A 115343-nucleotide genomic window follows, 5' to 3' on the forward strand; every position below is an offset into this window, starting at 1 on the left:
TCTATGCGACTTTCCTGCTCTGGCTGCTGGCTGAGCTGTTCGAGCAGTTGCCCGAGCGTGGTGATGCCGACAAGCCGGTGCTGGCGCTGTTCTTCGACGAGGCGCACTTGCTGTTCAATGGCACTCCAAAGGCCTTGCAGGACCGTCTGGAACAAGTGGTGCGGCTGATCCGCTCCAAAGGCGTGGGGGTGTATTTCGTCACCCAGTCGCCCGGGGACCTGCCCGATGCTGTCCTGGCCCAGTTGGGGCTGCGTATCCAGCACGGCCTGCGGGCATTCACGGCCAGGGAGCAGAAGTCGCTGCGCGCCGTGGCCGATGGTTTCCGCCCCAACCCTGCATTCGACAGCCTGGCGGTGTTGACCGAGCTGGGTATCGGTGAGGCGCTGGTGGGCACGTTGGAGGAGAAGGGGACGCCTGCGATGGTCCAGCGAGTGCTGATCGCGCCGCCCCAGTCACGGATCGGGCCGCTGACTGCCGCCGAGCGTGGGGCGCTGATCAGCGCCTCGCCTCTGGCGGGGCGTTATGACAAGCCGATCGATCGCGAGTCAGCATATGAAATGCTCACCCAGCGCAAGGGCGAACCGGTTGAGCCGGCGCCGCAAGCGAAGGTGGACGAGGATAGCTTTGCCGACAAGGCCGGGGAATTCCTGCAAAGCGCGGCGGGACAGGCAATCAAGTCGGCGGTGCGCCAGGCGGCTAATCAGTTGGGCCGGCAGTTGGTGCGTGGCTTGATGGGGTCGTTGCTGGGTGGGAAGAAGCGCTAGGCCAGCTTGTGCTTGCAGGAGCGGCCTTGTGCCGCGAAGGGGCTGCGCAGCAGCCCTGGCAGTCTTGAGGTGAACCGAAGATCAGGGGGCGCTTTGCCCCCCCTTCGCGGCACAAGGCCGCTCATACATGGGTGGTGTAGGGACATATAGAATGAAAAAGGCGCCCGAAGGCGCCTTTTTCATTACAGTGCAATCACTCAGCCGATGGCCTTGGAGGCCAGCCAGAACAGGCCGGCTGCCAGGCCCATCGAGGCCGGCAGGGTGAGCACCCAGGCCAGCAGGATGGTCTTCACCGTGCCGCCCTGCAGGCCGCTCTTGTTGGCGACCATGGTGCCGGCCACGCCCGACGAGAGCACGTGGGTGGTGGACACTGGCAGGCTGAAGATGTTGGCCATGCCGATGGCGCAGGCCGCGGTGATCTGCGCCGACATGCCCTGGGCATAGGTCATGCCCTGTTTGCCGATCTTCTCGCCGACGGTCAGCACCACGCGTTTCCAGCCGACCATGGTACCCAGGCCCAGGGCCAGGGCGACGGCGACGATCACCCAGAACGGCGCATATTCGGTGGTGGCGGTCAGGTCCTTGCGCAGTTTCTCCAGGTCGGCCTTTTCACGGGCTTCCAGGCCTGGCAGCTTGCCGACCTTCTTCGCCGTGTCGTCCAGGCACAGCAGGTAGCGGCGCACTTCGACGCGCTTCTCGGCGCTCAGGGCGCGGTAGTCGGTCACGCCGGCGAGCGAGGACTGCAGGGCGGCGATGGTCGGTTCGGTCTGCTGCGGGTTGCAGCTGAACTGTTCCGGCAGGTCGCTCGATTGCGCCTTGCCCAATGCCAGGAACTCGCCGAGGGTGGCGGCGTTGCGCTGGTAGAACTGGCTCAGGTGCATGGTTGCGTCGCGGGTACGCTCGATCTGGTAGGTGGTGCTGTTCAGGTCGAGGACGAACTTGGCCGGGACGATACCGATCAGTACCAGCATGATCAGGCCGATGCCTTTCTGGCCGTCGTTGGAGCCGTGCACGAAGCTCACGCCCATGGCCGAGATCACCAGCACCAGGCGGTTCCAGAACGGTGGGTGCTTCTTGTCGTCGAGCTTGCGGCGCTGTTCGGGCGTCTTGTGCATCTTCGACAGCGGGCGCCACCACTTCAGGCCGAGCAGCACCAGGGCTGCAACGGCAAAGCCAGCCATTGGCGAGAGGACCAGCGACGTGGCGATGTCGATCGCCTTCTGCCAGTTCACGCCATCGCCCAGCGGGATGTCGCTGATCAGTGCATTGGCCAGGCCGACACCGAGGATCGAGCCGATCAGGGTGTGCGAGCTGGAGGCCGGGATACCGAAGTACCAGGTGCCCAGGTTCCAGGTGATGGCTGCGGCCAGCAACGAGAAGACCATGGCCAGGCCGTGCCCGGTGTTCACATTGATCAGCAGTTCGACCGGCAGCAGGTGGACGATGGCGTAGGCCACCCCGACACCGCCGAGCAGAACCCCGAGGAAGTTGAACACACCGGAGAAGAACACGGCCAGGTGCGGTGGCATGGCTTTGGTATAGATGACAGTGGCTACCGCGTTGGCGGTGTCATGAAAGCCATTGATGAACTCGAATGCGAGGACGAAGGTCAAAGCGAGCGTCAGGCTCACGATAACCCAGGCATCCAGTCCGCTGAATAAATCGATCATGAAGGTTTTCTGGCGGTCTTAGGGGGGCGGGATTATGCCAGAAAACCATGGCAATCGATGCACCTGCCGCTGACCGATGGCAGGGCGGCGGGTGTCGTCGATGGCGGTGCTGGCAATGCGGTGGCAGCTGAAAATGCGCGAAAAATTCGGCAATTTCTAGAAAAATCAAAGATTTGATGCGTAAGTGGATTTCAGTCCAGGTTTCAAACGATTGTATGAAATTTGTGTGAATCCATTTCACCGAGGCTGTTTCGACCACGTTCACGCGCGCCAAGGCGATCACCGATCGCGCGATGGCATCATGCAGGTTCATCACCTTCGGTGCGCAGTTCCTTCTCCATCTTTTCCAGTTCCTGGGCAAAGGCCTGGTCGCGGACAGTGGCGCGTTTGCGCCAGGGTTTGCGCTCCGGTTCGGGTTGCGCGGCATAGGTGGTGACTTCACCACCGTAAACATCCTTGTAACGTTCAGCCTGGCGCTCGAGTTCCGCGCGCAGTTCTTCTTTCGTCACAGTAATACCTGAATAGGTTGAAGTTTGGCGCTGGCGTTGCAGGACACAAATAATGTGTGGGCACACCGCCGGCGCGAAATGATTCGTCGCGAGGACACGGGTGGAGAGTGAAGGGCAACCTGGGAAAGTGCCTTTGATCACCACTGGGCAAGCCATGCCTGAGGCGATGGTCCTGAAGGTCGGAAAGCGACGAAGGTGGGTCGATTGGATCCGTAATAGTGCATTTGAACAATCAACCGGGGCGATTATAGCAACCGCCAAGTCGAAGACTATCGTTCTTTACTTGTTACTGACAAGGTCACTGAAGTTGTCATTGACTGCCGTGGGCATTCGGCTCTGCGCGCGTCAGCAGGAAGTTCACGCTTCTTGAGGCGTGGAAGTTTACTTCAAGCCGCTGAAATGAAAACGGCCTCGCGGGAGGGCGAGGCCGTTGCCTGGGACTTCTACGGTGGGTACCTGACCAGTCTCTCCAAAGAAGCCACATGTGGCAGGGGAAAGGTATAAGCAAAAGTGTCAGCGGTCAATTGCGATTATCGGCCGTTCGTTCGATAATCGCACGAACCAGCGTTTTTTTGAGGCGAGTCCATGAGCGAAGAAACCAACGGCCCCCTGGCGAATGAACCTGCAAAGGGCGCGACGCCTGCCATGGCACCGCCGATCGTGGCTTCGGCGGCCAAGCGCATCCAGGCGTTCACCGGCGATCCGGACTTCATGACCTCCCTGGCCCGTGGCCTGGCGGTGATCCAGGCATTCCAGGAACGCAAGCGGCACCTGACCATCGCCCAGATCAGCCATCGCACGGAGATCCCCCGCGCGGCCGTGCGCCGTTGCCTGCACACCCTGATCAAGCTGGGTTATGCCACCACCGATGGCCGCACCTATTCATTGCTGCCCAAGGTGCTGACGCTGGGACACGCCTATCTGTCCTCGACCCCGCTGGCGGTTTCGGCCCAACCCTACCTGGACCGGATCAGCGACCAGCTCCACGAGGCGGCCAACATGGCCACCCTCGAAGGCGACGACATCCTTTATATAGCCCGCTCGGCCACGGTGGAGCGACTGATCTCGGTGGACTTGTCGGTGGGCGGGCGGCTGCCGGCCTACTGCACGTCGATGGGGCGGATTCTCCTGGCGGCGCTCGACGACGCCAGTCTTCACGAGTACCTGGAGCGTGCCGACCTCAAGGCCCGAACCAGTCGTACCCTGCATGATCCGGAGTCGTTGTTCGCCTGCATCCAGCAGGTGCGCCAGCAGGGTTGGTGCGTGGTCGACCAGGAGCTGGAGCAAGGGCTGCGCTCGATTGCCGTGCCGATCTACGATGCCTCCGGGCAGGTGCTGGCGGCGCTGAATGTCAGTACTCATGTTGGGCGGGTCAGCCGCAGCGAGCTGGAGCAGCGTTTCCTGCCGATCCTGCTGGCGGCCAGCCGGGATCTTTGTCATCAGTTGTTCGGTTGATAATGGGTTAGCAAAAATCTGTAGGAGCGGCTTTAGCCGCGATGCGGGCAACGCGGTGTCTGGCACCCGCTTAGCGGGTGATCGCGGCTGAAGCCGCTCCTACAGGTAAGTTATGCGTTAACTAATCGAACAGCCCATCTGCTTTCCTGTTCGATAAACGCACAATCTCGTTTCCAATGAATTGCGCAGCCCACGCCTGCTGATTAATGTCTGTCGCACGAGTCGGCTTTGCCGACCCGACAATAACAACAGGCCAGAAGGGCTCCCCATGAAAACGCCTCTCTCGTTGTCGCGGCCGCACCCGCGCACGGTGCCATTGCGCTCAGGCTGATCCAGCGCCTGTCTATCCGAGAAGTTTCCTGCCCCTGCGTTTTACTTTTACGCAGTCGCCTGCCTGCGCCTCTCTCCTGGATAACAATAATGAACAAACCGCAATCCTTAGTCGGCCAATGCCTCGACGTCCAGTCGTTCATCAATGGCCAGCCCCTCTCCCGTTATCAATGGCGGGTGGTCATCCTGTGCTTTCTGATTGTCTTTCTCGATGGCCTCGACACCGCAGCCATGGGCTTCATCGCCCCGGCGTTGTCCCAGGAATGGGGGATCGACCGCGCCAGCCTTGGCCCGGTGATGAGCGCCGCGCTGATCGGCATGGTGTTTGGCGCGCTGGGTTCCGGCCCGCTGGCCGACCGCTTCGGGCGCAAGGGCGTGCTGGTGGCGGCAGTGCTGGTGTTCGGTGGGTTCAGCCTGGCTTCGGCCTATGCCAGCAATGTCGACCAGTTGTTGGTACTGCGCTTTCTCACAGGCCTCGGCCTGGGCGCGGGCATGCCCAATGCCACCACGTTGCTTTCCGAGTACACGCCTGAGCGTCTCAAGTCGCTGTTGGTGACCAGCATGTTCTGTGGTTTCAACCTGGGCATGGCCGGTGGCGGTTTCATGTCCGCCAAGCTGATCCCGGCCTATGGCTGGCACAGCCTGCTGGTGATCGGCGGGGTGCTGCCCTTGCTGCTGGCGCTGGTGCTGCTGGCCTGGCTGCCGGAGTCGGCGCGTTTCCTGGTGGTGCGCAACCGCAGTGTGGACAGGATTCGCAAGACCCTGGCGCCCATCGCGCCGACGGTGGTCGCGCAAGCGTCGAGCTTCAGCGTGCCGGAGCAGAAGGCGGTGGCCACGCGCAATGTGTTTGCGGTGATCTTCTGCGCAACCTATGGCTTGGGCACCCTGTTGTTGTGGCTGACCTACTTCATGGGCCTGGTGATCGTCTATCTGCTGACCAGCTGGCTGCCCACCTTGATGCGCGACAGCGGCGCGAGCATGGAACAAGCCGCGTTCATCGGTGCCTTGTTCCAGTTTGGTGGTGTGCTCAGCGCGGTGGCGGTGGGCTGGGCCATGGATCGCTTCAATCCGCACACGGTGATCGGCCTGTTTTACTTGCTGGCCGGTGTGTTCGCCTATGCGGTAGGACAGAGCCTGGGCAACATTACCTTGCTGGCCACACTGGTGCTGATCGCCGGCATGTGCGTCAACGGTGCGCAGTCGGCCATGCCTTCGTTGGCGGCGCGGTTCTACCCGACTCAGGGACGGGCCACCGGGGTGTCGTGGATGCTCGGGATCGGGCGGTTCGGTGCGATTCTGGGGGCCTGGAGCGGAGCGACCTTGCTTGGGTTGGGTTGGAGTTTCGAGCAGGTGCTGACGGCCTTGCTGGTGCCGGCGGCACTGGCGACGGTAGGGGTGGTGGTGAAGGGGTTGGTGAGCCACGCCGACGCCACCTGACCAGGCTCCTACAGTTGAGGGGATGTCGATCCAGCCAACAAACCGTTCGATAATCGAACATTAGTGCGATTATCGGATTGTAACGCCGCCAGCATCCTCCTTAATCTGGGCCCATCGCAGCGATGCATCGGCCCGCTGCTCACTGACCCGACTCGTCCTGACCAGGAGTCTCCAATGGCAGCAATCCTCTCGCTTCACGAGGCCGTGAAGCAGTTCATCCAGGATGGCGACAGCGTCGCCCTCGAAGGCTTCACCCACCTGATCCCGACCGCCGCAGGCCACGAGATCATCCGCCAGGGCAAGCGCGACCTGACCCTGGTGCGCATGACTCCGGACCTGATCTACGACCAGTTGATCGGTGCCGGCTGTGCGCGCAAGCTGATCTTCTCCTGGGGCGGCAACCCCGGTGTCGGTTCGCTGCACCGCTTGCGCGACGCCGTCGAGAAGCAGTGGCCGCATGCCATCGAAATCGAGGAGCACAGCCACGCTGACCTGGCCAACGCTTATGTCGCCGGTGCTTCCGGCCTGCCGTTCGCGGTGCTGCGTGCCTACGCCGGCTCCGACCTGCCGAAGGTCAACCCGCTGATCAAGAGCGTCACCTGCCCATTCACCGGCGAAGTCCTCGCCGCCGTGCCTTCGGTGCGCCCGGACGTCACCGTGATTCACGCGCAGAAGGCTGACCGCAAGGGCAATGTGCTGCTGTGGGGCATCCTGGGCGTGCAGAAGGAAGCGGCCCTGGCGGCCAAGCGCTGCATCGTCACCGTCGAGGAGATCGTCGATGACCTGAATGCACCGATGAATGCCTGTGTGCTGCCGACCTGGGCACTCAGCGCGGTATGCCTGGTACCAGGCGGCGCTCATCCGTCTTATGCCCATGGCTACTACGAGCGCGACAATCGCTTCTACCAGGCTTGGGACCCGATCGCCCGCAGCCGTGAGTCGTTCACTGCCTGGATCGACACCTACATCCGTGGCACCCAGGACTTCACTGAATTCCAGGCCAAGCTGGCCAGTACCGCGGAGGCCGCGCAATGAGCTACTCCACTTCCGAAATGATGACCGTCGCCGCTGCCCGTCGTCTGCGCAACGGCGCTGTCTGCTTCGTCGGTATCGGCCTGCCGTCAAAGGCCGCCAACCTGGCGCGCCTGACCTCGTCGCCCGACGTGGTGCTGATCTACGAGTCCGGTCCGATCGGTGCCAAGCCCAGCGTGCTGCCGCTGTCGATCGGCGATGGCGAACTGGCCGAAACCGCAGACACCGTGGTGCCGACCGGCGAGATCTTCCGCTACTGGCTGCAGGGCGGGCGAATCGATGTCGGTTTCCTCGGCGCCGCCCAGGTCGACCGCTTCGGCAACATCAACACCACCGTGGTGGGCGACTATCACGCGCCGAAGACCCGCCTGCCGGGTGCCGGCGGCGCGCCGGAGATCGCCGGCTCCGCCAAGCAGGTGCTGATCATCCTCAAGCAGTCGCCGCGGGCGTTCGTCGACAAGCTCGACTTCATCACCTCGGTCGGCCATGGCGAAGGCGGCGATTCGCGCAAACGCCTGGGCCTGCAAGGGGAAGGGCCGGTCGGCATCATCACCGACCTGTGCATCATGGAGCCGGAAGAGGGCACCCACGAGTTCGTGGTCACCGCGATCCATCCGGGGGTGACCCGTGAGCAGATCATCGCCGCCACCGGCTGGGCGATCCGCTTCGCCGACGATGTGCAGGAAACCGCCGCGCCGAGTGACGTCGAATTGTCCGCCCTGCGCGACCTCGAAGCCCGCACCGCCGCCGCCCATGGCCAGACGGCAGGAGAAGCCTGATGCGTGACGTATTCATCTGCGACGCCATCCGTACCCCCATTGGCCGCTTCGGCGGTGCCCTGGCCGGCGTGCGTGCCGACGACCTGGCGGCGGTGCCGCTCAAGGCGCTGATCGAGCGCAACCCGGGCGTGCAGTGGGACCGGCTCGACGAAGTGTTCTTCGGCTGCGCCAACCAGGCCGGTGAGGACAACCGCAACGTCGCGCGCATGGCGCTGTTGCTGGCTGGCTTGCCCGCAAGCATTCCCGGGGTGACCCTCAACCGCTTGTGCGCCTCGGGCATGGATGCCATCGGCACCGCTTTCCGTGCCATCGCCAGCGGCGAGATGGAGCTGGCCATCGCGGGCGGCGTCGAGTCGATGTCCCGTGCGCCATTCGTCATGGGCAAGGCCGAGAGCGGCTATTCGCGCAACATGAAGCTGGAGGACACCACCATCGGCTGGCGTTTCATCAACCCGTTGATGAAAGCCCAGTATGGCGTGGACGCGATGCCCGAGACCGCCGACAACGTCGCCGACGACTATCAGGTGTCGCGTGCCGACCAGGACGCTTTTGCCCTGCGTAGCCAGCAGAAGGCGGCTGCCGCGCAGGCTGCGGGGTTCTTTGCCGAGGAAATCGTGCCGGTGCGCATCGCTCACAAGAAAGGCGAAACCGTGGTCGAGCGCGATGAACACCTGCGGCCGGACACCACGCTGGAGGCATTGAGCAAGCTCAAGCCGGTGAATGGCCCGGACAAGACCGTCACCGCCGGCAATGCCTCGGGTGTCAACGATGGGGCGGCGGCCTTGATTCTTGCTTCGGCCGAGGCCGTCAAGAAGCATGGCTTGACCCCACGCGCCCGGGTGCTGGGCATGGCCAGTGCCGGTGTGGCGCCACGGGTGATGGGCATCGGCCCGGTGCCGGCTGTACGCAAGCTGACCGAGCGCCTGGGCGTGGCGGTGGCGGATTTCGATGTCATCGAGCTGAACGAAGCGTTTGCCAGCCAGGGCCTGGCGGTGCTGCGCGAGCTGGGTGTGGCGGACGATGCGCCGCAGGTGAACCCCAACGGTGGCGCGATTGCCCTGGGGCATCCACTGGGGATGAGCGGGGCACGGTTGGTGCTGACGGCGTTGCACCAGTTGGAGAAGCGCGGTGGGCGCAAAGGGTTGGCGACCATGTGTGTCGGGGTTGGCCAAGGGTTGGCGCTGGCCATCGAGCGGGTTTGATCCTGAGTAGCGCACGGTCCCCCGTAGGAGCGGCCTTGTGTCGCGAAAGGGCTGCAAGGCAGCCCCGGCAATCTTGAAGGGGCCTTCAGATCCTGGGGCTGCTACGCAGCCCTTTAGCGACACAAGGCCGCTCCCACACAGTAGGCGGTGTGTTGAAGTGGAACGAGATTGTTACTGGGCATGTCTAGACTTTGCAGTGACCCCCCAGGAGTGAAAAACACCATGACTTCCAGCTACTACACCGGCGAAGAACGCAGCAAACGCATCTTCGCCATCGTCGGCGCCTCGTCGGGCAACCTGGTGGAATGGTTCGACTTCTATGTCTACGCCTTCTGCGCGATCTATTTCGCCCCGGCCTTCTTCCCCTCCGACAACCCCACCGTGCAATTGCTCAACACCGCCGGGGTATTCGCCGCCGGCTTCCTGATGCGCCCCATCGGTGGCTGGATCTTCGGCCGCCTGGCGGACCGTCATGGGCGCAAGAATTCGCTGATGACCTCGGTGTTGATGATGTGCTTCGGCTCGCTGATCATCGCCTGCCTGCCCACCTACGCCAGCATTGGTGCCTGGGCGCCGGCCCTGCTGTTGCTGGCACGGTTGATCCAGGGGCTGTCGGTGGGCGGCGAGTACGGCACCACCGCCACCTACATGAGCGAAGTGGCCCTGCGCGGCCAGCGCGGTTTCTTCGCCTCGTTCCAGTACGTCACCCTGATCGGCGGCCAGTTGCTGGCGGTGCTGGTGGTGGTGATCCTGCAGCAACTGCTCACCGAGGAAGAGCTGCGTGCCTACGGCTGGCGCATCCCCTTCGTGGTCGGCGCCATCGCCGCGCTGATCTCGCTGATGCTGCGCCGCTCGCTGAAAGAGACCAGCAGCGCCGAGAACCGCCAGGACAAGGAGGCCGGGACCATCGGCGGCCTGTTCCGTCACCACACCGCCGCCTTCATCACGGTGCTTGGCTACACCGCCGGTGGTTCGCTGATCTTCTACACCTTCACCACCTACATGCAGAAGTACCTGGTCAACACAGCCGGGATGAACGCCAAGAGCGCCAGCTTCGTGATGACCGGCGCGCTGTTCCTGTTCATGATCCTGCAGCCGGTGTTCGGCATGCTCTCGGACCGTATCGGCCGACGCAACTCGATGCTGCTGTTCGGCGCGCTGGGGACGATTTTCACCGTGCCGCTGCTGATGGCGCTGAAGACCGTCACCAGCCCGTTCATGGCCTTCGTGCTGGTGACCCTGGCGCTGTGCATCGTCAGTTTCTACACCTCCATCAGTGGCCTGGTGAAGGCCGAGATGTTTCCGCCGCAGGTACGCGCCCTGGGTGTCGGCCTGGCCTATGCGGTGGCCAACGCGGTGTTCGGCGGCTCGGCCGAGTATGTGGCCCTGAACTTGAAAAACATGGGCATGGAGAACACCTTCTACTGGTACGTGACCGCCATGATGGCGATCGCCTTCCTGTTCAGCCTGCGCCTGCCGAAGCAGGCGGCGTACCTGCACCATGATCACTAAGGACATTGCATGAGCAACCAGCTGTTCGATGCCTACTTCACCGCGCCGGCCATGCGCGAGGTTTTTTCCGATCGTGGCCGGCTGCAAGGCATGCTCGACTTCGAGGCCGCGCTGGCCCGCGCCGAGGCGGCCGCCGGGTTGGTGCCGCACACGGCGGTGATGGCCATCGAGGCGGCGTGCAAGGCCGAGCGCTACGATGTGCAGGCCCTGGCGCAGGCCATCGCCGTCGCCGGCAATTCGGCGATCCCGCTGGTCAAGGCGCTGGGCAAGGTGGTCGCCAGCGGCGTGCCCGAGGCCGAGCGCTACGTGCACCTGGGCGCCACCAGCCAGGATGCGATGGACAGCGGTCTGGTTTTGCAGTTGCGCGATGCGCTGGCGCTGATTGAAAGCGACCTTGCCAAGTTGGCCGACACCCTGGCCCGCCAGGCATTGCAGCATGCCGACACGCCGTTGGTGGGGCGGACCTGGTTGCAGCACGCCACACCGGTGACGCTGGGTATGAAACTGGCTGGCGTGCTCGGTGCCTTGACCCGCCATCGCCAGCGCCTCAAGCAACTGCGACCGCGCCTGCTGGTGCTGCAGTTCGGCGGTGCCTCCGGCAGCCTGGCGGCATTGGGCAGCAAGGCCCTGCCGGTGGCCGAGGCGCTGGCTGAACAGCTTGAATTGAGCGTGCCCGAGCAACCGTGGCACACCCAGCGCGACCGTCTGGTGGAGTTTGCCTCGGTGCTGGGCCTGATCGCCGGCAGCCTGGGCAAGCTCGGCCGCGATGTCAGCCTGCTGATGCAGACCGAGGCGGGCGAGCTGTTCGAACCTGCCGCGCCGGGCAAGGGCGGTTCTTCGACCATGCCGCACAAGCGCAACCCGGTGGGGGCGGCGGTGCTGATCGGCGCCGCCACTCGCGTGCCGGGGCTGGTCTCGACACTGTTCGCCGCCATGCCCCAGGAGCATGAGCGCAGCCTGGGCCTGTGGCACGCCGAGTGGGAAACCCTGCCGGAGATCTGCTGCCTGGTCTCCGGCGCCCTGCGCCAGGCCCAGGTGATCGCCGAAGGCATGGAGGTGGATGCCGCGCGCATGCGCCGCAACCTCGACCTCACCCAGGGCCTGGTGCTGGCCGAAGCGGTCAGCATCGTCCTGGCCCAGCGCCTGGGGCGCGACCGCGCCCATCACCTGCTGGAGCAGTGCTGCCAGCGCGCGGTGGCCGAGCAGCGCCACTTGCGTGCCGTGCTCGGCGACGAGCCGCAGGTCAGCGCCGAGTTGTCCGCCGATGAGCTTGACCGCTTGCTCGACCCTGCCCATTACCTTGGTCAGGCCCGTGTCTGGGTGGCGCGCGCCGTGGCCGAACATCAACGTTTCACCGCCTGAAAGGAGACCGCTGTGGCGCACGTGCAACTGGCCGATGGCGAACTGCATTACCAACTCGATGGCCCTGCCGATGCCCCGGTGCTGGTGCTGTCCAACTCGCTGGGCACCGACTTGCACATGTGGGATGCGCAGGTCCCGGCGTGGCGCGAGCATTTTCGCGTGCTGCGCTACGACACCCGGGGGCACGGCGAGTCGTTGGTGACCGCTGGCCCCTACAGCATCGAGCAACTGGGTGGTGATGTGCTGGCCCTGCTCGATGCCCTGGATATCGAAAAAGCCCATTTCGTCGGCCTGTCCATGGGCGGCCTGATCGGCCAGTGGCTGGCGATCAACGCCGGCCATCGCCTGCTCAGCCTGACCCTGTGCAACACGGCGGCGAAGATTGGCAGCGACGAGGTCTGGAATACCCGTATCGACACGGTGCTCAAGGGCGGCCGACAGGCCATGGGCGAGCTGCGCGATGCCTCGATCGCCCGCTGGTTCACCCCGGCCTTCGCCGCGGCCGAGCCGGAGCAGGCCCAGCGCATCTGCCAGATGCTGGCGCAGACTTCGCCCGAAGGCTACGCGGCCAACTGTGGCGCGGTGCGCGATGCCGACCTGCGTGACCAGCTCAACCATATCCAGGTGCCGACCTTGATCGTCGCCGGCACCGCCGATGCGGTTACCACCCCCGAACATGGTCGTTTCATGCAGGCCGGCATCCTCGGTGCCGAATACGTCGAGTTCCCGGCGGCGCACTTGTCCAACGTCGAGATTGGCGCGCCGTTCAGCCGCCGTGTGCTCGACTTCCTGCTGAACCGCTGAGGAGCCGACCGTGGACGAGAAACAACGCTACGAAGCAGGCATGCAGGTGCGCCGCGCGGTGCTGGGCGACGCCCATGTCGACCGTAGCCTGGAGAAGCTCAACGACTTCAATGGCGAGTTCCAGGAGATGATCACCCGCCATGCCTGGGGTGATATCTGGACCCGCCCCGGGCTGCCCCGGCATACCCGCAGCCTGATCACCATCGCCATGCTGATCGGCATGAACCGCAACGACGAGCTCAAGCTGCACCTGCGCGCGGCCGCCAACAATGGTGTGACGCGGGAAGAGATCAAGGAAGTGATCATGCAGAGCGCGATCTACTGCGGGATTCCCGCAGCCAATGCCACGTTCCACCTGGCGGAATCGGTGTGGGATGAGCTGGGGGTCGAGTCGCGCGGTTGAGTGACCCGCTGACCCGAAACGAAACGAGGCCGCTGCCAGTCGAATGGCAGCGGCCTCGTTGCATGATGGGGTGGTGCTTGCACCACCCCGCGAGCAGGCTTAGTCAGCCAGCTTGTAGGCGATGATGTAGTCGCCCATGCGGGTGCCCAGCGAGCCGTGGCCGCCAGCGGTCACCAGCACATACTGCTTGCCGTCCTTGCCGGTGTAGGTCATCGGTGTGGCCTGGCCGCCTGCCGGCAGGCGGCCTTTCCACAGCTCCTGGCCGTTCTTCACGTCATAGGCGCGCAGGTACTGGTCCAGGGTGCCGCTGAGGAAGCCGACGCCACCGGCGGTGACGATCGAACCGCCCATGCTGGGGACGCCCACCGGCATGCCGATCGGTACCGGGGTGCTGTCACGGGTGGTGCCGTTCTTGTGCTTCCACACCACCTTGTTGGTGAACAGGTCGATGGCCGCCACATAGCCCCAGGCCGGCGCCTGGCACGGGATGCCGATCGGTGACATGAACGGGTGCATGGTCACCGCGTACGGCGCGCCAGCGTTGGGTTGCACGCCGCTGGTCTCGCTTTCGCGCTTGCTGCCTTCGGCCACCTGCTCGCGGGGGATCATCTTCGACACGAAGGCCATGTAGTTCGGCGAGGTGAACAGCAGTTGGCGCACCGGGTCGACCGACACGCTGCCCCAGTTGAACACGCCGACGTTGCCCGGGTAGACCAGGCTGCCCTGCTCGGACGGCGGGGTGTACTGGCCTTCGTAGCGCAGGCCGCGGAACTGGATGCGGCAGAGCATCTGGTCGAACGGCGTGGCGCCCCACATGGCCTGTTCGGTCAGTTCCGGGCCGAGCAGGTTGAGATCGGAGCGGGCTTGGGTCGGCGCGGTGTGGTCGCCCTTCACGGCGCCTTGCGGTACCGGGATTTCGCGGATCGGCACGATCGGGGTGCCGTCGCGGCGGTCGAGCACGTACAGGCTGCCTTGCTTGGTCGGCACGATCACCGCCGGCTTGACGCCGTCATCGGTCTTCAGGTGGACCAGGGTCGGCTGGCTGCCGACGTCCATGTCCCACAGGTCGTGGTGGGTGAATTGGTAGTTCCAGCGCGCCTTGCCGGTGGCCAGGTCCAGGGCGACGATGCCGGCGCTGTACTTCTCGGCGCCCGGTGTGCGGTCGGCGCCCCACTGGTCGGGGGTCTGGTTGCCCAGGGGCAGGTAGATCATGCCGAGGTCTTCGTCGACGCTGGCGATCGACCACATGTTGGCCGAGTTGCGGCTGTACAGCTTGCCGTCGGCCAGGGGCTTGGTGTCGTCCGGGTTGTTGCTGTCCCAGTTCCACACCAGGTGGCCGTCGTGCACGTCGTAGGCGCGGATCACGCCGGACGGTTCGTTGGTCGACTCGTTGTCGGTGACGTGGCCACCGATGATCACCAGGCTGCGGGTGATCGCGGCCGGCGAGGTGGAGTAGTAGCCGCCGGCGGTGAACGGGCCGATGCCGCGGGTCAGGTCGATCACGCCCTGGTTGGCGAAGCCTTCGCAGACCTTGCCGGTGTCGGCGTTGATGGCGATCAGGCGGGCGTCGGCGGTGGGCAGGTAGAGGCGGCGAGGGCAGGCCTGGGCCACGGCCTGGCCGGCGTCGGACACCTTTGGTGCCGGGCTGCCGTCACGGCTGACGTAGTTGTTCTCGTCGTAGTACGAGACGCCGCGGCAGGTCATGTGGGCGAAGCCCTTGAAGGTGCCGGTGGGGCTCTTGACCTGCGGGTCGTAGCGCCAGATCTCGGCGCCGGTGTCCGGGTCCAGGGCCAGCAGCCGGCTGTGGGCGGTGCAGGCATAGAGCATGCCGTTGACCTTCAGCGGGGTGTTCTGGTTGGTCAGCTCCACCGGGTCGTTTTCGGTCGGCAGGTCGCCGGTGCGGATGCGCCAGGCTTCTTCCAGGCGGTAGGCGTTCTGCGGGGTGATCTGGCGCAGCGGCGAGTAGCGGTCGCCATGCTCGGTGCGGCCATAGGCCTGCCATTCACCGTCCGGCATGGCCGGCGCGGCGCTGCCCATCTCGCTGTCGTCGCGGCTGAACGCGCCACGGATTTCGCCCGGGTGGGTGAACTGGCTGGCGACCGCGGTCGCGCCGGAAGCCACCACGGCCACGCTGAGCAGGGCGGTATTGAGCTTCGAAGCCGGGCCTTGCAGCGGGCGGCGGGCCCACGGCAGCAGCAGGACCACGCCGATGGCGAACCAGATGGCCAGGCGCGGCACCAGTTGCCACCAGTCCAGACCAACCTCCCACAGCGCCCACACGGTGCTGCCCAGCAGCACCAGGCCATACAGGCCCAGGGCGATGCGGCGCTTGGCCAGCAGCAGGATGCCGGACAGGGCGAAGGCGATCCCGGCGATCAGGTAGTAAAGCGAACCGCCCAGCTGGCTCAGCTTGATGCCGCCGGCCAGCAGGGCCAGGCCCATCAGCAACAGCAGCACGCCCATCAGGCGCGGTAGCCAGCGGGTTCCATTCTTGGCACCGTCAGTGCTCATCGTATGTTCTCCGTAGTGTGGAAGGGTCGGGTTAGAAAGTGCTCTGGATCTTCAGGCCACCGATCAGCGCGTCGTCGACATGCGACACGCCGCCCGGGTGGCGGATGTACTGCAGGTTCGGGCGCACCGTGAGCCAGTCGGCCAGGTGGATGCCGTAGTAGAGTTCGGCGCTGTACTCGGTGTCCTGCACGGGCAGGAAGCCGGGGTTGTCGTAGTCGTCCAGGCCGTTGGCCTGGTTGATGAGGCGGGCGTTCTTGCGGTAGCCGGGGTTGACGTGCACGCGGGCCAGGGCGAAACCGATGTCGTCCTTGGCGCGGGCATCGAAGGGCCCTTTGTAAACCACACCTGCCTGAACATAGTTGTCGATGGCATTGGTCTTCTTGTCGTGCACCGTGGCGTTGGCGAACAGGCTCAGGCCGCGGGACTGGTCGGAGGCCTGCGAGGTCACCTGCTGCTGGGCGCCCAACCACAGGCCGTGCTTGCTCGAGCTGCTGCGGTAGGCGGCACCGCTGATGGCGGCCGGCGTGCCTTGGCTGTCCTTGAGTACATCCTGTGCCTTGGCATTACTGTAGTAGTAGCCGGCGCGATATTCCCCTTTCAGGCCATTGACCCGCGGGCTCCAGACCAGCTCGACCGGCATCACCGCGCCTTGGGTGCCGCTGCCACTGAGCTTGAAGCCGTTGTTGCTCTCGAGGTTGGAGGGGTTCTGCTCGTACACGCCGACCTGGGCGTAGAGCTCGTCGCTCAGGTTGTAGCGCACGCGCAGGGCCCACTGGCTGACCGGCCAGTTGTACCAGATGCCACCGACCCAGTTACCCACCTGCGAGCCGCAGAACGCCAGGTTCTGGAAGTCGCAGGGGAAGCTGTTGAAGTCCTCGCCCTCACCGAAACGGCCGAATTTCACGTCCAGCGCGCCGTCGAAGTATTTCTGCTTGATCCACATCTGGGTCAGTCGCCAGGTCTCGCCACGGCCCCAGACTTCCTGGGCCGAGGTGAAGCCGCCGACGCGCGGGTCGTTGATGCGGTCGTTGCTGATGTTGTCGCCATGGCGCTCGGTGACGGTCAGCTGGAACTCGGTGTCCTGCCAGCCGAGGATCTTCTGCAGGTCCATGTTGACGCCGAAGGTGAACTGGTCGCTGTAGCGCGCGGCGCGGTCATGGCTGTAGCCGCCGTGCAGGTTGCTGCCCATCTCGCCGGTGTAGCCGAGGGTGAAGTCGTAGCCTTTCTCCAGCAGCTCGCTGCGGGTGCCGCCCCAGTCACCAAGCATCCAGGGGGAATCCTTGGCGAACATCTCGTTGGCGCCGGTGGTGGGGGAGAGGCCGCCGAGCAGGGTGGCCAGGGCGAGGCTGGAATAACGGGTCTTGGGCAGTTGGAACATGAGATAGCGCTATCTTTTGATTATTGAAGAAACGGCAAGCGCGACGAAGCGCGGGTTTTCGAAAAGGGAATGGCTACGAAAGGTATCAGATGAAGCGATTCAGCTTGCGGCGGGGAGGATATAGGGGAAGTTGTAAGAAAAAAAGACAAAATGTCGCAGGGGATTGTTGCTTCTGCGGTAACAGTCAGCGGCGTGTCGGGCAAGGACTGCCATTCTCAGGTCAGGCCTTGCCCGTTTGCTGCGCTCCAGTTGTCAGCGTTCGCGTTTGCGCTTCGCCCGGTCGATCACATCCTTCCAGGTGTCGTTCTCATCCTCCGCGACCGTGAACCAGGGGTAGGCCTGCACGTGTTGCTCGTAATTCGCCCATTCACCGCCGACCTCTTCACCTGCCGCTCGCACGACCTTGTATTCCCGGCCCAATGCATCGTAGACGTGGGTATCGGCATAGATGCCGTTGTTCTTCTTGCGGGCGCTGTCATTGCTCACCCAGTGCCAGTCGTTGAGATAGAAGGGCAGCCAGACCCGTACGGGTTGACCCTTGTTGTCGAATTCCGTCTTGCCGGTGACTGCCCAGCGGACATCCGCGTGCTCGGTCACTGCGTTGCCATCGGCATCCGTCTTGAGCCCACCCGTTTCGGCATCGAAGACAAAGGCTTCTCCTGGCGGATGGCGGACGGCGGTCTGCAGCACTTGTCCGCCGCCGTTCAACATCACCTGTACGCGTACTTGTTGCTCCGGATCGCTGTCATAGCGGTCGGTCTGGATCTGAATGACGTGGGGGGGCGCACGGCCATCCATCGTTGGCTGCGCCACAATGCCATCGCGTTGCAGGTGTTCGGCGTCACGCTCCCATTCCCGTTCGCTGCAGCGTTGAGCGGAGTTGGTGCCGTCGGCTAGCAGCTTCAGGGGCATCCAACTGTCGGCGATAACCGTAAACGCCTGTGCCACGGGTACGTTCTTGGTGTTGTTCAACGCCACGGCCTTTTCGACGGTGAGCGGCGGAGTGAATAACTTGACCTTGTCGTAGCCGACATGCTCCGGTTTACCAGCCTCCGTACCATAGAAGCGCGTATGCAGGACCCGCCCCAACGAATCCAATGTCACCTTGCTGGTGTTGTCATTGGCATCGAGCATTTCGATGGGGGTCAGGAATCGCCAGTCATAGGCTTTCACTTCGCTGCTCAAGCCAGCCGCATCGGTCACCTTGTTCACGGCAATGTCATGCGCGGTGTACGCCAGCTGAACAGGGCCGGTGACGGTGTTTTCCTGAACGGTTTTGGGTAACCAGAAATGCGTTTCGTCGTGATAGAGGGTGATGCCGTGGTGTCCGGCATAGGCCCCTTCAATCGTGGGCTCGAACGGGATGCCAGGTGCGCCCAGGCCTTCTGGGTCCTGAGGGTCATCCAGCTCTGGTGCATCTGCTGGACGGCTCATTGCAATGTAGCCCCCACGCTTCAACATGCCTTTCAGTGACTCCACCTGCACTCGTTTACCAAGCAGCGTTTGGACCTGCTTGAGCCAGGTCCGAGCGTGGAACGGCAAGATAGAGGGCTGGTCCACCGACTGGCAACCCGCCAGGACGGAACGCCAGAAAACAGGTTCGGGGATCGACTTGGCCAGCGCGACATAGAGAGTGTTCATGTCATCGCTACCCGCGCCTGCCAGGTCGGCAAACCAGAGCATCACATCCGCCAGTTCCGCATCTGGTACGCGGTTCTGCTTGTACAGTGCGTCCTGCAGGCCTTCTGGCAGTTCGGCGGGGTCGGCGATCATCAGCAGCAGGCACAGCTCTTCAACGGAGATGATTTGCTTCAAGGCATTGCGCAGTACTTGGCAGGCTGCCGTGTCCAACGGTTTGCTCTGCATCAGGTAGTTCATCAGTACCGCATAGAGTACTTCCGCATCGGGTGTCGGCAGGCGCTTGTGCACACGGGTCAGAACGGCAAGGTCAGCATTGGGCGTAACCAGTGCGTCCGTAACCAGCTGCTGCAGGGTAAGGTCGAACGTAGGTTGCAAGGCCTCGACCGAGGCCTCGTCCAACATCGCCGTGCGGGTATAGGCCACCAGCGCCGGAATCGATGGGGTGGCGGAGATGCCGCTGCCGTCAGCCTTGCGCCAGAGGACTTTCTGATAGCCGGTCAGGGTGAATTTGTCGGCGTATGCCGATGGCAAGTCCGGCCATTTGTCTATCGAGTATCCGCCCTCCGGGATTTCGGAGCTGGGGATGAGCACGGCATCCGAGCGGGTCGAGCCGGGAAGCCCGATCACCCAGTTACCGTTTTCCGTCAGGTTGTGCACGGTTGCACGGGTCAGGTTGATCCAGCAGTCGTACTGCTGGTCATCGCAACTGGCGGAGATCAGCCCCTCGGGCAGTGCTTCTGGGTAGATGCGCCGCGCCGTATCTTCCTCCGCCAGCTCGACAGGAGACAGCAGCCGAGGGTAGTTGATGGCGGCACTCTGCAGAACATTCCCGTATTCGTCCTGCTCGATGACGATCGATTGGGTTACCACCGGATCCTCGGTGATGCGTTCGCAGGCGAAGGTCAGTACCTCCACGGGTGTCACCAAGGCCGCCGGGCGCTCGGCATCGGCGGTGTCGTGCATGCGTACTTGGAGGCGATTGGTGACAACACTGTAGGGCTTGTCGGCCCGATCGCTGTCGTCTTCACCATACACCTCGATGCGCCGCACCTGGCCACGTATGGCACGGTACAACCAAGGGCGCACTGAAGGCGTTGGCTCCAAGGGGGGCTCATTGCCACCGGTCCAGTGGGTGAAGCGAACGGGTCCTTGGGGGAAGTGTGCGTCCATGTCGACAAAGGCACCCTCCGCGACAAGATCGCGTGCCTCGATCCCGGTATGGAACCAGGTACAGGTGCGGCTCGGTGGTGACAGGTCTGCTGCCGCCAGTTGTGCCTGTTCGTTGGTGTCGCGCTGGATCAGCCGGGTGAAACCGGCGAACTCACGCTCCTGGCCATCCCATACGCCACCGAGGTAAGTTCTCTCGCGACCAACGCTGAGCCCAGTAATTTCGTTGATCGTCGTCTCCCGGCTGACTGTGTGCACGGGGAAGGGCAGATAGCTCACGGGCGTTCTTCCGGTGCGGGCGAGCACGTCGGCCTTCTGGTCGAGCCAGGCCTGCGCCGAGCTGCGGTATTCCAGCTGGGTGCAGGTGCCTGCATTGTCTGACACCTTGGCCAGCAACCAGGGGCGATGGTCGTTGAAACGGTACATCCAGCTTCGCGGTTCGTTGTCTTCGCCACCGTGGTTTTGGGTCAGCAACAGGTCGGCGGTGCCCTGCCCACGGAGGTCGGCAACCTGCAGCCGGCATTTCGTGTCCAGTGTCATGCCTTCGGGGGCGGGAATGAAAACGCCTTTCGTGTACTGGTTGCCACACTGGCTGACGAATACCTGGATGCCGTCTGGCTCCATGTAGAGGATGTCCGTGGTGCCGGAACCGTCGGTGTCGGCCAGGAATACCCGCGAGGCGCTGAAATTCTCGACTTCAAAACCACCGATTTTCAGTGCATCGTCGAATCTGCCATGACCTAGCGACGGCCATAGGGTCACGCTGTTGCCCGTGATTCTCACCAAGTGCTGTTGGCCACTGCCTGCTGGATCGGCGAAGGCAACCAACTCATGCTCGGAGTCGTCCAGCGATGGCAACGGTTCACTGCCTTGATAATCCCCTTCCACGGAGGTCAGCCAGCCTTTCGTACCGTTTGCCGGGTACAGGCGCACTGTCCTTGGGCCCAAGGCCCTCAGCAAGATGACGTCGTCCTGGCTGTTGCCGGTGAGGTCTGCCATTCGCACATGTGGATGACCATACTCCGACGGTGTTCCTGCCAGCGGTACCCAGGCTCCCCAAGTGCCGTCCGGTGCCAGTGTGAAGCTCCCTCGCAGGGCATCCGCGATGACCAGCCATTCCGGCTGGCCATCGCTATTGAGGTCGACCAAGGAGCCGTTGGCGGCGCCCATGGGAAACCCCAGCTGCTTGGCCTCGCCCCAGGTGACAAGGTCTTTACCCGCGGTGTTGTCCATACGTTGTGGCGCGCGGTAGTACCAGGCGCCGTCGTCGAGGTACAGGATGCCAGGTATGCCTTCGCCATAGAGGTCGGCCACCTGCCAGCGGTCATGCCAGAAACCGTTCAGGGCGGGCAGGGGATCCCAGTCGATGGACTTCACTTCGTTTGCCTGGCGATCCCTGATTTTTCGGCCGGGGCGGGTCATCCAGAATTCCAGCGGCGGCATGCGCGAATATTTTTCGTACTTGATCTTGCCGTTGGTTTTCGCGTTGTTGACTATCGTGCCATTGATGATCTTACCGCCGGTGATCTCACCCTCGGTGACCTTACATTCAATAATCGTACATTTGATAACTGTGCAATCGGTGAGGGTCCCATTGATGATCGTACCGTTGCTGAGCGTGCAGTCGGTTATCATGCAATCAGTTATTTGGCCGTCAATGATCGTGCAATCAGTTTTTTGTTTTTGGCCGTCAATGATGATCGTGCCATTGGTGATCGAGCCCTTGGCAATCTTACCGCTGACAATCGAATTCGGAATGATCGTTTCAGCAGCGCTCAGGAGATTGGTCACCGCGCTACTGTCGTAGCTCAGGTGCTTGTGATCGACGGGCTCCGGTGTAGTGTCGCTACCGCCACCCAAGATCCCGGTGCGGCGCCAGAGCACCACATCCTGGCAGCGGCGGCGCAGGCGCACGTTAAAGCCATAACGCCAGAATGAATGGCGGTCCTCGCGAACCGGCCATTTGATTTCCTGGCCGTCTTTCCGAGCAGGGGGGGGCGGTTTACCCGGGCCGGTTTCGAATTCACCATAATAGAATTGGGCAAACTCCAGGAAATCGTCCTCCTTGAAGGCATCCGTGGGGATCAGCAGTGTCTTCGGGACTTTTTTGAAATATCTGGCGTAGACCGTATCCGGATAGACATTGGCAACCCTCGGATGGGACTGAATTTCTTCCGGACTGCAGTCTTCTTCATCCTCCTTGCGGTAGCGGTACACAAGATGGTCGTCGCGATTGGCGGACTGGGTCTCTTCGATATACCAGCCGGCGACGCGCCTCGGTGCAGGGATACCTGGCTTTTCGGTTTCTTGCAGTCGGGCCGATGGCGACCAGCCATAGAGCGACAGGCTGTTGTCCGGCAGAACATGCAGCCAGAAGCCTGGATGAGTCGGGGTGCCCTTGGGCACCCAATGTTCCAGGCGCTCCGTGGGGTTTTTCGTGGGGTTGAAGGTCCGCGCGCGCCACGCGGTGCCAGTGTAGTCGCCCACGATGCCGGCGCGCTTCAGCAGCTCATCGTCGTCAGGTTCACCGATCTTCAGTATTTCCACACCCGATGGCCCTACCACCTGGTTATTGCCGTCGTACTTGGGGACACCAAACCGGGTCATCACGAACACCGCCGGCAACGGGCATTCCCAGCCTGCACCGAACGCGCTGTTGCCACCGCCGGAGGAGTATTGCAGCGTCAACGCGGCCGACAGGCTCCGCCCGGCGGGGGACGGTAGCGGCAGTTGCCAGCCGGCGCTGCCGTCGGGGCCACCGGCAGACAGCATGCCACCGCCCACCGAGACCGTGCCGCCACCTTTGGGGAGTGTCGGTGGCGTATAGAAGGACGCACGGCTTTCCTCTGGAACCGAAGCAGACTGTTCAGGCATGGGGCACCTCCAAGGCAATGGCATCCAGAAGACGACGTTGCCTGGATTCTATGGAGCGGCCTGGTTTTGCAAAACTGGCAGAAATGCCAGGTGAGTCCTCAGTGATTGCGTGCTAGCCCCCGTAGGAGCCGGCTTGCCGGTGAACACCGGCAGAGCCGGTGCCATGCTGCGTGTTGCCTGGGTTCGCCGGCAAGCCGGCTCCTACCGGTCAGAACGTCGTGCGCAACCCCACCTCGACACTGCGGCCCGGTGCTGGCGCGATGTCCCGCAGGATCGAGCTGGAGTAGCGCACCGTCTGGTCCGTCAGGTTCTCCCCGCGCACGAACGCCAACCACTGGCTCTGGCCGACGTCGAAGCGGTAGCCGATGCTGGCGCCCAGGGTGGTGTAGCCGTCGGTGCTGGTCTCGTTGGCCGGCTTGCGGTGCTGCGCCGAGGCATGCTGCACGTCGACCCGCGCCTGCCAGCGATCCAGCTCCCACACCAGCCCGCTGTTCAAGCGCAGCGGCGCGATACGTGGCAGCGGCTCGCCGCTGTCGAGGTTCTTGGCCCGGGTGTAGTCGCCGGACAGTTCCAAAGCGAAGCTGCCATAGCGGTTCTCCAGCAGTTGCCAGCGATCCTGGGCCTCGATGCCGTAGAAGCGTGCGCGCACGCCCTGGTAGGCGTATTCGGGGAACTCGCCGTGGTCATGGCCATGATCATGGTCGTGATCGTGGTCTTCATCGCCATGGTCGTGGTCATGACCGCCACGCAGGTTGCCGGTGCCGATCAGGCCGATGTAATTGCGAAAGTGGCTGTAGAACACGCCGACGCTGCCCTTGTGGGTGCCATTGTCGAAACGCAGCGCCAGGTCGCCGGAGATCGCCTTCTCCTTGCCCAGGTTCGGGTCGCCCACTTCGAAGGCGCCGGTGGCGACGTGGGCGCCGTTGGCGTACAGCTCATAGAAGGTCGGGGCGCGTTCGGTATAGCCCAGGTTGGCCGCCAGCGCCCACACCGAATCGAGCTGGTACAGCGCGCCGGAAGAGAGGCTGAAGGCGTTGAAGCTGCTGGCGCTGTCGGCCCCGGCGAAGGTCTCGTTGCCTTTGGCGTCCGGATCGACGCGGGTGTGCTCCAGGCGCGCGCCGAGGCTCAGGTTCAGGCGTTCGGTGGCCTGCCATTGCTCGAGCAGGAACAGCGCCAGGCTGTCGGTGTCGGTGTGCGGGACGAACGCTTCCTCGCCCAGGGCGGAGAATTCGTTGCGGCTGACCTGGGCGCCGATCACGCCTTCGACTGGGCCGAGCGGCTGGTGGCGGGCTTCGATGCGCGCTTCGTAGCCCTTGTTCTTGAAGGTGGTGTGCACCTCGCCGCTCTCGATCTCGCGATGCTGGTAATCGGTGTAGCCGGCATCGACCTTTACCGAGCTGAAGGGGCCTTCAAGGTCACGCAGTTCCGAGGCGAAACCGTAATGGTCCTGCTGCATGTCCAGGCGCACGCCGGGTTCGGCCACCGAACCGTAGTTGCTGTCATAGCGGCTGTAGGACAGGCCGGTGTAGCCATGCTCCCAGTGGTAGGCACCGCCGATCGCGCCGCCGTCCTGGCGCCCGTCGCTGTTCTCCAGGCGATGCTTGCTGCCCGGTTCGTCGGCGTCGCGCACTTTCGAACTGCGGGCGTAGCCGGGGATGCGCAGGTCGTTGAACTGGCGGCTGTTGGCGTCCAGGTGCAGGGCGAATGCGCCATTGCCGGCCTCCAGCTTGCCAGCGCTGCTGCGGGTGGTGTCGGCACCGCCGTAGCGTAGTTCACCCGCGCCATGGATACCGTCGATGGGCGAATCGGGGATGCGGTTGTCGAAGGTGTTCACCACGCCGCCGATGGCATTGCCGCCATAGAGCAGGGCGGCCGGACCGCGGACGATCTCGACCCGCTCGACGTTGACCGGGTCCAGGGGCACGGCGTGGTCGTAGGAGAGCGACGAGGCATCGAGCGCGCCCACGCCGTTGCGCAGGATGCGGATGCGGTCGCCATCCAGGCCGCGGATCACCGGGCGGCTGGCGCCGGGGCCGAACCAGGTGGAGGCGACGCCGGGCTGTTTATTGAGGGTCTCGCCGAGGCTGCCGTGCTGCTGTTGCAGCAGGTCGTCGCCTTCGAGGACGGTGCTCGGGGCGGCCAGTTGGGCATTGCCCAGCGGGTTGGCGGTGATGACCTGGGGTTGCAGTTCGACGGCCTGGCTGGACGTGGAGGCCAGCCACAGCGCGGCGGCGAGGGGAGAGAGGCGCAGAGGGGAGCACAGCATGGGGAGTGACGTTCCTTGGCAGATAACGTTGTTGTTACTTTATAACGTATCTATTTCAGCATAATGCTTTCTGTGCTCGCCAGTCATTTTCACCTGTAGGAGCGGATTTATCCGCGATGCGTTCACCGATGTACTGAGCAGGCTGCACGATCGAGCGCCGCTCGCGCGGCGCATCGCGGATGAATCCGCTCCTACACTTGTGTAATGTGCGCACCTTCCCGAACCTGGAGCATTGGCATGAGCACGGCCCAACACAACGCGCTGCACGGCAAGACCCTGGAGCAGATCCTCACCGAGCTGGTGGCGCACTACCAATGGCAGGGCCTGGCCGAGCGCATCGACATCCGTTGCTTCAAGAGCGACCCGACCATCAAGTCGAGCCTGACTTTCCTGCGCAAGACACCCTGGGCGCGGGAGAAGGTCGAGCAGCTGTACGTGAAGCTGCAGCGCAAAGGCTGATGCCGCGCCGTCCCTGGCTGACGCTGGCGGCCGTCCTGGGCTGGACGGGGCTGACGATCCAGCTGTACCTGGTGCTGCTGGCGCGTTGGCAGGAACAGGCCAGCCTGGTGGGCGGGCTGGTCAACCTGTTCTGCTATTTCACCGTGCTCAGCAACACGCTGGTGGCCACGGTGCTGAGCCATGCTGCATTTGGTCGTGAGTCGGCGGCCAGGCGGTTTTTTCTATCGGCGCCGGTCAGTTCATGCGTGGCCGCCAGCATCGTTCTGGTGGCGCTGGCCTACAGCCTGCTGCTGCGGCATTTGTGGCAACCGGAAGGCTGGCAGTGGCTGGCGGATGAACTGTTGCACGACGTGATGCCGGTGCTGTTCGTCTTGTACTGGTGGTTCGAGGTGCCCAAGGGGCGATTGCGGTTGTGGCACCTGGCGGCGTGGGCGCTGTATCCGGCGTTGTATTTTGCGTTTGTCTTGCTGCGTGGCCATGAGATTGGGGTTTATCCGTACCCGTTCGTCGATGTGGCTCGGTTGGGGTATGGGCAGGTGCTGCTCAATGCCCTGGCGGTGCTGGCGGGATTCTGGGGGATCGGGCTGGTACTGCTGGGGCTGGATCGCTGGCGCCGCGCCACTCGCCTGTAGGAGCCAGCCTTGCTGGCGAACCGCTGCAACTACGGCGTCTAGTTCGCCAGCAAGGCTGCCTCCTACAGGTGGGCGAGGTGTTTACTCGTCGTCGGCGGTGCCATCGGCTCGCCAGTAAGCGGCGGCCTTGAGGGCTTCCTCAGGCACACCCTTCTCCAGCAGCAATGCCTTGGCCCGGCGGGTCAGCGCCTTCTCCAGCGCCACCCAGCCATACAGCCGGCCCTGGGGCAGTGCCAGGTGGCGCACCCGCTCCAGCACGTCTTCCTCGTGCCGGCGCACCCAGATCACTTCGACCTGTGACTTGCTCACCAGCGGTTGGCGTTCCTGCTCGTCCTCGACCTGGATTACCGCCAGCACCTGGCGGCCCGCCGGCAATTCTTCCAGGCGCCGGGCTATCGCCGGGATCGCCGTTTCATCCCCGATCAACAAGTAGCTGTCGAAGATGTCCGGCACCACCATCGAGGCGCGTGGACCGGCGATGTCCAGGGTCTGTCCAGGTGCCGCCTGGGCCGCCCAGGTGGAGGCCGGGCCGTCGCCATGCAGGACGAAATCGATGTCCAGTTCATTGCCCTCCAGGTCGACGCGCCGGGGCGTGTACTCGCGCATGGTCGGCCGGGCGCCGCCGTCGCGGCCAAGGCTGCGGGCGTCGATGGCCTGCTGCTCTTCAGGCGTGGCGGCGAACAGCAGCTTGATGTGGTCGTCGCTGCCGACGCTGGTGAAGCCCGCCAGCTCCGGCCCACCGAGGGTGATCCGGCGCATGCGCGGGGTGAGGTCGGTGACCCGCAGCACTTGCAGGCGACGCTGGCGGATCTCGTGGTTGACGCGGTGGATGGTGTCGCTCATGGGGTGTTCTCCGTAACGGTCGCGGCCGGCCCGGAGGCGATGGCCTTGGCGGTGTCGTTGAGCAGGGTGCGGACTCGCTCGATCTCTTCGAGCGTCCAGCGGCCGCTGTGCATGTGCAGGGCGTGGCGCAGGTTGCCCACGGCTTCGTGGATTTCCGGCGGGCGGTCATGGCCGCGCAGGGCGCGTTTGCTGACTTCGATGCGCATGCGCACACCGTCGAGGGCCACGGCCTGCTCGGCGAGGGCCGCGCGGCCGGCGTCGGTGATGGCGTAGAGGCGCTTGCTGCCCTGGATCTGGCCGGTGACCAGTTCGGCTTCCTCGAGGTAGCTGAGGGTCGGGTAGATCACCCCGGGGCTGGGGCTGTAGCTGCCGTCGAACAGGCTTTCGATCTGGCGGATCAGGTCGTAGCCGTGGCCGGGCTGGTCGGCCAGCATCGACAGCATCAGCAGCTTCAGGTCGCCGGGGGCGAACACCCGCGGGCCGCGCTCGCCCCGGCCGGGGCGGCGTTCGAAGGGATCGTGGGGGACGTGGTCGCGCATGACGCTGGGGCTCCGTGTGTTTCGATATATCGCAAGATATTACTCAAGATATATCTAAAGACAAGCCCTGAAATGCGGATGATTATCATCTGAAAAGTTGATGAGTCTTGTAGGAGCCCGCTTGCTGGCGAACTGCGCCCCGTCGCACTCCAAGGCATGCAACGGAGCGGCATGGCTCAAGGCTGTGCCGCTGCCACCTGCGGTGCCTTGCAGGCATTGGCGTTGCCGGGCTCCAGGTAGGGCATGAGGATTGGCGCCATGCCCTTGAGCACCTGCACCGGCAGCGCCGAGGTAAATGTGAAGGCCTCGGCGGTGCGGCCTGGGACGAAGGCGGTAAGGGTGCCGAAGTGGTTGTCGCCCAGGTAGAACACGAAGGTCGCGGTGCGGTTCAGCGAGCGCGAACCGATCAACCGGCCACCGGCGCCGAAGCTCTCGATGCGGTTGTCGCCAGTACCGGTCTTGCCCCCCATCACCAGCGGTGTGCCGTCGTGCAGCTTGAAGCTGCCGGAGATACGCCGCGCGGTGCCGGCGTCGACCACTTGCGACATGGCGCCCTTGAGCGCCCGGGCGACCTCGACCGGAAGAATCCGCTGGCCACGGTCCGGGTCGCTGATCAGCTGGGTTTCATACGGGGTGCCCTGGGCGAAGTGCAGGGTGTCGATGCGCAGCGTCGGCAGGCGCACGCCGTCGTTCTGGATGATCCCGACCAGCTCGGACAGCGCGGCGGGGCGGTCGCCGGAGCTGCCGATGGCGGTGGCCAGCGACGGCACCAGATGGTCGAACGGGTAGCCCACGCGCTTCCAGCGCTGGTGGATGTCGGTGAACGCCTCGATCTCGACCATGGTGCGGATACGGCTGTCGCGGGCGCCCTGGTGACGGCTCTTGAACAGCCAGCTGTACACCTCCTGGCGCTCGAAGCGGCTGGCGTTGAGGGTGTCCTTGAGCGAGGCGCCGGGGTTCTTCAGCAGGTAGCCGAGCATCCACAGGTCCAGCGGGTGCACCTTGGCGATGTAGCCCTGGTCGGGCAGGTCGTACTTGCCCGGGCCGTAGGCCTCGTACATTTCCACCAGCCGGCTGTCGGTGAGCTTGGCCATGGCGAGCTTGTCGCCCTTGCTGTGGGCGCGCACGAAAGCGTTGAAGGTCTCCTGCCCGGCCTCGGGGAACAGGTAGCGGTGCACGGCGGCGAGGCGCTGCGGGGTGACGCGCAGGCTGTCGAGGAACGTGTCCAGGCGTTGCTGTGAAGTCTTGCGCTGGTACTTCTTCCAGAACCGCATCATGTAGTTGGTGCCTTCGCGGTCGGCGAAGCGGGCCAGGTACTCCTGGCGCCGCGGGTCGCTGTCATCCCTGAGCAGCGGTTCGCGGTTGAATGGCTGCTGGTAGGTGACGTAACGCACCAGGTCGCGCATCAGGCGGATGAAGGGCAGGTTGATCGATTCGCGCAGGGCATCCTTGAGCGTAGGGTTGCGGTTGTTGTCTTCCTTGCGGAAGTTGTTGAACACATGCATGCCGCCGCCCGTGAAGAACGCTTCGCCAGTGTTGGCCGAGTACTTGCGTTCAAGCGCCGCGTCGAGCATGGCGTCCAGGCTCTGGTTCTTGCTGTTCTGCATCAGCCATTCCAGCGACCACTGGGTGATGCGATCGAGTTCGGCCACCGGTACTTTTTTCAGCTCGGCGGCGGGCTTGCCGGCGTACTTGTCGTGCAACTCGGCGATGATCTCCAGGTAGGTGGTGAGCACCCTCAGCTTGGCGGTGGAGCCCAGTTCCAGCTTGCTGCCTTCGTTGATGTCGAAGGGCTGGTTGGTACTGTCGGTCTGTACCCGCACCCGCGAGCCATCGGCGGTGCGCTCGAACAGGGTGAAGCTGTAGCTCACCTGGTCGGTGGTCTTGCTGGTCAGCAGGCGTTCGCCGATCAGCCCCATCTGCGCGGCGAAGGCCGGGTCGGCGAGGTTCTTCAGGTACTGGCTGACCTGCACGTTCAGGTCGGCCTGCAGCGTGCTGGTGGCCGACAGGTCAAGGCGGTCGAGGTCGTACAGCGGGCGGTTGAGCATGGCCGCCATGCGGTTGCGCGCCAGGCTGATGCCCTTGTTGGTGATGATCGGCACGATGGTCGGCTGGGCCACCCAGTCGCGGTAGATCGCCTTGCTGGCCAGCGCCGCGTCGGCCAGGGGGCGGTCGATGATGCCGTTGGCGGCCAATACGCGGATGTGCGAATCAGTGAGCTCGGCCAGCTCGATTCGGCCCTTGGACAGGTAATGCGAGGGCCGGCGCTGGGCGATCATCAGCGACAGCACCTGGCGCAGGGCCAGGCCGCGTTCGGCCATGCTCTTCTCGTCGGTGGTGGTGGCCACCAGTGCCTGGTTGACCTGGTCGAAATCGGCGCCGTACCACACCCGCAGGCCTTCGGCCATGCCGTGCACCTCGCCATGCCCGGGCACCGCCGACAGCGGCACGCTGTTGAGGTAGTCGCGCACGATGCGCTCACGCGCCTCGGTGGTGTCCGGCCCGCCCTGGTAGGCGCGCACGCTGGCGGAGATCATCTGGCGGATCTTCTCGGCGCCGGACACGGTCAGCCCGTCGGGCGAGTGGCGGTATTTTTCCAGTTGCGTCGCCAGGGTGCTGCCACCGGCCGACTGGCCGGGCAGGGCCAGGTACTTGGCCACCTGGCTGTAGGCGGCCTTGGCGAAGCGTGGCCAGTCCACCGCCGGGTTGTTCTGCGGGTCCTTAGGGTCGAGCAGCTCGCGGTTCTCGATGAACAGCAGGCTGTTGACCATCACCGGCGGGATCGCGGCGAAGTTCGGGTACAGGTGCTGGGGGTAGTTGTACTGGTAGAGCATGTCGCCACGGCAGTCGGTGATCGACAGGCCGGCCTGGATCTTCTCCACGTAGGGCACGAACAACCCGTGGCTGACATAGTTCATCAGGGCGGGTGAGAAACGTACCTGCTGGTTGATCAGGTAGTCGCGCTTGAGCAGGCGCGGCAGGAATTCGCCCAGCGCGCTGTAGCCCAGGCGCTTGTCGAACGGGCCGTCGCCGGGGTAGACGATGGCGTCGCTGGGGCCGGGTTCGAGCTGGTAGGTGAGGGTGCTGGCCAGCTTGCTGAATTCGCGCGATTGCAGGCGCGATGTCTGGATCTCGTCCCAGGCGGCGAAGCCCACGGCCACCATGGCCACGATCAGGATGAGCAGGATCAGCCGCCACCACAGGCGACGCTGGCGGGGGGATTTTTGCGATGGGGCTTCAGCCTGGGGTGCCTTGGGTGCTTCCGTTCTGGTTGGTTCCGATTGCCACAGTGCGCCCATAGTCTTGAGTCCGGCCAGGTATTTTCGTCTTGCTTGTCTGAAGCTTAGACAATGGCCGGAGTTGGTGAAAAATTTGTGGGAAGCCTCGAAAAAACAGTGCAGACATGCGCCTTTGGTGTGACTTCCATTCTTCGGCAATGTTGCTATGGTATCGGCCCCATTCCTGCGAATGGGTGGAACGAGACGAAGATGCCACTCCGTTCGGGGTCTTTTGCCCGAGGAATCTCGCCAAATTTCCTACTGTATATAGTGAAAAGCCCTGCAAATGGCTTCCTATACTGCTCGACCCCTTCGCCCTGCCGACGCCTGGCGCGCACGGTGGGCGGGCCGGTCCACAAGGCCGCCCGGCAAGACGACGCCCCGCCTATCGGCGTGGCCGGTGCCGCACGAAGGTCAAATCCAATAACAAAATGAGGTTGTATTGCTATGCCAGTCGGCAACCATCCTGCCCATGGCGAGTCCGCCCAGGGCGGCCCGCTCAAGCGTGAACTGGGCGAACGGCACATCCGCCTGATGGCCCTCGGTGCCTGTATCGGCGTCGGCCTGTTCCTCGGTTCGGCCAAGGCCATCGAAATGGCCGGCCCCGCCATCATGCTTTCCTACATCATCGGTGGCCTGGCCATCCTGGTGATCATGCGCGCCCTCGGCGAGATGGCCGTGCACAATCCAGTTGCCGGCTCTTTCAGCCGCTATGCGCAAGACTACCTCGGCCCGCTTGCGGGTTTTCTCACCGGCTGGAACTACTGGTTCCTGTGGCTGGTGACCTGCGTCGCCGAGATCACCGCGGTGGCCATCTACATGGGCATCTGGTTCCCCGACGTGCCACGCTGGATCTGGGCGCTGATGGCCCTGGGCAGCATGGGCGCGATCAACCTGATCGCAGTCAAGGCGTTCGGTGAGTTCGAGTTCTGGTTCGCCCTGATCAAGATCGTCACCATCATCGCCATGGTGCTCGGTGGCATCGGCATCATCGCTTTCGGCTTCGGTAACGACGGCGTGGCCATGGGCATCTCCAACCTGTGGAGCAATGGCGGCTTCATGCCCAACGGCGTGACCGGCGTGCTGATGTCGCTGCAGATGGTGATGTTCGCCTATCTGGGCGTGGAGATGATCGGCCTGACCGCCGGCGAAGCACGCAACCCGCAGAAGACCATCCCCCAGGCCATCGGCTCGGTGTTCTGGCGCATCCTGCTGTTCTACGTGGGCGCGCTGTTCGTGATCCTGTCGATCTACCCGTGGGGCGAGATCGGCAGCCAGGGCAGCCCGTTCGTCATGACCTTCGAGCGCCTGGGGATCAAGACCGCCGCGGGCATCATCAACTTCGTGGTGATCACCGCCGCGCTGTCGTCGTGCAATGGCGGCATCTTCAGTACCGGGCGCATGCTCTACAGCCTGGCGCAGAACGGCCAGGCCCCGGCCGCCTTTGCCCGCACCTCGAAAAGCGGCGTGCCGCGCAATGCGCTGCTGCTGTCGATCGGCGCGCTGCTGCTGGGCGTGTTGGCCAACTACCTGGTCCCGGAGAAGGTGTTCGTCTGGGTGACCTCGATCGCCACCTTTGGCGCGATCTGGACCTGGGTGATGATCCTGCTGGCGCAGCTGAAGTTCCGCGCAGGGCTGTCCACCACTGAGCGCAACGCGCTGAAGTACCGCATGTGGCTGTGGCCGCTGAGCTCGTACCTGGCGCTGGCGTTCCTGGTGCTGGTGGTGGGCTTGATGGCGTACTTCGAGGATACCCGCGTGGCCCTGTATATCGGCCCGGCGTTCCTGGTGCTGCTGACGGTGCTTTATCACACCTTCCGTTTGGCGCCGAAAGAGGTGCAGGGTGTGGCGAGCAGCGTCTGATCTGAAAGAGTTGGGGCTGCTGCGCAGCCCTTTCGCGGCACAAGGCCGCTCCTACAGGGGGATACATGAACCCTGTAGGAGCGGCCTTGTGCCGCGAAAGGGCCGCAAAGCGGCCCCAGGATCCATCAGGCCGCCGCTTCGCTATGCGGCTCGAAGCTGTCGGCCCGGGCCAACTGCCACATCCGCGAATAGAATTGCCCGTTCACTTCGCCGGTCAGCAACTCCCCCGGCTTGAGGAACACGTGCATCTGCGAGAACAGCTTGATCTCGGTCGCCGAGATCCGCCGCACCAGGTGCTTGGCCTCCAGTTGCGCCGGATGCTCCAGGCCCGCCGCGGCCAGCATTTCGGCCAGGGCGCGTAGGGTGTTGTGGTGGAAGTTGAGCACCCGCTGGGCCTTGTCCGGTACCACCAGCGCGCGCTGGCGCAGGGCATCCTGGGTGGCGACGCCGGTCGGGCACTTGTTGGTGTGGCAGCTTTGCGATTGGATGCAGCCGATGGCGAACATGAAACCGCGCGCCGAGTTGGCCCAGTCGGCGCCGATGGCCAGCACGCTGGCGATGTCGAAGGCGCTGACGATCTTGCCGCTGGCCCCCAGCTTGATCTTGTCGCGCAGGTTCAGGCCCACCAGGGTGTTGTGCACGAACAACAGGCCCTCGCGCAGCGGCACGCCGATATGGTCGGTGAACTCCACCGGCGCGGCGCCGGTGCCGCCCTCCTTGCCGTCGACGACGATGAAGTCGGGCAGGATGCCGGTCTCCAGCATGGCCTTGGCGATGCCCATGAACTCCCACGGATGGCCCAGGCAGAACTTGAAGCCCACCGGCTTGCCGCCGGACAGCTCGCGCAGTTGGGCGATGAACTGCATCATTTCGATCGGCGTGGAGAAGGCACTGTGACGCGAGGGTGAGATGCAGTCCTCGCCCATCATCACGCCACGGGTTTCGGCGATCTCCCGGGTGACCTTGTGCTTGGGCAGGATGCCGCCATGGCCGGGTTTCGCGCCCTGGCTCATCTTGATTTCGATCATGCGCACTTGCGGGTTTTGCGCCTGGGCGGCGAAGCGCTCGGGGTCGAAGCGCCCGTCGGGGGTACGGCAACCGAAGTAGCCGCTGCCCAGCTCCCAGACCAGGTCGCCGCCGTGTTCACGGTGGTAGGGGCTGATGCTGCCTTCGCCGGTGTCGTGGTGGAAATTGCCCAGCTTGGCGCCCTGGTTGAGGGCGCGGATGGCGTTGGCGCTGAGCGAACCGAAGCTCATCGCCGAGATATTGAAGATCGAGGCTGAGTACGGCTGGGTGCACTGCGGGCCACCAACGCTGACGCGGAAGCTTGCCGGGTCGGCCAGCGGCGCCGGGCGCATGGAGTGGCCGATGAATTCGAAACCCGACTCGTAGACATCGATCAGCGTGCCGAAGGGTTTGTCCGAGGCTTCGTTCTTGGCCCGGGCGTACACCAGCGAACGCTGGGCGCGGGAGAAGGGCAGGGCGTCGCTGTCGGCTTCCAGCAGGTACTGGCGGATTTCCGGGCGGATGCCTTCGACCAGATAGCGGATATTGCCGAGGATCGGGTAGTTGCGGCGCACCGCGTGGCGCTGTTGCAGCAGGTCGAACACCCCGATCAGGCTGAGTACCCCGGTGGTCAGGGTGAAGGGCCACAGCCAGTCGTGTTCGAGGAACGGCAGGCTGGCGAAGGTGAACAGCACGCAGGCGGCTAAGAAGGCGTAGCGACTGAGAAGTGACAGGCTCATACGGGTTCCTTGCGGATGGCTCGGTCAGGCTCAGGGCCTGGCAAGGCCCGACCATAGCCCGGTTGGGCGACGCATTGCCAGTTTCGGGGCGGGCGCGAATATGAAAATTCGGGTATCGAAAATCATTCGCAAAATGGTATGTTATACAGTATCAATTTGATCCCGAGGAGGCTCCACCATGAAAGCAGGCATCCACCCCGCCTATCGTCCTGTGCTATTCCACGACACTGCCGCCGATGTCTACTTCCTGATCGGTTCGACCGTCGACACCGATCGCACCCAGGTGCACAGCGATGGCCAGACCTACCCCTATGTGGCACTGGATGTGTCCAGTGCCTCGCACCCGGTGTACACCGGGCAGCAGCGCAAGACGACGGTGGAGGGGCGTGTCGCCGGGTTCAACAAGCGTTTCGCCGGCTTCCAGGCTACGCGCTGAACCTGTAGCGGCTTTAGCCGCGAAACAGGCGGCGCGGTGTGTGGCACCCGCTTCGCGGGTGATCGCGGCTGAAGCCGCTCCTACAGGGGCGGCGCCTGGCGCAGCAGGTGTTGATGCCATTGCGCTTGCTCGGTTGCTGGTGCCTCCACCAGATACTCATATCGCCCTGCCACCCGACTGGCCACCGCCACCCCATCCCGATAGAGCAAGCGGTTGCCCCCTACCGCAGGCACCTTGGCCCCGGGCAACAGGCTCCCGACCAGGTTCAACGGGTCGCAGGCACTGACCATCACCAGCGCCCCATCCGCCGCCCGCCTGCGCACCTGTCGCAACAACCCCACAGCTTCCGGCAACGCAAACTGCTCGCCCGCCAGCCCTGCAATGAAGCGCCCGCCACGAATCTCGCCGCGAGCCTCCAGCCGGTGATAACAGCGCAGCAGCTCACGCCAGGGCGGCAGCACATCGCTTTCACGCTCCAGCAAACGCCAGCACACCACCCCGTAGCGGCGCAGCAGGCTGCGCGCCACATGTTCAAGGCGCTGGCCTTCGTCCACGGTGCCTGCCCCCCTGCGCAACATGGCCCAGCGCCCGGCGTGGGCCATGCTGCTGGACACCGGTGGGTGCCCACGACGGCCGTTGCGCGGGCTGCGCTTGGCTGCCGGTGTGATCAGGCTGCGCAGGCCGCTGAAACCATCGGCGCTGGCCAGCCCGGCACCGACCAGTTCCTGCAGGGCAGCTTCCAGCTCACTGGGCAACAGGTGAGCCTCGTCGGTCAGTTCGTCGAAGAACAGCGCGCCGTGTTCCTGCAAGGCTTGCTGTACCCGCCGGGCCCGTGAACCCAGTTGTTCGGGATCGGCTGTCGGGGCCAGGCTGCGCCACAGCCCGAGGTGCTCGCGCGGCAACAGCACCAGCGGCGTGCTGCCCAGGGTGGTGGCCGAGGCCGTGGCCGCCAGCCGGCTCCACGCCCACTGGCCGCTGCGGCAGGCATCGTCCAGCCAGTGTGGGCTGTAGTCCTTGATCCGCGCCGGCAGCAGCTCGGCTTCCCAGGTTGCGGCAGCGCACGGGTAGCCCTGCAGTTGGCCGAGCACTTCACCGACTGCCTGGGGGCCGCGCAGACGGGTTTCACCCGCCAGGTGCTGCCAGTCGAACAGAAACCGCATGAAGTCCTGCAGGCTCACCGGCTCGATTTCCCGGCGCAGGCGCTTGACCGTGTAGCGGTGGATACGTGCGAGCAGGTGACGCTCGCACCATTGCAGTTCGCCTTGGCCAGGGCTGAAATGACCGCGCAACACGTAGCCTTCGCCTTCAAGGCGAGCGAGGGCTTGCTCGCAGTCGCCGGGTGCCAGCCCCAGTGGTGAACTGATCTGTGCCAGGGTCAGCGGGCCGAAACCGCTCAGGCGCGCGCGCAGCAGTTCAGTCAAGGCGCTATCTGGTGTGTAGGGCTGGTCAAAGCCTGGCAGCAGTGGCAGGCAGGGTTCAGGTTGGGCGGCGGAATACAGCGCCATGACCAGGCTCTGACGCTCGCGGGCAAGCCACAGGTGTTGCAAGCGGCAGGCGCGTCCGCTCTTGCAGAGCGCTTCCAGCAAGGCGTCCCATCCAGGGTTGGTCTGTACTTCGGTTTGGCTGATGATCCCCAGGCTCATCAATGCCTCGTGCAATTCATCGGCATTGGCCGGTTGTGGCCAGGCTTCGGCCTGCACGGCGGCGATGGCGTCGGCGTCCAGCGCGCCCAGGTCGTCGCTGCTGCTCACTTCGTTCCAGCGCCGGTTGAGTACCGCCTGGGTGCGCCGTTCTTCCAGCGGGGCGTCGTCGAGGAAGGTGTAGGGGCGGGCGTTGAGGATCGCCGAGGCCAGCGGCGAGGGGGTCGGCAGGTCGCGGCTGAGCAGGCGCACCTGGCCGGCCTCCATGCGCCGCAGCAGGGCCAGCCAGCCTTCGCTGTCCATGGCCTCGTGCAGGCAGTCGTCGAGGGTCTGTTCGACCAGTGGATGGTCGGGGATCTGCCGTTCGCCGACGATATTCTCCAGGCAGGCGATCTGATCGGGGAACACCGCGGCCACCAGGTCCTCGCTCTTCATCCGCTGGATCTGCGGCGCGACCTTGCGCCCGCCCACGTAGCGCGGCAAGGCCAGGGCCACCGCCGCGTTCCAGCGCCAGCGCACGCCGAACAGCGGGGCGTCGAGCAGGGCCTGGATCAGTATCGGTTCTGCCGTGCGGCTGTTGAGGTAGCGCCATACTTCATCCAGGGCGAAGCTGTGGCTGGTGGACAGCGACAGCACGATGGCGTCTTCGCTGGCCGCCGCCTGCAGCTCGAAATTGAAGGTGCGGCAGAATCGCTTGCGCAGGGCCAGGCCCCAGGCGCGGTTGATACGGCTGCCATAGGGCGAGTGGATGATCAGCTGGGTGCCGCCGGACTCGTCGAAGAAGCGCTCCATCATCAGGGTCTGCTGCGAGGGCAGCGCACCCAGCACCTGCCAGGTGCGGCCGAGGTAGTCGAGCAGTTGGCGGGCACAGTCTTCGTCCAGTACATAGTCGGCTTGCAACCAGGCGAGCACCTGGTCGGTATCAGCGTGTTGCAGGTGCGCGTCGATCCGCGCCTGCAGGCGGGCCACCGCAGCGGACAGTTCATCGCTACGCCCGGGCGCCTCGCCCAGCCAGAACGGGATGGTCGGTGGCAGGCCATGGGCATCCTCCACCCGCACACGCCCGGGTTCGACCCGCAGGATGCGGTAGGACGCATTGCCCAACTGGAAGATGTCGCCGGCAATGCTCTCTATCGCGAAGTCCTCGTTGACGCTGCCGATGTTCAGCGCCTGGGGCTCCAGCAGCACCGCGTAGTCGGCGGTCTCCGGGATGGTGCCGCCGCTGGTCAATGCGGTCAGCTGGCTGCCTCGGCGCCCGCGCAGCGTGCCGCTCACCGCGTCGCGGTGCAGGTAGGCGCTGCGTACGCCCTGGCGACCGTTGTAGCCTTCGGCGAGCATGCGCAGCAGGGCCTGGTAATGGCGCTCGTCGAGGTCGGCATAAGGCGTGGCCTGACGCAACAGGTCGAACAGCGCCGCCTCGGCCCAGGGCTGATTGCTGACTTCGGCGACCATCTGCTGAGCCAGCACATCCAGTGGTGCATTCGGAATCTGCAGCGCGTCCAGTTCACCCCGGCGCACGCAGTCGAGCAGTGCCACGCACTCGATCAGTTCGTCGCGCGAAGTGGGGAACAGGCGCCCCTTGGGCACGCCGTCGACCTGGTGGCCGGAGCGCCCGACCCGTTGCAGCAGCGCGGCGATCGACCCGGGCGAGGCGATCTGGCAGACCAGGTCGACCTCGCCGATATCGATACCCAGTTCCAGCGAGGCGGTGGCGACCAGCACCTGCAACTCACCGGCCTTGAGCCGTTGTTCGGCGGCCAGGCGATGCTCCTTGGCCAGGCTGCCGTGGTGCGCGGCCACGGCGTCGTTGCCCAGGCGCTCGCCGAGGTGACGGGTCAGGCGCTCGGCCAGGCGCCGGGTGTTGACGAACACCAGGGTGGTGCGGTGCTCGCGGGCGAGGGTGGCGAGTCGGTCGTAGACCAGGTCCCAGACGTCGCTGGCCATCACCGCGCCCAGTGGTACCGGTGGCACCTCCAGGGCCAGGTCGCGATGACGGACGTGGCCGATATCGACGATGGCGCAAGGGCGTTCGTGCCCCACCAGGAACCTGGCCACGCGCTCTACCGGGCGCTGGGTGGCGGACAGGCCGATGCGCCGCAAGGGCCGCCCGGCCAACGCCTGCAGGCGCTCCAGGCTCAGCGCCAGGTGGCAGCCGCGCTTGTTGCCGGCCAGGGCGTGGATCTCGTCGACGATCACCGTGTGTACGCTGGCCAGACCCTGACGACCGGAGTCAGAGCCAAGGAGCACGTACAGCGACTCTGGTGTGGTCACCAGAATATGCGGTGCCCGCTTGCGCATGGCGGCGCGTTCCTTTTGCGGGGTGTCGCCGGTGCGCACGGCGGTGGTGATGCGTGGCACTTTCAGGCCGAGTTGTTCGAGGCTCTGGCTGATCCCTACGAGGGGGGCCTCGAGGTTCAGGTGGATGTCGTTGGACAGCGCCTTGAGTGGCGAGACGTACACCACCTGGGTTTGCGCCGGCAGTTCGCCGTCGTTCGCCAGGCCCTTTTGGAACAGTTCGTCGAGCACGGCGAGGAAGGCGCTCAGGGTCTTGCCCGAGCCGGTCGGCGCGGCAAGCAGCATCGACTGGCCGCCGTGGATCAACGGCCAGGCACCGGCCTGGGCTTCGGTGACCGTGGTGAAGCGTTGGCGGAACCAGGTGGCGACGGCCGGGTGAAACAGCGCGAGCACCGGGTGCGGGAGGGCTGGCAGGTTCATGGCTTGGTTATGGCGGGACGAAGGCGAATTGGCAAGGGGCCGTTCGTCTGTCTGTTCCGGCCTCTTCGCGGGTGATGTGGGTTATCCTCTGCGCCCTCGTTCGTCCAGGAGCCCCTCATGTCCAAGACTATCCGCATCGCCGCCGCCCTGTTGATCGACCCGCAGGGCCGCACGCTGCTGGTGCGCAAGCGCGGCACCCAGGCATTCATGCAGCCAGGCGGCAAGATCGATGCGGGCGAATCGCCGGCCCAGGCGCTGGTGCGTGAGCTGCACGAAGAATTGGGGCTGCGAGTCGACCCTGGCCAGGCCGTGCACCTGGGCAGCTTCAGCGCGCCAGCGGCCAACGAACCCGGCTTCGTCGTCCAGGCCGAGCTGTTCCGCGTCGACAGCGCCGAGGCCGTGGCCCCGGCGGCGGAAATCGAGGAGGTGCTGTGGCTGGCCGCGAACCAGGCGCCGGACTTGAACCTGGCACCCCTGACCCGCGACCTGATCCTGCCGCTATGGCGCGAAGGCCTCAACGCACCGCGCTGACCCCGTCCAGGGTGGCGAACGAAGTATCCTTGGCGGTCAGCAGGAAATCGCGCATGTACGGTGCATCGAGCATGTCGGTGCGCACCGCCGCGTAGAGCGTGGCGAACAGCCCCTTCTCGCCCAGGCGCTTGCCCTTCACGTAGCCGCGCGAACTGTACTCGTGCAGCGCCCAGTGCGGCATGCCGCACACGCCACGGCCGCTGGCCACCAGTTGCATCATCATCACCGTCAGCTCCGAGGTGCGCACCGCGGCCGGCTCGATGTCGGCCGGCTCCAGGAAACGGGTGAAGATGTCCAGGCGGTCGCGTTCCACCGGGTAGGTGATCAGGGTCTGGTCGAGCAGGTCCTGGGGCACGATGTAGGGTTTGCTGGCCAGCGGATGCTGGTTGGCCACGGCGAGCATGGCTTCGTAGGTGAACAGGGGCACGTAGGTGATGCCGGACAGGTCCACCGGGTCGGAGGTCACCACCAGGTCCAGGTCGCCCCGGGCCAGCGCCGGCAACGGGGCGAAGGCGAAGCCCGAGGCCAGGTCCAGCTCGACTTCTGGCCAGGCGTCGCGGAACTGGTCGATGGTCGGCATCAGCCATTGGAAACAGCTGTGGCACTCGATGGCCATGTGCAGGCGCCCGGCAGTACCTCCCGCCAGGCGCGCGATGTCGCGTTCGGCGCCGCGCAGCAGCGGCAGGGTGGCGTCGGCCAGTTGCAGCAGGCGCAGGCCGGCGCTGGTGAAGCGGATGGGTTTGGTCTTGCGCACGAACAATGGCAGGCCGAGGCGTTCCTCCAGCTCCTTGAACTGGTGTGAAAGGGCCGATTGGGTCAGGTGCAGCCGTTCGGCGGCCTCCACCAGGCTGTCCGCCTCGCGTAAGGCATGAAGGGTTTTCAAGTGACGGATTTCCAGCACGACGGCTCCGAAAGCATTCTTTGGCAAAGCGGGGAATGCCGTTGAGTTTCCCTCATGTTGAAGGCATTGTCGACGCGGGAACAAAGCAGGGCACCTGAACAGGTGCCCTGGGCTGGCTCAGAAGTGCGGAGCCAGGTGTTTCAGCGCCTGTGCGCGGTTGAGATCGCCGCGCCAGATACTTTCCACATGGCTGGCTTGCCACTCGCTGCCAAGGTAGCGCTGGGCAGGCGTTTTCAGGTGTGCCTTGATAAAGTCAGTGAATACCGGGTCAGCCTTGTTGAAATGCACATGGGCATACCAGAGCGTCCGTGGCGCGGCGTGGCGTTTGTCGCTGATGCGGAACTCCTGCAGGTGATCCGGACGTCCGTCGGGGGTTCGTTTGAGTTCGACCAGCGTGCCGGTTTTCTCGATGAGCAACACATCCTGATCCACCAGATAGTCCAGCTGTGCGCCATTGGGTTCGCGGGTTTTCATTATCTGTTCGATCCGCAGCGTGCGCCCTCGCTCGATCAGGTTGCGCGAGGCCATGTCCAGACGTGTCAGTGTCGGTTCGGATTGGGCCGCGCGGGCGATTCGGTTGGCAAGGCCTTCCAGGTCGTTGGCCTTGAACCGCATCAAGTCTTCCAGGCTGGCGCCGTCCATGCCTTGTGCCGCGTATTGCTCGATTTTCTGGGTGAACGCTTGCAGCCCATCGAGATGCCGGCCGGCTTCACCGCGCAGTTCATCCAGGGTCGCCTGACGTACCGTAGCCGCCGCCCCGGTGTCCGGGTTGGTGAGGGTGAACTTGCCTGAGGCGTCCTGGCGGTAGATTTCGGTACGGCCGTTCACGCCGGTGATGCGGTAGGTGTTGGGCTGATGCGGATCGGCTTCGCCGATCAGGTAATGGGTTTGCACGGTTTCGAATACCCGTGGCTGGCGCTGGCCGGGGCGGTTGACCGGTTGCGGTTGCGAGGTGCCCTGCTGGAGGCTGCGGGCGTATTGGGTATAGGCATCGAGCGTGCTTTCCAGGCGTTGGACCTGCGCGGCGTCGAAATGCTCGCCATAGCTGGTTTTCCAATAACCCAGTCTGCTTTTGAACTGCCGCATCTGGTCGATCGACCTGGCCAGGATGGCACCGCGCTGGCGCGCGCTGGTCCGTGCATTGCCCAGCGCGTGTACCGCGTAAAGGGCGCGATCGAGGTCAGCACGCGGCTCGCGCATCAGATACTGCAGGTTGAGCCAGGCGCCATCGAGCGAGCGTACCGGTTTGGTCAGCAAGCCCAGTAACTGGGCGATGTCCAGGTAATTGAGCAAATGGTCGGTGAAATTGCTCAGTTCACTGTCGATATGGCTGAACACTTCACGGCGTGCCGCGGTTTGCCTGACCTGTCGGCGCCAGGTACGCATGGCCTGCACCTGTCGACGCAAGTCATCCAGCTCGGCCAGCGCCTTGCCGCGTTGCTCGGCCATCTGTACCCGGAACACGAGGACCTCCTCGGTGGCGGCCATCAACTGGGCGGCGTTCAGGTCACCCCCCAGCCCATTGGCTTTCTCTCGGGCCACCTGGCGTAGCCGATCCACCTCGTCCAAGGTTTGGGCCAGGCGCATCTGCGTCATCTGGCCGAGCCGGTTGTGGCTGTCGCAGATCAGCATGGCCAGATCGTTGGCTTGGGCCTGCGCGTTGTTTCTAAGGCGTGCGGAGGATACCTCGACGAAACTCAGGCAGTCGGCGTGGATGCGTTTGGCCTCGGCGATGCAGGCCTGCAGCTCGCCGACCAGGGAGGCGTCGCTGGCGTCCTGCGCCGCGAATGAACGTTTCATGCGTTGGTTGAGCGCATCGGTTCTATCCTTGAACGCTGGCATGTCGCGGTTGATGCTGTCGCGCAGGCGATTGTGCCGCCGGTAGGCCTGGTCTCTCCACCAGCGTGGCAGCCGCTCCCTGACGGCGGCAGGCCAGAGCGGGTCCAGCGTATCGGCAAGCCGGCCCAGGGTCTGCCCACCGCCGGCGCCGGCGCCCAGGCGGTGGACGCCATACAGGGCCAGGTGAGTATTCCATTGGCCGTTCTCATCCAGCGCGATCGCCCGTTTGAAGGCGCTACCGCTGTTGCCTGACAACTCCCAGGTATGGCTGGCCTCATCCCAGCGAACCTTGTACGGATGACCCTGCACCTCGATATAGTCGCCCTGGGTATGACGATAAATGCCTTGGTAGCGGCCAGTGCCGGCAACCGGTAGGCCTTGCAGGGAAACAGGCTCGCTGGCTTGGTAACCGGTCAACCCGGCCAGGGGCTCATGGCCCGTACCCCATGGGCGTGGCGAAGCTGTCGCTGACCCAGGCCGCTGTGCCAGCTGATAGTGCCTGACTGAGCGGCGCAACCCGACGGCAGCGGTGCCCACGCCACCACCGAGCGCATCCATGGCGATATCGACGACGCTGACCAACACCTGCTCGATGGCATCGAGCACATCGACGCTATTGCCGGCGGCCAGGGCCCTGATCAAGCCGGCGGAAGCATCGTAGAGGTCATAAAGACTTACCGGCAAGCCCAGCACGGGAATCAGGCCGAGGGCGAGTTTGAAACCGAGTAGCACCTTGCCTGCCTGCGCGGCGAGGTTTTCGACATGCAGGTCCAGGTTGCTCCGGGAAGTACCGCGGTGGGCCTGGAGCAATTGTCCCATGTGGGTGTCCAATTGCAGTTCGGCAAGGGACTGCGTCGCGGGCCATTCGACGCCGACGCCGATGATACCGTCGAAGCGGTTGGCATGGGCCTGGTCCAGGCGTGAACGGTGGGCGGCCGGATTGCCCTGCAGTGCCCTGCTGGCCAGGTAGTCACGTTCGCGGCTGTCCACGCTGCCTTCGAACAGGCTCAGACGTGCCTGCTCGAGGGTTGGGAACTGACGGAGCGGGCTGCTGGGGTGGTCGGGGCGGTACAGGAGGGTGGACTGGTGGGTGCGGTCCTCGATGAAGGTAACGCCCGCGAGCGTGGTGGGCTGGCCGTCGGTATCGGGGCCGCCGCTGGTCAGGCGGGCTGGCAGCAGCCGCAGGTCGAGGCCGTTGGCCTGCAAGTCGGCCCTGCTGTGTGCGTCGATCACTTGGGCAAGCATGGCGTGGCTGGCACTGTCCAGATGGCCGCTGGCATGGAACAGCAGGTTTTGCAGCCGCAGGATCAGGCGATGGGGCGCCACCAGGCATTCGCGCCGAAACGCTTGCGCATGGTCGCCTTCATCGGTGCCCAGGAAGGCCTGGGTGATCGCCGCCTCGTATTGCCCGGCAAGGTCCAGCTCGTGGGCCAGCGTTCGCAGGTAGGCGGCGTCGAGGCCTGCCTGCAAGGTCTGCTCCAGGGCTGCATCGGCCGGCTCCAGTCTCAGGCGCAGGAAACGCAGGCGATCGTGCATCGTGTCATCGATGTTCTCCAGCAACAGGGTCTCCAGCGCCACCGTCACCCGCTCGTCACTGGCTTTGAGCACCGCCTTGAACGGCGTGCCTGGGGCGCCGCTGCCGGCAATCAGGTCCTTGCCTGAGTAGGTTGTGCTGACGGGTATGTCGAGTTCGATGCGGTGTTCGGCAAAGCCGTCGAAATCCTGTTTCAGGCGTTTGGCGAGTCGGGCCAGGCAGAACTGCCGGCGTTCCGGCAGGTCGCGACGAATCAGTGCCTGGGCCTTGCGCAACGATGCGAGGTAATCCTGGACGAGCGTGCGCAGGGGCTGACGGTCGTGGGCAGGGATCTTCGTCAGGCCCGCTAGCGCGTTACCGACTTGCGTGAGGATGTCCTGCTGCGCTTGATGCATCCGCAGGGCGGTTTCGCGGGCGGCGTGACGTGGCACTTGCAGGTTCAGGGCAAGTGCCTCCTTTAGCCGCGGCAGGGCCTGCGCCGCGGCGGGAAGGCCCTGACTGGCTTGCAAGTTGTCCTTTTGCTGACGGCTGGCTGCCAGCAAATCGTTCAGCGTGTGGCCGATCGGATCATCGGGTAGCGCCTTCAATCGTACCGACAAGCCAGCGCTCAAGCAGCCCTCCAGTTGCTGCAGGCTCTGGCAGAACAGCAGCCCGCCATGCTCGCCGAACCAGTACAGCAGCAGGCCATGCGCGGTGTCGGGGGTGTCCAGCAGCGTCTTGGCCGTGATTGCCAGGGCGCCCAGCAGCAGGGTGGCACTTGGCTGCTCGATGGACGCAGCACTGGCCTGCGGCACCAGTTCGACCTGGGCGGCCACCGCGTCACTGGCGGAAGCGGTGAACAGGGTCCGCACCCAATTTAACTGTCGTTCGTCGAGCTGGCCCAGTGCATGCTGGAGCTGAGCATGGGCAAGCAAGCCGTCGCGGTGAGCGTCGACCAATGCTGTGCTTGCGGTCACCGGGTGCGCGTCGGAGTGCCATTTTGCGGATGCGGTCACTGCGTCGACCAGTGCCTGGGTGGTGTTCCTGGCTGTCAGTAGTGCGGCCTGCTGGCGTTGGCATTGCTGTAGTTGCGCCGCGGGCAGGGCGTCCAGCATTTCGAGTTGGCCCGCGATCAGTTGCGTTCGTAGAGCAGGGGCCAGGTCGAGGCTGAGGTTGCCGAAGTCGAACAGAGAGGGGCGGGCTGAAAGCGGCTGTGCAAGCTCGTCACCCTCGGGGGCTGGGGCAAACACCTGGCTGTCGCGCCAGGCATGCTCCACCAGGTCGGCCGCGGCCAGGCTGTTGGCGGCATGGGTTTCGAGCTGAGCGCCGGCCGGCGCCGCCAGGGTGTTCATCAGCGTGGCTTCGAGGTGCTTGAACAGTGCGTCGAAGCCCAGGCCGATTCCGTCCAGGTCGGTGTAGGTAATCGTATCCTGCTCTGTGGCCCGCAGGGCTGATTCAAGTGTCTCGCGGGTGGCGTAGGCCGTGAAGGGGCTTGTCTGTCGCGGTGCGTAGAGAACCTGGGGTGAATCGCCTTCGAGGCTGATGACCAGGGCGCCTGGCTGGCTTGAGGGGGCTTGGATCAGCACCTTTTTCTGCCTGTGGATTCGCCACTCAGGGTTTTCCAACAGGCCGACGAGCGGTTGTCGATGCTCTTCGGCCAGTATCTGTTGCTCCAGGGCGATCTCCAGCGTGGCCATGAAATGTGCGCGGTATTGCCCACGGGCATGTTCGCGCCGGCTCAAGGCTGTACCTTCGGCGCGCGCCGTCCAGTAGTCATGCCAGCGTTGGCGCAGGGTGGCCTGCAGGTCAAGGGCGACGAGGCGAGCATAGAGTTCGCTGGGACGCAGCTCGGTCACCTTTGGGTTGACGCCGTGCTTGCCTTGCACGGTTGCACGAGCGTCCAGGTCGGCCGGGGCAGAGGGCTGCTGATGAGCGAACAGGCCTAGCTGGGTGAGGCTCACGAAGTGGGCCACGTTGCCAGTGTTCAGCAGCAGCCCGGTATGCTCCGGGTCGCTGGCGAACACGTCGCGCAACAGGTCGTTGAGCACCTGGCGAACACTGGGTGCGAGGCTCAGCAAGCGATTGAAGGTCTGCCGCGATTGGCGCCAGTCGGCGAGGGCGCGGCGTGTCACCGGCGTATCGGCCAAGAGCGAACGCGACAGGTCGCTGACCAGATGGTAGGGCCAGTAAGGGGTAGGTAGGGTAGTCATCAGGGATTCCGTCAATGATCGGGCTGGTTTGTCCTGACTCATTGAACGACACGGTGGGGTTGCGACTGAGGTACTGGGATATGGCACGACCGCTCGGCAGGGTTCACGAAATTGTCACGAATTTGTGGCAGCGCGCTCGAACGGGTTTCATCACACTCGCGCTCTACTGGGGATCTGCATTCTGGTGTTTCTTTCATGCGGGCGTTTTTACTGTGCTTCCTTCTTCTGCTCTGCGTACCGCCGAGCTTGGCCGCAAGCCGCTGCAACGTACATGCGCCGGTGCAACGGGCCGAGCTGGGCGAGGTCAGCCTGGTCTACCAAAGCGTTGGCGCGCCGCGCGATCCGGCCCTGCTCTTGGTCATGGGCCTGGGTGGGCAATTGATCCACTGGCCGGATGACGTGGTCGAGGCCCTGTGCCACCAGGGCTTTCGGGTGATTCGCTACGACAACCGCGATGTCGGCCTGTCACGCTGGAACCAACTGCCGGCTTCGGCCAACCTGACCGTCGAGCTGCTGCGCTACAAACTGGGGGTGCCGGTGTCGGCGCCCTACACGCTGACCGACATGGCCGGTGATGGCCTGCGCCTGATGGATGCCCTGGGGGTCCGCCAGTTCCATGTGCTGGGGGTGAGCATGGGCGGCATGATCGCTCAGCATCTGGCGGCGATGGCCCCGGAGCGGGTGAGCAGCCTGACCCTGGTGATGTCCAGTTCGGGGGCAGCTGGCTTGCCGGCGCCGAACCCGGCCCTGGTGCAGTTGCTGGCGCGGCGCAGTGCACCGAGCCGTGAGGTGGCCATCGAGCAGCAGGCCGACCTGCTGGCGGCGCTGGGCAGCCCGCAGGTGCATGATGACCGCGCGGTCTTGCTGAAGCAGGCAGCGGTGGCCTACGACCGGGCGTTCAATCCTGAGGGTGTGAAACGCCAGATCATGGCGATACTTGCCGAACCGAGCCGGGTGGAAATGTTGAACCAACTGCGGGTGCCCACGCTGGTGGTGCATGGCACGGCCGACCCACTGTTGCCGGTGATGCACGGGGTGCACCTGGCGGCGCATATCCAGGGTAGCCAGTTACGGCTGATTCCTGGGTTGGCGCACCGCTTCCAGGAGCCGTTCAAGGCGCCGTTGCTGGGGGCAGTCCTACCCTACCTGCAGGCGCATCGGCAGGATGCCACGCACATCGCCCGGCTCTGAATGTCGCCTCGTCGGGTTCGCCTGTAGGAGGGCAGGGCGTTCAGTGCATCCGCACCCACACACTCACCAGCACTGTCGCCGCCACCAGCCAGGCCACCGTGGCCAGCGCCAGTGACACCTCCAGGCGCAGGCGGTCGACCAGCACATACAGGGTCGCCAAGTAGACGAAGTAGGGAATGATCGACCACATCCCGAACAGGATGGTGGCCTTCAAGTCTTCCAGCGAACGCCCCTTGCCGACGATGTAGTGGGCGATCAGGGCAAAGGTGGGAAACAGCGGCACCAGACCGGCAATGTAGTAGTTGCGGGTCTTCGACAGGATCGCCAGAAGCACCACCACGCCGGCGCCCAAGGCCGCTTTGAATACCAGGTCCACGTTTGATTTCCAGGTTGAGATTGCCGATCAGCCGAGGCCGTACTTCTTCACTTTGTCGAACAGCGTGGTCTTGGCCATGCCCAGCTCCTGGCTGGCCTGGCTGAGGTTTCCACCCGTGCGTTGCAGGGCATCGCCGAGCAGGTTGCGTTCGAACGCCTCGACTGCCTCGGCGAACCCCAGGCCCTGGCTGGCGCCGCCGCTCGGGCTTTTCTTGAACGCTGGCAGGCCGAGGGCGTGGCGTTCGGCGACGTTGCGCAGTTCACGCACGTTGCCCGGCCAGTCGTGGGCCATCAGCCGCGACAGGGTCTGGCTGTCGATCTCCGGTGTTTCACGGTCGAAGCGCAATGCCGACTGCTGCAGGAAATGCTCGAACAGTTGCAGGATGTCTTCGCGCCGCTCGCGCAGTGGTGGCAACTCCAGCGTCACCACGTTGAGGCGGTAGTACAGGTCGCTGCGGAACTGGCCGCTCTGGCCGAGCGTGGCGAGGTCCGATTTGGTGGCGGCGATCACCCGGCAATCCACAGGGATGCTCTGGTTCGAGCCCAGGCGCTCCAGGGTGCGCTCCTGCAACACGCGCAGCAACTTGATCTGCAGGTTGATCGGCATGCTCTCGACCTCGTCGAGGAACAGTGTGCCGCCATTGGCGTGCTCGATCTTGCCGATGCGGCGCTTGCCTGCGCCGGTGAAGGCGTTGGCTTCGTGGCCGAAGATCTCGCTCTCGAACAGGTTTTCCGGCAGGCCGCCGCAGTTCAACGCCACGAACGGTTGGCCCTGGCGCCGGCTGAAGTCATGCAGGCAACGGGCGACCAGCTCCTTGCCGGTGCCGGTCTCGCCCTCGATCAGCACGTTGGCCGAGGTGTCGGCGACGTTGGCGATCAGTTCGCGCAGGTGCTCCATGGCCGGCGAGCGGCCGATGATCCGGCCCTCCAGGCTGCTTTGCTCAGCCAGTTGGCGGCGCAGGGCGAACACCTCGCGGGACAACCCGCGCTGCTCAAGGGCGCGGCGCACCACGTCGACCAGGCGCTCGGGCGAGAAGGGCTTCTCCATGAAGTCGTAGGCGCCGTTGCGCATGGCGCCGACCGCCATGTCGATATCGCCGTGGCCGGTGATCAGCACCACCGGCAGGCTGCGGTCGCGGGCCTTGAGGCGATTGAGCAGCTCCAGGCCGTCGATGCCGGGCAGGCGGATATCGCTGACCACGATGCCGGCGAAATCGTCGCCGATGCGCTCGAGCGCCTGCTCCGCGCTGCCGACGCCTTCGCAGGCGATGTCTTCCAAGGCCAGCGCCTGCTGACAGCCGAGCAGCACATGCGGGTCGTCTTCGACGATCAGAACGGTGAGAGGTGCTTGGTTCATAGGGGCTCAGCCAATTCGCTAGGGGGCGTGACCAGGGGCAGGGCGAGGACGAAGGCCGTGCCACCGACGGTGGGGTGTTCGACGCTCAGTGTACCCTTGGCGGCGGTGGCAAGGCTCGCCGACAGGGTCAGGCCCAGGCCAAGGCCGTGCTCGCCCGGTTTGGTGGTGAAGAAGGGTTCAAACAGGTGCTTGCGTGCCTCGAGGTCGATGCCGTGGCCATTGTCACGCACCCGCAGGCGGTACTTGTCGCCCTGCAACTCGCCTTCCAGCCACAGTTGCGGCAGGGGCTGGGTGGCCATGGCGTCGAGGGCGTTGCCGATCAGGTTGACCAGGATCTGCTCCAGGCGGGTCTGGTCGATGGCCAGTTGCTGGTCGTCGAACTCGCGGTTCAATTGCAGGTGGCAGGCGCTGATGCGGTTGCCCAGCACCTGTAGCGTTGCTTCCACGGCCTTTTCCAGCGAGGCCTGGCCGCTGTCGTCGCCACGCCGGGCGAAGGAGCGCAGGCTGGCGGTGATGCGGCCCATGCGGTCGATCAGGTCGTTCATGGTGCGCAGGTTGGCGCTGGCGGTTTCCAGCGCGCCGCGTTCGAGGAAGCGCACGGTATTGCCCGACAGGGTGCGCAGGGCCGCCAACGGCTGGTTGAGCTCGTGGGCGATGCTGGTGGACATCTGCCCGATGGCCGCCAGCTTGCCGGCCTGGACCAGTTCGTCCTGGGCGTGGCGCAGGGTCTGCTCGGCGTGCCGGCGTTCGCGGATCTGGCCCTTGAGGCGTTCGTTGCTGGCGCGCAGGTCGGCAGTGCGTTCGGTGATCTTGCGCTCCAGTTGACTGTTGGCTTCTTCCAGGGCTTCGCGCGCGGCCAGGCGGGTGGCGATCACCTTGCGCCGTTCGTTCCAGGCGATACCCAGGATCGCCAGCAAGGCGAACGCCACCCCCACCAGGATGCCCTGCACCATGGATTCGCGGCGCAGGTCCTGTAACGGGGTGAGCAGGGTAAAGTGCCAAGGGGTGTCGGACAGACGTCGGGTCTGGGCGAGATAAGCGACCTCGCGCTGCTTGCCCTGGGCGGTTTCGCTGTTGGCCGGGAACGTGAGTTTCTCCACGCCGTCGGCGAGGGTTTCGCGGGCCAGCGGCTGCAGCTCGTTGAGCGGCCACCAGTAGTACTGCAGGCTGCGCGCCAGGCGCTCCTTGATCTGCGGCGAGAGTGGGCGTACCGACTTGAGGCGCCGCGCCGGATCGCTGGAGAGGATGATAATGCCGTTCTCGTCGCTGACGAAGGCTTCCAGGCGGGCGCGCTGCCAACGTTCCTCGAGGGTGTCCAGGCGCACCTTGATCACCGCCACGCCAATGATCTTGCCGTGCTCCTCCAGCCCGTGGGCCAGGTAGTAGCCGGCCTCGCCCGTGGTACTGCCAATACCGTAGAAGCGCCCGGGCTCACCGCGCACGGCGTCCTGGAAGTAGGCGCGGAACGACAGGTCTTCGCCCAGGAACGAGTCGGCATCGCGCCAGTTGCTGGTGGCCTGGACTCGGCCGTTGGTGTCGAGGACGAAGATCGCCCGGCTGCGGCTGCGCCGGTTCAGGCCTTCGAGGTATTCGTTGACCGTCTGGCGGTAGCCGCCGTCCGGGTCGGTGAGCAGTTGCGAGACGCTGTCTTCCAGCTCGAGCAGGCTGGGCAGGTAGGTGTACTTGCTGATCTCGCTCTCGACCGTGCGTGCGTGCAGCTCCAGCTGGCGCTCGCCGGTTTCGCTGAGGGTGCGGATGCCGTTGTTCTCGCTGATCAGGAAGCCGGCCAGGCCCAGACCGACCATCAGCAGGATGACCAGGGGCGGCAGCAGCAATTGGCGGATCAGGCGGGATTTCACAGTAGGCTGGGCAGGGCGAAGGAGCGAAGGGTCGCATTTCATCACAGTGGCCTTGTCACGACCAGCATCCGCTGCCTGGCGACGAGCCGGGCAGCGTCACTGTGGCCGACTTAGTGTTGCAGGATCTTGCTCAGGAAGTGCTGGGTGCGCTCGTGGCGGGCGTTCGGGTTGCCGAAGAAGTCTTCCTTCTGGCAGTCCTCGATGATGTTGCCCTTGTCCATGAAGATCACCCGGTTGGCGACCTTGCGCGCAAAGCCCATTTCGTGGGTCACGCACATCATGGTCATGCCTTCGTGGGCCAGTTCGACCATCACGTCCAGTACTTCGTTGACCATTTCCGGGTCCAGCGCCGAGGTCGGTTCGTCGAACAGCATGACGATCGGGTCCATCGACAGCGCGCGGGCGATGGCCACGCGCTGCTGCTGGCCGCCGGACAGCTGGCCGGGGTGCTTCTTGGCGTGGGCGCCCAGGCCGACGCGGTCAAGCAGGGCCAGGCCTTTCTTGGTGGCTTCCGCCTCGCTGCGGCCAAGCACCTTGCGCTGGGCGATGGTCAGGTTCTCGGTGATCGACAGGTGCGGGAACAGCTCGAAGTGCTGGAACACCATGCCCACACGCGAACGCAGCTTGGGCAGGTTGGTCTTCGGGTCGGCGATGGAGGTGCCATCGACCACGATGTCGCCCTTCTGGAACGGCTCCAGGGCGTTGACGCATTTGATCAGGGTGGACTTGCCCGAGCCGGACGGGCCGCACACGACCACCACTTCACCTTTCTTGACCTCGGTGCTGCAGTCGGTCAGTACCTGGAAGTCGCCGTACCACTTGTTGACGTTCTTGATGGAAATCATACGGTGATCCTTTTTTGCAGGCGCTTGACCAGCCAGGAAGCGGAGAAGCTGATGAGGAAGTAGACGACACCGGCGAAGATCAGGAACTCGTGGGAGCGCCCGATGATGTCGCCGTTGGAGCGGGCCGAGTTGAGGAAGTCGATCAGGCCGACGGTGTAGACCAGCGAGGTGTCCTGGAACAGGATGATGCTCTGCTGCAGCAGCAATGGCGTCATCTTGCGGAACGCCTGGGGCAGGATGATCAGGCGCATGCATTGGCCGTAGCTCATGCCCAGCGCCTGGGCCGCCCCCATCTGGCCCTTGGAGATCGACTGTACGCCGGCACGTACGATCTCGCAGAAGTAGGCCGCCTCGAACATCATGAACGCCACGACGCAGGAGGTGAACGCGCCTACCGGAGTGTCCTCGCCGGTGATCCAGCGCAGCACGAACGGCACCGCCAGGTAGAACCAGGTGATCACCAGCAGCAGCGGGATGGAGCGGAAGTAGTTGACGTAGGCACCGGCGACATTGGCCAGCAGCTTGTTCGACGACAGGCGCATCAAGGCCAGGATGGTGCCCAGGGCGATGCCGCCGACCACCCCCATGACCATCAGTTGCAGGGTCAGGACCATGCCGTCCCACAGGGCGGGCAGGGCCGGGATGATTTCACTGAAATCCATGTCCATTTACTTGCCTCCCACGGAAATCAGGCCAGGCACCGAGACTTTCTTCTCGACCGCGCGCATGAGCAGCATCAGGCCCATGTTCAGGGTGAAATAGATCAGGGTGGCCAGGGTGAACGCCTCGAACAGGTTGGCCGAGAACTCGGCGGTCTGCTTGGTCTGGGCCAGCAGCTCCATCAGGCCGATCAGCGAAGCCACCGAGGAGTTCTTGAACACGTTCAGGAATTCCGAGGTGAGCGGTGGAATGATGATCCGGTAGGCCTGGGGCAGCAGCACGTTCATGTAGATTTGCGGCAGGCTGAAGCCCATCGCGCGCCCGGCCGACTCCTGGCCGCGAGGCAGCGCCTGGATACCGGTGCGCACCTGTTCGCAGACACGGGCGGCGGTGAACAGGCCCAGGCAGATGACCACGCTGATCAGTGCCGAGGTGGTCGGGTTGAGGTCTTGCTTGAACCACTCCTGCAGGCCTTCAGGCAGCAGGTCCGGTACCAGGAAGTACCAGATGAACAGTTGCACCAGCAGCGGTACGTTGCGGAACAGCTCGACATAGGCGGTGGCAATCCCTGACACCAGACGGTTGGGCACGGTGCGCATCACGCCGAGGAGCGACCCCAGCAGCAACGCGATGATCCAGGCGGAGATAGCAATGGCGATAGTCCAGCCCAGACCGGTGATGTACCAGTCCAGGTAGGTTTCGCTGCCCACGCCGGTGGACTTGAAGAACACGCCCCAGTCCCAGTTGTAATTCATCGGGATTTCCCCTCAGACGATTGTTTCACGGGCACCTCGATACATCCGGGGGCGTTCGACGCCCTCGGATGTAAAGGTTAGACACTAACTAAGTGGCCTGTTGGATGGATTCGCGCGGATGCGCTTCAGGCCGCTATCTGAAGGTCAGGACTTCTTCTCGTCCGCGGCCTTGTCGGTCGGCTCGGCGATCAGCTTCTTCAGTTCGTCGCTCATCGGGAACTGCAGGTTCAGGCCTTTCGGTGGGATGGGTTGCTGGAACCACTTGTCGTAGCTCTTGTTGACTTCACCCGACTTGAAGTAGGCGACGATGGCCTCGTCGACCGCTTTCTTGAAGGCAGGGTCGTCCTTGCGCACCATGCAGCCGTAGATTTCGTACGACTGTGGCGTGCCGGTGATGACCCAGTCGGTTGGCTTCTTGGCCTTGGCCATCTCACCGGCCAGCAGGGCGTCGTCCATCATGAAGGCGACGGCGCGGCCGCTTTCAAGCATGTTGAAGGCTTCGCCGTGGTCTTTTGCCGAGATCACGTTCATCTTCATCTGCTTGTCGGCGTTCATCGCCTTGAGGATGCGCTCGGAGGTGGTGCCGGCGGTGGTCACCACGTTCTTGCCGGCCAGGTCGGGGAAGTCTTTAAAGGATGGCTGGCCATCCTTGACCTTGGTCAGCAGGCGGGTGCCGACTTCGAAGATGCCCACCGAGAAACCGACCTGTTGCTGGCGCTCGACGTTGTTGGTGGTGGAGCCGCACTCCAGGTCGACGGTGCCGTTCTGCACCAGCGGGATGCGGGTCTGCGAGGTGACCAGGTTGTACTTGACCTTGATGTCGGTGCCCAGTTGCTTCTTCAGGGCTTCGACCACGGCCAGCTGGATGTCGTGGGAGTAGCCCACGGGCTCCGGCTTGCCGGCGAGGTAGGAGAACGGAATGGAGGAGTCGCGGTGACCCAGGGTGATGGTGCCCGAGTCCTTGATCTTCTTGAGAGTGCCGGTCAGTTCTTCAGCCATGACTGGCGACGCGATGACCGCGGCCGCGATGGCGGCGCCCAGCAATTGACGAACGATGCGCATCAAATTTACCTCGACGTGTTTGTTTTTTTTATGGAGCCGTTGGCGGACTCTTCGTTCAACGAATACAGCATGAAGCGTGGTGCATTCGGCTACCAAGTGTAGAGCATGACTCGTGCCAAGCCCTGATGTCGATCATAAGGCCGCGAAAATCGAGGGGCAGCGCCATTTTCCCTGGCTATTTTAATGTCTGAGTGTTTCGGCTTTCCGAACGCATGTTCATGGGCTGTTCGGTAATCCGAACGCATGAGCTGGATATGGCGCGCCTTTGCTTTAAATACCGCCCGACACAATGCTCGTAATGATGTTCTGGGTCTTTGCCAACATGGAGAGGCCGAGAGTGTCAGCACAATATCTATTCCCCGCGTCTTCGGTGGATCAACTTGTCGAGCGTCGTTTGCCCGCCTGGTTGACCGCTGCGCAGTTGGAGGACCTGCAGGGTTATCAGCAGGCGCTGAAAGCGCAACAGGCGTGCGCCGAACAGATGCGCCACCTGCTTGAGCGGATTCCAACCCTCGAGGCTTTTGCCGTGCCGCGGTTGGAGAAAGCCTTGCTGGATCAGGGGGAGGGGGAAATCGAGCCACGGCAGGCCTTCGTGGAACTCAGCGAGGAGTTCCCGCTGCCGTCCGCCGCCGAGCGCCTCTATCGCCCTACTGTCACTTACCGTTCCAGGCATAGCCTGCTGGCGGCCGCGCTGCATAACTTCCATGCTCAGGAAACCCAGCCCTGGCTCAAGCGCCAAGCCCATCTGGTTGGCCCGAAAGGGGCCAGGCTCGGGCTCAGCTTCGAGCGTTTCGCCGCTCTTTGTCGTGATCTGAACATAGGCGCTGGATATCAGGCGTTGCTCAAGGGCATCCTCAAACCCAAGGCCGGGCGTGGGCAGCCCGAAGACGCCGCGCGCAAGGCGATCGAGCGCCTGTTCCAAGACACCGTGCGCACACGTCTGCATGCTTGTGTGTACGAGTCGAGGTTCAGGGGGCGACTGGATGCGTGGGATCTGCAGCGCCTGTTGTCGTTGTTCGCGCAGCAGCCCTGGCAGGTTCCCGGGGCAGGCACCTTGACGCCGCGACAGCTGAATCTGCTTGGCAAGCCGATGATCGGGGTCGTGACGTTGGAGTGGCGCCCCTCGCCGGAGGCCGAGGTCGACGAAGTGATTGCATGGTTGCCCGGCGACCCGGAGCATGAGCTGCGCCATTACGATTCCTGGGACCACTTGTATCAGGATCTGTCGCGACGCCTGCGAGAATCGACGTTCCGCCAGTTCTTCAGGCGCTTCGTCAAAGCCTCGGATCGGGCCCCCTTCGACAGCACCTTGATGCAATTGCTGGCAGCGTCACCCACCACGACGGCAGTGGAGTTGGATGGGCGACACCTGCCTGTCAAGGGCAGCCTTTTCGAACACGCCGGCACCCAGCAGATCGCGAGGCTCTTCGATGACGCTCGGTACTTGGCTGTGCCCACGGGCGACGAGGACCGCCAGGACCGCCAGGCGCGTCTGCAGGCGCTGCTGGGGGCCGGGCTGGACCTGCTGAGTCTGGCTGCTTTGTTCATGCCCCTCGTGGGTGAGCTGTTGCTGGTGGGCACTGCCGCGCAGCTGCTGGACGAGGTGTATGAGGGCTACAAGGATTGGCGTCTGGGTGATCGCCAAGGTGCCCTGGACCACCTGTTCGCTGTCGCCCAGAGCGTGGTGTTGGCCGGGGTGGGCGCTGGGGCCGTTCAGCTGCTGCGGCGGGCGCCCTTTGTCGATCTGCTGGAGCCTTTAACGGATGCCAAGGGCCGCTTGAAGCTGTTTCGCCAGCATGAGCGTGCCCACCTCGAACAGGGCATGACCACGCTTGCCCAGCATGCGCTGGCCCAAGAGGGGCAGCACTTGCTTTCCAGCGACGTCGACATCCTGCTGAAATCAACCGGCTTCAGGGTGGACCAGTTGCGTCGCCTGTGCGTGGAGCACGCCGCCCCTTCGGCCCGTCTGCTCGATGTGTGCGAGCGCATGAGGCTGCATGCGCAGCAGCCTCGGCTCAGGGGGAAGGCGTTTGACCAGGCACTGGCGCAAGCGCGACCGGCACCCACGGCGGATCAGGCATTGCTGATACGCAATTTTGACGGCCTGTCACCACGGGCGGCGGAAGAAATCATCACGCATTGCAGCACGGTGCAGCTCGAACGCCTGCGTAAAACAGGGCGTGTGCCCCTGGCAATGGCCGAGCGCGCTCGCTGGTACCTGCGTGACAGCCGCCTGGACCTGGCCTGCCTGGGCATAAGGCTGCCCAGCGCGCTCAATGTCGACAGCGAACAACTGATGATGCGCCTGATCGAGCGCGAGGCCCCTTGGAGCGCGGAGCGTGCAGTGCAACTGCGGGTAGGCCGTCGCGAAGGGCTGCTGCTGTTCAAAAGCCAGGGCGAAGCGCTGGAGCCGGCGCTGGTCATTGTGCGTGGCGAGCAGGGTTATACCCTGCAAGGGGCGGATGAGGCTGTGACTGTGGGGGCCGACGGGGCATTTTCCGAGGTGCTGTTGCGCTGCCTCGACGCCGATCAGCGTCAGGCCCTGGGGCGTGCCGACCTGAGTGCTCGGCAGTTGCGCGAAGCCTTGGCCGAGTTGGCCTGGGCGGATCGTGAGCAGGCGGCCGAGCTGATCGGTCTGGCGCCAGTCGGCGCCGGGGTCCGGCCGCCCCGGCGCTTCGCTGATGGGCGCCTGGGCTTTGCGCTGAGTGGGGGAGGGGAAAGCAGCCAACAGGCGATCCGCCGAGGCATTCACCAGATCTTTCCGACGCTCAGCGAGTTACAGCTCGATGCCTACCTGGAAGCGGTACGTGCGCGTGGGCAGAACCTGTGGGAGCATTACCAGGCGTTGCAGCGCAACCTGGCTGACCTGCGCCAGGCCCTGGCGGGCTGGCAGTCCCAATGGCGAACGCCGATCGATGCCATACGCCGCCGTCGCGTCGTCGAGACGCTGCGCCGTGGGTGGCGGCGCAAACTGGTCGACGTCAACGATGAGTACGAGTTGGTGATCGACGGTGAGCATGTCGGCGAACTGCCTGCACTGCCCGAGGATGTGACGTTCCCCCATGTCCAGCGCCTGGTACTGCGTGACATGGTGTTACAGGACATCGACGCGGCGTTCCTTGGACGTTTTCCAAATCTGGTGGAACTGGACCTGAGCCACAATCGCCTGACCCAGGTACCCGAAGGGATCGAGGCGCTGGTTCATCTCAGGCGCTTGAACTTGTCGAACAACCAGTTGGTGATCGATGCGCGGGCCAACAGCGTGTTCGCTCAGCTGGCATTGCTGGATTCGATCGAGTTGAGCTTCAATCCGTTGATGCAGGCGCCCGACCTTTCGGGCTTGCGTCATGTACGGCATGTGCATTTGCGCGCCACGCAACTGACGAGTGTGGCCGAATTGCTCGAACGTACACCCTGGCGTGCCCTGGTCGATGCCCGGGACAACCGGATTGCGCAACTGGAGCAGGATCTGCATGGGTTGCGTCAACGGGTGTCGCGTATGGACTTGCATGACAATCCGCTGGATACCGCCAGCAGCCGGCGGCTCGACCAATGGCGTGGCGGCGCCGCGCCAGGTGAATGGGGCAGTGCCTCCTACCGGCATCGCGAGGCAGGCCAGACCGCGCGTGAGCGCTGGACCGAGACGCGCGACGCCACATTACGCGCCCAGCGTCAGGCCACCTGGGATCGCTTGCGCGAAGAGCCGGGTTCGGCCGACTTGTTCCGCTTTCTGGGGGATTTCCGGCATACCGAGGACTTCGACAGCCACCCGGGGCACTACCGACGACGGATATGGCGCATCCTGGATGCCTGTGAGCAGAATGAAGTCCTGCGTGAGCAGTTGTTCCGCGAAGCCGGTGGGCCGCGCAGTTGCGAGGATCGCCTGTTGTTGTTGCTCAATCAGTTGGAAGTGGGGGTGCTGGTTCAGCAGGGGCTTGCCGGCCTGTCGGCGGAAAGGCTCGAACAGGGGCTGCTCCGCCTTGGCCGGCAACTCCACCGCCTCGACCTGGTCGATGAGATTGCCGCGCGGCATGTGGCGCGCATGCGCGCCAGTGGCTCAGGGCAAGTCGATGAGATCGAAGTGCGGTTGTTCTATCGCAATCAGTTGGCAAAGGCCTTGGAGTTGCCGATACAGGTCGAGGACATGCATTTCGCGGGCTATGCCAATGTGACCGAGGCCGAAGTGATACAGGCGCAGGTCGACGTATTGCAGAGCGAAACACCACAGACGTTGCAGGCGACGCTGGTGCACCGCCCGTTCTGGCGTAACTACCTCAGGCGGCACCATGCCGCGCGTTTCGAAGCCTTGGCCGAACCGTTCCATGACCGCTTGGCGGCGTTCGAGGCACAGGCTGAAAGTGGGGCGGAGCAGCCCTATGTGCAGCAGGCCAATGATCTGATGCACGAGTTGGAACTCGCCGAGCGACAACTGGAGGTGACGCTGACCGAAGAGGCCTGGTCGCGTTACGAGCCGTGAGCACCACTCGCGGCCCGCTTGGCGGGCCGCGAGTGGGATCAGGCTGCGCGGCTGCCAGCCTGACCTGCTGCTCTCTGTTGCAGATAATGGGCAAGGGCCTGCTGCTCGGGCGCGCTGGTGAACAGGCCAAGTTTGGTGCGGCGCCACAGAATATCCTCGGCACTCGTGGCCCATTCTTGATCGCACAGGTAGTCCACTTCGCGCGTGAACAGGCCGCCACCGATGGCTTGCCCCAGATCTTCCGGGCCCTGGGCACCATCGAGCAGGCGCCAGGTTCGGCTGCCATAGGTGTGCGCCCAGCGTTGTGCGATATCGAGCGGCAGCCAGGCATGCTGGGCCATCAAAGTGTCTACCAGGGCCTGCACGTTGCTCAGATTTTCCCCTCCAGGCAGCGCCGCGGTGCCGGTCCAGCTACCCTGCATCTGCGTGAAGTAAGGCTTGAGTTGTTCCATCGCCGATTCAGCAAGCTTGCGATAGGTGGTCAGCTTGCCGCCGAATACCGACAGCAATGGGGCCTGGCCCTGGTCCGCTGACAATGCCAGCGTGTAATCGCGAGTCACTGCCGAAGGGTTGTCCGATTCGTCGTTGCACAGGGGGCGTACACCGGAATAAGTATGCAGGATATCGGGCCGACCGAGCTGGTGGTTGAAGTGCTGATTGACCACCTGCAGGAGGTAGTCGGTCTCCTGTTCGGTAATCGCCACCTTGGCCGGGTCGCCGCTGTATTCACGGTCGGTGGTGCCGATCAGGGTAAAGCGATCCAGATACGGGATGCAGAAGACGATGCGTTGGTCTTCGTTCTGCAGAATGTAGGCATGCTCGCCCTCGTAGAGGCGCGGGACAATGATATGACTGCCCTGGATCAGGCGAATGCCGTACGGTGCGTCGAGCTTGAGGTCGTCCTTGATGAAGCTGGCCACCCATGGGCCTGCGGCATTGACCACGGCGCGGGCGCGGATGGTCTGCTGGCTGCCATCGGCGTGTTGCAGTTCCACCTGCCACAGGCCATCGATGCGTTCGGCGCGCAGGCAACGGGTGCGGGTACGGATGTCGGCGCCCTTTTCCCGTGCCGCCATGGCGTTCAGCACGACAAGGCGCGCGTCATCGACGGCGCAGTCGGCGTATTCGAAACCACGGGTGATGGCAGGCTTGAGCGGGTATCCCGGGCCGAAGCGCAGGCTGCGCGAGGCGCCCAGGCGCTTGCGCTTGCCCAGGTGGTCATAGAGGAACAGGCCGGCGCGGATCATCCAGGCTGGGCGCAGGTGCGGGCGGTGTGGTAGCACGAAACGCATCGGCTTGACGATATGCGGCGCCTTGGCCAGCAGCACTTCGCGTTCGGCCAGGGCTTCGCGCACCAGGCGGAACTCGTAGTGCTCCAGGTAGCGCAGGCCGCCGTGGATCAGCTTGCTGCTGGCCGACGAGGTGTGCTGGGCCAGGTCGTCCTTTTCGCAAAGGAACACTTTAAGGCCGCGCCCGGCAGCATCGGCAGCGATGCCCACGCCATTGATGCCACCGCCGATCACGGCGATGTCGTAGCAGTCGTGCAGGGGGGGCTGGGACGAAACGGGCTGGGACACGGGCAAGGCCTCCTGGGGCGTTCGCATCGAATGCGAACATGTATGTTCGTTTTCGAAAATACTAGCGCAATGAACAGGCGGCTGCCAGTCAGTCTTTATAGAAAAAACTGATCGAATGACAGGGAAATGAACATTTGTGAAAAGAGGCGGTTCTACGTGCGCTCCCGCGAACCGTAAGCAGGCGCCGCCAGCATGCCGCCGGCGTCGCGTCTTGGGTGGTGGCGCAAAAGGCCCGCGCCCCTGCGGGAGCCAAGCGCCGCGCTGCTCGAGAGGTGCGCTGTGCTCAAACCACGTCGAGGCGGATCTTGTGTTGGTTGAGCAACTGGCTGAGGGCGACCGAAGGGGCCTGGTCGGTCACCAGGCAGTCGACCAGGTTGATCGAGCCCAGGCGCACCATGGCATTGCGGCCAAACTTGCTGGAGTCCGCGGCGAGAATGACCTGGCGGGCATTGGCGATGATCGCCTGGGACACGCGCACTTCCTGGTAGTCGAAGTCCAGCAGGCTGCCGTCTTCATCGATGCCGCTGATACCCACCACGGCGAAGTCGACCTTGAACTGATTGATGAAATCGACGCTGGCCTGGCCGACCACCCCGCCATCGCGGCGCACCGTGCCGCCGGCCACCAATACCTCGAAGTCGTCCTTGGCGGCGAGGATCGCGGCCACATGCAGGTTGTTGGTGATGACCTTCAGGTGGCTGTGGTTGAGCAGGGCGCGGGCGATGGATTCGGTGGTGGTGCCGATGTTGATGAACAGCGAGGCATGATCGGGGATCTGCTGGGCCACGGCCTCGGCGATACGCTGCTTTTCGTCGCGCATCTGATCGGCGCGCATGGCGTAGGCGGTGTTTTCGATACTCGAGTCGTAGGCTGCGCCGCCGTGGTAGCGGCGTAGCAGGTTGACCTCGGCGAGCTGGTTGATATCGCGGCGGATAGTCTGCGGGGTGACGACGAACAGCTGCGCCATTTCCTCGATGCTGACATAGCCACGTTCACGGACCAGCTCGAGGATTTGTTGTTGGCGAGGGGGCAGATTCATGGGCGGTCCTTTGGGGCAGCCGGACAAATTCTGCAATGATGCCGTAGGAAGGGGTATACGACCAGTCTGAATGGGCCGCCATTTCTGTAGGAGCCAGCCTAGCTGGCGAACGCTTTTCAGCTGTTCGCCAGCTAGGTTGAAATCAGGCGTCGTGATCTTCCCAGTCGCGGGTGCGATCCACGGCCTTGCGCCAGCCCTTGTACAGCTTCTCTTTCTCGGCTTCAGCCAACTGCGGGCTGAACTCGCGCTCGATGATCGCCTTGTCGCGCAGTTCGTCCAGGCCGCTCCAGAAGCCGCACGCCAGGCCCGCCAGGTAGGCGGCGCCCAGCGCGGTGGTTTCACGCATCTTCGGCCGCTCGACACAAGTGCCGAGAATGTCTGCCTGGAACTGCATGAGGAAGTTGTTGGCCACCGCGCCGCCGTCCACACGCAGCTCGGACAGACGTTCGCCGCAGTCCTGCTGCATGGCGTCGAGCACGTCGCGGGTCTGGTAGGCGATCGATTCCAGGGCGGCACGGATGATGTGGTCCACCTTTACACCGCGGGTCAGCCCGAACAGGGCGCCACGGGCATAGGGGTCCCAGTAGGGGGCGCCCAGGCCGGTGAAGGCAGGCACGAGGTACACGCCGTTGCTGTCCTTGACCTTGCTGGCGAAGTATTCGGTGTCGTGGGCGTCGTTGACGATCTTCAGTTCGTCACGCAGCCACTGCACGGTGGAGCCACCATTGAACACCGCTCCTTCCAGCGCATAGGCCACTTCGCCGCGCGGACCACAGGCAATGGTGGTGAGCAGGCCGTGGGACGACTTGACCGCCTTGTCGCCGGTGTTCATCAGCAGGAAGCAGCCGGTGCCATAAGTGTTCTTGGCCTGGCCGGGTTCCACGCACATCTGGCCGAACAGCGCCGACTGCTGGTCACCGGCGATACCGGCGATGTCGATACCGCTCTTGGTCTTGCCATAGACCTCGGACGATGGGCGCACTTCAGGCAGCATCTGGCGCGGAATACCGAGGATGTCGAGCAGCTTCTCGTCCCACTGCAGCGTGTGGATGTTGAACATCAGGGTGCGCGAGGCGTTGGTGTAATCGGTGACATGCACCTTGCCGCCGGAGAACTTCCAGATCAGCCAGGTATCGATGGTGCCGAACAGCAGCTCGCCGCGCTCGGCACGTTCACGGGCACCCTCGACGTTGTCCAGGATCCACTTGAGCTTGGTGCCGGAGAAGTAAGGGTCGGTGACCAGGCCGGTGGCTTCGCGGATGTACTGCTCGTGGCCGTCGCGCTTGAGCTGGGCACAGATCTCGGTGCTGCGGCGGCACTGCCAGACGATGGCGTTGTAGACCGGGCGGCCGGTTTCCTTGTCCCAGACGACGGTGGTTTCACGCTGGTTGGTGATGCCGATGGCGGCGACCTGGGCGTGGCTGATGCCGGCCTGGGCCAGGGCCTCGACCATGGTGGCGGATTGGGTGGCGAAGATTTCCATCGGGTCGTGCTCGACCCAACCGGCCTGCGGGTAGTGCTGGGCGAACTCGCGTTGCGAAGTGCCGACCACATTGGCATCGCGATCGAAGATGATGGCGCGCGAACTGGTGGTGCCCTGGTCCAGGGCGATGATGTAGTTCTTGTCCAGGTTGTCAGTCATGTCGATGGCCTTGCACGAAATGGGAGTAGGTCAGGGCGTGGCGGGCGCGGGTCAATCGACCCAGGCGCCCGGCGCTGGCATCAGGAAGCCTGGGTGTCACCCTGAGGATTATCGTCTGTCTGCAGGTTCGCGGCTTGCGTCGTCGGCAGGTTGCGGGCAATCAGGCCACGGTAGAGGGCCGCGCCCAGGCTGGCGCCGAGAATCGGTGCGAACACCGGAACCAGGAAATACGGGATGTCGCGCCCACCCGTGAAGGCGATTTCGCCCCAGCCGGCCAGGAATGTCATCAGTTTGGGCCCGAAATCACGCGCCGGGTTCATCGCGAAGCCGGTCAACGGGCCCATGGCGCTGCCGATCACCGCGATCAGCAGGCCGATCAGCAGCGGTGCGGTGGCGCCACGGGGCAGGCCGTTGTTGTCGTCGGTCAGGGCCATGATCACGGCCATCAGGATGGCGGTGATGATCACTTCGACCAGGAACGCCTGGCTGATCGACAGCGACGGATGCGGGTAGGTGGAGAACACCGAGGCCAACTCCAGGCTGGCCTGGCTGCCGCGCAGCATGCTGTGGGCCTGTTCGAAATCGAAGAACAGGGTGCTGTACAGGGTATAGACCAGGGCGGCGCCGCAGAACGCGCCACACACCTGGGCGAGGATGTAGAACGGCAGCTTGCGTTTGTCGAAGCCGGCGAACAGGGCCAGGGCGATGCTCACCGCCGGGTTCAGGTGCGCGCCGGAAACGCCGGCGGTCAGGTAGATCGCCATGCTCACGCCGACCCCCCAGATGATGCTGATCTCCCAGAGGCCGAAGCTGGCGCCGGCGACCTTGAGCGCGGCGACACAACCTGTGCCGAAGAAGATGAGCAGGGCGGTGCCGAGGAATTCGGCAAGGCACTGGCCAGAAAGCGTGGGTTGTCGTAGAGCAGTCGTCATGTATGACCTCGGTTTTTTGTTGTTGTGAGGCGCTGGGCGCTCGACAGCAAAAAGCCCGGAGTCTATCCCCATGGACGCCGGGCAGGTACGGGAAGTGCACCTTATAGGTGCACCATTTATTCACAAACGAAAAAATATAGACAAGAAACGCTGATGTCAAAGGTCGAAAATGAACGTTCGGCCACAATCTGACTGCCACGCCGCACAGCGAACATTCGGCCACTGCTCTAGCCTGGGGCTTATGCTGGTCGGTCCGGTGGATTTGCCCTAGAGTAGCCGGCGACCCGTGACCGCCTGGAGCTATTGATGACCCCTGCCCTGGACCTGCTGAAGAAGGTGCGCGCCGAGCACCGCGTGCACAGTTACGAACATGATCCGAAAACCGCTTCCTACGGCCTGGAGGCCGCGGAAAAGCTGGGGCTCGATCCGCTTCGGGTGTTCAAGACCCTACTGGCCAGCAGCGAGAAAGGGGAGTTGCTGGTGGCGGTGGTGCCAGTGGTCGGCACGCTGGACCTCAAGGCCCTGGCCCAGGCAGCCGGAGTGAAGAAATGCGAGATGGCCGACCCGCAGGCTGCCCAGCGCGCAACCGGTTACCTGGTGGGTGGCATCAGCCCGCTGGGGCAGAAGAAGCGTTTGCGCACGTTTATCGACCATTCGGCGCAACACCATGAAACCATTCATGTGAGCGCTGGGCGTCGGGGGCTGGAAGTGGAGCTTGCCGCCTTGGTGCTTGCCACCCATACCCAAGCCCAGTTCGCCGAAATCGGTCGCCTGTAGGAGCCGGCTTGCCGGCCCCTACAGGGAATCAGTGCGCCGAACTGTAGCGGCGCACGCCGTTTTCCTGGCGTGGCAACTGGGCCGCGACGCTGCCAGGCACCGGGAACAACACCAGGTGATCAGCCGCCACGGCGATACCGACATCCTGGCCGACCTGGTGGTCGATGTGGCTGGGGAAGATAGCCTCGAGCTGACTGCCGGTGGCCAGTTGCAGGCGATACAAGGTCGAAGCGCCGAGGAAACTCTTGCCAACGACCTGCGCCCGCAGCCCGCTGTCAGGCGCGTGGAGAATGTCGTCAGGGCGCAATAGCACATCCACCGAGCTGCCCAAGGCCATGGTGTAGGCGCGATTGCCACGCAACTCGCCGAGCTCGGTGACTACCGCGTCATGGCTGGTCATCTGGCCACGAATGAAGTAGCCCTGGCCGATGAAGCTGGCGACAAAGGGCGTCTGCGGTTCGTGGTACAGGTTGTAGGGTGTGTCCCATTGCTCCAGGCGGCCCTCCTTGAACACACCGACGTGATCGCTGACGGCGAAGGCTTCCTCCTGGTCATGGGTGACCAGGATGGCACTGGTGCCGCGGCTCTTGAGAATGTCGCGCACTTCATGGCTGAGGCGTCGGCGCAGTTCCACGTCGAGGTTGGAGAACGGTTCGTCGAGCAGCAGCAGCTGTGGCTCAGGCGCCAGGGCGCGGGCCAGCGCCACGCGTTGCTGCTGGCCGCCGGACAGCTCGTGCGGGTAGCGCCCGCCGAGGCCGCCAAGCTTGACCAGTTCGAGCATCTCTTCGACGACTTGCGCCTGGCGTGGGTGCTTGCCAATGCCGAAGGCGATGTTCTGCGCCACGGTGAGGTGGGGGAACAGCGCATAGTCCTGAAACACCATGCCGATTCGGCGCTTCTCCGGTGCCAGGGTGAACCCTGCGCGGGAGATGACCTCGCCAGCCAGCTGGATCTCGCCTTCGTGCACCGGCTCGAAGCCGGCGATGGCGCGAAGCGTCGTGGTCTTGCCGCAACCGGAAGACCCCAGCAGGCAACCAATGTCGCCTGCGTTCAGGTGCAGGTTGAGGTTCTGGACGATGCGCTGGTCGCCATAGCCGCAGGCGAGGTTGCGCAGGTTGAGCAGTAGGGGTTGACTCATGCGTGGTGGTAAGCCGGTTCTACAAGGAATTCCAGGAGGGCCTTCTGTGCATGCAGGCGGTTCTCAGCCTCGTCCCAGGCGACCGAGCGTGGGTCGTCGAGCAGGTCCTGGCTGATCTCCTCGCCACGGTGGGCGGGCAGGCAGTGCATGAACAGAGCGTCGGGTGCCGCCAGGTCGAGCAGCTCGCGGGTGACCTGGTAAGGCGCGAAATGCGCCAGGCGCCGTGCAGTTTCCTCTTCCTGGCCCATGGAAGTCCAGACATCCGTGGTCACCAGGTGGGCGCCGCGCACGGCTTCCTTGGGGTCACGGATGATCTGCACGCGCTCGCCACCCAGTTGCAGGAAGCGTGGATCGGGCTCGTAACCTTCGGGGCAGGCGATGCGCAGTTGGAAGTCGAACTGCACGGCGGCCTCGATATAGGAGTTGCACATGTTGAAACCATCGCCGATCCAGGTCACGGTCTTGCCCTGGATCGAGCCGCGCTGCTCCATGAATGTCTGCATGTCGGCCAGCAACTGACAGGGGTGCGACTCGTCCGAAAGACCATTGATCACCGGCACCTTCGAGTGGGCGGCGAATTCGGTGAGGGTGCTGTGGGCGTGGGTGCGGATCATCACCGCATCGACCATGCTCGACAGCACGATGGCGCTGTCGGCGATGGGTTCGCCACGGCCCAGCTGCGTGTCGCGGGGCGACAGGAAGATGGCCTGGCCGCCGAGTTGGATCATGCCGGCTTCGAAGGATACGCGGGTACGGGTGGAAGACTTCTCGAAGATCATCCCCAGCACGCGGCTCTTCAGCGGCTCGAACAATACGCCGCGCTTGCGCAGGTCCTTCAGCTCGATGCCTCGACGGATCACGCCGAGCAGTTCGTCAGCAGTGAAATCCATCAGGGAGAGAAAGTGCCTTGCGCTCATGATTGACTACCTTATCTGCAACGGTGTGCAGGTCGACCGTATGGTTTTTTTGACAACGGGGGTGACCTGCGGCGTAAACCGCACGGGGCGGACGGAATAGGGAAAGGCGCAATACTATAATTAAATGTCGCCTCAAACCAAGAGGGGAAACAGCGGCTCTGTATCGGAGGGTGTCGCAAGCCCTTGGAGCCAGGCTGTTTTTTATTTGCTACAGAGGTTGTACACGGCTCAACGAGCCTTTGGCAAACCCGCCGTCGTGAATCGTGCGCCTGATGTCGCCCGATTCACACCGCGAACCTCACTGGCACGCCTGCGGCGGTCGGCGCATAGTCGTTCATCCAGAACAACAAGGCAGAGGCGGCCATGACCAAGACCCTGCATCACCGAGCCTGTCATTTGTGCGAGGCCATCTGCGGCCTGAGCATCGAAGTCACTCATGAAGCCGATGGGCGGGCGCGCATCAGTTCGATCAAAGGCGACCCGCAGGACCCGTTCAGCCGTGGTCATATCTGCCCCAAGGCGGTCGCGCTGCAGGATATCCAGGAGGACCCCGATCGCCTGCGCCAGCCCCATAGGCGCAGCGGCGAACAATGGCAGGCAATCAGCTGGGACGAGGCCTTCGAGTTTGCCGCCGAGCGTCTGTGGGCGGTCCAGCAGAGCCATGGGCGCAATGCCGTGGCGGTGTACCAGGGCAACCCCAGCGTGCATAACTACGGCCTGATGACCCACAGCAATTATTTCCTGGGGCTTCTGAAGACCCGAAATCGCTATTCCGCCACCTCGGTGGACCAACTACCCCAGCACCTGGTCAGCCACCTGATGTATGGGCATGGCCTGCTACTGCCGATCCCGGATATCGATCACACCGACTTCATGCTCATCCTCGGTGGCAACCCGCTGGCTTCCAACGGCAGCATCATGACCGTGCCGGATGTGGAGAAACGCTTGAAGGCACTGAAGGCCAGGGGAGGGCGGCTGGTGGTGGTCGACCCTCGGCGCAGCGAGACGGCGGCGATGGCCGACACGCACTTGTTCATCCGCCCCGGTGGTGATGCGGCGCTGTTGTGTGGGGTATTGCACACCCTGTTCGCCGAGAACCTGGGCCGTGGCTCGCACCTGCCAGTCAATGGCCTGGAGCAGGTGCGTGAGGCTATCGCTCCCTTCGACGTTGGCGCCATGAGTGAGTTGTGTGGTGTAGCGCAGGACGATATCCGTCAACTGGCTCGTGACTTCGCTGCCGCCGAAAGGGCTGTGTGCTATGGCCGGATGGGTGTATCCACCCAGGCATTCGGCTCGCTGTGCCACTGGCTGGTGCAGTTGATCAACCTGGTCACCGGCAACCTCGATCGCGAAGGGGGCGCCTTGTGTACCGAGCCTGCGGTGGATCTGGTCGCCAGCACTTCGGGTGGCCATTTCAACCAATGGCAGAGCCGGGTTTCCGGCCTGCCAGAGTACGCTGGCGAGTTGCCGGTTTCGGCATTGGCCGAGGAAATCCTCGAACCCGGCGAAGGGCAGGTGCGGGCATTGGTGACGGTGGCCGGCAACCCGGTGTTGTCCACACCCAACGGCCGGCGCCTGGACGAGGCGCTGACGGGGCTCGACTTCATGCTCAGCATCGATCTGTACATCAATGAGACCACCCGTCATGCGGACCTGATCCTACCCTCAACCTCAGCGCTGGAAAACGACCATTACGATTCCACGTTCAATCTGTTGGCAGTGCGCAATGTCACCCGTTTCAACCGAGCGATCCTGCCCAAGCCTGAAGGCGCCTTGCATGACTGGGAGATTTTCGTCGGTCTGGCGAAGGCGTTCGCCAGGCGGGCGCAGGTCGAACTCAAGGCGACGCTCCCTCCGGCGCAGATGATCGACCTCGCCCTGCGCAAAGGGCGTCATGGCGACTTGTCGCCGCTGCAGTTGTCCGTACAGGCGCTCAAGCAGCATCCGCACGGCCTGGACCTGGGGCCGTTGCGGCCGAACCTTGCGGCGCGCCTGGGCACGGCCAGCCGGGCGGTCGAGGCGGCGCCCGCGGTGCTGCTCGCCGACTTGCAGAGGCTTGCCCGGCAGGTGCCGCTCGCCCCTGGGCAACTGCTGCTGATCGGCCGTCGCCATGTGCGCAGCAACAATTCATGGATGCACAACTTTCATCGACTGGTGAAAGGCAAGCCACGCCATCAGTTGCTGATGCATCCGGACGACTTGCGCCTGCGGCAATTGCAGGACGGCCAGACCGTTCGAGTGCGTTCGCGCACCGGTGCGCTCGAAGTGCAGGTGCAGGCCAGCGAGGAGATGATGCCAGGCGTGGTCAGCCTGCCCCATGGCTATGGCCACGCCCGCCAGGGCGCGCAGTTGCAGATCGCCAGCGCGCAGCCCGGTGTGAGTGCCAACGACCTGACCGACGAGCACTTGCGCGACGGAGTTTCCGGCAATGCCGCGCTCAATGGGGTGCCGGTTGAGGTGGAAGCCGCCTGACGATCGGCAAGGCCGAGCATGCCGCTCGGCTTTCCGTTACAATGCGCCACCGTGCCGACGATCACGTCGGAAAGTTCAGCCGAGGTGCTTCATGGATATCATCGAAACAATCAAAGAGCAGATCGCCAACAACACCATTCTGCTTTACATGAAAGGCTCGCCGAATGCCCCGCAGTGCGGCTTCTCGGCCAAGGCGGCGCAAGCCGTGATGGGTTGTGGCGAGAAGTTCGCCTACGTCGACATCCTGCAGAACCCGGAAATCCGCGCCAACCTGCCCAAGTACGCCAACTGGCCGACCTTCCCGCAACTGTGGGTCGCCGGTGAACTGGTTGGTGGCAGTGACATCATGAGCGAGATGTTCGCCAACGGCGAACTGCAGGCTCTTATCAAGGAAGCTGCCGCCAAGGCCAAGGCTTCCGAGGCCTGATCCGGCCCTTGCACACAAAAAGCCCCGCGATTGCGGGGCTTTTTGTTTTCTGAATCGACTCGGCGCGTGCTTTTGTAGGGTCTGTAGGAGCGGCTTTAGCCGCGATCACCCGCAAGGCGGGTGCCATGCACCGCATTGCCTTCATCGCGGCTAAAGCCCCTACCGGCAAGTGGGCTTATTCTTCGCCCATCTGCGATTGCAGGTAGTTCTCGATGCCGATCTTGTCGATCAGGCCCAGTTGAGTCTCCAGCCAGTCGATGTGCTCTTCCTCGGATTCGAGGATGTCTTCGAGCAATTCACGGGAGCCGAAATCGCCAGCGGTTTCGCAATGGGCGATGGCGGCCTTGAGGTCGGCGTGGCCCTTCTTCTCGATCTTCAGGTCGCACTCGAGCATCTCTTTGGTGTGCTCGCCGATCAGCAGCTTGCCCAGGTCCTGGACGTTGGGGATACCTTCGAGGAAGAGAATACGCTTGATCAGTTTGTCAGCGTGCTTCATCTCGTCGATGGATTCCTTGTACTCGTGCTTGCCGAGCTTGTTCAGGCCCCAATCTTCGTACATGCGCGCATGCAGGAAGTACTGGTTGATTGCGACCAGCTCGTTTCCGAGGATCTTGTTGAGATGCTGGATGACGCTTACGTCGCCTTTCATGATGGGGTCCTGCCCTGTGGAAGTTGAGCCAATGGCCACAAGTTTGAGCCTGGCTACCCCCTATGTCAAACCTAAGTTATTGAATAATAAGTGAAATTTAATAGGAATAAGAATGTTTGTGAACCGCGTTATGGCGCTAACTTATTGAATTACAGGCATAAAAAAACCGGACGCGGGGTCCGGTTCTTCAAATTCTGTTTTGTTACGCCGCGTTGAATTCAACGGGGTAGGGCAGCACGGCCTGTTGGCTGAGTTGCAGCTCGGTCAGGGTTTCACGCACCACCTGCTTGGCGAGGCAGGCGCACTTGCCACATTGGCTGGCGACATTGGTGGCGGCTCGAACTTCCTTGTAGCTGCAGCATCCTTCGTAGATCGCATCGCGGATCTGTCCGTCGGTGACACCGACACAAAGACACACATACATAAGGGCTAACCATCGCGGGTTGAGTCGATGGGTTGGAGAGTAATGGTAATGAGAATGCTTGTCAAAGCACTTTCTGAAAGGGCTGTCCTTGAGCGACCGGTGGTAGAGATTCGGCCTGTCACCATAAGCCGTGTATGATGGTCGGCCTTTGTCGGATTCCGGGTGGGCCTGTCTCATCCGGACAAGGTTTTACCCCTCATCAGGAGAAATCGAATGAGTGTACTCGTAGGCAAAAAAGCCCCTGACTTCACCGTACCGGCCGTGCTGGGCAACGGCGAGATCGTCGACAGCTTCAACCTGGCCTCGGCCATCAAAGGCAAGTACGGCCTGGTGTTCTTCTACCCGCTGGACTTCACCTTCGTCTGCCCGTCCGAGCTGATCGCCCTGGACCACCGCATCCCTGACTTCCAGGCACGCAACGTGGAAGTGATCGGCGTGTCGATCGACTCGCACTTCACCCACAACGCCTGGCGTAACACCCCGGTCAACAACGGCGGCATCGGCCAGGTCAAGTACACCTTGGCTGCCGACATGACCCACGAAATCTGCAAGGCCTACGACGTCGAGTCCGAAGGCGGCGTGGCCTTCCGTGGTGCCTTCCTGATCGACACCAACGGTGTTGTCCGTTCGCAGATCGTCAACGACCTGCCGCTGGGTCGCAACATGGACGAGCTGCTGCGCCTGGTCGACGCCCTGCAATTCCACGAAGAGCACGGTGAAGTCTGCCCGGCCAACTGGAAGAAAGGCGACAAGGGCATGAACGCTTCGCCGGAAGGTGTCGCGGCTTACCTGAGCGAGAACGCTGGCAAGCTGTAATCGCCACGCGAATAAAAAAACCGGCCTCCGTGGCCGGTTTTTTTATTTCAAGCTTCAAGCTGTAAGCGACAAGAAAGAAGCAGGGCGCATGCCACTTGCTTTTCCTTGTCGCTTGAAGCTCGTGGCTTGCAGCTCAATCGTTGAAATCGCGCCAGCCGCCCATTTCTTTCCAGCGGTTGACGATGCCGCAGAACAGTTCGGCGGTCTTCTCGGTGTCGTAACGTGCCGAGTGGGCCTCACGACCATCAAAGTCGATGTCGGCGCTCTGGCAGGCTCGTGCCAGTACGGTCTGGCCATAGGCCAGGCCGGCGAGGGTGGCCGTGTCGAAGCTGGAGAACGGGTGGAACGGGTTGCGCTTGATGTCGTTGCGCGCCACTGCAGCGTTGAGGAAGCCCAGGTCGAAGCTGCTGTTGTGCCCGACCAGAATTGCCCGCTTGCAACCATTGGCTTTCAAGGCCTTGCGCACACCTCGGAAGATGTCGGTGAGCGCGCTTTCCTCGCTCACCGCCATGCGCAGTGGGTGGTCGAGCTTGATGCCGGTGAATTCCAGCGCAGCCGCTTCGATGTTTGCCCCTTCGAACGGTTCGACCCGGTAGAAGTAGGTGTGCTCGGGGAACAGGAAGCCTTTTTCGTCCATGCCGATGGTCACGGCGGCGATTTCCAGCAGTGCGTCGGTGGCACTGTTGAAACCGCCCGTTTCGACATCGACGACTACCGGCAGGTAGCCGCGGAAGCGCTCGGCCATGGGGTGGCGCGAGCCGCTGCTGACCTGGCTGTCCTGATCGTCTTCGTAGAGGTCTTCGCTCACGCGTTGTCCTCCAGCAGGCGCCAGCGCAGCTTTTCACCTGCACGCAACGGAATCACGGTGTTGTCACCAAACGGCAGGCTGTCCGGCGCGGTCCATTCGTCACGCACCAGGGTGATCGTGTCGGTGTTGCGCGGCAGGCCGTAGAAGTCCGGGCCATGCTTGCTGGCGAAGCCTTCGAGCTTGTCCAGCGCGTTGCGCTGCTCGAATGCCTCGGCGTACAGCTCGATGGCGGCATAGGCGGTGTAGCAACCGGCGCAGCCGCAAGCGGCTTCCTTGGCGTGCTTGGCGTGGGGCGCCGAGTCGGTACCAAGGAAGAACTTCGGATTGCCGCTGGTGGCGGCATCCAGCAGCGCCACCTGGTGGGTGTTGCGCTTCAGGATGGGCAGGCAATAGAAGTGCGGGCGGATGCCACCGACCAGCATGTGGTTGCGGTTATACAGCAGGTGCTGGGCGGTGATGGTCGCGCCGACATTGGCCGAGGCCTCGGTGACGAACTGCGCGGCATCGGCGGTGGTGATGTGCTCGAACACCACTTTCAGCGTGGGGAAGCGTTCAACCAGGCGGCGCATGTGCTCGTCGATGAAGCGCTTCTCACGGTCGAACACGTCGATCTCGCTGCGTGTCACTTCACCATGCACCAGCAGCGGCATGCCGGTTTCGGCCAGGGCCTCGATCGCCGGGAAAATGTTGTCGATGCTGGTCACGCCCGAGTCGGAGTTGGTGGTGGCGCCGGCCGGATAGAGCTTGGCGGCATACACGAAACCACTGGCTTTGGCCGCGCGGATATCCTCGGGGCTGGTGCGGTCGGTAAGATAGAGCACCATCAGCGGTTCGAAGCGGCTGCCGGCTGGGCGCGCGGCGAGGATGCGCTCGCGGTAGGCGCCGGCTTCAGTGGCATTGCGTACTGGTGGTACGAGATTGGGCATGATGATGGCGCGGGCGAAGGTGCGCGCCACGTCGCCGACGGTATGTTGCAGGACGGCACCATCGCGCAGATGGATGTGCCAGTCGTCGGGGCGCAGGAGGGTCAGGCGATCGGACATTGGGAATTCCAGGCGGGTCGAACTCAGAAGCCAATCGTACCGGAAAACCCTTGTTCAAGCACGGCTATCAAGTTTTCCGACGAGCGACCGATAGCCTTGAGGTAAGCCGTCAGAATCTGTGGAGCCGCCCGTGCGCCAGCGTTACCTAGCCCTGTTCACCCTCGTCGCCAGCTTGCCGGCCGGGGCCCTGACCTTCCAGACTCGCGTGGAGAACGTCGCCTGGAAAGTCGAGGGTGACCAGTTCGAGTGTCGCCTGATCCAGCCGATCGACGGTTTCGGCAGCGGTGAGTTCGTGCGCCGCGCCGGCGAACAGCCGACCTTCCAGCTGCGTTCGGACAGCAATGTGCTGGGTGCCGGCTCCGCCACCCTGCTGGCAGCGGCGGCACCCTGGCAACCGGGGCGCGGCGACGTGAACCTTGGGGCCGTGCGCATGGCCCGCACCGGGGTGTTGTTCACCTCGTCCCAGGGCCAGGCCAGCCGTTTGATCAATGGCCTGCTCGATGGTCGCAGCACGGTGGTGCGTAACTATACCGGTGAAGGTGGGCGGCCGATGGAAGTGCACGTATTGCCCGTGAGTTTCACCAAGGCCTATGGTGAGTATCAGGCGTGCGCCGCGAAACTGTTGCCGATGAACTTCGACCAGATCCGCCAGACCCAGGTCGGCTTCCCTGGCGCTGGCATCGAGCTCGACGCCTCGGGACGGGCACGGCTGGATGTGATCCTTGACTACCTGAAGGCCGACCCGTCGGTCAACCACGTCGAACTCGACGGCCATTCCGACAACAGCGGCAATCGCCTGACCAACCGCGACACCTCCCGCCGCCGCGCCCTGGCCGTGGCCGAGTACTTGAAGGCCCATGGTGTGCCGGAAGACCAGATCACCGTGCGCTTCCATGGCGAGCGCTATCCACTGGCCAAGAACAACAGTGCCGCCAACCGTGCGCGCAACCGCCGGGTGAATATCCAGCTCGACCGTGTGACCCCGGTGGAGAAACCGGTGGAAAAGCCCGCTGCACCTGTGGCCCCGGCCGCGGCCGCGCCGATTCCGGCCGCTCCCTCTGCTCCTGCCGCAGCCCCCGCCAAACCTCTGCCCGCAACCAAGGCCTGAGTGCGACCACGGGTCGCGCCCTCGACAGTTCCTGTCGCTTTGTCGTCACAAGCTGTCGCCCCATTGTAAATTTTTCGGCAAGGCCGGTAGAATCACGCCTTTCCGTACAATCCCGTGGAGTGATGGCATGGCGGACGTAAAAAAGGTCGTATTGGCGTATTCCGGCGGCCTTGATACTTCGGTGATTCTCAAGTGGCTGCAGGACACCTACAACTGTGAAGTGGTGACCTTCACCGCTGACCTGGGGCAGGGCGAGGAGGTCGAACCGGCCCGCGCCAAGGCCCAGGCGATGGGCGTGAAAGAAATCTACATCGACGACCTGCGCGAAGAGTTCGTGCGTGACTTCGTCTTCCCGATGTTCCGCGCCAACACCGTCTACGAAGGCGAGTACCTGCTGGGTACCTCCATCGCCCGTCCGCTGATCGCCAAGCGCCTGATCGAGATCGCCAACGAAACTGGCGCCGACGCCATTTCCCACGGTGCGACCGGCAAGGGTAATGACCAGGTGCGTTTCGAGTTGGGCGCTTATGCGCTCAAGCCTGGCGTCAAGGTTATCGCCCCGTGGCGCGAGTGGGACTTGCTGTCCCGCGAGAAACTGATGGACTACGCCGAGAAGCACGGCATCCCGATCGAGCGCCACGGCAAGAAGAAGTCGCCGTACTCGATGGACGCCAACCTGCTGCACATCTCCTACGAAGGCGGTGTCCTGGAAGATACCTGGACCGAGCACGAGGAAGACATGTGGCGTTGGAGCGTCTCTCCGGAGAACGCCCCGGACCAGGCCACCTACATCGAGCTCACCTACCGCAACGGTGACATCGTCGCTATCGACGGCGTCGAGAAATCGCCTGCCACCGTGCTCGCCGACCTGAACCGCATCGGCGGTGCCAATGGCATCGGCCGCCTGGACATCGTCGAGAACCGCTACGTCGGCATGAAGTCTCGTGGCTGCTACGAGACCCCAGGCGGCACCATCATGCTCAAGGCGCACCGCGCCATCGAGTCGATCACCCTGGACCGAGAAGTCGCTCACCTGAAGGATGAGCTGATGCCGAAGTACGCCAGCCTGATCTACACCGGCTACTGGTGGAGCCCTGAGCGACTGATGCTGCAGCAGATGATCGACGCTTCGCAGGTCAATGTGAACGGTGTCGTCCGTCTGAAGTTGTACAAGGGTAACGTGACTGTTGTCGGCCGCAAGTCTGACGATTCGTTGTTCGATGCCAACATTGCGACCTTCGAGGAAGATGGTGGCGCCTACAACCAGGCTGACGCGGCAGGTTTCATCAAGTTGAATGCACTGCGCATGCGTATTGCGGCCAACAAGGGGCGTTCGCTGCTCTGAGTCTGGATGGTGATGAAAAAACCCGGCTTTGGCCGGGTTTTTTATTGCCTGTTACTCAGGGCGGGTGATTATTGTTCGGTGGCGTTTCGACACTGCCCTGCATGGGACTGACCGTGAACTGGATGCATGTGCGTGTATCGAGGTTGTACAGCGTCCAGCGTCGGGTCGCTCGATGCGGGCGATTGATCAGGCGCAGTACCTGATTCTCGATCAGCTTGCGGCTGTCCGGACCAGAGATGGCAATGACCATGGGGTCTTCACTCGAATCAGATGGCTTTTCGGCAATGGTTCGTGGTGCCAAGCTTTCCAGAGGTGTGCTTGCGGCCTGGGAGGGCGATGTTTTGTCGGGGGGATCGCAGGGCGCTGGCGCAGCGTGCTTGTCGGGGGCAAACAATGTATTGCTGTTGAAGTTGAGCGTCAGGAAAAACAATACAGTCAGAAAAAATGGAAACCCCACCAGGAACCATGTGTAGATGGTCTGACTGCTTTCGCTCAGGAATGGCAGCGAGGCCAGTGCCGAGGCTTCGATGACACCGGCGAACACGGCGATGAGGGCCAGTGGACTGATTGATTCTTGACTCATGATAAGTGCCTGCGACGGTTATCGCACATCAGTAGCCTGTTTGACGCCACAGGATAAGCCGGTGCTGGTTCCTTGTGAGGAAAACCGACTTATCGAGTGATGGGGTCGAATATTCTGCGCAGGGCGTTGAAGTTTCCTGCGCGGAATGTAAATGGTTTTCGATTTTATTCAGTTCGTGCCAGTGCTATTTTTTTAGTGCTGCAGCCTGCAAGGTCATGGCCTCGAGTATCGGGGGAGGGCATGTAGGAAATTTCCTTGAATGGAGTAAGAAGTCTCTTTGAATGTATCTGCCAAGGAAACCGTTGCATAAAGCGTTGCGATGTTCGGTTATGGTGGAGTGTCGTAATTTAAAATAACGAAACAATGGATATCGCATGAACAAAGTGCTGATCGTGGATGATCACCCGGTCATTCGCCTGGCGGTACGCATGCTGATGGAGCGGCATGGTTACGAGGTGGTGGCAGAAACCGACAACGGTGTGGATGCCTTGCAACTGACGCGGGAACATCTACCCGATATTGTCATTCTGGATATTGGAATTCCCAAGCTCGATGGGCTGGAAGTCGTCGCCCGGATAACCCTGGTCAGTCCTGCGAGCAAGGTGCTGGTACTGACCTCCCAGGCACCGGGGCATTTCTCGATGCGCTGCATGCAGGCAGGTGCCGCTGGTTATGTCTGCAAACAGCAAGACCTGACAGAGTTGCTCAGTGCGATCAAGGCTGTGCTGTCAGGCTACAGCTACTTCCCCAATCAGGCGTTGCACAAGGGCAGGACCGGGGTGGGTGGCGGAACGGAAGTAGAGATGGTCGAACGTCTCTCTGGCAGGGAGATGATGGTGTTGCAACAACTGGCGCGCGGCAGGAGCAATAAGGAAATCGCCGACAGCATGTTCCTCAGCAACAAGACGGTGAGTACCTACAAGACGCGTTTGTTGCTCAAGCTCAACGCACGGTCGTTGGTGGACCTCATCGAACTGGCCCAGCGTCACGGCTTGGCCTGAGTGTTTGCCGAAGAAAAAGCCTCCGTTCAGGAGGCTTTTTCTTGACTGTGCTACAGGTCGTAGTCGAAGTCGGCCAATTGCTTCTGCAGGCGTCGTTCTTCCAGCATGTTGTCAATGGTGCGGCGCTTGCTGAGGTTGGTCTTGGCCGGTTCGGCCTGCGGTTCCACGTCCTCGTCCGCGCTCTGGAAATCTTCGTCGATAGCCAAGTCTTCTTTATCGGTGCTCATGCGTCACTCCAAGCCAAAGGGCCCTTGGCCGTCCTTATAGCGGGAATCATGAAGCGGGTAAAAAAGATTTTTTCAATCGTATTCAACAGTTTTTGCCTGTCGTCTCAATCGTCCGAAGTCTTGTGCTTGTATTCGCAAAGGTCCTCGATACGGCAACTGCCGCAGCGGGGCTTGCGGGCCTGGCAAACGTAGCGTCCATGCAGGATCAGCCAGTGGTGGGCGTCAAGCAGATAGTCCTTGGGGACGAACTTGAGCAGCTTCTTCTCCACCTCCAGAACGGTCTTGCCGGGGGCAATGCCTGTGCGATTGCTGACGCGGAAAATGTGCGTATCGACCGCCATGGCCAACTGGCGGAAAGCGGTGTTGAGCACGACGTTTGCGGTTTTGCGCCCCACACCGGGCAAGGCTTCGAGTGCTTCACGGGTCTGCGGCACTTCACCATCGTGCTGTTCGACCAGCAGGCGACAGGTCTCGATGACATTCTTCGCCTTGCTGTTGTAGAGCCCAATGGTCTTGATGTAATCACTCAGCCCCTCCACGCCAAGCGCGTGAATGGCTTGCGGGGTGTTGGCCACGGGGAACAGGCGCGCGGTGGCCTTGTTGACGCCCACATCGGTGGCCTGGGCCGAGAGGATGACGGCGATCAGCAGTTCGAAAGGTGTTGAATAAGCCAGTTCGGTCTTGGGGTCGGGATTGTCTTCATGCAGCCTGCGAAAGATCTCCAGGCGTTTGGCGGCATTCATGGGGTCAAAGGGTTCCTTGACGACGGGGTGAGGTAGGTGGGCGCAGGTGATTGTACAAGCCCAGCAGCAGACCGAGCAGCAGAAGGGCGCCAGGGGCGAGCTGGGCGATATGCAGCCCCAACCAGTCATTTGCCAGTTGGCGGCAGGCGGCCAGCGCCAGGCAAGCCAGCAACAGGCCACACAGGTGGGTCAGCAATGGGCGCCAGCGGCCCTTGGTGGGTAGCAGCAGGTCAATGGCGAGGCACGGCAAGGCCAGGAGTGTCGGATAGTACCCCAAGGCCAGCGCCAGGGGCAGGGCCCAGGCGCGTAGTCCAAGTTGCAGGCAAGTTGCCAGGGATGCCGCCAGCATGACGCTCGCATACAGGCGTGGCAGGGGGGCGAGAACGTTGCGTAGCGGATACATCAAGCCTTGGTGCAGGCTCACCAGCAACAGGCTGCAAACGGCTATGGCCACGCCCTGCAGGATTGTCCCGGTCGCGCCGATGAGGGGCGGTAGGTTGGCAATCAGTAACCAATATCTATTCATCGGCAGCCTCGCTGGTGAGCAGTGGCTTATGCTCGTCGAAGTAGCGCAACGCATCCTGAATGGCATCGATCACGGCGCGCGAGGTCACCGTCGCTCCGGCCAGTTGGTCGAATACACCCTGATCGCGCTTCAGCGCCCAAGCCTGTTCGGGAGGGGTGTCACGTCGACTCCCGATAAACTGATCGAGCCAGCGCGATGTCGGGTTGGCCAACTGGTCGCCCAGGCCGGGGCTCTCCTGTTGGTGAAGAACCCGGACGCCGATCAGGCGGCCTTGGGCATCAATGGCGATGGCCAACTCGATCGGCCCACCATAGCCCTGCAAGCCACTGCGCAGCACCACGGCCGACAGCTTGCCGGCACGCGTTGCGCGGTAGCCGGTCAGCAGGCGGCTATGACGCAAGGTCGAATCTGCCAGCTCAAGGGGGGCCAGCAATGGCTGGTTATCATAGCTGCCCAGGGGCAGCACCGCTAACCATTGGCGTTCGTGCAACTGGCGTTCGGCTTCAGCAATGCTGCCGGCGGTCCAGTGTCGCCAGGCAAGGCTGAGGCCCACGCTCAGCCCGGTGACTGCAATCAATATGAGGGCCGTGGTTGTACGAGCGTTCATGCTTGCCCCTGTTCCCGGTGCTCTGCCCAACGATCCAGGCCTGGTACTGCCAGGTTCATCAGCAGGATGGCGAACGCGGTGCCGTCGGGGAAATTGCCCCAGATGCGGATCAGGTAGATCAACAGGCCGCAGCCCATGCCGAACACCAGGCGGGCAAGTGGGCGCCGGCAACCGGAAACCGGCTCGGTGGCAATGAAGAACGCGGCAAGCATGGTCGAGCCCGAGAGCAGGTGCAGCAGTGGTGAGCCGTGGGAGTCGGAGCCTGATCCATTCCAGCCCAGCAAGCTGCACAGGAAGATGGCACCGAGCAGGCCTGCGGGGGCGTGCCAGGTGCACACCTTGCGTTGCAGCAGGAACAGACCGCCCAGCAGGAATGCCAGGTTCACCCATTCGCTATCGCGTCCACCCAGGTGGCCGAAGGCTGGATTCTGGCTGAACAACTCGTCGATCGTCAGGCTACGATTGTGCTTCAACGCATCGAGCACGGTCGGGCTGGCCCAGGCGTCGACCTGTTCGCCCGGGGCGAAGGCCTGTTGCAGGCTGTCAATCAAGCCGACTGCCTGGCCGGGCCAGTGGTGCATCTGCAGGGGAAAACTCAACAGGACGAACGCGTAGCCAACCATGGCGGGGTTGAACAGGTTGCGACCGACGCCGCCAAAGGCCTGCTTGCCCAAGCCAATGGCAACGGCCGTGGCGCAAAACGGCAGCCACCAGGGCGCCTGGCTTGGCAATGCCGCAGCGAGCAACACGGCAGTCACCAGCGCACTGAAATCACTCAGGGTGCTTTTCATGGGCTGTTTGCGCAACGTCAGCAGCAGCGCCTCTGTAAGCAGGGCGGCACTGATGCATGACACCAGGTTGATCAGCACGCCCCAGCCCAGCAGCCAGAACATTGCCAGGATGCCCGGAGCGCAGCCCAGCAGGACCACGCCCATGGCATTGCGCAGGCGCGGGTCAGGCGCTTGCATGGCCTTGCAGCGCTTCGTGGGGTTGGCAGGCGTGTTCGGCGGCGAATGCCAGAGAATGCAGTCGCTCGGCCGGGGCGTCGATACGATGAGTCAGCCTCATTGTGTGAATATTCCATTGAGCCCCGAGAACGCCATGGCCATTACGCCGGCACCGAGGAGTTCGATCGGCAGGCCGCGCAAAGCCACGGGAACGTCCGTTTGGCGACTACGCTCGCGCAGGTCGCAGAACAGCACCAAGGCAAGCCAGAAACCTGCGCCCGCCAGCACACCCCAGACCAGGGCCTGCCATGGGCCGTGGTCCTCTCCGGTGAGCTGCAACAACAAGCCTAGCAGCGCGACGTTGCCTATCAGCAAGGGCTGCAGGTCGTTCGTGGGCCAGTTCGGGATAAGTCGTTGCAGCGCATGCGGCAGCCCCCACGCCAGAGCCATCATCAGCGGCAACAAAAGGAACAGCTGCAAGCCCTGCCATTGCAGCGGTGCCAGCACGTATGTGTGCAGCAACACGCCACCGGGGAGCCCGATCAGGAACAGAAGCCCGCTGCACAGGCCGAGCACATGCAGCCGATTGCGCTCGGCTTGCTCTGGCTGCAAGGCCAGGTGATTGATCAGCGCGGCGCTGACCAGGACCAGGACGTAGTCGCTCATGACAATGCCTGCCGGCTTGGGATGCCGTGATTATCCGGCAGCAGGCGCTGGATGGAAATGCCCCGGCCAAATGGCCGGGGCAGGAGGTGGGCTTATTTGATGCGCTGACCAGGCTTGGCGCCGCTGTCAGGGCTCAGCAGGTAGATCTCTTCGCCGCCAGGGCCGGCTGCCATGACCATGCCTTCAGACACCCCGAAACGCATTTTCCGTGGCTTGAGGTTGGCCACCATCATGGTCAGGCGACCTTCCAGCTTGCTCGGGTCGGGGTAGGCCGACTTGATGCCGGAGAACACGTTGCGACGCTCGTCACCGATGTCCAGGGTCAGTTGCAGCAATTTGTCGGCGCCGGGCACGGCTTCAGCCTTGACGATCAGTGCGACGCGCAGGTCGACCGCGGCGAAGGTGTCGAATTCGATCTCGGCCGACAGTGGATCCTTCGTCAGTTCGCCATTGCCGGCGGGGGCCTTGGTTTCTGCGGCGAGCAGGTCTTCCTTGCTGGCGGCGATCATGGCTTCGACCTTGGCCGGCTCGATGCGACTCATCAGTGCCTTGAACGGGTTGAGCTTGTGGTTTTCCAGGCGGGACAGGTGGTCGTTCCAGGTCAGCGGGGCGACGTTGAGGAACGCCTCGGCGTCTGTGGCCAGCAGTGGCAATACTGGCTTGAGGAAGATCACCAGCTGGCGGAACAGATTGATGCCCTGGGCGCAGATGGCCTGCACCTCTTCCTGCTTGCCTTCCTGCTTGGCCAGCGACCACGGAGCCTTGTCGGCGATCCAGGCGTTGGCGCGATCGGCCAGGGCCATGATCTCGCGCATGGCGCGGCCAAAGTCGCGGCTTTCGTAAGCCTCGGCGATGGACGGGGCGGCGGCGAGGAAGGCTTCGGTCAGCTCGGGTGCGGCATCGCCGGCCACCATCACGCCGTCATTGCCCTTGTGGATGAAACCGGCGCAGCGGCTGGCGATGTTGACCACCTTGCCGACCAGATCGGAGTTGACCTTCTGCACGAAGTCCTCAAGGTTCAGGTCGAGGTCGTCGACACCACGGCCCAGCTTCGCGGCGTAGTAGTAGCGCAGGTATTCCGGCTGCAGGTGATCGAGGTAGGTGCGGGCCTTGATGAAGGTGCCGCGCGACTTGGACATCTTTGCGCCGTTGACGGTCAGATAGCCGTGCACGTTGACCGCAGTGGGCTTGCGGAAGCCCGAGCCTTCGAGCATGGCAGGCCAGAACAGGGCGTGGAAGTTGACGATGTCCTTGCCGATGAAGTGGTACAGCTCGGCCTTGGATTCTTCGCTCCAGAAGGCGTCGAAGTCCAGCTCCGGGCGGCGTGCGCAGAGGTTCTTGAAGCTGGCCATGTAGCCGATCGGTGCATCCAGCCAGACGTAGAAGTACTTGCCCGGCTCGCCTGGGATCTCGAAGCCGAAGTAGGGCGCGTCACGGGAGATGTCCCATTCCTGCAGGCCCGAGTCCAGCCATTCGGCGAGTTTGTTGGCCACGGCATCCTGCAGTGTGCCGCTGCGGGTCCACTGCTGCAGCATGGCCTGGAAGTCCGGCAGCTTGAAGAAGAAGTGCTGCGAGTCGCGCAGCACCGGGGTGGCGCCGGAGATCGCCGACTTCGGGTTCTTCAGTTCGGTCGGGGCGTAGGTGGCGCCGCACTTCTCGCAGTTGTCGCCGTACTGGTCCTCGGCCGCGCACTTGGGGCAGGTGCCCTTGATGAAGCGGTCGGCGAGGAACATGCCCTTCTCGGGGTCGAAGTACTGGGTCACCGAACGGGTGGCGATGTGCCCGGCGTCGCGCAGGCGGGTGTAGATCAGGCCCGACAGCTCGCGGTTCTCCTCGCTGTGCGTGGAGTGGAAGTTGTCGAAGTCGACCAGGAAGTCGGCGAAGTCGCTGCTGTGCTCGGCCTGGACATTGGCGATCAGCTGTTCTGGCGTGATGCCTTCCTTCTCGGCGCGCAGCATGATCGCCGAACCATGGGCATCGTCGGCGCAGACGTAGATGCACTGGTTGCCGCGCAGTTTCTGGAAGCGAACCCACATGTCAGTCTGGATGTACTCGAGCATATGGCCAAGGTGGATGGATCCATTGGCATAGGGCAGGGCGCTGGTGACGAGAATCTGACGTGGCTCGGACATGGTGGCTCGGCTACTTATCTGGCTACGGGTAAAAATGAGGGTGGTCGGCCACTATAAAGGGCTGGCGAATTTATTTCACCCCGCGTTCGCATCTGCTGACGATTGACGGGTTAGCATAGGCGCCTGTCACGTATTCAGTTTGCCAATGGGAGTCTTCATGAGTGCCGTCACCCGTGCCGCCGTCGAGGGCGTGCTTCGCCAGTACACCGACCCCTACCTGAACCAGGATCCGGTCAGCGCCGGTTGTGTGCGCGCCATCGACATCCAGGGCGGGCAGGTCAGCGTGCAATTGCAGTTGGGGTATGCCGCCGGCTTGTTCAAGGGCGGCTGGGCGCAGGTGCTGCAGAACGCGATCGAGAACCTCGAAGGTGTCGCATCGGCCCGGGTGACCATCGATTGCCTGATCGCTACCCACAAGGCCCAGGCCCAGGTGCCGGCCCTGGCCAGCGTGAAGAACGTCATTGCCGTGGCCTCGGGCAAGGGCGGGGTGGGCAAGTCGACCACCGCCGCCAACCTGGCCCTGGCACTGGCCCGTGAAGGCGCCCGGGTGGGTATCCTCGATGCCGATATCTATGGCCCAAGCCAGGGGGTGATGTTCGGCATCCCTGAAGGTACCCGCCCGCAGGTACGCGAGCAGAAGTGGTTCGTGCCGATCAAGGCTCATGGGGTCGAAGTCATGTCCATGGCCTTCCTCACCGACGACAACACACCCATGGTCTGGCGCGGCCCGATGGTGTCGGGGGCGTTGCTGCAACTGGTCACGCAAACCGCCTGGGATGACCTCGATTACCTGGTGATCGACATGCCGCCGGGCACCGGCGACATCCAGTTGACCTTGGCGCAGAAAGTACCGGTGGCGGGTTCGGTGATCGTCACCACCCCGCAGGACCTGGCCCTGCTCGATGCGAAGAAAGGCGTTGAGATGTTCCGCAAGGTCAACATCCCGGTGCTGGGCGTGGTAGAGAACATGGCCGTGCACATCTGCTCCAATTGCGGCCATGCCGAGCACCTGTTCGGTGAGGGCGGTGGCGAGAAGCTGGCGGCGCAATATGGTGTCGAACTGCTGGCCTCGCTGCCGTTGTCGATGTTGATCCGCGAGCAGGCCGACAGTGGCAAGCCCACGGCCATTGCCGAGCCGGAAAGCCAGATCGCCATGGTGTACCAGGAACTGGCGCGACAGGTGGGTGCGCGGATCGTGCTGCAGGAAGCGACGGCGCCGGCGATGCCGAACATCACCATCAGCGAGGATTGAGCCTGAGTGATGGGGTGGCGGTCCCTGTAGGAGCCTTGTGTCGCGAAAGGGCTGCGCAGCAGCCCCAGGATTTCAGTGGTGATGCGAGAAGTGCGGGGGCCGCTTTACGGCCCTTTCGCGACACAAGGCCGCTCCCACAGGGTCGTGGATACCTTTCGAACAGGCATAAAAAAACCCGCCAATGGCGGGTTTTTTTTGAAAGCTAGGAAGCGAGATCGACTTAGGCGATCTGAACTTCTTCAGCCTGCATGCCTTTCTGGCCGCGGGTAGCGACGAAAGTAACAGCCTGGCCTTCTTTCAGGGTTTTGAAGCCGTCAGCTTGGATGGCTTTGAAGTGCACGAACAGGTCGTCGCCCGACTGAGGGGTGATGAAGCCGTAGCCCTTCTCATCGTTGAACCACTTGACAACACCGGATTGACGGTTGGACATGTTTCTGTCTCCTTGGACAAAGTTGATTACGGTCAGGAAACACCCTGACCGGGACTGAGCGCAAAGAGAGCAGAAAATTCAGCGATGGGCCGATGAGTATCGTGCATCAAACTAGAGATTCTCGGTGTCACGTGCAGCACAGTGGCGCCACCTTAACCCACTTTCCACGGCCTGCCAATGGCCAAGAAGCGCTTTGGCGAAATTCGGATCGGCGGCCTGCGCAGGCCCCGTCCGGCGCGGGATGGGGCAAGGAACTTTAACCCGGGCGCCGGGACCGGTAAGATGCGCATCTTGTTTTTTACCTCGCATTCTTCAGGACACCCCGCCATGAGCATCAAATCGGACAAGTGGATTCGCCGCATGGCGCAGGAACACGGCATGATCGAACCGTTCGTCGAGCGCCAGATCCGTGGCGAGCACGACAGCCGGGTCATCTCCTTCGGCGTCTCCAGCTATGGCTACGACGTGCGTTGCGCCGACGAATTCAAGGTGTTCACCAACATCAACTCGGCCACCGTCGACCCGAAGAACTTCGATGCCGGCAGCTTCGTCGACGTCAAGAGCGACGTGTGCATCATCCCGCCGAACTCGTTCGCCCTGGCGCGTACCGTCGAGTACTTCCGCATCCCGCGCAACGTCCTGACCATCTGCCTGGGCAAGAGCACCTATGCGCGCTGCGGCATCATCGTCAACGTCACCCCGCTCGAGCCGGAGTGGGAAGGCCACGTGACCCTGGAGTTTTCCAACACCACCACGTTGCCGGCGAAAATCTACGCCAACGAAGGCGTGGCGCAGATGCTGTTCCTCGAGTCCGATGAAGAGTGCGAAGTCTCGTACAAGGACCGTGGCGGCAAGTATCAGGGGCAGCGCGGCGTCACCCTGCCACGCACCTGAGCTGACAAGCGCGGGGAATTACTTCCCCGCCCGGCACTCCAATGACAGAACAGATCCCGGCGCGCGCCATGCGTGCCGGCTCTCGTCAGGAGCAGCCCATGAAACTCGACCCCGCTATCAGCAGAAAGCTGGCCGTGCTGCAGCCGAACCAGATCGGCCTGCTCGCCTGGTCGCTTCTCGCTCACCCGCCCATACCAATGCAGATGGGCGGTGTCCCGCACCAGCCCGATCCCGATACGCCCCTGCCAGCTGAGCCCGGTGAACATCCGCCCATGGAGCCGGGTGAGCCGACCTTGCCCGATGAACCTCCACCGGCACCGGTGGCCTGATCAAGCCGCCTGCGGGTCGTCAGTTACCCAGCAGGTAGCCGCTCCGGCATACCTGTTCGCCGGCAATGTGGGCGACCACCATGCCTGCCGTTGCCATTCGCCGTAGGCTGCGGGCGTACAGCAGGCCCGCCTGGGTGTTATGCAGCGGCGTGATCCGATCGCTCAATGGGTCGATGACCTCGGCGATCAGCTGTCCGGCCTCCAGGTACTGTCCAGGCTTGGCATGGAAGACCAGCAGCCCGCCCAGAGGCGTGGTCAGTGGTTCCACCGCCGCCAGTGGGGTCGCGGGGTAGCGCAGGGCCGGCAGCGGCGCGGGTTGCCCTTCGATCGCACCGCTGTGGGTGAGGAAGTCCAGGATCGCCTGGCAATCCTGGCTCGCCAGCGGATGGCTGACATCGGCCTGGCCGCGCAGTTCGATGGTCACCGAGAAACTGCCTTGGGGAATCGGGAAGCGTTTGCCGAAGCGTTGCTGCAATTGCCACCAGACCAGGCTGAAGCACTCGTCGAACGACTGGCCGCCCGAATCGGTGGCCAGCAGGCTGGCCTGGGCGCCCAGGTAGCGCGCCAGCGGCTCGACCTGGGGCCAGGCTTCCGGCGTGGTGTACAAGTGCTCGACGGCTTCGAAGTCGCAATGCAGGTCGAGCACCATGTCGGCGTCGCACGCCAGGCGCTGCAGGGTGAGGCGTTGGGATTGCAGTGGGGTGCGCGCGGGGTGGGCGTCGAGGCCGCGACGCAGGTATTCGCGGATCAGTGCCACGTTATGGGCCGGGTCCTGGGTCAGGTGGGCCTCGACCTGGTCACCGATACTGTCGGACAGGTCGACGAAGTTGCGATTGAAGTTTTCGCCGCTCTGCAATTCGAAGCGGCCGAGGGGGGCGTCCAGCAACACCTGTTCCAGGCCCACCGGGTTGGCTACCGGCACCAGGATGATCTCGCGGCGCAACCGTCCTTGCTGTTCCAGTTCGCCCAGGCGCTGCTTGAGGTGCCAGGCGACCAGCATGCCCGGTAGTTCGTCGGCATGCAGCGAGGCCTGAATGTACACCTTGCCAGCGCCGCGTGGGCCGAAGTGGAAGCTGTGCAGCTGGCGGGCGATGCCGGGAACGGGGGACAGCAGGTCGTGGGTCGAATGGTGCATGGTGGTCCTGGTGGAAACGGTCTGGTCCGGGATGATGGATAGAAGCACAAGTTGGTGCTTCGTGCATCATTGTCCGGCCCGGAACGTACCGAGCACCGGCTCGCCAGCAAGGCTGGCTCCTACCTGTAGGAGCCAGCCTTGCTGGCGAACGTTTTACTTGCCGGGCACCAGTGTCAATCGCTGGCTGCCATAGGCGCGGGCAAAGTTCTGCGGTTGCAGCGGCAGGCTGGTGAAGCGTCCCTTGAACCAGGTGTCCAGGCCATCACTGTAATGACGGCTCGCCGGGTTGCCGGACTGGCCGCTACTGGTCAGCACTTGCAGCGGCTCGGCCTGGCCGAAGTCGACGATCATCCGCGCCGAGGCGGGCAGGCGGGTGTCGAAACTGCTGCCCCAGGCGTATGGCGTCAGTGCCAGGGTGCTGAAGTCGCCACCAGCGGCCAACGGTGGGCGGGCAAGGTTGTCGCCCAGCCCCTGGTAGTTGGGCGCCGGCCAGCGGTACTGGTGCAGCTTGCCCCATTGCCACGCACTGCGGTCGGCACCGAGCTGGGCGGTGCCCGCATCGATCGCGCCTGCCAGGCTGCGGGCCAGGATGGTGGGTTTGTCCTCTTTCTGCGGCGTGCCGCGGTCATCCCAGAACGGACTGTCGTCGCGACCGAGCAGGTGGTCGGCCTGGGCCGAGTAGGACAACTGGGCATTGCCGACGAACGCCTGCCAGGCGGGGCCGGACTCCGGGCCAAGGTCGTCGAGGAAGGTCTGACGAGTGACTTCCTGGAGGAACAGTGCGTACAGCGCGGCATCGGCCGAAACCGGGCTCAGCCGGCCATCGAAGGCCTTGAGCCGGGCCAGGGCGTCGCGGGCCTTGTCGCGCTGGGCCGCCGGCAGGGCATCGATGGCCTGCTTGAGGGGCTGGGCCATGCCCGGGGCGTCGAACATCTGCTTGAGCTTGCCGGCCAGCGGTGTGACCTGGTCGTTCTGCAGGGCCATCAGGCTGCGGCTGTCGTGGCGGCCGTTGCCGGCCAGCTGGGCCAGGCGCTCGGCGCGTTCGGGGTAATACCAGGTGCTCGACAGCTGCATGCCATAGCCCTTTGGCAGGCTGCGCTGGTTGGCGTGGCCGATGAAACCTGCCGGTGGGTCCTGGTCGTAGGGGTGCAGCATGGCGTCGGCGTAGCCGTCCCAGTCATAGCGTCCATCCCAACCCGGCGACGGCAGCAGGCCCTGGCCATCGCGGCGGTTGGGGTAGCGGCCGCTGACTTGCCAGCCGATATGCCCGGGCTCGGCGAACACGAAGTTGAGGGCGGCGGCGGCGACTTCGCGGGTGCTGTCGAAGGCGCGCTCCACGGTGGTGGCACGAGTCAGGTCGAACAGGGCGTCGAGGCTGCGGTCGTCCTTGAGCTGCGGCAAGTGCAGGGCCAGCGCCAGGCTGCCATGGCCCGGCAGCAGGGTGCCGTGGCGGGTGTCGTACATCACTTCGCGCTGGGGGCGCTGGCCACGCACGAAGAAGGTTTCGTTGCGCGCACGGGCCTGCTGCCACTTGCCGTCGGCCAGGTAGGTCAGTTGGTTGCCCTGGCGGCGCACCTGCTCGAGGAACAAGTCCTGGTTATCGGCCATCACGGCGCTGCTGCTCCAGGCCAGCTTGCCGTTGTAGCCGGCCAGCACGATCGGCAGGCCGGGTAGCGAGAGGCCGGCGACCTGGTACTTGCCGGTGTGGATCTGTACTGGGTTCAGCGCCCAGATCGCGCGGCTGTCGCTGGCCAGCAGGCTCTTGCCGCTGCGGCTGCGCTCGGGGGCGAGGGCCAGGTTGGACGAACCCGGGCTGCCCAGCAGGCCAAGGTCGGCCAGTTGCTGGCCGGCGGCGGCGAGCGAGGTCAGGCCCGGCAGTTGGCTGGCCAGGTTCAGGCCCTTGAGCTTGTCGATTTCACTATCGGCCAGTGGCTCGTCGGGGGCGCCGGGCAGCAGCCAGGCCAGTTTGTCCGTGCCGACCTTCTGCGCGAGCGTGAGGGCCGAGAGTTCTTCCTGCAGGTTCACCGACTGGCTGAAGGCGTAGAGGCTGAAGATCAATGCCGAGTCCTCGGGCTTCCAGTACTCCGGGCGGTAGCCGCTGCGGGCCAGTTCGGCGGGCAGCTTGTCGCGGTAGCGGAACAGGTAGGCGTTGACCCCGCGGGCGTACACTTCGAAGAAGCGCTTGAGCCGCGGCGAGGCGTCGGCGTAGAGCTGGCCGGCGCTCTGCTTGAGGTTGGCGGCGCGCATCAGGCGGTCGATTTCCAGGGCATCGGGCCCGGCCAGCTCGGCCAGGCGCCCCTGGGCCAGCAGGCGCATGGCGACCATCTGGCCGATGCGATCGCCGGCGTGCACGTAACCGAGGCTGAACAGGGCGTCATGGAAGCTGCTGCTTTCGATCAGCGGGGCGCCCATGTCGTTGCGTCGAATCGAGACGTTCTGTGCCAGGCCTTTGAGCGGTTGCACGCCCGTGGTCGGGGGTACGCTGTCCTGGTAGCCGCCCATCTGGCAGCCGGCGAGTGCAAGCGTGCCGAGAAGCGCGGCGGCGCCGCCGAAGCGGGGGCGGAACGGAGGAAGGACGGCGGCGGCCATGACGGGGCTCCTGCAAGGCGTGGCGGGGTTTGGAAAGGCGCTAAGGTAGTGAGCGCGCAGTCGCCGTGCAAGGTGTTGGGACGCATTATTTACGAATGGTCGGCAGCGGCAAGCTGCGAGAGGACAGCGGGCTGTGCGCCGATCTGTTCCTGCTTGTAGCTTGCCGCTCGAAGCTTAATGCTTCAGGCGCCGTGGCACTTCTTGAACTTCTTCTGGCTGCCGCATGGGCAGGGGTCGTTGCGGCCGACGTCCTTCAGGGCGTTGCGCACCGGCTCCTGGTGGCCGTGGTTGCAGTGCGGGCCGTGCACATGGCCGTGGTCATGATCATGCTGATGGTCGTGACCGTGGTTGCAGTCGGGGCCATGGACATGGGGTTGCTGGGTCATTGCGGGGCTACTCCGGTATTAGATCGCCGGGGATTATCTCACCACTGCGCGACAAGTGCAGGTCCCGATGAATGAACAGGCCGGTGGCCAGGTCGCCTTGTAGACGGTACTGCAACGGTTGCTTGCCGCGCAGCAGCTTGGCCAGGGGTTTGAGGTGCTGCCAGAGGTTGGTGCGCGCGGTGATCTTGAAGGTGCGCCGGGCATGGCCACCAACACTGCGCCAGAGACTGACCTCGTCCTGGGCCAGCAGCAGGTCGCCCAGGTGAACCGAATAGGTGATGGTGCGGATGAACAAGCGTTCGTCATTGGGGTTGTCGACCTGCAGGTGGAGCACGAACTCTTGCTGGTGCAGGCGCATCTTGACCTTTTCCACCTCGACCAGATGCACCTCGGGCTGGCGCCAGGTGGCCTCGCCCCAGCTGGCGCAGCCCGCCAGCCAGCCCAGCAGGAAGCTGAGCGTGAGCAAGCGGGCCAGGGCGGGCATGTTCAGCTACCGAGATAACTGGCGCAGCACTTCTTGAACTTCTGCCCGCTGGCGCAGGGGCAGGGATCGTTGCGCCCGGCGCTCAGGGGCTCGGTAGGGTCGATGAAGTACCAGCGCCCGGCATGCTGGACGAAGGCCGAGCGTTCGCGGTGCTGGTGATCGCCGTCGGTGTCGTGCCAGCGCGCGGTGAAGGTGACGAAGGCATGTTCGGGCTGCCCGCCGAATACCTCGGCGCTTTCCACCTCCAGCCCAAGCCAGGTGCTCTGGGCGCTCCAGGCGGCCATGCCGGCACGGTCCAGGCCGGGCTGCTGGGCGGGCAGGGTGGTGCCGACCAGGTAATCCACCAGGCCCAGCACGTAGGCGCTGTAGCGACTGCGCATCAGCGACTGCGCGTCCGGTGCCGGGGTGCCAGCGTGATAGTGCCCGCAGCAGGCGTCGAGCAGGTTGCCAGTGCCGCAGGGGCAGACCGAGACACTCATTGAATCACCACCAGTACTTGCCAAAGTTTTCAGGGTTGGCCCAGAACCTGGCATTGAGCCAGTCCGGGACCTGTTTGTAGTCATGCAGATCATAGGTGAACAGGCTCAGCACCTGCTCGTCGCGTTGGAATTTTTCGCTGGCCGAGAGCGCCAGGGCGAAGAAGTCGGTTTCATGCCAGCCGCTGGCGGCCAGGTCGGTGAGTACCGCCACCCGGCTGGCGTTGAGGTTGCGGATGCCGCCCAGCAACTCCAGGCCGGCACGCTTGGGCAGGTGTTCGAGGCAATCGACCAGCACGGCCAGGTCGAAGCGCTGCGCGGCCACCGCCGCCGGCAGCGGGCCGGGCGCCGCGACTTCGATGTGGGTGTCCGGATGCGCCGCGGCGAAGGCGTCGAGTGCCGGGAAGCGCGCGCCCACCAGCAGCAGGCGGCGGGGCGTGAAGCGCTCGAGCAGGGCGGCCAGCGCCTGCTGGGGGGTACGTGGAGAGAAAACCTCGGTCATTGCCAGTCCTCGTTCAGATCGCTCAAGACTAGCGGCCCCAGACGCGATGGCAAAGAGGTCAAGGGTTGCGTCGTGGCTTATTGCTGGCAGAGCGGGAAACGGCGGTCTTTACTCCCAGAGCGTCGGTTCAGCACCGATTCCCCCTAGGAGAAGCAACAAGATGAGCATAGTACGCACAGCGATACCCCTGGTTCTGCTCACCAGTGTGTTGACTGGTTGTGCAGGTTTGCAGAAAACCGACTGGCCGAAGTGTGCTGCCGTCGGGGGCGTGGGCGGCGCGGCCCTGGGCGCCATAGAAAGCTCCAGCTGGGCTGGCTGGGGTGCCTTGCTCGGTGGTGGCCTGGCGGCTGGGTACTGCTGGGCCCATGGCGATGGCGACGAGGATGGCGATGGCGTGCCCGACAGCCGCGACAAGTGCCCGGGCACGCCACGCGGTGTGCAGGTCGACGCCAACGGTTGCCCGCCGGCGCCGCCACCGGTGGTCGAAGAGGTGGTGGTACAGAAGGAAGAAGTCATCGTCATCCGTGACGTGCGCTTCGAGTTCGACTCGGCGCGCCTGACCGCCGCCGACAAGGAGCGCCTCAACACCATCGCCACGCGCCTCAAGAAAGAAGCCCCGAGCGCGCGCCTGAGTGTCACGGGCCACACCGACAGCGTCGGTTCCGACAAATACAACCAGAAGCTCTCCGAGCGTCGGGCCCACTCGGTGACCGAGTACCTGATCGAAAGCGGCGTGCCGCGCGCCAGCTTCGTTTCGGTGGTGGGGGCCGGTGAAACCCAGCCGGTCGCCGACAATGCCACGGCCGATGGGCGTGCCATGAACCGTCGAACCGAGATCAAGATTCAGCGCTGATGGCCGTGCGCCCGAGCCTTGAGAAGTGGCGCGGGCGCGTCTTTACTCCTGTGTGACCGGAAGCGGCCGGTGACACAGGAGCATTCACCATGCGTGTTTTGTCGAAGGCGGCACTGCCGCTGGTGGTGGCCACGAGCCTGCTGGCAGGCTGCGCTACCCACAGCGATGGCAGCGCGCCCCTCAATCAAAGGACCTGGCCTCTCTGCAGCCTGCTGGGTGGGCTGGTCGGCGGAGGCCTGGGGGCCATCGAGAGCTCCAGTTGGGCGGCCGGTGCCGGCGCTGCGGGAGCGATCGCCGGTGGCTTGATCTGCTATGCCCAGGACGGTGACGAGGACGGCGATGGCGTCTTCGACCGCCGCGACCGTTGCCCGGACACGCCGGCCGGCACCCGGGTCGATCACATGGGCTGCCCGCTGCCGCAGTATCCACCGTCGCAGCCACAACCCGAACCAGCCGCGACATCCGAAGTGATCACCCTCGATGATCAGGGCCAGGTGCTGTTCGCCTTCAACTCCGACAGGCTTGAGGCCGGTGCCCAGGAACGCTTGCGCAGCTTGCTTCCCAAACTCAACGACCCTTCGGTGCTCAGCATCAAGGTCATTGGCCACACCGACAGCGTCGGCTCCGACAGCTACAACCAAGGGTTGTCCGAGCGCCGTGCCAGCAGCGTCGCCGAGTACCTGATCAGCCAAGGGCTGGCGCCGGAGAAGGTGACCAGCCAGGGCCGTGGAGAGAGCGAACCGGTGGCCGACAATGACACCGAGGAAGGCCGGGCGCACAACCGACGGGTGGAACTGCACCTCAACTGACCCCCTCTGGCGCGTTGCCTGGCGTTAGGGGTACTGTTGCCGTCGCGGCCCGCTCGACCGGGCCGCTTCGACATAACAACAAATCGATCGGGGGCGGGGTATGAAGTTCATCCTGGGCCTGGGCAAGGCCCTGACGGTGGTGTTCTGGTGGGTGGTGCTGGTCAATCTGTTCATGCCGCAGCCGTTGCCGCTCAATCTTCTCATCAATGCAGCGGGCATCATCCTGCTGACGCTGCACGTGCTCGAGATCCTCTTCTTCAATGGCAGCTTGCGCGGGCGCAGCCATCGTTGGTTCGACCGGCTGCAGATCCTGCTGACCGGTATTTTCCATGTCATGTCCATTCCCAGGCCGCAGGAGGCGCCGAGCCATGCGTAAACTGATGTTGCTGGCCGCGTTGGCGGCCCCCATGGCGCAGGCCGAAAGCCTCGAAGTTGCCGCTCATTCCATGTTGCGCCTGCCGAATAAGGCGGCCAGCGTGCATCTGCAGCATTTGCGGGTAGCGGATTCAGGAACCTTGCTGCTGCCGGCCAGCTTGAGCGAGCTGAAGATCGACCGGCTCGAATTGGGCCGTGATGCGCGTATCGCCGTTGCGCCTGCCGAGGGCGGGCTGAGCATCGATGTGGTCCATGCCTCCCTGGGCGAGGGGAGCGAGATCAGTGCTCCAGGTGCGCCTGGCACCTACGAGCGCAGTGCTCGCCCTGGCCGTAACCTGGAGTTGCGATTGGCGGAATTGGAGGCTGATCGTTTGGCCATCGATGCCCGCGGAGGCGCGGGGGCACCGGGCTACGTCGGGCTCGATGGCGCCAATGGCAAGTCAGGTGGGTGCACCTGGGGGCAGGCCAGCCGCGGCTCCAATGGCGATGATGGTGGCAATGGGCAGGATGGGGCATCGGGTGGGCGGGTCCGTCTCGCGGTACCTGACAGCTTCCCGCGTGAGCGGATCGTGGTTCGGCTGGATGGTGGCGCGCCGGGCAAGCCAGGGGCCGCAGGCCGGCCCGGGGTGGGTGGAGCCAGCAAGGGCTGCCTGGTCTATAGCACCGATGCCGGGGCCAATGGGCGACCTGGGCGGGAGGGGCAGCCTGGGCTGGCGGGGGCTTCCGGGGAACTGATCATCCAGCGGTTGTGAGCGGGGGGGAGGTAGGCGGGCAGCGCTCGATCTCATCGGCGCTGCAACGCTTCCGCTTGAAAGGCGAAGCCGTCACCCCCCAATGGTCTAGTCTGAAAATGACCGGCACCGGCCCAATCCCCACCAAGAGCGCCCGGACCGGACAACCATTCGGAGTCCCCTGGGAGGTGCTCTCATGAGCCTGCTGCTTGAGCCTTACACCCTTCGTAAGCTGACCCTGCCCAACCGCATCGCCGTTTCCCCCATGTGCCAGTACTCAGCCGTCGACGGCCTGGCCAACGACTGGCACCTGGTGCACCTGGGCAGCCGCGCCGTCGGTGGCGCGGGCCTGGTGATCAGCGAAGCCGTCGCCGTCACCGCCGATGGCCGTATCACCGCCGAGGACCTCGGCCTATGGCATGACGACCAAATACCACCGCTGCAGCGCATCACCCGCTTCATCGCCGCCCAAGGGGCCGTACCCGGCATCCAGCTTGCCCACGCTGGCCGCAAGGCCAGTACCTACAGGCCTTGGCTGGGCAAGCCAGGCAGCGTCAAACCGGAGGAAGGGGGATGGCAGCCGGTAGGCCCTTCGAAGATCGCCTTCGACCCAAAACACACCCCACCCCGCGAACTGACCACCGATGAGATCAAGGGCATCATCGTCGCATTCGTGGCGGCAACCGAGCGCGCATTGACGGCCGGCTTCAAGGTCGTCGAGATCCACGCCGCCCATGGCTACCTGCTGCACCAGTTCCTGTCACCATTGAGCAACCAGCGCCGCGACGATTACGGAAGTTGCTTCGAGAATCGCATTCGCCTGACCCTGCAAGTGACCGAGGCCGTGCGCAAAGTCTGGCCAGACGACCTGCCGCTGTTCGTCAGAGTGTCGGCCACCGATTGGGTCGAGGACGGCTGGAACCCGGATGAAACCGTGGAACTGGCCCGCCGCCTGCGAGCCCTGGGCGTCGACCTGATCGACGTGTCTTCGGGCGGTACCTCGGTCAATGCCGAGATCCCGACGGGCCCCGGCTACCAGACTCGCTTCGCCGAGCGTGTGCGCAAGGAGTCGGAGATCGCCACCGGCACCGTCGGCATGATCACCGAACCGGCCCAGGCCGAACACATCCTGCGCACCGGCCAGGCCGATGTGATCTTCCTTGCCCGGGAACTGCTGCGCGACCCGTACTGGCCATTGCATGCCGACGATGACCTGGGCGGCAACAAGGCCACCTGGCCGGCCCAGTACCAGCGGGCGACCAGCCGGGCGAACCCGATCCACGAGTCGGACCTGCGCGACTGATTCAGCCGCAGGCTGCCTGGCTGAGGATATCGCTCACCCACTGGTTGATGCTCTTCTGCGCCAGTTCGGCCTTGGCGGCCACGCTGGCGTGGAGGGCTGGTTCCAGGCGCAGGCTGAGCTTTCCGGAATAGGCTTTCTGCGGTTCACGGCCCAGGCGCTCGCAGGTTTCGAGGTAGTCGTCGACAGCCTCCTCGAAAGCTTGACGCAGCTCGGCGATCGACTCGCCGTGGAAGCCGATCACATCACGGATGCCGGCGATGTGGCCGATCAGCAACTGGTCTTCGTCGCTGTATTCGATGCGGGCTGAATAGCCGCGGTAGTTCATGACGTTCATGGTGTGACTCCTGCCTGCTCCAGGAACTGACGGGCGTCCCGTACCTGGTAGGGGTTGGCGTGCCGATCGGGATGAGGGCGGTTGAATGTCGCGACCTCGCCGTTGAGCTCGAAACGCACGCGGGACCCTCTGCCTTCGACGACCTTGGCGCCAAGCGACACCAATAACGACTCCAGGCGCTGCCAGTCCAGTGTTCGGGGAACAGGTTTCTTGAATACGAGTTCGAGTAATGCACGCTGGTGATTATTCATGGTATCAGTCTGTGATACCAGTGGTGCGCGGTTCAATGGATGGACGGTAGGCAGCAGCAACCGTAAAGACAGGGAAGATTCTGCTGAAGGGGCAGTAAAAAGGCCGGCGGGTAATGAATCCCCACCGGCCTCCATCACCGTGGGCTCAATGCTTGAACATTACATGGCGCACACAGGTGTAGTCCTCCAGCCCATACATCGACATATCTTTCCCGTAGCCGGAATGCTTCTGCCCGCCATGGGGCATTTCGCTGACCAGCATGAAGTGGGTGTTGACCCAGGTGCAGCCATATTGCAGGCGCGCTGCCAGGCGATGGGCGCGACCGGTATCGCGGGTCCATACCGACGAGGCCAGGCCATACTCGGAATCGTTGGCCCACGCCAGCGCCTGGGCCTCATCGCTGAAGCGAGTGACGGAAACCACCGGGCCGAACACTTCGTGACGGACGATCTCGTCGTCCTGCAGGGCATCGGCGAGTACGGTCGGCTCGAAGAAGAAACCGTCACCCGCGATGGCCTTGCCACCGGTGACCAGGCGAATGTGCGGCTGGGCGATGGCGCGCTGTACCAGGCCCGCCACCTTGTCGCGGTGCTGGGCGCTGATCAGGGGCCCGAGTTCGGTGTCGGCTGCGTTCTGCAGGCCAGGCTTGAGGCTGGCCACCGCTTCGCCCAGGCGTTCGACGAAGCGCTCATAGATGCCGCCCTGCACATACAAGCGGCAGGCCGCGGTGCAGTCCTGGCCGGCATTGTAGAAGCCGAAGGTGCGGATACCCTCGATGGCGGCGTCAATATCGGCGTCGTCGAACACCAGGACCGGGGCCTTGCCGCCCAGTTCCATGTGCATGCGTTTCACGCTGTCGGCGGTGGCGCCGATGATGTGCGCGCCGGTGGGGATGGAGCCAGTCAGCGAGACCATGCGCACCTTGGGATGGGTGACCAGCGGATTGCCAACGGTCTGGCCGCGGCCGAAGAGAATGTTCAGGACGCCGGCCGGCAGCAGGCCCAGGACGAGTTCACCCAGGCGCAGGGCGGTCAGTGGGGTCATCTCCGAAGGCTTGATCACCACGGTATTGCCGGCGGCCAGGGCCGGGGCGATTTTCCATGCCAGCATCATCAACGGGTAGTTCCAGGGCGCGATGGACGCCACCACGCCCAATGGGTCGCGACGGACCATGGAGGTGTGGCCAGGCAGGTACTCGCCGGCCGCCGAACCACCCAGGCAGCGCGCGGCGCCGGCGAAATAGCGGAACACGTCGGCAATGGCCGGGATCTCGTCGTTGAGCGCGGCGGCATAAGGTTTGCCGCAGTTGTCCGATTCCAGCTTGGCCAGCTCCTCGCCATGGCTTTCGATCACCTCGGCGATGGCCAGCAACACGGCGGCACGCGCCTTCGGCGTGGTCTGCGACCAGCTTTCAAACGCCTGGTCGGCGGCGCGCACGGCGGTGTCCACTTGCGCTTCGGTGGCCTCGTTGATCTGTGCCAGGGCGCTGCCCTTGGCCGGGTCGAGCACGGTCCAGGCCGGTCCTTCGCCATCCACCAGGCGGCCATTGATCAGCATTTGGGTTTGCATCGGGGACTCCTCCAGGGTCATTTGCCACTGCCCGCGACGCTTTCGCCGCCGCGGGTCAGGTAATAGGCGCCGAGAATCGGCAGCATGGTCACCAGCATCACCAGCATGGCGACCACGTTGGTCACCGGCACGTCGCGCGGGCGGCTGAGCTGGTTGAGCAGCCAGATGGGCAAGGTGCGCTCGTGGCCGGCGGTGAAGGTGGTGACGATGATCTCGTCGAACGACAGGGCGAAGGCCAGCATGCCGCCGGCCAGCAGCGCCGAGCCGAGGTTGGGCAGGATGATGTAGCGGAAGGTCTGCCAGCCGTCGGCGCCCAGGTCCATCGACGCCTCGATCAGGCTCTGCGAGGTGCGCCGCAGGCGGGCGATGACGTTGTTGTAGACGATCACCACGCAGAACGTCGCATGCCCGACCACGATGGTGAACAGGCCAGGCTCGATGCCCAGGCGCTTGAAGGCCGACAGCAGGGCGATGCCGGTGATGATGCCGGGCAGGGCGATGGGCAGGATCAACATCAGCGAGATACTTTCCTTGCCGAAAAAGCTGCGTCGGTACAGCGCCGCAGAGGCCAGGGTGCCCAGCACCAGGGCGATCAGCGTGGCCAGGCAGGCTACCTGCAGCGACAACTTGATTGCCTCCAGCACGTCGGGGCGGGCGAAGGCCACGCCGAACCACTTCAGGGTGAAGCCCTGGGGCGGGAAGCTGAAGGCTGCATCCTCGGTGTTGAAGGCATAGAGCAGGATGATCAGGATCGGGAAGTGCAGGAACAGCAACCCGCCCCACGCCGCCAGGCGCAGGCCTGTCGAGGCTTTCTCAGAGTGCATCGAAGGCCCCCAGGCGTTTGACGATGGACAGGTACACGGCTATCAGCACGATCGGCACCAGGGTGAAGGCCGCGGCCATGGGCATGTTGCCGATCGCGCCTTGCTGGGCGTAGACCATGCTGCCGATGAAGTAACCGGGCGGGCCGATCAGCTGCGGCACGATGAAGTCGCCCAGGGTCAGGGAAAAGGTGAAGATCGACCCGGCGGCGATCCCCGGTACAGATAACGGCAGGATCACCTGCAGGAAGGTCTGGCTTGGCCTGGCGCCGAGGTCGGCCGAGGCTTGCAGCAGCGAGGGCGGCAGGCGCTCCAGTGCCGCCTGGATCGGCAGGATCATGAATGGCAGCCAGATGTATACGAACACCAGGAAGCGCCCCAGGTGCGAGGTCGACAGGGTACTGCCACCCAGGCCGGGAACCGCGAGCACCAGTTGCAGCAGCGCCTCCAGGTGCAGGTGCTGGATGAACCATTGGGCCACGCCGCCTTTGGCCAACAGCAGCGTCCAGGCGTAGGTCTTGACGATGTAGCTGGCCCACATCGGCATCATCACCGCGATATAGAAGAACGCCTTGGTGCGGCCGGTGGTGTAGCGCGCCATGTAGTAGGCGATGGGGAAGGCCAGCACGGCACTGGCAAGTGACACCGCCACGGCCATGGCCAGGGTGCGCAGGATGATGTCGAAGTTCGCCGGGTTGAACAGCGCGACGAAGTTGGCCAGGGTCAGGTCCGGCGTCACCGCCATGGTGAAGTCGTCGAAGGTGTAGAAGCCCTGCCACAACAGGTTCAGCAGCGAACCGAGGTAGATCGCGCCGAACCACAGCAAGGGTGGGACCAGCAGCATCAGCAGGTACAGGTTGGGGCGTCGGTAGAGCATGTTGCTCAGGCGCCGCAGGGGCGAGCTTGCCGGGTACGCCGAGGCAAGGTTCATAGGACGGTTTCCTGCAATGCCGTCATTGCCTCTCGTGGCCAGCGGGCATGTACGCGCTGGCCGGTTTGCCAGGTCGGCGCATCGGCCTGCCAGCGGTCATTGGCCTGGCTCACGGCCAGTACCTGGCCGTTGTCCAGTTTCACCTCGAAGCGAGTGGTGCTGCCCTGGTACTGGATGTCGTGGAGTTCGCCGCTGACCTGCACTTGGTGGCCGCTGGCCTGGCCGTCCAGGCGGATGTGTTCGGGGCGGATGGAGAACGGCAGGGGGCTGCCGCTGAGCTGTTGGGCCAGCTCGCCGCGCAGCACATTGGAGGTGCCGACGAACTCGGCGACGAACGTGGTCGCCGGCTTCATGTAGAGGTTGCGTGGCGAGTCGACCTGTTCGATACGCCCACGGTTGAACACCGCTACCCGGTCGGACATCGACAGCGCTTCAGTCTGGTCGTGGGTGACGAAGATGAAGGTAATGCCCAGTTGTCGCTGCAGCTTCTTCAACTCGCCCTGCATCTGCTCGCGCAGCTTGAGGTCGAGGGCACCGAGCGGCTCGTCGAGGAGCAACACCCGCGGGCGGTTAACCAGCGCCCGAGCCAGGGCTACACGCTGACGCTGGCCGCCGGAAAGCTGCGCCGGTTTGCGTGCGCCGTAGCCCGCCAAGGCCACCATGGCCAGGGCTTCTTCTGCGCGGGCGTGGCGCTCGGGCTTGGCGACGCCCTTGACCTTCAGGCCGTAGGCAACGTTGTCACGCACGTTCATGTGGGGGAACAGCGCGTAGTCCTGGAATACCGTGTTGACGTCACGCTGGTAGGGTGGCAGGCCCGCGGCCTCGACCCCGTGGATGCGGATCGAGCCGCTGCTGGGCTGTTCGAAACCGGCGATCAGGCGCAGGCAGGTGGTCTTGCCCGAGCCGGACGGACCGAGCATGGAGAAGAACTCGCCATCCTGGATATCGATGCTGACCTGGTCGACCGCCTTGACCTCGCCGAAGGTGCGGGAAACCTGGGTGAACTGGACTGCTGGGGGCATGGTGCTATCCGATATTGATGCTGGTTCATTCGGGCCATATCGTCTGTCGGAGCGGCTTCAGCCGCGATGCGGGCTTCGCGGTGCCTGGCACCCGCTGCGCGGGTGATCGCGGCTGAAGCCGCTCCTACAGAGGTCATATCAGATCAATGGGTTGAATCTTGTTCCGGGGCGCTCCTATCGCCCGCCCATGATCGCGATATAGTCCTGGGTCCAGCGGCTATAGGGTACGAACTTGCCCCCTTCGGCCTGCGGGGTCTTCCAGAAGGCGATCTTGTCGAAGTTGTCGAAACCGTTGGTCTTGCAGCCCTCGGCCCCCAGCAGCTCGCTGCCGGTACAGGCCGCTGGCACTGCGGGCAACGAACCGAACCAGGCCGCCACATCGCCCTGCACCTTCGGTTGCAGCGACCAGTCCATCCACTTGTAGGCGCAGTTGGGGTGCTTGGCCTCGCTGTGCAGCATGGTGGTGTCGGCCCAACCTGTGGCGCCTTCCTTCGGTACCACCGAGGCCACTGGCTGCTTGTCGGCCTGCAGCCCGTTGACCATGTAGCCCCATGAGCTGGTGGCGACTACACCCTCGTTCTTCACATCGCTCATCTGCACCGTCGCGTCATGCCAGTAGCGGTGGATCAACGGCTGTTGCTGGCGCAGCAGGTCGAGCACGGCCTTGTACTGGGTTTCGGTCAGTTCGTAAGGGTTCTGGATACCCAGTTCGGGTTTGGCAGACTTGAGGTAGAGCGCCGCGTCGGCGATGTAGATCGGCCCGTCGTAGGCCTGCACGCGGCCTTTGTTGGGTTTGCCGTCGGGCAGGTCCTGGGGCTCGAACACCACGCTCCAACTGGTCGGCGGTTGCTTGAATACGTTGGTGTTGTAGAGGAGCACGTTCGGGCCCCACTGGTAGGGGGTGCCGTATACCTGGTTATTGACCACGTACCAGGCACCGTTGTGCAGGCGTGGGTCGAGGTTCTTCCAGTTGGGGATCAGCGCGGTATTGATCGGTTGCACGCGCTTGCCAGCGATCAGCCGTAGCGAGGCGTCGCCCGAGGCGGTGACCAGGTCGTAGCCGCCCTTGGTCATCAGGCTGACCATCTCGTCGGAGGTGGCGGCGGTCTTCACGCTGACCTTGCAGCCGGTTTCCTTCTCGAAGCCGGTGACCCAGTCGTAGGCCTTGTCGCTTTCACCCCGTTCGATGTAGCCGGGCCAGGCGATGATATCCAGCTGCCCTTCGCCGGCGCCGAGCGTGCCTGGCAACTGGGCGGCCTGCAGGCCGGCACTGGCTACTAGCGCGCCGAACAATACAGTCTTGTTCACTGACATGGTGGTCCCTCTTGCTGAGTCGCATGGACGGGGGAGAGGTCGAGGCTGGGCATTGGCCAGGCATCGAAACAGGCGAAGAAAAGCCGGGGCAGACGCGGGTCGTTCATAGGCGGCCTTCTTGTTGGTCTTGATCGCCAGATCGAGTCTAGTTCGTTTTTTGTCTACTTCCCGCGCAACATTCGGAAGCATTTGCACGGGTGGCGAGACGGCTGCCCGGGCCTACTCTGGGTGCCTCTTTTCCTACAGCGGAGACATGCCAGATGAATACTCGGAGCCTGCTCGACCAACTGCTCAAATCGGGTCAGGAACTGCTCGGTAACCAGGCCGGCAAGGGTGTGGCCGGCAAGTCGGGTGGCCACGGCCTGGGCAGCCTGCTTTCCGGCGCCGGTGGCGGTGCGCTGGCGGCGGGCGCCATGGGCTTGCTGCTGGGCAGCAAGAAGGCGCGCAAGTACGGTGGCAAGGCCCTCACCTACGGTGGCCTCGCCGCGTTGGGCGTGCTGGCCTACAAAGCCTACGGCAACTGGCAGGCGCGCCAGGGGGCGGGCAGCCACGAGCCGCAGACGCTGGACCGCCTGCCGCCGGCCCAGGTCGAGCAGCACAGCCAGGCGGTGCTGCGTGCGTTGGTGGCGGCGGCCAAGTCCGACGGCCATATCGATGAGCGTGAGCGGGCGTTGATCGAGGGGGAGTTCACCCGCCTGGACAGCAGTCAGGAACTCCAGCACTGGTTGCACGCCGAACTGAACAAGCCACTGGACCCGGCTGAAGTGGCCCGTGCCGCGCAAACACCGGAAATGGCCGCCGAGATGTACCTGGCCAGCGTGATGATGGTCGACCAGGAGAACTTCATGGAGCGCGCTTACCTCGATGAGCTGGCACGGCAACTGCGTCTGGACCCTGCGTTGCGCCAGGAACTGGAAAACCAGGTCAGGCTTGCCGCAGCTCAATGAGCTGGCATTTGGCCAATTCTTCAGGCATGGATGCCTGAATCTATCCGTATTCACCCGCAAAAGCGTAGGAAGCCTGGGCTATACTTCGGCGATTTTTCCCGCTCGTATCGAATTCCTGAGGGCTGAATGTGAAGAACTGGACCTTGCGCCAACGGATCCTGGCAAGTTTCGCCGTGATCATCGCCATCATGCTGCTGATGATCGTGGCCGCCTACTCGCGGCTGGTGGCGATCGAGTCCAGCGAAGAGGCGGTGGGGTCCGACAGCATTCCCGGTGTCTACTACAGCTCGATGATCCGCAGTGCCTGGGTCGACAGCTACGTCACCACCCAGCAACTGGTCGGTCTGTCGAACCATCGCGAGATCACCAGCGCCGACATGGAGCTGTATAAAGGCTTCGACGACCGCCTCAAGCAGCACATGACCAGCTACCAGGCAACTATCCGCGACGCTGATGACCAGGCCAGCTATGAAGCGTTCGTGCGCCTGGAAGAGGAGTACCTCAAGTCGGTCGGCCAGGTGCTCGACGCCTACCGGCAGAAGAACTATGCCGAAGCCCAGCGCCTGATTCTCGAAGTCCTCACCCCGGCCTGGGTGACCGGTCGCAAGCACCTCAATACCGTTATCGAGCGCAACCGCGAATCCGCCGAGGCCGCCACCAACGACATCGTCAGCGCCGTGAACACGGCCAAGGGCAGCATGATCGTCTCGCTGTTGCTGGCGATCATTGCCGCGGGTATATGCGGCCTGCTGCTGCTGCGTGCGATCACCGCGCCCATGCAGCTTATTGTCCATGCCTTGGACAAACTGCGTTCAGGCGACCTGAGCATGCGCCTGAACCTGGAGCGCAAGGACGAGTTCGGCGCTATCGAGGGGGGCTTCAACGAGATGGCCGAGTCCTTGGCCAACCTGGTGGCCCAGGCCCAGCGCTCGTCCGTACAAGTGACCACCTCGGTCACCGAAATCGCCGCCACCTCCAAGCAACAGCAGGCCACGGCCACCGAAACCGCAGCCACCACCACCGAAATCGGCGCGACTTCGCGGGAGATCGCCGCCACCTCGCGCGACCTGGTGCGCACCATGACCGAGGTCACTTCGTCGGCCGACCAGGCTTCGAGCCTCGCCGGCTCCGGCCAGCAAGGCCTGGCCCGCATGGAGGAAACCATGCACCAGGTGATGGGCGCCGCCGACCTGGTCAATGCCAAGCTGGCGATCCTCAACGAGAAGGCCAGCAACATCAACCAGGTGGTGGTGACCATCGTCAAGGTCGCCGACCAGACCAACCTGTTGTCGCTCAACGCCGCCATCGAGGCGGAAAAGGCCGGTGAGTACGGGCGTGGTTTCGCCGTGGTGGCCACCGAGGTGCGCCGCCTGGCCGACCAGACCGCCGTGGCCACCTACGACATCGAACAGATGGTGCGCGAGATCCAGTCGGCGGTCTCGGCAGGGGTGATGGGCATGGACAAGTTCTCCGAGGAGGTGCGCCGCGGCATGTTCGAGGTGCAGCAGGTGGGAGAGCAATTGGGGCAGATCATCCACCAGGTACAGGCCTTGGCGCCGCGGGTGCTGATGGTCAACGAAGGCATGCAGGCCCAGGCCACCGGCGCCGAACAGATCAATCAGGCCCTGGCCCAGCTCAGCGACGCCAGCACCCAGACCGTCGAGTCGTTGCGCCAGGCCAGTTTTGCCATCGACGAACTGAGCCAGGTGGCTACCGGCCTGCGTGGCGGTGTCTCGCGCTTCAAAGTCTGACGACGATGAACGACCTGCACCCCCGTGACGCGCGCGCGGCCATTGGCAACGGCGCGCTCTATCTGCAGTTTCGCATTGCCGAGCAACGCTTTGCTCTCGACGTACGCGAGGTGATCGAGGTGTTGCCGCGATGTGCGCTCAAACCCATCGCCCAGGCGCCGTCCTGGGTCGTCGGTGTGCTTGCCCACCGGGGTGCGCTGATCCCAGTGGTCGACTTGTCGGCCCTGAGCTTCGGCGTGGCGGCGCCTTCGCGCAGCAGCACGCGCCTGGTGCTGGTGCATTATCGTGGCGACCCGCTGCGCCCTGACCTGCAGTTGGGTCTGGTACTGGAGCAGGCCACCGATACCTTGCGCTGCCAGCCTGAGGAGTTCCAACCCTATGGCCTGGACAATGCCGACGCCCCCTACCTGGGGCCGGTGCGCCAGGACAGCCAGGGCTTGCTGCAACGGATTCGTGTCGACGACCTGCTCCCAACCGCGGTACGGCAGTTGCTGTATCCCGCCGAGAACGGGCAGGTGCCGGCATGAGCGAACAACGCTTCTTCCGCTTCCTGCGCGAGCGCATCGGCCTGGACGTGGAGTCGGTGGGGGCGCCGATGATCGAGCGCGCCTTGCAGCAGCGCTGTGTCGCTGTGCTGGCGGCGGACTTGGACGATTATTGGCTGCACCTGCAGCAATCGGCCGAGGAGCAACAGGCGCTGATCGAGGCAGTCATCGTCCCGGAGACCTGGTTCTTCCGCTATCCCGAATCGTTCGGTGCTCTGGTCGGCCTGGCCCACAAGCGAGTGGCCGAGCTGGCGGGGACGCGGCCATTGCGCATCCTCAGCCTGCCGTGCTCGACCGGCGAGGAGCCCTATTCGATTGCGATGGCCCTGCTCGACGGTGGCGTCGGCCCGGCTGCGTTTCGCATCGATGGCATGGACATCAGCCCCAACTCCGTGGCCAAGGCGCTGCAGGGGGACTATGGCCGCAATTCGTTCCGTGGCAGTGACCTGGCGTTTCGCGAGCGGCATTTCAGTCCGGTCGCAGAACTGCACCGCATCAATGAGCGCGTGCGCCAACAGGTCAACCTGCAGGTGGGCAACGTGCTGGACCCTGCGCTCAAGAGCCGTGAAGGGCTGTACGACTTCGTGTTCTGCCGCAACCTGCTGATCTATTTCGATGTGCCGACCCAGCAGCGCGTGTTCGAGGTGCTCAAGCACCTCACTCATGCCCATGGCGTGCTGTTCATCGGCCCGGCCGAGGGTAGCCTGCTGGCGCGCCTGGGCATGCGGCCAGTGGGGATCGCCCAGTCGTTTGCCTACGTGCGTCAGGAACCGATGCCCACCGCGCCGGTGAGTCGTTCGCTGCCAGCGGTGCGACCGATCGCACCGCCGCCGAAAGTGGTCGTGCTGCCAACCCGCAGTGTAAGGCCGATCCCCGCGCCGACGCCGACCGTCGAGCCCCGCGAGAGCGAGGCGCAGTTGCTGGGAGCCATTGCCCGCCACGCCAACACCGGCGACAGCGAGCAGGCCAGGGCCGGTTGCGAGCGCTATCTGCGCCAGTACGCGCCCAAGGCACAGGTCTATTACTGGCTGGGTTTGCTCAGTGACACCGAAGGCGATGCCGCGCAAGCCATTACCCATTACCGCAAGGCCTTGTACCTGGAGCCCCAGCACCCGGAAACCCTGGTGCACCTGGCCGCGCTGCTGGCTTCGCAGGGCGACGAAGCAGGCGCCCGGCGTTTGCAGGAACGCGCCGCGCGGGCGGGAAGGGAGTCTGAACGATGAGTGGCGGATACCAGATGCATCTGATCGCTCGCGATGACGAGGTCATCGACGATTGCTGGAACCGCATCGGCGTGCACGGCGACAAGCGGTGCCCGTTGCTGGAGCGGCATATCCATTGCCGCAATTGCGAAGTGTATGCCACCGCGGCCACCCGCCTGCTGGATCGCTATGCGCTGATCGAGGGCGAACAGGTCGAGGCAAGCGTTGTGGAGGCGGCCGCTGTCGGCCGTTCCATGCTGCTGTTCCGCCTGGGTGAGGAGTGGCTGGCCCTGGCGACCGCGTGCCTGGCCGAAATCGCCCCGCAACAGCAGGTGCACTCGCTGCCGCACCAGCGTTCGCGGGTGCTGCAGGGCGTTGCCAACGTACGCGGAGCACTGGTGCCTTGCCTGTCGCTGGCCGACCTGCTGGGCGTGCCGCCCGAAGCGACTGTCGAGCGCAATGGGCGGGTACTGCCGAGAATGCTGATTCTTGCGGCCGACGGCGGGCCGGTGGTGGTGCCGGTGGACGAAATCGATGGTATTCACCGTCTCGATCCGGCCCGCATGGAAACGGGCCGCGATACGGCGCACTTCACTGCCGCCGTCCTGCAATGGCGAGAGCGCAGCGTGCGTGTCCTGGACGAGCAACATCTACTGTCTGCCGTGAAGCGGAGCCTGTCATGACCCCGGAGCAAATGCGCGACGCATCGCTGCTCGAACTGTTCAGCCTGGAGGCCGAGGCCCAGACCCAGGTACTCAGCGCCGGCCTCATGGCCCTGGAGCGCAACCCCGCGCAACCGGATCAACTGGAAGCCTGCATGCGTGCGGCCCATTCGCTCAAGGGCGCGGCGCGAATCGTCGGTATCGATGCGGGGGTCAGCGTGGCCCACGTCATGGAAGACTGCCTGGTGGCCGCCCAGGAAGGGCGGCTGGTGTTGCGTCCCGAGCATATCGACGCCTTGTTGCAGGGGACAGATCTGCTGATGCGCATCGCCACGCCAGGCGACCAGGACAGCGAAGCCGCGGTCCCTGCGTTCCTGGTTCAACTGGCCGGCCTGCTGGCGCCGACGACGGCTGTCGTACCCCCGACGCTGCCACCTCTGACCACTGTACCTGTCGAACCCTCGCCACCGGCACCCGTTGTTCCGGCACCGGAGCCTGTCGCCGACGCCGAGCCCATTGCCGCGTCGAAGGCTGGCAAGCGAGCGGGCGACGGTGGTGAACGGGTCTTGCGGGTAACCGCCGACCGATTGAACAGCCTGCTCGACTTGTCGAGCAAGTCACTGGTAGAGACTCAACGCCTGAAACCCTACCTGGCCACCCTGCAACGCCTCAAGCGCATGCATGGCAAGGGCATCCGCGCGCTGGACGGCCTGAAGACCCAACTCGAAGGCAGCGGGCAGGGCCCGGAAGTGCTCGAGGCCCTTGCCCAGACCCAGCAGTTGCTGGCCGAGACCCAGCAGATTCTGCTGGAGCAGGCCACCGACCTCGACGAGTTCGGCTGGCAGGCCAGCCAGCGTGCGCAACTGCTCTACGACACCGCGCTGGCCTGCCGAATGCGCCCCTTCGCCGACGTGCTGACCGGGCAGAGCCGCATGGTCCGCGACCTGGGGCGCTCGCTGGACAAACCGGTGCGCCTGGTCGTCGAAGGCGAGAAGACCCAGGTCGACCGCGATGTGCTGGAGAAACTCGAAGCGCCGTTGACGCATTTGCTGCGCAACGCCGTCGACCACGGCATCGAGTTGCCCGAGCGGCGCCTGCTGGCAGGCAAACCGAGCGAAGGCACCGTGCGCCTGCGCGCCTCGCACCAGGCTGGCCTGCTGATTCTCGAACTGTCCGATGACGGCGCCGGTATCGACCTGGAACGCTTGCGCCAGAGCATCGTCGAGCGCGCGCTGTCACCGGCCGCAACCGTGGCGCAGATGAGCGAGGCGGAGCTGCTGACGTTCCTGTTCCTGCCCGGCTTCAGCCTGCGCGATACCGTCACCGAGGTCTCCGGGCGTGGTGTTGGCCTGGATGCGGTGCAGCACATGGTGCGCGAACTGCGCGGCTCGATCGAGCTGACTCAGGTGGCAGGGCAGGGGTGCTGTTTCCATCTGGAAGTACCACTGACCTTGTCGGTGGTGCGCAGCCTGGTGGTCGAGGTAGGCGGTGAGGCCTACGCCTTCCCGCTGGCCCACATCGAACGCACCCTCGACGTGCCGACCGAGGCCATCGTGCAGATCGAAGGGCGCCAGCATTTCTGGCACGAAGACCGCCATATCGGCCTGGTGGCCGCCAGCCAGTTGCTCAACCGGCCCGCCGCCCAGGACCCTGGGCAGGGTTTGCGGGTGGTGGTGATCCGCGAGCGCGAACAGCTCTATGGCGTGGCCGTGGAGCGTCTGATCGGCGAGCGGGTGCTGGTGGTGATGCCGCTCGATCCGCGCCTGGGCAAGGTCCAGGACATTTCCGCCGGGGCCTTGCTCGACGATGGCTCGGTGGTGCTGATCATCGATGTCGAAGATTTGCTGCGCTCTGTGGACAAACTGCTCAGCACCGGCCGCCTCGAGCGCATCGAGCGCGGTGGCAAGGGCGGCAAGGGGGCGGTACGCAAGCGTGTCCTGGTGGTCGACGACTCGCTCACCGTGCGCGAATTGCAGCGCAAGCTGCTGAGCAACCGCGGCTACGAAGTGGCCGTCGCGGTGGACGGCATGGATGGCTGGAACGCGCTGCGCAGCGATGACTTCGACCTGCTGATCACCGATATCGACATGCCACGCATGGATGGTATCGAGCTGGTGACCCTGGTGCGTCGCGACAATCGCCTGCAATCCCTGCCGGTGATGGTGGTGTCCTACAAGGACCGTGAAGAGGATCGCCGCCGTGGACTGGATGCCGGCGCCGACTATTATCTGGCCAAGGCCAGCTTCCATGACGATGCGTTGCTGGATGCTGTCGTGGAGCTGATTGGAGGTGCGCAGGGATGAAGATCGCCATCGTCAACGACATGCCCATGGCCGTGGAGGCCCTGCGCCGGGCGCTGGCGTTCGAGCCGGCGCACCAGGTGATCTGGGTCGCCGGCAATGGTGCCGAGGCGGTGCAACGCTGTGCCGAGCAGACCCCGGACCTGATCCTCATGGACCTGATCATGCCGGTGATGGATGGCGTCGAGGCCACGCGTCGAATCATGGCCGAAACCCCTTGCGCCATCGTGATCGTCACCGTCGACCGCAAGCAGAACGTGCACCGGGTGTTCGAGGCCATGGGCCACGGCGCGCTCGATGTGGTCGATACCCCGGCGTTGGGCGCGGGGGATGCCCGGGAAGCCGCAGCGCCGCTGCTGCGCAAGATCCTCAATATCGGTTGGCTGATCGGGCAGCAACGGCCCAGCGCTCCCCGCGCCGTGTCCGCGCCGTTGCGCGAGGCCTCCCAGCGCCGCGGCCTGGTGGCCATTGGCTCTTCGGCGGGCGGGCCGGCGGCGCTGGAAGTACTGCTCAAGGGGCTGCCGCGCGAGTTCCCGGCGGCCATCGTGCTGGTGCAGCATGTCGACCAGGTGTTCGCCGCCGGCATGGCCGAATGGCTCAGCAGCGCCTCGGGGCTGCCGGTGCGCCTGGCGCGGGAGGGCGAGCCGCCGCAGCCGGGGCAGGTGCTGCTGGCCGGCACCAACCACCACATCCGCCTGCTGCAGAACGGCCAGCTGGCCTACACTGCCGAGCCGGTCAACGAAATCTACCGGCCTTCGATCGATGTGTTCTTCGAAAGCGTCGCGCGCTATTGGTCGGGCGACGCGGTGGGCGTGCTGCTCACCGGCATGGGCCGCGATGGCGCCCAGGGCCTGAAGCTGATGCGCCAGCAGGGCTTCCTCACGATCGCCCAGGACCAGCAGAGCAGCGCGGTGTACGGCATGCCCAAGGCCGCCGCGGCCATCGACGCGGCCGTGGAGATTCGCCCGCTGGAGCGAATCGCCGGACGACTGATGGAAATCTTTTCGAAATGACGATATGTATTGAGTCACGCCGCCTGGCCGGTAGTGATCTGGTGACTAGGGATGAATGATCTACCGATCGAAGGTTTCACGACCATCAACGAAAGCGCGGCGATGGTCCTGCTGGTAGACGATCAGGCGATGATCGGCGAAGCGGTGCGCCGTGGGCTGGCCCACGAGGAGAACATCGACTTCCATTTCTGTGCCGACCCGCACCAGGCCGTGGTGCAAGCCATGCGTATCAAGCCCACGGTCATCCTCCAGGACCTGATCATGCCGGGCCTCGATGGCCTGACGCTGGTGCGTGAGTACCGCAACAACCCGGCCACTCAGGACATCCCGATCATCGTCCTGTCGACCAAGGAAGATCCGCTGGTCAAGAGCGCGGCGTTTGCCGCCGGGGCCAATGATTATCTGGTCAAGTTGCCTGACTCCATCGAGCTGGTGGCGCGTATCCGCTATCACTCGCGCTCCTACCTGACTCTGCTGCAGCGCGACGAGGCTTATCGCGCATTGCGGGTCAGCCAGCAACAGCTGCTCGATACCAACCTGATGTTGCAGCGGCTGATGAACTCCGATGGCCTGACCGGGCTCTCCAATCGCCGTCACTTCGATGAGTATCTTGAGCTGGAATGGCGTCGGGCTATGCGAGAACAGCAGCAGTTGTCGCTGTTGATGGTCGATGTCGACTACTTCAAGGCGTTCAACGACAGCTTCGGGCACCTGGCCGGCGATGAGGCCCTGCGACAGGTGGCCGAGGCCATTCGCGGTTGCTGCTCGCGGCCTACCGACCTGCCGGCGCGTTATGGTGGCGAGGAGTTCGCCCTGGTGTTGCCCAACACTTCGCCCGGTGGTGCGCGGTTGATTGCCGAGAAGCTGCGCCAGACCATCATGGGCCTGAACATTGCCCATACCGTGCCTGAAGCTGGTTCGCTGCTGACCGTGAGCATTGGTGTGGCGACACTGACGCCGAGTGTCGGTAGCCACTGCCGGCAGTTGATCTCGGCGGCGGACACCGGGTTGTACAAGGCCAAGAACAGTGGGCGTAATCAGGTGGGTGTCGCTTAATCCTGTTTCCACAGGGGCAGGGCATCTTCAAGTTTGCACTTCCCCCCTGTAGGAGCCGGCTTGCCGGCGAAAAGTCGGATCGACCAGTACATACTTAGCGGTAACTGCCAAATATCTATTTTATTGATCTTGATCTTGATCTTGATCTTGATCTTGATCTTGATCTTGATCTTGATCTTGATCTTGATCTTGCGTCTAAGTGCGCGATAGTTCAGGCGCCGCCAAATGCGACTTCAGGAGGCCGAACGTAGGACTTGCGTAGCGGGGCGACGGGCATGGATGCCCGTCGAGCACTGATGGGCCATGGATGGCCCTTCAGTGCGTCCACGCGGGAGCAAGGCCGGAGTGAGGGGACCCCGGAGCGAAGCGCAGGGGCCGTATGAACGGAGCCAGCGGTTTTTGCCTTCTTTTGCCCGCGAGCAAAAGAAGGTCGCCGTAAAGGCGAAAAGGTGAGTCAGCGTCTCTATCGTCAATGGATATGCTCGCAGACTTCAGACCAATACTCTGGAAGTCAAAGTCAAAGTCAAAGTCAAAGTCAAAATCAAAATCAAAACTAAGTAGGTCTCTACAGCTATGTGCATATCCATTCGCTATAGCGACTCGAAGTCACCTTTCCGCCCTTACGGCGGGTCACTTTTTGTCAAACGCGACAAAAAGTAACCAAAAAACGCTGCGCTCCATTCATACGGCCCTCCGCTACGCTCCGGGTCCCTTCGCTCCGGCGCCTTCCGGGCCCGCGCGGCCTACGACTTGCTGCGCAAGTCTACATCTCGCGCCTTCGGCTACGCCGAAGGGTGCTGCGCACCTGGCCCTCCAGACGCCTGCGCTCAGCCTCCTGAAGTCGCGAAGTTACGGGCGGCGCCTAAGCTGGCGCAGCTGTCGCTAGCTGACGGTGCGGCTAACCTCCTGATCGCCAAAGCCAAAGCCAAAGCCAAAGCCAAAGCCAAAGCCAAAGCCAAAGCCAAAGCCAAAGCCAAAGCCAAAGCCAAAGCCAAAGCCAAAGCCAAACGACAGGGTGCTACAGGACTCCCGGAATAAGTCTGGCCACCTCGGCTAGCTGGCCAGTGAAGGCGAAAGCAAGGTGGCAGCGGCCATCCACGGCGCCTGCTTGCGGTCGAACGGCCTAACGGTGCGCTATAAAGCTGACGGTGAATGTCGATAGTCCCTACCATCAACTGAGCCCGGCGGTGGACGCGGTGTTCTGCTGAGGCCAAGAGCAGTGCAGTCAATCAGGTGGGTATGGGCTGAACATACCCACCTGATCTTCGGATCAGAGTTGAACGGCCTGGTCAGCGGCGTTGTACCTGAAGGGTGAACCTCGCACCTGGTCGAGGTCCAAAGCTATGATCGGTACCCAGAGATTGGTTCTGGCTTTGTACTTTTGCTGGAACGTCCTGGCATCATTGAGCGACGTAGCATTGTTGGTACGGTAAAAGAAAGCTTCGATAGGCAATTGGGTACCAATTTCGCCTGAGCGGGCGGCTGAAGGGGGAAGGGTTTCATTCGGTTGTACCCAAATGGCCGCCATCAATTCGTTCCAAGGTGCCCTTACCCTGTCTCTGATATCGGTCGGTGGATTATTGCGTACTTGATAGCTTACTGCGAACTGAGCGGCATCTCGGGTGCTAAGGGAGCATTGAAGTGAGTTGTGGTTGATCGTCCTGGCATGGTTGTACCAGCCCTGAACGGTCGTTGCATTCCGACTGGCGCATGAGCTCGGGTCTGATCCAGGTGCTGCCCTTACCTTCAAGCCGCAACCTGCTTCGCGGCGTTGTCCGGCGAACGTCCAACCGTCATAAGCATAGATACACAGGAAGTCGATCGCTCTACCTTGGGCCAAGGCCTCTCGTTGAGGAAGGAAGATGAAGCCAGCATTTCGATAAAAATCGGTAACGTTGGAGTCGATCCTGAAGTAAGAGAATGAAATTCCCCCCAGGTTTCTTGCCGTTTGACTGGGTACCCAAGGATCAAAATCGCCGTTATCCACAGAGCGGATAATAATGCCGTTGCAGTAGTAGGCTGGGTAGTCGCTTCTTTGAACGTATGTACACCGGTTTGCAGTGTTGCGGTAGCGTGTATTAAGTCTCGAGGCGACATCATTTCCGCTAGTGGCCACGATCGAGATCGTCCTAGGTCGTGAAAAACGAAGCGAATTGTTAGCCCGACCGATCGCAACAGTCACATCAGCCGAGCGGCCGATATAGTTTGCCAGTTCGCGCACAGGGATGGTGAGGGCGATTGGACCTGAGCCTTGCGCTGTTAGTGCTCTGGAGACAAAGGTGGTTTGTCGTGTCCCCTGTGGTGCCAGACTTATGGATACCGTATCGCCACTGCGCAACCTGGGATTGCGATAGTTGATTGCGACGAACTGCCCAACCCTGTTGATGTTGATTCGGCTCCCGATTGTCAGGCGCTTTGATTCTGCAAACTCTCGCGTCTCGGTGGCTGTATCCCCTGACGCTGGTAGGGGGTTGTCGGATGACGCGTCCTCGATGATTGCGACTGGCAGGTCTTGCACCTCTAACTCAGGCTCGTTCATTTCTGCCTGGCCGGGGGGGGTGAGATCAGTTTCCGTTGGCTCAATGACGACTATGCCGCCTCCATTTTGCGGCGGTTTTGATGGGGCCAGCGCGTATCCGGCACAAGGCCATGCCAACATCAGAACAATTAATGCAAGCCATGGCATGCGGGCACGCGTGAGGGGAGCGTCGGTGGCAATCATGTGTGCATCCTCGTTGTTTAAGGGTTGCACACAAGTAAGTCGCAATTGGCCGTTTCGCGAAACTGACAGAATTACCAGGTCGGGTGCACGAAACGTTGGGTGGAGCGCTGCTTGCCGCCCGGCGGGTCTGCCGTCAGCCCGCGGACTCGGTTATACTCGCGGGCTTTTCACAGAATTCGCACGAGAGCTGCCCGCCCATGGAAATCCAACCGATCCTGAACACCATCAAGGACCTCACCGAGCGTTCCCAGTCCATTCGGGGGTATCTTTGACTACGATCACAAACATGATCGTCTGGTCGAAGTAAACCGCGAGCTGGAAGACGCCGCTGTCTGGAACAAGCCAGAGTACGCCCAGGCCTTGGGTCGCGAGCGTGCCATGCTGGCACAGGTGGTCGAAACCCTGGACAAACTGTCCGGTGGCCTGGCCGACTGCCAGGACCTGCTCGACATGGCCGTCGAGGAAAATGACGAAGGCGCCGTCGGCGACGTCGTGACCGAGCTGCAAGGCCTGGAAGAGAAACTGGCCCAGCTCGAGTTCCGTCGCATGTTCAGCGGCGAGATGGACATGAACAATGCCTATCTCGACATCCAGGCCGGCTCCGGCGGCACAGAAGCCCAGGACTGGGCCAACATCCTGCTGCGCATGTACCTGCGCTGGGCCGACAAGCGCGGTTTCGATGCCACCATCATCGAGCTGTCCGAAGGCGAAGTCGCCGGCATCAAGGGCGCCACCGTGCACATCAAGGGCGAGTACGCCTTCGGCTGGCTGCGCACCGAGATCGGCGTGCACCGCCTGGTGCGCAAGAGCCCGTTCGACTCCGGCGCCCGTCGCCACACCTCGTTCTCGGCAGTGTTCGTCTCGCCAGAGATCGACGACAAGGTCGAAATCGAGATCAACCCGTCCGACCTGCGCATCGACACCTACCGCTCCTCCGGCGCCGGTGGCCAGCACGTGAACACCACCGACTCGGCGGTACGTATCACC

General features: G+C 63.7%; 95 protein-coding genes (2 of these 95 running past the window's edge). 42 read left to right on the plus strand and 53 right to left on the minus strand.

Annotated features, from left to right (window positions below; all coding sequences use genetic code 11):
* Positions 1-764, plus strand: the 3' portion of a protein-coding gene (locus JYG34_RS05390; protein WP_213659780.1) for a helicase HerA-like domain-containing protein. It extends 712 nt beyond the left edge of the window; the window shows 764 of its 1476 coding nt (coding positions 713-1476); its start codon lies beyond the left edge, outside the window; it ends in the stop codon at positions 762-764.
* 197 nt (positions 765-961) lie between these two features.
* On the opposite strand, the gene JYG34_RS05395 is transcribed toward JYG34_RS05390, so the two are convergent.
* Positions 962-2434: an inorganic phosphate transporter gene (locus JYG34_RS05395; RefSeq protein WP_011532474.1), complete on the minus strand. Its 1473-nt coding sequence runs from the start codon at positions 2432-2434 to the stop codon at positions 962-964.
* A 299-nt stretch (positions 2435-2733) separates the two neighbouring features.
* A complete protein-coding gene (locus JYG34_RS05400; RefSeq protein WP_011532475.1) occupies positions 2734-2943 on the minus strand; it encodes a hypothetical protein in 210 nt (69 codons plus the stop codon).
* A 585-nt stretch (positions 2944-3528) separates the two neighbouring features.
* On the opposite strand from JYG34_RS05400, the gene pcaR reads away from it, so the two are divergent.
* From pcaR to pcaC, 9 genes are all read left to right on the plus strand, one after another.
* Positions 3529-4398 (plus strand): pca regulon transcriptional regulator PcaR, encoded by an 870-nt coding sequence (pcaR, locus tag JYG34_RS05405; protein ID WP_213659781.1) that lies wholly within the window; start codon positions 3529-3531, stop codon positions 4396-4398.
* Positions 4399-4818: 420 nt separating this feature from the next.
* Positions 4819-6165: an MFS transporter gene (locus JYG34_RS05410; RefSeq protein WP_213659782.1), complete on the plus strand. Its 1347-nt coding sequence runs from the start codon at positions 4819-4821 to the stop codon at positions 6163-6165.
* Between the two features lie 174 nt (positions 6166-6339).
* Positions 6340-7200, plus strand: coding sequence for a CoA transferase subunit A (locus JYG34_RS05415; RefSeq protein WP_213659783.1), 861 nt, complete (start codon positions 6340-6342; stop codon positions 7198-7200).
* Positions 7197-7976 (plus strand): CoA-transferase subunit beta, encoded by a 780-nt coding sequence (locus JYG34_RS05420; RefSeq protein ID WP_213659784.1) that lies wholly within the window; start codon positions 7197-7199, stop codon positions 7974-7976. Before JYG34_RS05415 ends, JYG34_RS05420 begins: the two co-directional genes overlap by 4 nt.
* Entirely contained in the window at positions 7973-9178 is a 1206-nt protein-coding gene (gene pcaF, locus JYG34_RS05425; protein ID WP_213661117.1) for a 3-oxoadipyl-CoA thiolase, read from the plus strand. The genes JYG34_RS05420 and pcaF overlap by 4 nt, the downstream gene beginning before the upstream one ends.
* 222 nt (positions 9179-9400) lie before the next feature.
* On the plus strand, positions 9401-10690 hold the full coding sequence (locus JYG34_RS05430; RefSeq protein ID WP_011532482.1) for an MFS family transporter: 1290 nt from the start codon (positions 9401-9403) through the stop codon (positions 10688-10690).
* Between the two features lie 9 nt (positions 10691-10699).
* Positions 10700-12052 carry a 3-carboxy-cis,cis-muconate cycloisomerase gene (locus JYG34_RS05435; protein ID WP_213659785.1) on the plus strand — a complete coding sequence of 451 codons (1353 nt, stop codon included), beginning with the start codon at positions 10700-10702 and terminating at the stop codon, positions 12050-12052.
* A gap of 12 nt (positions 12053-12064) precedes the next feature.
* Positions 12065-12856, plus strand: a complete 792-nt coding sequence (pcaD, locus tag JYG34_RS05440; RefSeq protein ID WP_213659786.1) for a 3-oxoadipate enol-lactonase — start codon at positions 12065-12067, stop codon at positions 12854-12856.
* A gap of 10 nt (positions 12857-12866) precedes the next feature.
* A complete protein-coding gene (pcaC, locus tag JYG34_RS05445; RefSeq protein ID WP_213659787.1) occupies positions 12867-13259 on the plus strand; it encodes a 4-carboxymuconolactone decarboxylase in 393 nt (130 codons plus the stop codon).
* A 99-nt stretch (positions 13260-13358) separates the two neighbouring features.
* Here the strand turns inward: pcaC and JYG34_RS05450 are convergent, their stop codons facing one another.
* From JYG34_RS05450 to JYG34_RS05465, 4 genes are all read right to left on the minus strand, one after another.
* Positions 13359-15770: a glucose/quinate/shikimate family membrane-bound PQQ-dependent dehydrogenase gene (locus tag JYG34_RS05450; RefSeq protein ID WP_213659788.1), complete on the minus strand. Its 2412-nt coding sequence runs from the start codon at positions 15768-15770 to the stop codon at positions 13359-13361.
* 31 nt (positions 15771-15801) lie between these two features.
* A complete protein-coding gene (locus tag JYG34_RS05455; protein ID WP_213659789.1) occupies positions 15802-17148 on the minus strand; it encodes a carbohydrate porin in 1347 nt (448 codons plus the stop codon).
* A 252-nt stretch (positions 17149-17400) separates the two neighbouring features.
* Positions 17401-22830, minus strand: a complete 5430-nt coding sequence (locus JYG34_RS05460) for a SpvB/TcaC N-terminal domain-containing protein (protein WP_213659790.1) — start codon at positions 22828-22830, stop codon at positions 17401-17403.
* 208 nt (positions 22831-23038) lie between these two features.
* Entirely contained in the window at positions 23039-25096 is a 2058-nt protein-coding gene (locus JYG34_RS05465; protein WP_213659791.1) for a TonB-dependent receptor, read from the minus strand.
* Between the two features lie 237 nt (positions 25097-25333).
* On the opposite strand from JYG34_RS05465, the gene JYG34_RS05470 reads away from it, so the two are divergent.
* Positions 25334-25555, plus strand: coding sequence for a VF530 family DNA-binding protein (locus JYG34_RS05470; RefSeq protein ID WP_011532490.1), 222 nt, complete (start codon positions 25334-25336; stop codon positions 25553-25555).
* Positions 25555-26187: a Pr6Pr family membrane protein gene (locus tag JYG34_RS05475; RefSeq protein ID WP_213659792.1), complete on the plus strand. Its 633-nt coding sequence runs from the start codon at positions 25555-25557 to the stop codon at positions 26185-26187. The genes JYG34_RS05470 and JYG34_RS05475 overlap by 1 nt, the downstream gene beginning before the upstream one ends.
* A gap of 81 nt (positions 26188-26268) precedes the next feature.
* On the opposite strand, the gene JYG34_RS05480 is transcribed toward JYG34_RS05475, so the two are convergent.
* The 3 genes from JYG34_RS05480 to JYG34_RS05490 form a co-directional block, all read right to left on the minus strand.
* The gene (locus tag JYG34_RS05480) at positions 26269-27030 is read right to left on the minus strand and encodes a siderophore-interacting protein (RefSeq protein ID WP_213659793.1); all 762 of its coding nucleotides are present in this window, start codon (positions 27028-27030) and stop codon (positions 26269-26271) included.
* Complete coding sequence (locus tag JYG34_RS05485) at positions 27027-27569, minus strand: PadR family transcriptional regulator (protein ID WP_213659794.1); 543 nt, start codon at positions 27567-27569, stop codon at positions 27027-27029. The genes JYG34_RS05480 and JYG34_RS05485 overlap by 4 nt, the downstream gene beginning before the upstream one ends.
* A 176-nt stretch (positions 27570-27745) precedes the next feature.
* Complete coding sequence (locus tag JYG34_RS05490) at positions 27746-30868, minus strand: transglycosylase domain-containing protein (RefSeq protein ID WP_213659795.1); 3123 nt, start codon at positions 30866-30868, stop codon at positions 27746-27748.
* A gap of 426 nt (positions 30869-31294) precedes the next feature.
* On the opposite strand from JYG34_RS05490, the gene JYG34_RS05495 reads away from it, so the two are divergent.
* Positions 31295-32710, plus strand: a complete 1416-nt coding sequence (locus JYG34_RS05495) for an amino acid permease (protein WP_213659796.1) — start codon at positions 31295-31297, stop codon at positions 32708-32710.
* 125 nt (positions 32711-32835) lie between these two features.
* On the opposite strand, the gene JYG34_RS05500 is transcribed toward JYG34_RS05495, so the two are convergent.
* Positions 32836-34455 (minus strand): FMN-binding glutamate synthase family protein, encoded by a 1620-nt coding sequence (locus JYG34_RS05500; protein ID WP_213659797.1) that lies wholly within the window; start codon positions 34453-34455, stop codon positions 32836-32838.
* Between the two features lie 178 nt (positions 34456-34633).
* On the opposite strand from JYG34_RS05500, the gene JYG34_RS05505 reads away from it, so the two are divergent.
* Positions 34634-34891: a type B 50S ribosomal protein L31 gene (locus tag JYG34_RS05505; RefSeq protein WP_011532497.1), complete on the plus strand. Its 258-nt coding sequence runs from the start codon at positions 34634-34636 to the stop codon at positions 34889-34891.
* Positions 34892-34971: 80 nt separating this feature from the next.
* Here the strand turns inward: JYG34_RS05505 and JYG34_RS05510 are convergent, their stop codons facing one another.
* Positions 34972-39246, minus strand: coding sequence for a DEAD/DEAH box helicase (locus tag JYG34_RS05510; RefSeq protein WP_213659798.1), 4275 nt, complete (start codon positions 39244-39246; stop codon positions 34972-34974).
* Positions 39247-39363: 117 nt separating this feature from the next.
* On the opposite strand from JYG34_RS05510, the gene JYG34_RS05515 reads away from it, so the two are divergent.
* Positions 39364-39777: an NUDIX hydrolase gene (locus JYG34_RS05515; RefSeq protein ID WP_213659799.1), complete on the plus strand. Its 414-nt coding sequence runs from the start codon at positions 39364-39366 to the stop codon at positions 39775-39777.
* Here the strand turns inward: JYG34_RS05515 and metR are convergent.
* Together metR and JYG34_RS05525 are read right to left on the minus strand one after the other, a co-directional pair.
* Positions 39761-40678, minus strand: a complete 918-nt coding sequence (gene metR, locus JYG34_RS05520; RefSeq protein ID WP_011532500.1) for a transcriptional regulator MetR — start codon at positions 40676-40678, stop codon at positions 39761-39763. The genes JYG34_RS05515 and metR overlap by 17 nt on opposite strands.
* Positions 40679-40795: 117 nt before the next feature.
* Positions 40796-46240, minus strand: a complete 5445-nt coding sequence (locus JYG34_RS05525; RefSeq protein WP_213659800.1) for a dermonecrotic toxin domain-containing protein — start codon at positions 46238-46240, stop codon at positions 40796-40798.
* A gap of 195 nt (positions 46241-46435) precedes the next feature.
* Here JYG34_RS05525 and JYG34_RS05530 point away from each other — a divergent pair, with 195 nt between their 5' ends.
* Entirely contained in the window at positions 46436-47431 is a 996-nt protein-coding gene (locus JYG34_RS05530) for an alpha/beta fold hydrolase (RefSeq protein WP_213659801.1), read from the plus strand.
* 40 nt (positions 47432-47471) lie between these two features.
* Here the strand turns inward: JYG34_RS05530 and JYG34_RS05535 are convergent, their stop codons facing one another.
* From JYG34_RS05535 to JYG34_RS05565, 7 genes are all read right to left on the minus strand, one after another.
* Positions 47472-47807: a GlpM family protein gene (locus tag JYG34_RS05535; RefSeq protein ID WP_213659802.1), complete on the minus strand. Its 336-nt coding sequence runs from the start codon at positions 47805-47807 to the stop codon at positions 47472-47474.
* A gap of 27 nt (positions 47808-47834) precedes the next feature.
* Positions 47835-49163: a sigma-54-dependent transcriptional regulator gene (locus tag JYG34_RS05540; RefSeq protein WP_213659803.1), complete on the minus strand. Its 1329-nt coding sequence runs from the start codon at positions 49161-49163 to the stop codon at positions 47835-47837.
* On the minus strand, positions 49160-51064 hold the full coding sequence (locus JYG34_RS05545; RefSeq protein ID WP_213659804.1) for a sensor histidine kinase: 1905 nt from the start codon (positions 51062-51064) through the stop codon (positions 49160-49162). The genes JYG34_RS05540 and JYG34_RS05545 overlap by 4 nt, the downstream gene beginning before the upstream one ends.
* A gap of 68 nt (positions 51065-51132) precedes the next feature.
* A complete protein-coding gene (locus tag JYG34_RS05550; protein WP_011532505.1) occupies positions 51133-51867 on the minus strand; it encodes an amino acid ABC transporter ATP-binding protein in 735 nt (244 codons plus the stop codon).
* The gene (locus tag JYG34_RS05555; protein ID WP_203647768.1) at positions 51864-52535 is read right to left on the minus strand and encodes an amino acid ABC transporter permease; all 672 of its coding nucleotides are present in this window, start codon (positions 52533-52535) and stop codon (positions 51864-51866) included. Before JYG34_RS05555 ends, JYG34_RS05550 begins: the two co-directional genes overlap by 4 nt.
* Positions 52536-53282 carry an amino acid ABC transporter permease gene (locus JYG34_RS05560; RefSeq protein ID WP_213659805.1) on the minus strand — a complete coding sequence of 249 codons (747 nt, stop codon included), beginning with the start codon at positions 53280-53282 and terminating at the stop codon, positions 52536-52538.
* Between the two features lie 144 nt (positions 53283-53426).
* Entirely contained in the window at positions 53427-54344 is a 918-nt protein-coding gene (locus JYG34_RS05565; protein WP_011532508.1) for a glutamate/aspartate ABC transporter substrate-binding protein, read from the minus strand.
* A 370-nt stretch (positions 54345-54714) separates the two neighbouring features.
* Here JYG34_RS05565 and JYG34_RS05570 point away from each other — a divergent pair, with 370 nt between their 5' ends.
* On the plus strand, positions 54715-58821 hold the full coding sequence (locus JYG34_RS05570) for an NEL-type E3 ubiquitin ligase domain-containing protein (protein WP_249746218.1): 4107 nt from the start codon (positions 54715-54717) through the stop codon (positions 58819-58821).
* A 38-nt stretch (positions 58822-58859) separates the two neighbouring features.
* Here JYG34_RS05570 and glpD read toward each other — a convergent pair whose 3' ends face one another.
* The 4 genes from glpD to JYG34_RS05590 form a co-directional block, all read right to left on the minus strand.
* Positions 58860-60398, minus strand: a complete 1539-nt coding sequence (glpD, locus tag JYG34_RS05575; RefSeq protein WP_213659807.1) for a glycerol-3-phosphate dehydrogenase — start codon at positions 60396-60398, stop codon at positions 58860-58862.
* Between the two features lie 283 nt (positions 60399-60681).
* A complete protein-coding gene (glpR, locus tag JYG34_RS05580) occupies positions 60682-61437 on the minus strand; it encodes a DNA-binding transcriptional repressor GlpR (protein WP_213659808.1) in 756 nt (251 codons plus the stop codon).
* A gap of 142 nt (positions 61438-61579) precedes the next feature.
* Positions 61580-63079: a glycerol kinase GlpK gene (gene glpK, locus JYG34_RS05585; protein WP_213659809.1), complete on the minus strand. Its 1500-nt coding sequence runs from the start codon at positions 63077-63079 to the stop codon at positions 61580-61582.
* 80 nt (positions 63080-63159) lie between these two features.
* A complete protein-coding gene (locus JYG34_RS05590; RefSeq protein ID WP_213659810.1) occupies positions 63160-64011 on the minus strand; it encodes an MIP/aquaporin family protein in 852 nt (283 codons plus the stop codon).
* Positions 64012-64317: 306 nt separating this feature from the next.
* Between JYG34_RS05590 and ybaK the strand changes: the two genes are divergently transcribed.
* Positions 64318-64788, plus strand: coding sequence for a Cys-tRNA(Pro) deacylase (ybaK, locus tag JYG34_RS05595; RefSeq protein WP_213659811.1), 471 nt, complete (start codon positions 64318-64320; stop codon positions 64786-64788).
* 28 nt (positions 64789-64816) lie between these two features.
* Here ybaK and JYG34_RS05600 read toward each other — a convergent pair whose 3' ends face one another.
* Positions 64817-65926, minus strand: coding sequence for an ABC transporter ATP-binding protein (locus JYG34_RS05600; protein ID WP_213659812.1), 1110 nt, complete (start codon positions 65924-65926; stop codon positions 64817-64819).
* Entirely contained in the window at positions 65923-66843 is a 921-nt protein-coding gene (gene argF, locus JYG34_RS05605) for an ornithine carbamoyltransferase (protein WP_213659813.1), read from the minus strand. Before argF ends, JYG34_RS05600 begins: the two co-directional genes overlap by 4 nt.
* A 363-nt stretch (positions 66844-67206) precedes the next feature.
* On the opposite strand from argF, the gene JYG34_RS05610 reads away from it, so the two are divergent.
* Both JYG34_RS05610 and grxD read left to right on the plus strand, forming a co-directional pair.
* Positions 67207-69315 (plus strand): molybdopterin-dependent oxidoreductase, encoded by a 2109-nt coding sequence (locus JYG34_RS05610; protein ID WP_213659814.1) that lies wholly within the window; start codon positions 67207-67209, stop codon positions 69313-69315.
* 91 nt (positions 69316-69406) lie between these two features.
* Positions 69407-69742 carry a Grx4 family monothiol glutaredoxin gene (gene grxD / locus JYG34_RS05615; RefSeq protein WP_213659815.1) on the plus strand — a complete coding sequence of 112 codons (336 nt, stop codon included), beginning with the start codon at positions 69407-69409 and terminating at the stop codon, positions 69740-69742.
* A 175-nt stretch (positions 69743-69917) separates the two neighbouring features.
* Here the strand turns inward: grxD and bfr are convergent, their stop codons facing one another.
* Together bfr and JYG34_RS05625 are read right to left on the minus strand one after the other, a co-directional pair.
* Positions 69918-70391 carry a bacterioferritin gene (gene bfr, locus JYG34_RS05620; protein WP_166884408.1) on the minus strand — a complete coding sequence of 158 codons (474 nt, stop codon included), beginning with the start codon at positions 70389-70391 and terminating at the stop codon, positions 69918-69920.
* A gap of 202 nt (positions 70392-70593) precedes the next feature.
* Complete coding sequence (locus JYG34_RS05625; RefSeq protein ID WP_011532520.1) at positions 70594-70815, minus strand: bacterioferritin-associated ferredoxin; 222 nt, start codon at positions 70813-70815, stop codon at positions 70594-70596.
* A 213-nt stretch (positions 70816-71028) separates the two neighbouring features.
* On the opposite strand from JYG34_RS05625, the gene JYG34_RS05630 reads away from it, so the two are divergent.
* Positions 71029-71631, plus strand: coding sequence for a peroxiredoxin (locus tag JYG34_RS05630; RefSeq protein ID WP_009684560.1), 603 nt, complete (start codon positions 71029-71031; stop codon positions 71629-71631).
* Positions 71632-71764: 133 nt separating this feature from the next.
* Here the strand turns inward: JYG34_RS05630 and rnt are convergent, their stop codons facing one another.
* On the minus strand, positions 71765-72376 hold the full coding sequence (rnt, locus tag JYG34_RS05635) for a ribonuclease T (protein ID WP_275679263.1): 612 nt from the start codon (positions 72374-72376) through the stop codon (positions 71765-71767).
* Between the two features lie 59 nt (positions 72377-72435).
* Positions 72436-73482 carry a dihydroorotase gene (gene pyrC / locus JYG34_RS05640; protein ID WP_213659816.1) on the minus strand — a complete coding sequence of 349 codons (1047 nt, stop codon included), beginning with the start codon at positions 73480-73482 and terminating at the stop codon, positions 72436-72438.
* 130 nt (positions 73483-73612) lie between these two features.
* Between pyrC and JYG34_RS05645 the strand changes: the two genes are divergently transcribed.
* The gene (locus JYG34_RS05645) at positions 73613-74590 is read left to right on the plus strand and encodes a flagellar protein MotY (protein WP_213659817.1); all 978 of its coding nucleotides are present in this window, start codon (positions 73613-73615) and stop codon (positions 74588-74590) included.
* 127 nt (positions 74591-74717) lie between these two features.
* The gene (locus JYG34_RS05650) at positions 74718-75935 is read left to right on the plus strand and encodes an argininosuccinate synthase (RefSeq protein ID WP_003254941.1); all 1218 of its coding nucleotides are present in this window, start codon (positions 74718-74720) and stop codon (positions 75933-75935) included.
* Between the two features lie 55 nt (positions 75936-75990).
* Here JYG34_RS05650 and JYG34_RS05655 read toward each other — a convergent pair whose 3' ends face one another.
* On the minus strand, positions 75991-76518 hold the full coding sequence (locus JYG34_RS05655) for a hypothetical protein (RefSeq protein WP_213659818.1): 528 nt from the start codon (positions 76516-76518) through the stop codon (positions 75991-75993).
* 374 nt (positions 76519-76892) lie between these two features.
* Here JYG34_RS05655 and JYG34_RS05660 point away from each other — a divergent pair, with 374 nt between their 5' ends.
* Positions 76893-77519, plus strand: a complete 627-nt coding sequence (locus JYG34_RS05660) for a response regulator transcription factor (protein WP_213659819.1) — start codon at positions 76893-76895, stop codon at positions 77517-77519.
* Positions 77520-77569: 50 nt separating this feature from the next.
* Here JYG34_RS05660 and JYG34_RS05665 read toward each other — a convergent pair whose 3' ends face one another.
* From JYG34_RS05665 to metG, 7 genes are all read right to left on the minus strand, one after another.
* Positions 77570-77746: a PA3496 family putative envelope integrity protein gene (locus JYG34_RS05665; RefSeq protein ID WP_011532526.1), complete on the minus strand. Its 177-nt coding sequence runs from the start codon at positions 77744-77746 to the stop codon at positions 77570-77572.
* Between the two features lie 104 nt (positions 77747-77850).
* The gene (gene nth, locus JYG34_RS05670) at positions 77851-78489 is read right to left on the minus strand and encodes an endonuclease III (protein ID WP_011532527.1); all 639 of its coding nucleotides are present in this window, start codon (positions 78487-78489) and stop codon (positions 77851-77853) included.
* A 4-nt stretch (positions 78490-78493) separates the two neighbouring features.
* Complete coding sequence (locus JYG34_RS05675; RefSeq protein WP_213659820.1) at positions 78494-79015, minus strand: NADH:quinone oxidoreductase; 522 nt, start codon at positions 79013-79015, stop codon at positions 78494-78496.
* Positions 79008-79622, minus strand: a complete 615-nt coding sequence (locus tag JYG34_RS05680) for an RnfABCDGE type electron transport complex subunit G (RefSeq protein ID WP_213659821.1) — start codon at positions 79620-79622, stop codon at positions 79008-79010. The genes JYG34_RS05675 and JYG34_RS05680 overlap by 8 nt, the downstream gene beginning before the upstream one ends.
* Positions 79619-80590 (minus strand): RnfABCDGE type electron transport complex subunit D, encoded by a 972-nt coding sequence (locus JYG34_RS05685; RefSeq protein ID WP_213659822.1) that lies wholly within the window; start codon positions 80588-80590, stop codon positions 79619-79621. Before JYG34_RS05685 ends, JYG34_RS05680 begins: the two co-directional genes overlap by 4 nt.
* 96 nt (positions 80591-80686) lie before the next feature.
* A complete protein-coding gene (locus tag JYG34_RS05690) occupies positions 80687-81235 on the minus strand; it encodes an Rnf-Nqr domain containing protein (RefSeq protein ID WP_213659823.1) in 549 nt (182 codons plus the stop codon).
* Between the two features lie 92 nt (positions 81236-81327).
* The gene (metG, locus tag JYG34_RS05695) at positions 81328-83367 is read right to left on the minus strand and encodes a methionine--tRNA ligase (protein ID WP_213659824.1); all 2040 of its coding nucleotides are present in this window, start codon (positions 83365-83367) and stop codon (positions 81328-81330) included.
* A gap of 157 nt (positions 83368-83524) precedes the next feature.
* Here metG and apbC point away from each other — a divergent pair, with 157 nt between their 5' ends.
* Positions 83525-84619: an iron-sulfur cluster carrier protein ApbC gene (gene apbC / locus JYG34_RS05700; RefSeq protein ID WP_213659825.1), complete on the plus strand. Its 1095-nt coding sequence runs from the start codon at positions 83525-83527 to the stop codon at positions 84617-84619.
* Positions 84620-84839: 220 nt separating this feature from the next.
* Here the strand turns inward: apbC and JYG34_RS05705 are convergent, their stop codons facing one another.
* Complete coding sequence (locus JYG34_RS05705) at positions 84840-85049, minus strand: cold-shock protein (protein ID WP_003254922.1); 210 nt, start codon at positions 85047-85049, stop codon at positions 84840-84842.
* Positions 85050-85376: 327 nt separating this feature from the next.
* On the opposite strand from JYG34_RS05705, the gene dcd reads away from it, so the two are divergent.
* Positions 85377-85943 carry a dCTP deaminase gene (gene dcd / locus JYG34_RS05710; RefSeq protein WP_044487781.1) on the plus strand — a complete coding sequence of 189 codons (567 nt, stop codon included), beginning with the start codon at positions 85377-85379 and terminating at the stop codon, positions 85941-85943.
* Between the two features lie 98 nt (positions 85944-86041).
* A complete protein-coding gene (locus JYG34_RS05715) occupies positions 86042-86272 on the plus strand; it encodes a hypothetical protein (protein ID WP_213659826.1) in 231 nt (76 codons plus the stop codon).
* A 19-nt stretch (positions 86273-86291) separates the two neighbouring features.
* On the opposite strand, the gene JYG34_RS05720 is transcribed toward JYG34_RS05715, so the two are convergent.
* The 6 genes from JYG34_RS05720 to JYG34_RS05745 form a co-directional block, all read right to left on the minus strand.
* Positions 86292-87407, minus strand: a complete 1116-nt coding sequence (locus tag JYG34_RS05720; protein WP_213659827.1) for a succinylglutamate desuccinylase/aspartoacylase family protein — start codon at positions 87405-87407, stop codon at positions 86292-86294.
* 153 nt (positions 87408-87560) lie between these two features.
* Complete coding sequence (locus JYG34_RS05725) at positions 87561-89996, minus strand: penicillin acylase family protein (RefSeq protein WP_213659828.1); 2436 nt, start codon at positions 89994-89996, stop codon at positions 87561-87563.
* Between the two features lie 182 nt (positions 89997-90178).
* Complete coding sequence (locus JYG34_RS05730; RefSeq protein WP_060486211.1) at positions 90179-90382, minus strand: SEC-C metal-binding domain-containing protein; 204 nt, start codon at positions 90380-90382, stop codon at positions 90179-90181.
* A 7-nt stretch (positions 90383-90389) separates the two neighbouring features.
* Positions 90390-90866 carry an LEA type 2 family protein gene (locus JYG34_RS05735; RefSeq protein ID WP_213659829.1) on the minus strand — a complete coding sequence of 159 codons (477 nt, stop codon included), beginning with the start codon at positions 90864-90866 and terminating at the stop codon, positions 90390-90392.
* Positions 90867-90868: 2 nt separating this feature from the next.
* Positions 90869-91345 (minus strand): YchJ family protein, encoded by a 477-nt coding sequence (locus JYG34_RS05740; RefSeq protein ID WP_213659830.1) that lies wholly within the window; start codon positions 91343-91345, stop codon positions 90869-90871.
* Positions 91346-91349: 4 nt separating this feature from the next.
* Positions 91350-91844: a DUF6231 family protein gene (locus tag JYG34_RS05745; RefSeq protein ID WP_213659831.1), complete on the minus strand. Its 495-nt coding sequence runs from the start codon at positions 91842-91844 to the stop codon at positions 91350-91352.
* Positions 91845-92004: 160 nt separating this feature from the next.
* Here JYG34_RS05745 and JYG34_RS05750 point away from each other — a divergent pair, with 160 nt between their 5' ends.
* The 5 genes from JYG34_RS05750 (at position 92005) to JYG34_RS05770 (ending at position 95915) form a co-directional block, all read left to right on the plus strand.
* Positions 92005-92697: an OmpA family protein gene (locus tag JYG34_RS05750; RefSeq protein ID WP_213659832.1), complete on the plus strand. Its 693-nt coding sequence runs from the start codon at positions 92005-92007 to the stop codon at positions 92695-92697.
* A gap of 89 nt (positions 92698-92786) precedes the next feature.
* The gene (locus tag JYG34_RS05755; protein ID WP_213659833.1) at positions 92787-93506 is read left to right on the plus strand and encodes an OmpA family protein; all 720 of its coding nucleotides are present in this window, start codon (positions 92787-92789) and stop codon (positions 93504-93506) included.
* Between the two features lie 100 nt (positions 93507-93606).
* Positions 93607-93882 (plus strand): DUF1145 domain-containing protein, encoded by a 276-nt coding sequence (locus tag JYG34_RS05760; protein ID WP_213659834.1) that lies wholly within the window; start codon positions 93607-93609, stop codon positions 93880-93882.
* Complete coding sequence (locus JYG34_RS05765; RefSeq protein ID WP_213659835.1) at positions 93875-94633, plus strand: collagen-like protein; 759 nt, start codon at positions 93875-93877, stop codon at positions 94631-94633. Before JYG34_RS05760 ends, JYG34_RS05765 begins: the two co-directional genes overlap by 8 nt.
* Before the next feature lie 175 nt (positions 94634-94808).
* Positions 94809-95915, plus strand: a complete 1107-nt coding sequence (locus JYG34_RS05770) for an NADH:flavin oxidoreductase/NADH oxidase (RefSeq protein WP_213659836.1) — start codon at positions 94809-94811, stop codon at positions 95913-95915.
* Between the two features lies 1 nt (position 95916).
* Here JYG34_RS05770 and JYG34_RS05775 read toward each other — a convergent pair whose 3' ends face one another.
* The 7 genes from JYG34_RS05775 to ydcS form a co-directional block, all read right to left on the minus strand.
* The gene (locus tag JYG34_RS05775) at positions 95917-96249 is read right to left on the minus strand and encodes a type II toxin-antitoxin system HicB family antitoxin (protein ID WP_213659837.1); all 333 of its coding nucleotides are present in this window, start codon (positions 96247-96249) and stop codon (positions 95917-95919) included.
* On the minus strand, positions 96246-96500 hold the full coding sequence (locus tag JYG34_RS05780) for a type II toxin-antitoxin system HicA family toxin (RefSeq protein WP_213659838.1): 255 nt from the start codon (positions 96498-96500) through the stop codon (positions 96246-96248). The genes JYG34_RS05775 and JYG34_RS05780 overlap by 4 nt, the downstream gene beginning before the upstream one ends.
* 145 nt (positions 96501-96645) lie before the next feature.
* Positions 96646-98070 (minus strand): gamma-aminobutyraldehyde dehydrogenase, encoded by a 1425-nt coding sequence (locus JYG34_RS05785; protein WP_213659839.1) that lies wholly within the window; start codon positions 98068-98070, stop codon positions 96646-96648.
* A 17-nt stretch (positions 98071-98087) separates the two neighbouring features.
* Positions 98088-98894, minus strand: coding sequence for an ABC transporter permease (locus tag JYG34_RS05790; RefSeq protein ID WP_011532550.1), 807 nt, complete (start codon positions 98892-98894; stop codon positions 98088-98090).
* Positions 98884-99822: an ABC transporter permease gene (locus tag JYG34_RS05795; protein WP_213659840.1), complete on the minus strand. Its 939-nt coding sequence runs from the start codon at positions 99820-99822 to the stop codon at positions 98884-98886. The genes JYG34_RS05790 and JYG34_RS05795 overlap by 11 nt, the downstream gene beginning before the upstream one ends.
* Positions 99819-100844: an ABC transporter ATP-binding protein gene (locus JYG34_RS05800; protein WP_213659841.1), complete on the minus strand. Its 1026-nt coding sequence runs from the start codon at positions 100842-100844 to the stop codon at positions 99819-99821. The genes JYG34_RS05795 and JYG34_RS05800 overlap by 4 nt, the downstream gene beginning before the upstream one ends.
* Positions 100845-101018: 174 nt before the next feature.
* Positions 101019-102158 carry a putative ABC transporter substrate-binding protein YdcS gene (ydcS, locus tag JYG34_RS05805; protein ID WP_213659842.1) on the minus strand — a complete coding sequence of 380 codons (1140 nt, stop codon included), beginning with the start codon at positions 102156-102158 and terminating at the stop codon, positions 101019-101021.
* A gap of 260 nt (positions 102159-102418) precedes the next feature.
* Between ydcS and JYG34_RS05810 the strand changes: the two genes are divergently transcribed.
* From JYG34_RS05810 to JYG34_RS26420, 9 genes are all read left to right on the plus strand, one after another.
* Positions 102419-103105, plus strand: a complete 687-nt coding sequence (locus JYG34_RS05810; RefSeq protein WP_213659843.1) for a tellurite resistance TerB family protein — start codon at positions 102419-102421, stop codon at positions 103103-103105.
* A gap of 128 nt (positions 103106-103233) precedes the next feature.
* Complete coding sequence (locus JYG34_RS05815) at positions 103234-104856, plus strand: methyl-accepting chemotaxis protein (RefSeq protein WP_213659844.1); 1623 nt, start codon at positions 103234-103236, stop codon at positions 104854-104856.
* 5 nt (positions 104857-104861) lie between these two features.
* Positions 104862-105383: a chemotaxis protein CheW gene (locus JYG34_RS05820; RefSeq protein ID WP_213659845.1), complete on the plus strand. Its 522-nt coding sequence runs from the start codon at positions 104862-104864 to the stop codon at positions 105381-105383.
* On the plus strand, positions 105380-106624 hold the full coding sequence (locus JYG34_RS05825) for a CheR family methyltransferase (protein ID WP_213659846.1): 1245 nt from the start codon (positions 105380-105382) through the stop codon (positions 106622-106624). The genes JYG34_RS05820 and JYG34_RS05825 overlap by 4 nt, the downstream gene beginning before the upstream one ends.
* Complete coding sequence (locus JYG34_RS05830; RefSeq protein WP_249746219.1) at positions 106621-107286, plus strand: chemotaxis protein CheW; 666 nt, start codon at positions 106621-106623, stop codon at positions 107284-107286. The genes JYG34_RS05825 and JYG34_RS05830 overlap by 4 nt, the downstream gene beginning before the upstream one ends.
* Positions 107283-109568 (plus strand): hybrid sensor histidine kinase/response regulator, encoded by a 2286-nt coding sequence (locus JYG34_RS05835; protein WP_213659847.1) that lies wholly within the window; start codon positions 107283-107285, stop codon positions 109566-109568. The genes JYG34_RS05830 and JYG34_RS05835 overlap by 4 nt, the downstream gene beginning before the upstream one ends.
* Positions 109565-110578, plus strand: a complete 1014-nt coding sequence (locus JYG34_RS05840) for a chemotaxis response regulator protein-glutamate methylesterase (protein ID WP_213659848.1) — start codon at positions 109565-109567, stop codon at positions 110576-110578. The genes JYG34_RS05835 and JYG34_RS05840 overlap by 4 nt, the downstream gene beginning before the upstream one ends.
* Before the next feature lie 51 nt (positions 110579-110629).
* On the plus strand, positions 110630-111634 hold the full coding sequence (locus JYG34_RS05845) for a response regulator (RefSeq protein WP_213659849.1): 1005 nt from the start codon (positions 110630-110632) through the stop codon (positions 111632-111634).
* 750 nt (positions 111635-112384) lie between these two features.
* On the plus strand, positions 112385-112672 hold the full coding sequence (locus JYG34_RS26420; protein WP_213659850.1) for a hypothetical protein: 288 nt from the start codon (positions 112385-112387) through the stop codon (positions 112670-112672).
* 232 nt (positions 112673-112904) lie between these two features.
* On the opposite strand, the gene JYG34_RS05855 is transcribed toward JYG34_RS26420, so the two are convergent.
* Entirely contained in the window at positions 112905-114356 is a 1452-nt protein-coding gene (locus JYG34_RS05855; protein ID WP_213659851.1) for a hypothetical protein, read from the minus strand.
* Positions 114357-114553: 197 nt separating this feature from the next.
* On the opposite strand from JYG34_RS05855, the gene prfB reads away from it, so the two are divergent.
* A protein-coding gene (prfB, locus tag JYG34_RS05860) for a peptide chain release factor 2 (RefSeq protein WP_213659852.1) occupies positions 114554-115343 on the plus strand; the annotation gives its coding sequence in 2 pieces (ribosomal slippage) (positions 114554-114625 and positions 114627-115343; 1095 coding nt in all); it runs 306 nt beyond the window's last position.

The organism is Pseudomonas entomophila (genome assembly GCF_018417595.1).
GTDB classification, from domain to species: domain Bacteria; phylum Pseudomonadota; class Gammaproteobacteria; order Pseudomonadales; family Pseudomonadaceae; genus Aquipseudomonas; species Aquipseudomonas entomophila_C.

Bases quoted from the DNA above. Each gene is read 5' to 3' on its own strand.
- JYG34_RS05395 (WP_011532474.1), bottom strand. From the start codon at position 2,434: ATGATCGATTTATTCAGCGGACTGGATGCCTGGGTTATCGTGAGCCTG.
- pcaR (WP_213659781.1), top strand. From the start codon at position 3,529: ATGAGCGAAGAAACCAACGGCCCCCTGGCGAATGAACCTGCAAAGGGC.
- JYG34_RS05410 (WP_213659782.1), top strand. From the start codon at position 4,819: ATGAACAAACCGCAATCCTTAGTCGGCCAATGCCTCGACGTCCAGTCG.
- JYG34_RS05415 (WP_213659783.1), top strand. From the start codon at position 6,340: ATGGCAGCAATCCTCTCGCTTCACGAGGCCGTGAAGCAGTTCATCCAG.
- JYG34_RS05420 (WP_213659784.1), top strand. From the start codon at position 7,197: ATGAGCTACTCCACTTCCGAAATGATGACCGTCGCCGCTGCCCGTCGT.
- JYG34_RS05430 (WP_011532482.1), top strand. From the start codon at position 9,401: ATGACTTCCAGCTACTACACCGGCGAAGAACGCAGCAAACGCATCTTC.
- JYG34_RS05435 (WP_213659785.1), top strand. From the start codon at position 10,700: ATGAGCAACCAGCTGTTCGATGCCTACTTCACCGCGCCGGCCATGCGC.
- JYG34_RS05450 (WP_213659788.1), bottom strand. From the start codon at position 15,770: ATGAGCACTGACGGTGCCAAGAATGGAACCCGCTGGCTACCGCGCCTG.
- JYG34_RS05455 (WP_213659789.1), bottom strand. From the start codon at position 17,148: ATGTTCCAACTGCCCAAGACCCGTTATTCCAGCCTCGCCCTGGCCACC.
- JYG34_RS05460 (WP_213659790.1), bottom strand. From the start codon at position 22,830: ATGCCTGAACAGTCTGCTTCGGTTCCAGAGGAAAGCCGTGCGTCCTTC.
- JYG34_RS05465 (WP_213659791.1), bottom strand. From the start codon at position 25,096: ATGCTGTGCTCCCCTCTGCGCCTCTCTCCCCTCGCCGCCGCGCTGTGG.
- JYG34_RS05470 (WP_011532490.1), top strand. From the start codon at position 25,334: ATGAGCACGGCCCAACACAACGCGCTGCACGGCAAGACCCTGGAGCAG.
- JYG34_RS05475 (WP_213659792.1), top strand. From the start codon at position 25,555: ATGCCGCGCCGTCCCTGGCTGACGCTGGCGGCCGTCCTGGGCTGGACG.
- JYG34_RS05480 (WP_213659793.1), bottom strand. From the start codon at position 27,030: ATGAGCGACACCATCCACCGCGTCAACCACGAGATCCGCCAGCGTCGC.
- JYG34_RS05485 (WP_213659794.1), bottom strand. From the start codon at position 27,569: ATGCGCGACCACGTCCCCCACGATCCCTTCGAACGCCGCCCCGGCCGG.
- JYG34_RS05490 (WP_213659795.1), bottom strand. From the start codon at position 30,868: ATGGGCGCACTGTGGCAATCGGAACCAACCAGAACGGAAGCACCCAAG.
- JYG34_RS05495 (WP_213659796.1), top strand. From the start codon at position 31,295: ATGCCAGTCGGCAACCATCCTGCCCATGGCGAGTCCGCCCAGGGCGGC.
- JYG34_RS05500 (WP_213659797.1), bottom strand. From the start codon at position 34,455: ATGAGCCTGTCACTTCTCAGTCGCTACGCCTTCTTAGCCGCCTGCGTG.
- JYG34_RS05505 (WP_011532497.1), top strand. From the start codon at position 34,634: ATGAAAGCAGGCATCCACCCCGCCTATCGTCCTGTGCTATTCCACGAC.
- JYG34_RS05510 (WP_213659798.1), bottom strand. From the start codon at position 39,246: ATGAACCTGCCAGCCCTCCCGCACCCGGTGCTCGCGCTGTTTCACCCG.
- JYG34_RS05515 (WP_213659799.1), top strand. From the start codon at position 39,364: ATGTCCAAGACTATCCGCATCGCCGCCGCCCTGTTGATCGACCCGCAG.
- JYG34_RS05525 (WP_213659800.1), bottom strand. From the start codon at position 46,240: ATGACTACCCTACCTACCCCTTACTGGCCCTACCATCTGGTCAGCGAC.
- JYG34_RS05530 (WP_213659801.1), top strand. From the start codon at position 46,436: ATGCGGGCGTTTTTACTGTGCTTCCTTCTTCTGCTCTGCGTACCGCCG.
- JYG34_RS05540 (WP_213659803.1), bottom strand. From the start codon at position 49,163: ATGAACCAAGCACCTCTCACCGTTCTGATCGTCGAAGACGACCCGCAT.
- JYG34_RS05545 (WP_213659804.1), bottom strand. From the start codon at position 51,064: ATGAAATGCGACCCTTCGCTCCTTCGCCCTGCCCAGCCTACTGTGAAA.
- JYG34_RS05550 (WP_011532505.1), bottom strand. From the start codon at position 51,867: ATGATTTCCATCAAGAACGTCAACAAGTGGTACGGCGACTTCCAGGTA.
- JYG34_RS05555 (WP_203647768.1), bottom strand. From the start codon at position 52,535: ATGGACATGGATTTCAGTGAAATCATCCCGGCCCTGCCCGCCCTGTGG.
- JYG34_RS05560 (WP_213659805.1), bottom strand. From the start codon at position 53,282: ATGAATTACAACTGGGACTGGGGCGTGTTCTTCAAGTCCACCGGCGTG.
- JYG34_RS05565 (WP_011532508.1), bottom strand. From the start codon at position 54,344: ATGCGCATCGTTCGTCAATTGCTGGGCGCCGCCATCGCGGCCGCGGTC.
- glpR (WP_213659808.1), bottom strand. From the start codon at position 61,437: ATGAATCTGCCCCCTCGCCAACAACAAATCCTCGAGCTGGTCCGTGAA.
- glpK (WP_213659809.1), bottom strand. From the start codon at position 63,079: ATGACTGACAACCTGGACAAGAACTACATCATCGCCCTGGACCAGGGC.
- JYG34_RS05590 (WP_213659810.1), bottom strand. From the start codon at position 64,011: ATGACGACTGCTCTACGACAACCCACGCTTTCTGGCCAGTGCCTTGCC.
- ybaK (WP_213659811.1), top strand. From the start codon at position 64,318: ATGACCCCTGCCCTGGACCTGCTGAAGAAGGTGCGCGCCGAGCACCGC.
- JYG34_RS05600 (WP_213659812.1), bottom strand. From the start codon at position 65,926: ATGAGTCAACCCCTACTGCTCAACCTGCGCAACCTCGCCTGCGGCTAT.
- argF (WP_213659813.1), bottom strand. From the start codon at position 66,843: ATGAGCGCAAGGCACTTTCTCTCCCTGATGGATTTCACTGCTGACGAA.
- JYG34_RS05610 (WP_213659814.1), top strand. From the start codon at position 67,207: ATGACCAAGACCCTGCATCACCGAGCCTGTCATTTGTGCGAGGCCATC.
- grxD (WP_213659815.1), top strand. From the start codon at position 69,407: ATGGATATCATCGAAACAATCAAAGAGCAGATCGCCAACAACACCATT.
- bfr (WP_166884408.1), bottom strand. From the start codon at position 70,391: ATGAAAGGCGACGTAAGCGTCATCCAGCATCTCAACAAGATCCTCGGA.
- JYG34_RS05625 (WP_011532520.1), bottom strand. From the start codon at position 70,815: ATGTATGTGTGTCTTTGTGTCGGTGTCACCGACGGACAGATCCGCGAT.
- JYG34_RS05630 (WP_009684560.1), top strand. From the start codon at position 71,029: ATGAGTGTACTCGTAGGCAAAAAAGCCCCTGACTTCACCGTACCGGCC.
- rnt (WP_275679263.1), bottom strand. From the start codon at position 72,376: ATGGCCGAGCGCTTCCGCGGCTACCTGCCGGTAGTCGTCGATGTCGAA.
- pyrC (WP_213659816.1), bottom strand. From the start codon at position 73,482: ATGTCCGATCGCCTGACCCTCCTGCGCCCCGACGACTGGCACATCCAT.
- JYG34_RS05650 (WP_003254941.1), top strand. From the start codon at position 74,718: ATGGCGGACGTAAAAAAGGTCGTATTGGCGTATTCCGGCGGCCTTGAT.
- JYG34_RS05655 (WP_213659818.1), bottom strand. From the start codon at position 76,518: ATGAGTCAAGAATCAATCAGTCCACTGGCCCTCATCGCCGTGTTCGCC.
- JYG34_RS05660 (WP_213659819.1), top strand. From the start codon at position 76,893: ATGAACAAAGTGCTGATCGTGGATGATCACCCGGTCATTCGCCTGGCG.
- JYG34_RS05665 (WP_011532526.1), bottom strand. From the start codon at position 77,746: ATGAGCACCGATAAAGAAGACTTGGCTATCGACGAAGATTTCCAGAGC.
- nth (WP_011532527.1), bottom strand. From the start codon at position 78,489: ATGAATGCCGCCAAACGCCTGGAGATCTTTCGCAGGCTGCATGAAGAC.
- JYG34_RS05675 (WP_213659820.1), bottom strand. From the start codon at position 79,015: ATGAATAGATATTGGTTACTGATTGCCAACCTACCGCCCCTCATCGGC.
- JYG34_RS05680 (WP_213659821.1), bottom strand. From the start codon at position 79,622: ATGAACGCTCGTACAACCACGGCCCTCATATTGATTGCAGTCACCGGG.
- JYG34_RS05685 (WP_213659822.1), bottom strand. From the start codon at position 80,590: ATGCAAGCGCCTGACCCGCGCCTGCGCAATGCCATGGGCGTGGTCCTG.
- JYG34_RS05690 (WP_213659823.1), bottom strand. From the start codon at position 81,235: ATGAGCGACTACGTCCTGGTCCTGGTCAGCGCCGCGCTGATCAATCAC.
- metG (WP_213659824.1), bottom strand. From the start codon at position 83,367: ATGTCCGAGCCACGTCAGATTCTCGTCACCAGCGCCCTGCCCTATGCC.
- apbC (WP_213659825.1), top strand. From the start codon at position 83,525: ATGAGTGCCGTCACCCGTGCCGCCGTCGAGGGCGTGCTTCGCCAGTAC.
- JYG34_RS05705 (WP_003254922.1), bottom strand. From the start codon at position 85,049: ATGTCCAACCGTCAATCCGGTGTTGTCAAGTGGTTCAACGATGAGAAG.
- dcd (WP_044487781.1), top strand. From the start codon at position 85,377: ATGAGCATCAAATCGGACAAGTGGATTCGCCGCATGGCGCAGGAACAC.
- JYG34_RS05715 (WP_213659826.1), top strand. From the start codon at position 86,042: ATGAAACTCGACCCCGCTATCAGCAGAAAGCTGGCCGTGCTGCAGCCG.
- JYG34_RS05720 (WP_213659827.1), bottom strand. From the start codon at position 87,407: ATGCACCATTCGACCCACGACCTGCTGTCCCCCGTTCCCGGCATCGCC.
- JYG34_RS05725 (WP_213659828.1), bottom strand. From the start codon at position 89,996: ATGGCCGCCGCCGTCCTTCCTCCGTTCCGCCCCCGCTTCGGCGGCGCC.
- JYG34_RS05730 (WP_060486211.1), bottom strand. From the start codon at position 90,382: ATGACCCAGCAACCCCATGTCCATGGCCCCGACTGCAACCACGGTCAC.
- JYG34_RS05735 (WP_213659829.1), bottom strand. From the start codon at position 90,866: ATGCCCGCCCTGGCCCGCTTGCTCACGCTCAGCTTCCTGCTGGGCTGG.
- JYG34_RS05740 (WP_213659830.1), bottom strand. From the start codon at position 91,345: ATGAGTGTCTCGGTCTGCCCCTGCGGCACTGGCAACCTGCTCGACGCC.
- JYG34_RS05745 (WP_213659831.1), bottom strand. From the start codon at position 91,844: ATGACCGAGGTTTTCTCTCCACGTACCCCCCAGCAGGCGCTGGCCGCC.
- JYG34_RS05750 (WP_213659832.1), top strand. From the start codon at position 92,005: ATGAGCATAGTACGCACAGCGATACCCCTGGTTCTGCTCACCAGTGTG.
- JYG34_RS05755 (WP_213659833.1), top strand. From the start codon at position 92,787: ATGCGTGTTTTGTCGAAGGCGGCACTGCCGCTGGTGGTGGCCACGAGC.
- JYG34_RS05760 (WP_213659834.1), top strand. From the start codon at position 93,607: ATGAAGTTCATCCTGGGCCTGGGCAAGGCCCTGACGGTGGTGTTCTGG.
- JYG34_RS05765 (WP_213659835.1), top strand. From the start codon at position 93,875: ATGCGTAAACTGATGTTGCTGGCCGCGTTGGCGGCCCCCATGGCGCAG.
- JYG34_RS05770 (WP_213659836.1), top strand. From the start codon at position 94,809: ATGAGCCTGCTGCTTGAGCCTTACACCCTTCGTAAGCTGACCCTGCCC.
- JYG34_RS05775 (WP_213659837.1), bottom strand. From the start codon at position 96,249: ATGAACGTCATGAACTACCGCGGCTATTCAGCCCGCATCGAATACAGC.
- JYG34_RS05780 (WP_213659838.1), bottom strand. From the start codon at position 96,500: ATGAATAATCACCAGCGTGCATTACTCGAACTCGTATTCAAGAAACCT.
- JYG34_RS05785 (WP_213659839.1), bottom strand. From the start codon at position 98,070: ATGCAAACCCAAATGCTGATCAATGGCCGCCTGGTGGATGGCGAAGGA.
- JYG34_RS05790 (WP_011532550.1), bottom strand. From the start codon at position 98,894: ATGCACTCTGAGAAAGCCTCGACAGGCCTGCGCCTGGCGGCGTGGGGC.
- JYG34_RS05795 (WP_213659840.1), bottom strand. From the start codon at position 99,822: ATGAACCTTGCCTCGGCGTACCCGGCAAGCTCGCCCCTGCGGCGCCTG.
- JYG34_RS05800 (WP_213659841.1), bottom strand. From the start codon at position 100,844: ATGCCCCCAGCAGTCCAGTTCACCCAGGTTTCCCGCACCTTCGGCGAG.
- ydcS (WP_213659842.1), bottom strand. From the start codon at position 102,158: ATGTCAGTGAACAAGACTGTATTGTTCGGCGCGCTAGTAGCCAGTGCC.
- JYG34_RS05810 (WP_213659843.1), top strand. From the start codon at position 102,419: ATGAATACTCGGAGCCTGCTCGACCAACTGCTCAAATCGGGTCAGGAA.
- JYG34_RS05820 (WP_213659845.1), top strand. From the start codon at position 104,862: ATGAACGACCTGCACCCCCGTGACGCGCGCGCGGCCATTGGCAACGGC.
- JYG34_RS05825 (WP_213659846.1), top strand. From the start codon at position 105,380: ATGAGCGAACAACGCTTCTTCCGCTTCCTGCGCGAGCGCATCGGCCTG.
- JYG34_RS05830 (WP_249746219.1), top strand. From the start codon at position 106,621: ATGAGTGGCGGATACCAGATGCATCTGATCGCTCGCGATGACGAGGTC.
- JYG34_RS05835 (WP_213659847.1), top strand. From the start codon at position 107,283: ATGACCCCGGAGCAAATGCGCGACGCATCGCTGCTCGAACTGTTCAGC.
- JYG34_RS05840 (WP_213659848.1), top strand. From the start codon at position 109,565: ATGAAGATCGCCATCGTCAACGACATGCCCATGGCCGTGGAGGCCCTG.
- JYG34_RS05845 (WP_213659849.1), top strand. From the start codon at position 110,630: ATGAATGATCTACCGATCGAAGGTTTCACGACCATCAACGAAAGCGCG.
- JYG34_RS05855 (WP_213659851.1), bottom strand. From the start codon at position 114,356: ATGATTGCCACCGACGCTCCCCTCACGCGTGCCCGCATGCCATGGCTT.